This is a genomic window from Chromobacterium haemolyticum, assembly GCF_009936155.1.
Taxonomy (GTDB): Bacteria; Pseudomonadota; Gammaproteobacteria; order Burkholderiales; family Chromobacteriaceae; genus Chromobacterium; species Chromobacterium haemolyticum.
Map to the genome: position 1 here is coordinate 1294097 of NZ_AP019312.1, position 114099 is coordinate 1408195.

The following is a 114099-nucleotide window of genomic DNA, read 5'->3' on the forward strand; positions in this document are numbered from 1 at the left end:
GCCCACCAGCACGCCGGCGCACAGATACAGCATGATCAGGTTATTGGCCTGGGCGGTGAGGAAGAAGCCCAGGCCCAGCATCAGGCCGGCGCCCAGGGTGACGCGCTGTACGCCGAAGCGTTCTTGCAGTTTGCCGGCCAGCGAGGAGGCCACCGCCAGTGCCAGGCTGAGCAGGCCGAAGGCGAAAGCCACTTGGCTGACCGGTTCCGACAGCTTGGCGGAGAGTTGGGCGTTGAACAGGCTCCAGGTGTAGACGGAGCCAAGGGCGAATTGGGTGAGGACGGTGCCGGCCAGGGTACGGTAGCGGATGGTGTTGCTTGAGGCGTTCATGGCGCTGCTCGCTTAAAGTCATTACTGTTGGTGTGACTATAAGCCTGTGCTTATGTAGGGGGCGCGGCGGCGGCATGAGATGCAGGCGGCGCGGAATGAAGTGCAGACGGCGGCGAACCAGTTGCAGGCTCTGGAAATGGCGCGCATGAGTGGATGGCATTTCCATTGCCAAGCTGGCTTGCCAATGGAATGTCTGGCCTTAGAGCCTGTTCAAAATCTCGCGAGCCAGCGCGAGACAAGGCGAAAACGGCTGAGAAAGCGGAGTGTACATAGGGTACATGAGCATTTCGAAGCCGGTTTCAACGCCGTATCGCCGCAGCGCAGCAGATTATGAACAGGTTCTTATTCAGGAGCCGGCTGGCAGCCGGTTTAATGCGCCGCGCGGGCGACCAACGCTCAAAGATGCATCAACTGCCGGAAGGCTTTGATATTGCTGCGGCTGACCGGAATCTCCGCCTTCAGCTCGTACAGTTTGATGATGTAGGTGCTGTTGAGCCAGGGCGCGATTTCGCGGATTTTGTGGATGTTGACGCAGTAGGAGCGGTGGCAGCGGAAAAAGCTGTCGGCCGGCAGGCGGGCGACGAATTCGCTGATGCTCATCGACATCACGTAGCGGTCGTGCGCGGTGTAGACCAGGGTGACTTTCTCGTCGGCCTCGGCGTAGTAGATCTGCTCGCAGGGGGTGACGATGATGCTGTCGCCCTTGACCAGGTTGACGGTGCGGCTGGCGGCCGGGGCCTCGGCCGGTGCGGCGGCGGCCGCTGGTGGGGTCTGCGCTTCCAGCTTGGCCAGCAGATTGATGATGCGGGCTTCGTTATAGGGCTTGAGGATGTAGTCGAAAGCCTCGACTTCAAACGCTTCCACCGCGAATTCCTTGTAAGCGGTGACGAAGACGATGCGCGGCGGCCGCGACGATTTGTGCAGGTTCTTGGCCAGCAGCAGGCCGTCTATCGACGGGATGTTGATGTCCAGGAACACCACGTCCACCTCGTGTTCCTGCAGGAATTTGAACGCTTCCAGCCCGTCTTCCACGCTGGCGACGATGTCGATGCGGCTGTGCTCGCGGATCAGATAGGCCAGTTCCTCGCGCGCCAGGTATTCGTCTTCCACGATCAGGGCTTTCAGCATGCCGGCTCCTCGGTGGCGGGCAGATCGAAACAAACGGCGGTGCCGGGCTCCAGCCGGGTCAGCCGTAGACCTTCTCCGTACAGTAGTTTGAGCCGCTGGTTGACATTGCTCAGGCCTATGCTGCGGCTGGACAGCGTGCCGGCGGCCACGCCGTCCAGCACTTCCTGGCTGACGCCGTAGCCGGTGTCGCGCACGCAGACATGGACCTTGTCGCCGTCGCGCTTGACCGCGATGCTGACCCGGCCCGGCTCCTTGCGCGGCTGGATGCCGTGCAGGATGGCGTTTTCCACCAGCGGCTGCAACAGCAGGCTGGGGATGCGCACGTGGACGTCGTCGATATCGAATTCCACCGTCAGCTTGGCGCCGAAGCGCGCCTGTTCTATCGCCACGTAGTCGCGCACTTGTTGCAGTTCTTCCTGGATGTCGATGAGCCGGTCGCCCAGCGACAGGTTGTAGCGCAGGTAGTCCGCCAGGTTGGAGATCAGCTGGCGCGCCTGCTGCGGCTGAATGCGGATCAGCGAGGAGATGGCATTCAGGGCGTTGAACAGGAAGTGCGGGTTGATCTTGCTTTGCAGCGCGCTGAATTCCGCCTTGCGCGCCATCTCTTCCAGTTGTTTGACCCGCGACACTTCCATCTGGGTGGAGATCAACTGGGACAGGCCCACCGCCACTTCGCGCAGCGGCGTGCTGATGCCGTGGCTCTTGCGGTAGAAGATTTTCAGGGTGCCGCTGACGCCGGCTTTTTCGCGCAGCGGGATGATGATCACCGAGTGGAAGTCCGCCAGGTGGTATTGCTGCAGATTGTTCTCGATGATGATCTGGTCGCCGGCGATGGCCTGGCGGGTGATGGCGCCGATGGCGGAGTGCTCGTCCATCTCGTAGTAGTCCTTGCCCAGGCCCACGTAAGCCAACACGTCCGAGGTGTTGGTGATGGCCACCGCGTCGGCGTCCAGCTGGTCGCGGATCACGGTGCAGACCTGGACCATGGCGTCGCGGTCCAGGTTCTGGAAATAGGGCAGGGTGCGGTTGGCTATGGTCAGCGCCAGCTTGGCCTGGCGCGCGGCCAGCAGTTCTTTTTCGTCGTTGAGGTCTTGCACCAGCTTGATGATCAGGCCGACGCAGACGGTGCCGACAATCATCGGGAAGGCGATGTGGCGGACGATGGGCACGCCTACCGCCGGCTCGGTCAGCAGCAGGATCAGGCCCATGGTCAGCCCTTCGCACAGCATGCCGGCCAGGATGCCGTACAGCCACAGCCGTCCTCTGTCGGCGCGGCAGTGGATCCAGGTGGCCAGCAGGCCGGCGCAGACGCTGGAGATCAGGCAGGGCAGCGAGGTGTAGCCGTTGATGTCGATCAGGTAGCGGTGCAGGCCGGAGACGATGCCGGCCGGTATGCCCACCCAGGGGCCGAACAGGATGCCGCCGGACAGGATGGCGATGATGCGCACATTGACCAGCGAGCCGTCCACCGGAATGCCGGTATAGGTACTGAACACGGCGAACAGGCAGAACAGCAGCGACACCGCCGCCAGTTCGGCCGGACTGTGGTCCTGTTTGCGCAGCAGGTGTTGAAACGGGCGGGTGCGGGTGAGGAAGAACAGCGCCATCAACATCAGCGCGGCCCGTTCGAACACCGCCAGCAGCATGGCTTGGTTTTCTATCATGGCGTTGGGAGTGGGGCGGCCGCGCCCGCAGGGGCCGGCCTCAAGCCCTGATTTTAAGCCATGCGGCGGGCTTTGGCCGCAGGCGGGCGCAGATTAGGCGGGCGTCATGGCTGGAGGCTCTTGATTCCCATGCTATTGAATCCGCTGCGCGGATGATGGTTTTCATTGCCGGGGCTGCCCGGCGGACAGGGAAAGGATATTTGCTTGGCCAAATATCCTCTCCACTCCTAAAGGCCACCCTGCAAGGCTGGCCTACGGCTTCCCGCCGGTTCCCGTCAGGTCCGAGGCGCGGCTGAACTCTCTACGTGCGAATCTTTAGATTCGCTCAGTGATGGCGCGCTAACGTCGCGCTGCTCGAACAAGCAGCCGCTTAAGACCTCGGACCTGCCACCCGGCTGCAGGCTTGAAGGGATCTGGGGCGCATCGGGTACGTGGTTTCCATCGCAGCTCACAATGCCGTATCGCCGAACTGCCACAGACTTTGAACAGGCTCTTAAGGATGAGGTTCTAGCGTAGCCAACAACTCCGCCAGCTTGCGGTCCAGCGCGTCCTGGCTGCGCTGGTTGAGGCCGGACAGGATGGCGTGCTCGTTGGCCACGTGGGCGGTGACGGCGCGGTCTATCAGCTCCAGCCCGCTTTCAGTCAAGCGCACTAGGGTGCTGCGCGCGTCCTCGGCGCAGGCGGGGCGATCTATCCAGCCCTTGCTTTCCAGCACTTTCAAGCGGTGGGTCATGGTGCCGGAGCTGATCATCAGCGAGGAGAACAGCGCGGTGGGCGCCAGGCTGTGCGGCGCGCCGGCGCGCCTGAGCGTGGCCAGCACGTCGAATTCCCAGCCGCTGAGGCCGAATTGCTCGAAAGTGGCGTCCAGCCTTTGTTGCAGCAGGGTGGAGCAGCGGCGCAGCCGGCCGATCAGGCCCATCGGCGCCACGTCCAGGTCCGGCCGTTCCCGGTGCCATTGCGCCAGGATGGCGTCCACGGCGTCGCCGGCGTTCTGTTGCGTCATGCACATTCCTTTATCTTGAATTCAAGATTTTATTTGTCTTGAATTCAAGGCAATGTTATCTTGAATTCAAGTCAGTTTTCGATGCGATTATAAGCGATTGCGAAAGGAATGCCCATGTCTGCGCGCCTGATGGCCTCCCGTTGGAGCGATGTGTTGTTGACCGCGATGGCTCCGACGATCTGGGGCTCCACCTATATCGTCACCACCCAGCTGCTGCCGCCGGACCGGCCGTTCACCGCCGCCTTGTTGCGGGTGCTGCCGGCCGGTTTGTTGTTGATCTTGGCCAGCCGCCACCTGCCGCGGCGCGGCGACTGGGGCCGCCTGCTGGTCTTGTCCGCCTTGAACATCGGCGTGTTCCAGGCGCTGTTGTTCGTGGCCGCCTACCGCTTGCCGGGCGGCCTGGCCGCGGTGTTGGGCGCCACCCAGCCACTGTTGGTGATGGGCCTGGCCTGGGGGCTGGATGGCCGCCGTTCGGCACGGGCGGCCGCCTGGGCCGGCGTGGCCGGGGTGGCCGGCATGGCGGCCTTGCTGTTGTCGCCGGGTGCGGTCTGGGACGGCGTCGGCATGCTGGCGGCGCTGGGCGGCGCGGCGGCGATGGCCAGCGGCACTTATCTGACCCGGCGCTGGCGGCCGGACGCGCCGCTGGCCGCCTTGACCGGCTGGCAGCTGGGCCTGGGCGGGCTGATGCTGGCGCCGCTGGCCTGGGCGCTGGACCCGGCCTTGCCGACGCTGGGCGCGGCGCAGTGGCTGGGCTACGGCTATCTGTGCCTGTTCGGCGCGCTGTTGGCCTATTTGCTGTGGTTCCGCGGGCTGACGCGGCTGCCGTCGGTGGCGGTGTCCTCGCTGGGCTTGCTCAGCCCGCTGACCGCGGTGTTGCTGGGCTGGCTGCTGCTGGGGCAGGCGCTGGGGCTGTTGCAGCTGGCTGGCCTGGCCACGGTGCTGGCCAGCGTGTTGGCGGTGCAGCGCAGCATGGCCGCGCCGCCGGCGGCGGACAATCAGATCATGGCCGGCGCGGCGCGCGTCCGGTCTTGAGCGGTAATGAAATCAATCAGAAGAAATCATCATAAGGAGTCTGTCCATGAAGAGCGCTTTGCAAACCCTGTTGGAAAACCGCGTGTCGGCCAATCATTTCGATCCCGCCCACGTGTTGGCGGATGCGGAGATCGAGCAACTGCTGAACGCCGCCACCCGCGCGCCGTCGCGCCTACCATTTGCAGAACTGGAAGTTCGTCGCGGTGCGCAGCGCCGAGGCCAAGCGTCGCTTGCAGGCGGCCAGCTACGGCCAGCAGAAAGTGGCCGACGCAGCGGTGACCTTTATCTGCTGCGGCACCTTGAACGCGCATCGCGGGCTGGAGGCGTCGCTGCGGCCGTCGGTGGACGCGGGCATCCTGCCGCCGGCGGTACGCGACGGCTGGCTGCGCGCGGCGGAGAGCGCTCACCAGGACGACGCGCGCGCAGCGCGACGAGGCGATCCGTTCCGCCTCATTGGCGACGATGGTTTTGCTGCTGGCGGCGGAGGAGCGCGGCCTGGCCAGTTGCGCGCTGGGCGGTTTCGACGCCGAGGCGGTGGCGCGGGAGTTTGACCTGGCCGCGGACGAGTTGCCGGTGATGCTGGTGACGGTGGGGCGCGCGGCGGCCGGCAATTGGCCGCAGAAGCCGCGCCGGCCGGTGGCCGAGGTGATGGTGTTGGCTTGATGGTCTGTCTTACGATCTTTTTTGATCGGAAGTATTGTTCAAAGCATTGAATCCGCTACGCGGATGATGGTTTAGGGCTGGTTCCGCCCGGCAAACGGAAAGGGAGATTTGCGCGGCCAAATCTCCCTTTACCCTAAAGGCCGCCCTGCAAGCCTGGCCTACGGCTTCCCGCCGGTTCCCGTCAGTCCCGAGGCGCGGCTGGACTCGCAGCGCGCTACCGTCGCGCTGCTCGAACAGGCAGCCGCTTAAGACCTCGGGCCTGCCACCCGTCGGCAGGCTTGAAGGGAGCAGGGGCCCATCGGATACGTGGTTTCCTGCGTTTCTAGCAACGCTCTATCGCGCTTACAAAAGATTGTAAACAGGCTCTGAAAGCCGGCTCGATGGCTGCTGCCTTATCGCTGGCGAGGCCTTGAGCCGGTTTGAATCGATCAGGCGCTGCGCGCGGCCGGCGGCTGCGCCAGCACCGTGCGGCAGTGGCTTTCCAGGCGGGTGATTTCTTCCAGCACCGCGTCGATGTCGCGGCGTTGTTCTTCCAGCTGGCGGCGGCGCTCCAGTACCAAGTCCAGCAGTTTTTGCGACTGGCTGGCCTCGTCGTGGGCCTGTTCGTACATGTCCAGGATTTCGCGGATGTCGGATAAGGACAGACCGATGCGCTTGCCGCGCAGGATCAGCTTGAGCCGGGCGCGGTCACGGCGGTTGAATACCCGCTGGCGACCGTCGCGCTGGGGTTCTATCAGGCCCTGTTCCTCGTAGAAGCGGATGGTGCGCAGGGTGACGTCGAAATCGCGCGCCAGGTCGGAGATGCTGAAGAATTCGGGTTCGGTCATGGTGTGTTCCAGGGCAAGCGGCGATTGTAGCTTTTTTTTAACGCGTTCTCAGCCCTAGCATGATTTACGTTTACGTAATCGTCAACTTATGGGATGAATGAAAAAACAAGAGCGATACGTACCGTCTACCAGGAGAGAGATTGAGATGACCCTGCCCAGCTATGTCCACGGCGCCAGTCCGCAACCCTTGATCGGCCAGACCATAGGCCAATTGTTCGACCAGACCTGCCGCGAGCATGGCCGCCGCGAGGCGCTGGTGGTGCGCCACCAGCAGATACGCTGGAGCTACGAGGAGCTGCGCGAGCAAGTGGACCGGCTGGCCTGCGGCCTGATCCGGCTGGGGCTCAAGCCCGGCGATCGCATCGGCATCTGGTCGCAGAACAACGCCGAATGGGTACTGACTCAGTTCGCCACCGCCAAGGCCGGCCTTATCATGGTCAACATCAATCCGGCCTACCGCCGCTCCGAGCTGGAATACGCGCTGAGCAAGGTGGGTTGCCGCGCGCTGGTCCTGTCGCCCAGCTTCAAGAGCAGCGACTACCTGGCGATGGCGGCCGATCTGCTGCCGGAGCTGGCCGTTTGCGAGCCGGGCCGGCTCAAGTCCGCCGCCATGCCGCAGCTGGAGATGGTGATCCGCCTGGGGCAGCAGCGCACGCCGGGCATGCTCAATTTCGCCGACCTGATGGCCGCGCCGTCGGCGGAGGAGAAGGCGGGCCTGCAAAGCCTGGGCGAGACGCTGCAGTTCGACGACGTGATCAACATCCAGTTCACCTCCGGCACCACCGGCAGCCCCAAGGGCGCCACGCTCACCCATCACAATATTCTGAACAACGCCTACTTCGCCGGCGCGGCGATGGCCTTCGGCCCGGACGACCGGCTGTGCATTCCGGTGCCGCTCTACCACTGTTTCGGCATGGTGCTGGGCACCTTGCTGTGCCTGAGCCACGGCGCGACCATGGTGTTTCCGGCGGAGAGCTTCGACGCGCAGGAGGTGTTGCGCACGGTGCAGGAGGAGGGCTGCACCGGCCTGCACGGGGTGCCGACGATGTTCATCTCGGTGCTGGACCGGCCGGATTTTTCCGATTACGACGTGTCCACGCTGCGCACCGGCATCATGGCCGGCAGCCCGTGTCCTATCGAAGTGATGAAGCGGGTGACCAGCCAGCTCAATATGAGCCAGGTGACCATAGGCTACGGCATGACCGAGACCAGTCCGCTGAGCTTCCAGAGCGCCACCGACACGCCGCTGGACAAGCGCGTGGCCACGGTGGGGCGCATCCATCCGCATGTGGAGGTGAAGGTCGTCGACGTGGAAGGGCGCATCGTGCCGCGCGGCCAGAGCGGGGAACTGCACACCCGCGGCTATTCGGTGATGCCCGGCTATTGGGGCGACCCGGCCAAGACCGCCGAGGCGATAGACGCCGCCGGCTGGATGCGCACCGGCGATCTGGCGGAGATGGACGCGGACGGCTACGTCAACATCGTAGGCCGGGTCAAGGACATGGTGATCCGCGGCGGGGAGAACATCTACCCGCGCGAGGTGGAGGAGTTTCTCTACCGCCATCACAAGATTCAGGACGTGCAGGTGATCGGGGTGCCGGACGAGCGCTTCGGCGAGGAGCTGTGCGCGTGGATCCGGCTGCGCGACGGCGAAAGCGCCAGCGCCGACGATATCCGTGCTTTTTGCCAGGGGCAGATCGCGCATTACAAGATTCCGCGTTACATCGAATTCGTCGATAGTTTCCCGATGACCATTACCGGCAAGATTCAGAAATTCGTGATGCGGGAGAAGATGAAGGAGAAGTTGGGGCTGGCGGACGGCAAGACCGCCTGACCCGTCGCAAACCATGGGAACAAAAGCCCCGGCTTGCCGGGGCTTTTTGGCTTACAATGCCGCCAGACCGATCTTTAAGCTGAGGAATCCATCATGACTACCGTATTCAACGACGCCGATCTGCTGCGTCTGGAAAACCTGCTGACCCCCTTGTCCGCCAGCGGCAGCACCATGCGCCCGGACGAAGTGCAGGGCTTTTTCGCCGCGCTGGCGTGCGGTCCGGACGCGGTGGACGCCGATTTCTGGCTGGAAGAAGTGCTGGGCGACGCGCCGGCCTTTGAGAACGCGGACGACGCGGCCGAGCTGAAAACCCTGCTGCAGAAGCTGTACGACGCCACCGCCGCCGCGCTGGCGAATGGCGAGGAACTGGACCTGATCCTGTACGCGGAAGACGACAGCGACAGCGACGAGCCGGATTACTGGCCGTGGGCCAACGCCTTCCTCTACGCGCTGGACGTGGTGGACACAGACTGGTTCGAAGTGGCCGACGAGGACGAGGGCTTCGAAAGCCTGATGATGCCGATGCTGGTGTTGGGCGGCGCTTTCGAGCAAGAGGACGGCGAAGATCTGCTGACCTTCAGCGACGAGGAAGTGGAAGGCTACAAGGAAGAAATGCTGGAAGCGCTGGCCGCGGTTCACACCTACTGGCGCGCCAAGGAACAGGCGCCCAGCACCGTGCGCCGCGACGGCGACAAAGTGGGCCGCAACGACGTCTGCCCGTGCGGCAGCGGCAAGAAGTACAAGGCCTGCTGCGGCCGCAACTGATTCCGGCGCCCGGCGCGGAACCCAAAAAAAGGAAGCCTTGCGGCTTCCTTTTTTCATGCTGAGGCGCCTCGGCGCTTGCTGAAATTGTTAAGTACCGGGGGTTGCTGCGGACTTTAGCGCGCGTTCGGCGGCCTCCCGGGCGTTGAGCCGGTCGATGTAGTCGAATACGTCCAATAGAGAGGTGGTCAGCGCCAGCACTTGCTCCAGCAGGCTGAAGAAGCCTTCCCAATAGCCTTTGGCGGCGCTGTCGTCGCTAAAGTCGATGTCCGCGGCGATTTGAGCGAGCAGATTGTGCAGGCCGTTGTCGGGGTTGTCCTGCAAATACTTGATGAAATGTCCTGCGAATTCGCGGCCCAGCAAATGCGCGGCGTGTTGGTCGTCTATGGGCGGAACTTGCCAACAATGGACGCCGCGCCGGTTGGACGCGTTGCCGGCAAACGGCAATTCCGCGCGGGACGTTGGGTCCGGGTCCGGACGGTAATGGCGGCGGGATGGGGTTTTGATCGACATGATCACCTCCGTGTAGCGGTTTTTCATTGCCACCCCCACGGCCAAGCGGAGGTGGCAGACCGAACAGGGTTGGCCGACCGGACTACACGACTCCGGCACACCCGCTAAGGTGTCCCCACCCGGCCCGCCATTGTGAGCGCGCACGAGTGCAGCGATCCAAACGCAAGACTCAAGCGCTTGTTCGCAGTGTAGTTCGCCGGACGGCCAAGTCCGGTGCCGCGAGGAACGGCACGGCAGCGATTGTGCACAGTTGCCCGCTGCCCGGTCAAGGCGCATGCCTGGCGTTAAAAGCCCGTCAATGCTTGCTTACGCGGCCGGTATCGGCTGAGGGCGGAAAATAGCCGGCCGGCAAGCCTGGATGGGGGAGGCAATGAAAAAACGGCGCGTTCCCACGGGAGGGGAGACGCGCCGCATGTTTGGCGGTGAGCGGCGGCTTAGCTATTCATGGACGGGTAGTCGGTATAACCGCGCTCGTCGCCGCCGTAGAAGGTGGCCGGGTCCGGCGGGTTCAGCGGCGCGCCGCTTTGCAGGCGTTCTGCCAGGTCCGGGTTGGCGATATAGCTGCGGCCGAAGGCGGCGGCGTCGATATAGCCTTTGCGGATCAAAGTTTCGGCCTTCTCGGCGGTATAGGCGCCGGCGCCTATGATCACCCCCGGGTAACGCTGGCGCAGCGCCTGGCGGAAGCCTTCGTCCAGCACCGGGCCGCCGGCCCAGTCCGGCTCGGAAATGTGCAGGAAGGCCAATTTGCGCTTGGCCAGCTCTTCGGCCAGGTAGAGCGCCATGTCCAGTTGGTCGGTGTTGCTGATGCCGTTGAAGATGCCCAGCGGCGAGATGCGGATGCCCACGTGATCGGCGTCCCATTCCGACACCACCGCGTCCACCACCTCCAGCAGGAAGCGCGCGCGGTTCTCCACACTGCCGCCGTATTCGTCGGTGCGGACATTGGCCTGGGGCGACAGGAACTGGTCCAGCAGATAGCCGTGGGCGCCGTGGATCTCCACCAGGTCGAAACCGGCGCGGCGCGCGTTGTCGGTGGCGCGGCGGTAGTCTTCCAGGATGTCGGCCAGCTCGGAGACTTCCAGCGCGCGCGGGGTATCGCACTGCTCGCGCACCAGGCTGCCGTCGGCGGCGCGGATATTGGTGCGGCTGTCGGCTTGGATAGCCGACGGCGCCACCGGCGCTTCGCCGTCCGGTTGCAGCGAGCGATGGGAGATACGGCCGGTGTGCCACAGCTGCAGCGCCGTCAGCCCGCCCTTGGCGTGCACCGCGGCGTTGACCTTGGTCCAGGCCGTCACTTGCGCTTCACTGTAGATGCCCGGCGCGCCGGCGTAGCCCTTGGCGGTGGGGGAGATGTGGGTGCCTTCGGCCACGATCAGGCCGGCGCCGGCGCGTTGGGCGTAATAGGTTTCCGCCAGCGCGGTGGGTACGTCGCCCGGCTCGGTGTTGCGCAGCCGGGTCAGCGGCGCCATCGCCACTCGGTTTTTCAGGGTCACGGCGCCTACGCGCAGCGGGGTGAACAGTTTGTCGGCTTGCATTGCGGTTTCCTTGGCTCTAAGCGGGAGAAAATGAGATGGGCGCGATCACTGATCGAAGCCGAAACCCTGTTTGCGCGCCACCGGCGCGACCTGCGGGAAATACACGTTGCGGTAGTACTGCGCGGTGTTGGCGGACCAGGGCTGGCCGTCTGCGCGCTGAATGCTCTTCCAGTAATCCATGATGGCGGCGTCGTACTGCGCGATCATTGCAGGCAGTTCCGCCGCTTGGTAGCGTTCACGATGCACGAAGCTGGCGCGCGGCAGCCGCGGTTTGATCGCGCTGTCCTGATCGGCGTAGCCCAGTACCACACCCACCAGCGGGAAGGTCAGTTCCGGTAGTTCCAGCAGCTCCACCATGGCCTGCGGATCGCGGCGGATGCCGCCGATGGGCACCACGCTGAGGCCGGCGGAGCGGGCCGCGGTCATGAGGTTGCCCAGCGCGATGCCGGCGTCCACCGCGCCGACGGCGAAGGCTTCCACGCTGTTGTGTATCACTTGCTCGGAACCGGCTTTTTCCACGCCGATACGAGTCTTGTAGAAATCCGGCACGATGGCGACGAAGACCGGCGCTTGGGCGATCCACGGCTGACCGCCGGCGATCTCGGCGATTTTCCGGCGGCGTTCCGCATCCTGAACCACCACCAGCGTCACTTGCTGGCCGTTGATGGAGGTGGGGCCTTTCCAGGCGGCGTCCAGCACTGCATCCAGCACCTCGGCGGGAATGGGCTTGTCCTGGTAGCTGCGCACGCTGCGGTGCTCTTGCATCAGTTCCAGTGTCGGGTTCATGCTTTAGGCTCCTTAAAGTAGACCAGTCGTCTAGTTGTAATTTCAAAATAACCCGCTCCGGGGAGCGGGGAGTGTGCGAGCGGCTTCGTGTTGTTTACGGAGCGCGCAGAATTTGTTGCGTGTGCGTCATCGCCGCCAGCAGCGGGGCGCGCGAGTGTTGGGTCTTGAATAGCAGCGCGCTGCCCACCCACAAGCTGTACAGCGCGCTGGCGGTTTCGTCCGGCAGCAGGTCCGCGTCCAGCGATCCTTCCTGTTGGCCGCGGCGGATGCAAGCGGCCAAATTGCGCACTACAAAGCTCATGCCTTCGGCCAGCGCTTCGCGCATCGGCTCGGACAGGTCGGACACTTCGGCCGCCAGCTTCACCGCCAGGCAACAGCGTTGCGGCTCGTCGCAGCGATGGGTTTCCAGCCAGCCGTCGAAATAATGCAACAGGCAATCGCGGGCGCTGCCGGCGTCCTTGGACAGAAAGCTAACCAGTCTGCCGTCGTATTTCTCAAAATAACGGCGCAGCAGTTCCACGCCATAGCCTTCCTTGCTGCGGAAGTAATGGTAGAACGAACCCTTGGGCACGCCGGCCGCGCCGAGGATTTCCGCCAGGCCCACGGCGGAGAAGCTCTTGCCTAGAATGATGGCTTCGCCGGTGGCCAGCAGGTGTTCGCGAGTGTCTGAAAACTGGTTGGGACGTGACATGGGCTGAAGTCTACTAGACCGGTCGTCTAGTTTCAAGAAATTTTTCAATCCTCGGGGGAGGCGAGGCGTTGGCGGCAAATCAGGCGGACAGGGCATGCTTTTGGTATGGCAAATATTGATAATAAGAATCAATTCTCATTAAGGTGCCGGGTTTACGCTAAAAACCCGTGCAAAGTCTCGCTCTAGCTCGCGAGATCATAAACAGGTTTAAAGCTAGGTCGTCTCAAGGTAGATTGTCCAGGTTCCGTGGTGTCCGGGACCTGGACAAGAGCAAACGACAAAGGAGATTCCCATGAACAAACTCAGCCGCGCCGCCATCGCCGCGCTGTGCGCGCTCAGCGTAGGATACGGCGCGCAGGCAGCCGAGGCCGACAACCGCAACGGCCCGTCCGGCAACGGCGGCAACAATCTGTTGATCGCCGCGGCGGCCTGGAAGCAGACCGCGGCGGAATACCGCGCGCTCTACCACCAGGCTTTCAATCTGGCGCGGATGCGGCTGGATCAGGCGCTGGCGGCGCGCAAGCCCGGCGACAAACCGCTGGCCGTGATCACCGACATCGACGACACCGTGCTCAACGCCGTCAATTACTGGGGCTATCTGATCCAGAAGGACCGGGATTTCTTCGACGACGCGATCTGGGACAAATGGATTCCGGAAAACAAGCTCACCGCCACACCCGGCGCGCTGGACTTCTTCAATTACGCCAAGTCGCAGGGCGTGGAAGTGTTCTACGTCAGCAGCCGTGACCAGGGCGACAAAACCTATGAGTACGCGCTGGGCAATTTGCGCGCCGTCGGCTTCCCCTACGTCGACGAAAAACACGTGACCATTCTGCGGGACAGCTCCAACAAGGAGCCGAGGCAGAAGGAGATTGCCGCCCAGTACGAGGTGGTGCTTCTGCTGGGAGACAACCTCAACGATTTCCAACGCAAATACTATGTGAAGAATGTGGACGAGCGGGCGCGGCTGATGGAGGAAGACCGCGAGCTGTTCGGCCGCAAATTCATCCTGATGCCCAATCCCACCGACGGCCACTGGATGCGCGCCATCTTCGGCGATTCCGAACCGCCGGCCACGGACCGCAACCGCGAGATATTCAAGAAAGCGGCCAGCAAGTCCGCCTGGCGGCCGGCGCCCTGAGAACGCGTTTACGATCTGGCGAGCCTGGATCCTACGGGCGTTTGCTTCGCGCCGTGCCCGCCACTATGATAGCCGCGGGAGCGCCGCGCGCTGCCCTCGTTTCCGCGGTAGGCGAAGCCTGCCGCGGGTTTGATTCCTCCTCTATGTCTTGAAGCCATGCCCGCCGACGCCGCCACCTCCTTTCCTCCGTCCGATGCCTCCGCCGCCGTGCGCGCGCTGGAGCCGGCCATCGCCCCACATTTGCAATTGCTGGCGCATAGCGCCGGCGAGGAGGTGAGCCAGACCCACGCCAAGCTCGGCCTGCTGCTGCTGTGGTTGAGCGACGACGTGCTGGACGCGGTGAACGCGGATCTGCAGGCTTTGGATGTGACTGAAAGCAAGCTGAACGTGTTGATGCTGTTTTCGCTGCAAGAGCGGGGATGGTGGCGGAACGGGCCGCTCACCCCGTCGGCGATAGCCGACTATCTGGGCGTGACCCGCTCCACCGTTACCGGCCAGCTGGATTGGCTGGAACGGCGCGGTCTGCTGCAAAGGCAACTGCGCGACGAAGACCGCCGCAGCCTGGATTTGAGCTTGACCGATGCCGGCCGGGAACTGCTGCGGCAAGCGCTGCCGGGCTTCTGGCGCGCTTGCCAGCGCCTGACCGAGGCGCTGGACGAGAGCGAATGCGCGGCGCTTTGGTCCTTGCTAGCCAAGGTGTGGAGTAGATTGAAAGCGGACTGAACCCGTCTTTATCAGCGCGGCGCGCTGGGCTGCGCGCCCGCCGCCGCCAGCGCGTCGGCGCGGGCGCGGTCGCTGGCTTTGCAGCGGCAGTGGCCGATCTGATGCAGCTCTATCAAGTGGCCGGCCGGGTCGCGCAGGAACAATTGCGTCAGTTCCGGCGCGGCGACATTGGCCTGTTTCCAGTGGACGATGCCTTGCCGCAGCAATTCCGCCTCCGCTTGGGCGATGTTCCTCACCGCCAGCGCTACGTGATTGTCCACCGGATCCTGATCCGCGCCCTGCGCATACGGAGACACGCCGTCGTTGCCCAATAGATGAATCTGGCAGTCGTTGCCCAGGTCCAGGAAAAATCCGGGTACCCCGGGGATGTGCCAGCGGCCGCCGTCGGCGTCCAGGCCCAGCACGTCGCGATAAAACGCGCCCATGGCCTCAACCAGGTTCAGCGGCATGCGCAAGCCATGATGGTGCAATTCCAATACTTCGATAGGCATAGTTTGATTCCTTGAGTGGATGAGGTAAGGCGGCCGCCTGTCGTTATATAGTACGTTATGCGTACTATACGTCAAGCATATTTTATTGGGAAGAATGGAATCGTCAGTCGAACCAGCAAGCTGCGCGCCAGCGGCTATATTGGCCTCATGCGAGTGGGGTCGGTTTTCATGCGGATAATTTTAAATCATAGATTTAAATAGAAAAAAAAGCTTGCTATCTAATTAAGTGAAATTTAGTATTGGTTTAATAACTTATAACTCGATGTTGATAGAGACCATGACGGGTCAAGCATGACGCGAAATCTATTCACCAGCCTGACCGCTGGTTTGTTGTTGGCCGGCGCCGCGGCGGGCGCGGAAACGCCGGTCTGGAAACAGCCGGAGTACGCGGCGGCCATTGTCCAGGCTAGGGCAGGGCAGACTGCGCCGGCGCTGGCGATGCTGGAGCGGGAGCGCGCGCGAGGACCGTTGGCCGCGCCCTTGCTGGACGATTATTTGACCCTGTTGTGCTGGAGCGGGCGCGGCGCGGAGGCCTTGCGGCTGCTGCCGGGTCACGAAGCCGACATGTCGGCGGACGCGCTGACGCTGCTGGCGCGCGTTGCGCGCGACCAGCGCGACGCGGCGGAGGCCGAACGGTTGTACCGTTTGTTGTTGGCGCGTCAGCCGGCGGCCAGTTATCGCGCCGGGCTGGCGATGGCCCAATCCGAGGCCGGACACGGCGCGGCGGCGCTGGCCACTCTGGACGCCGCGCCGGCCGGCTCGTCGGCCGACGAACTGGAGTTGACCCGAGCGCGTGCATACGTCTTGCTGCAAAGCGGGGACCTGACCCGGGCGCTGGACTATCTGATCCGCGCGCGGGCGCGCTTTCCCGGAGACCCGGAGCTGGAGCGTAGTTATCTGGGCTGCTTGCTCCGCTTGGGGGCGCCGTGGCAGGCAGGTCAAGCGTCTATCGCGGATCCCCGGCTGGCCTTGCAGGTTGATTTCGACCGCGCGGCGACTTTGAGTCGTTGGGGACGCATTCAGGAAAGCCAGGACAGCGGACCTGGCCGGCACGCGCAAACCGACGCGGCGCTGAAGCTTAATCAGGACATCGCGGCGCGGCCTGAAGCCGCGCGGCCGCCGTTCGCCGCGCTGGCCGCGGACGACCGCGTGCAAATGTTGCAGCAGCGCGGCTTGTCGGCGCAGGCCATCGCTCTGGACCGGCGGCAGGCCGGCCAGGCGTGGTCGCCGTATGCCCGCGCGGCCTTGGCCGACGCTTACCTCAACCAGCGCCAGCCGCTGCGCGCAGAGGAGCTGTACCGCTCGGCGTTGCGCGACGCGCCGCAGGCGGACGAGGCGCTGGATTGGCGCATCGGCCTGGTTTACGCCCTGCTGGAGTCCGGCCAGCACGCCGCCTGCCGCCGGGAGCTGGCCGCGTTGCAAGCCACCGCTCCCCGGCTGAAAACCGACCGCGCCAGCGGCCGGCGCGTGTTCAATCCGGCGTTCCAGCGCGTGGCCTTGCTGGACGCGATGGTGACCGCCTACCAAGAGGACACCCGCGGGGGCTGGAAGAAGATGGAGGCTTTGCTGGACGAAGCGTCATTTAATCCCGAATTGCGACAGAACCAGGGCAGCCTGGCACTGATGCGCGGCTGGCCGCGGCTGGCGCGAGGCGTATTCACTCGGCTGAGCGTGGACGAGCCGGACCAGCCGGAAGCGGCGGCAACCGGCTTGGCCGGCGCCGCGCTGGACTTGCAGGAGCTGGACGAGGCGGACCGCCAGCTGCTGAGGCTGAGCGAGCTGGATGTGGACAATGCCGGCGTGCGCCAGCTGAGGGAACGCGCCCGGCTGGAACGGCGGCCGGAGCTGGTGCTGGAGGGGAAGAAGGATTTGAGCGGCGGCCAGGGCGCGGGCGAACAAAACGCCTGGGAAAGCTCGGCGCGGCTGTATTCCTCGCCGTTCGGCCACTGGCGCTTGTTTGGTCTGCACCAGTTGCAACGCGCCAGCTATGTGAACGAGACGGCCTCGGCACGTTACGAGGCGCTGGGAATGGGCGCGGAATGGCGCGGCGAACAAGGGCGCGGCGAATTCGGCCTTACCGGTCAGATAGACGGCGGGCGTCGCGGCGGCGCTTTCGCCGGCTACGACTGGACGCCGGACGACTATTGGACACTGGGTGCTCGCTTTGAGCTGAACAGCGCTGAAGCGCCGTTGAAAGGCCGCCTGGACGATGTGCGCGGCAACCGGACCCAACTGAGCCTGCAATACCGCGCCGACGACTATCGCAGCTACGCCTTGCAAGCCGAGGCTCTGTCCTTGTCCGACGGCAATCTGCGCCGTGCGGTGTCGGCCAACTGGGACCAGCGCTGGGTCAGCGGCCCGCGCTACAAGCTCAACACCATTCTGACGCTGGCGGCCAGCGCCAACGACGCGGTGCCGTCCGCCCGCTACTTCAACCCGCGCGCCGACGGCGAGGCCTCGGTGACGGCGATGCAGGAATGGAAGCTGTGGGGCGAGTACGAAACCACCTGGCATCAGCGCCTGGGCTTGACGCTGGGGAGTTACACCCAGCGTGACTTCGGCGCCGGCGGCGTGTGGGGTCTGCTGCTGGAACAAGAGTGGCGCTGGGGCAGCCGCGGCAGCCTGCGCTACGGCTTCACCCGGGTGCGCCATCCCTATGACGGCAAGGCGGAAACCGGCAACAAGGTGTATCTCAATCTGGATTGGCGCTTCTGATGAAAATGAAACAATGGCTGGCGGCCCTGATGACGGCCTGCCTGTTGTGGAGCGGCTGGGCGCAAGCGGCGGCCGGTCGGCTGGTGATCCTGTGCTACCACGAGGTGGACAAGACCGACAGCGGCGCGTCGGACCCGTTCGCGGTGGATGCCCGCGCGCTGGTGAAACAGATGGAATGGATGCGGGGCCAGGGCTACAGCTTTGTCAGCTTGCAGCAGGTGCTGGACGATCGCGCCGGCGGCAAGCCCTTGCCGGACAAGGCGGTGCTGCTGACTTTCGACGACGGTTACCGCAGCGTGTACACCAATGTCTATCCGGTGCTGAAGCTGTTCCAGGCGCCGGCCGTGATTGCGCTGGTGGGCAGTTGGCTGGAAGCGCCCGAGGGCAGCCAGGTCAGCTACGGCGACGGCGTGGCGGGGCGGAGCAAATTCCTGAGCTGGGAGCAAATCCGCGAAATGCGGGCCAGCGGCCTGGTGGAAGTGGCCAGCCATAGCTATGCCTCTCATCTGGGCGTGCTGGCCAATCCCCAGGGCAATCTTGAGCCGGCCCTGACCGCCCGCGCCTACCGCGCCGGCGGCTACGAAAGCGAATCGGCTTATCTGGCGCGCATCCGCGACGATTTGCGCCGCAACAGCGCGCTGCTCAAGGCGCGGCTGGGCGCGGCGCCCAGAGCGATGGTGTGGCCTTACGGCAGCTATTCGCCGCAGGGGGCGAAGGTGGCGGCGAAGGAGGGCATGCCGGTGACCATGGGGCTGGGCGCGGGCATCAACGACCGCGCCACCCCGCTGTCCTCGCTCCGCCGGGTGCTGCTGGACGCCAATATGGACCTGGCCGATCTGGCTTACCAATTCAAGCAGCTGAACGGCTGGCCGGACGGCGTCCGGCCCGAACCCAGCCGCATCATGCACGTGGATCTGGATTACATCTACGACCCCGACCCCAAACGTCAAGACGAAAACCTGGGCCGGCTGCTGGACCGGGTCAAGGCCATGGGCGTGAGCACCGTCTACCTTCAGGCCTTTGCCGATCCCGACGGCGACGGCGTGGCGCAGGCGCTGTATTTCCCCAACCGCCATCTGCCGATGCGCGCGGACCTCTTCAACCGCGCCGCCTGGCAATTGCAGACCCGGGCCAACGTCAGGGTCTACGCCTGGATGCCGCTTTTGGGCTTTGCCCTGCCGGCAGGCCATCCGCTGGCAGGCGAACGGGTGCTGGCGGAGCAGACCGGAGGCGCTCAGGCCAAGGTGCAGGGCTATGCGCGGTTAACCCCGTATTCCCCGCCGGTGCGCCAGCTGATCCGCGAAATTTACGAAGACCTGGCGCGCAGCTCCCGCTTCGGCGGCTTGTTGTTCCACGACGACGCCACCCTGTCCGATTTCGAAGATGCCGGCCAGGCGGCGCGTCAAGCGCGGCAAGGGCAGGGCTTGGCCGCCGACGTGGCCGAAGTGCGCGCCGATCCAGAGCAAATGGCGCGCTGGACCCGCGCCAAAACCGCCTTGCTGGACGACTTCAGCATGGAACTAGCGGCCGTGGTGCGCCAATACCAGCCGGACTTGCGCACCGCGCGCAATCTCTACGCCGAGGTGGTGCTCAACCCGGATTCGGAAACCTGGTTCGCCCAGTCCTTCGACAGCGCGTTGAACCGTTACGATCGGGTGGCGGTGATGGCGATGCCGTATATGGAAAACGCGGCCGACCCCAAGGCCTGGATGCGCCGGCTGTTCGACAAGGTGGCGGCCAAGCCGGGTGCCTTGGAAAAAACCGTGTTCGAACTGCAGGCGGTCGATTGGCGCAGCCGCAAGCCGATTCCCACCGCGGAACTGGCGGCCACGGTACGCGAGCTCAACACACTGGGCGCGCGGCATATCGCCTACTACCCGGATGATTTGTTCCATGACCAACCCAGGCTGAAGGCGTTCAAGCGGGTGTTTTCGCTGACGGCGCATCCGGAAGAATGAAGGCCGACGGCGGTGGCCAAGCGCCTGCGACAAGGCGCGCCGCGGCCGGAGCCGGGCCCTGCTCATGGGGCGGCGGGACCGTTAGACGATTGATGATTCATCGCATCAAGGGGCGAGGAGACGTGTTGTGGACCTGGCATTGATATTGCTGCTGGCATATGCCTTTTTTTATCCGTTGTTCATGGCGTATTTGTGGATGGTGGGGGCGGTGCATTACTACCTCCACTACGAAAGAAAAGATCCGCCGCTGAACCAGCCGCCAGTGCTGGATTATCCGCCTCTGAGCGTGGTGGTGCCTTGCTACAACGAGGAAGACAACGTGCGCGAGACTTTGGCCTACGCGCTGGCGCTGGACTATCCGGACTTCGAAGTGATCGCGGTCAACGACGGCAGCCGGGACGCCACCGGCGCCATCCTGGACGAACTGGCCGCCGCGCATCCGCGGCTGCGCGTGGTGCACCAGGCCACCAACCAGGGCAAGGCGGTGGGGCTCAACACCGCGCTGGCGCTTGTGCGTCATGAATACCTGCTATGCATAGACGGCGACGCGCTGCTGGACCCGTACGCGGGCAAATGGCTGATGCGCCATTTCCTGACCTCGCCGCGCGTGGGCGCGGTCACCGGCAACCCCCGCATCCGCAACCGCACCACCTTGTTGGGGCGGCTGCAAGTGGGGGAATTCACCGCCATCATCGGCCTGATCAAGCGCGCGCAGCGCACTTACGGCAGATTGTTCACCGTGTCCGGCGTGATCACCGCCTTCCGCAAGACCGCGGTTTACCAGGCGGGTTACTGGAGCGAGGACATGCTGACCGAGGATATCGACATCAGCTGGAAACTCCAGCTCAAGCACTGGAACGTGCGCTTCGAACCGCGCGCGCTGGTATGGATCTTGATGCCGGAAACCCTGCGCGGCTTGTGGAAGCAGCGGCTGCGCTGGGCCAAGGGCGGCACCCAGGCGCTGATGCGCAACGCCTGGGTGCTGCGCACCTGGCGGCATCGCCACATGTGGCCGGTGTACTCCGAATACTTCCTCAGCGTGGTCTGGTCCTACACCATGGCCGGCATCATCGTGTATTGGTTGCTGAGCCTGGTGTTGGGCGACTGGCTGCCCCAGGTGGGCACGCCGCTGATCCCGCGCTGGCACGGCATGGTGCTGGGCGGCACCTGCATGCTGCAGTTCATGATCAGCAAGATGATGGACAGCCAGTACGACGCCAAGCTGGGCAAGAACTACTACTGGATGGTCTGGTATCCGCTGGTTTACTGGCTGCTGAACGTCTGCACAACGATCGTGGCTTTCCCGCAGGCCGTGTTCCGCAAAAAGGGCAAGCGCGCGCGCTGGGTCAGCCCGGACCGGGGAGTGAGGGCATGAGCCGGCTGGGAGACGGCCTGATCATCCAGGCCTCGCACAATATGAGCGCCTTGCAGCGGCTGCTGTCCTGGTTGATGACTCTGGTGTGCTGGCTGGCGTGGTTCTATCTGTGGCTGCCGGCCTTGGCCTATGTCGGCTACCTGATCTGGGGCCGGGACGTGTTGCCTGCGGCGCTCCGCGCGGAGGATGCGCCGGAACACCTGGGCAAGCTGCTCGACTACGGCTTTGAGATCGCGCTGATCGGCTTATGTCTGCTACTTTGGTCGCGCATCAATTACTGGCGCTTCACCGGCAAGCAGAAACGCAGCCCGATCCCCAACGTCACTTTGGAGAAATTGGCGGAAGATCTGGGTTTGCCGCCGGACGAACTGCGCGAGGGCCAGGCCGCCAAGGTGGCGGTGGTCCATCATTGCGGCGAGGGCGGCATCGCCCGCATCGAAACCGTGACGCGGTTGCCGCCGCCCGCTTGAATCACCAGCCGCCGAACAAAGGCAGCAGCACCAAGGCCAGCAACAAAGCCCAGGCGGCCGCGCCGGCGCACAGCGCGCTATAGGCGAAGTGCTGGGACTCTACTTCCTCTTCCAGTCCCAATATGGCCGGCAGCCCGTGGTAGAGCAGGGCGAAGGCCGCGGCCAGGCCCAGTAGCGCGCCCAGCAGATTGAAGGCGAGATCCGGCACCAGCAAGGCCAGGCTGGACAGCCACAGCGGCACCGCCGCGCCGGCCGCCAACAGGAAGCACTGATCGAAACCCGCGGCCAGTTTGTGGCTGGAGGCCAGGGTTTGCAGCGTCCAGGCCATTAGCGGCACGGTGGCCAGCTCCGCGATGAAAAACAAGGCAGCGGCGGCCAGCCAGCGGTCCAGGCCGGCTGCGGGCGCGTAGAGCTGGCCGTGGGCCAGCCCGGCGTAGCAGATCATCAAGGCGGGCAGCAGCGAGAACGGCAGCACCAGCTTCAGCATCAAGCTGCGCGGCGACGGCGGCCTCCCGCGCAACGCGTCCCAGCCGCCGTGGCTGGAAAACAGCATCTTCGGATAATGGCTTAGTTTCATGGCAAAGCTCCTTGAGGACGGTCTGGCATGGCGGGCGGTTACATACTCTCAATATGTATCATGATGTGATATAAATTCAAGCATGAATCCCTTTTCAGACTCCCCCGTCCTGAGCAAGGCGGATTTTGAACGCCTGTCCGAATTCCGCCATCAACTACGCGTGTTTCTGCGTTTCAGCGAAGACGCCTGCCGCGGCCACGGCCTGACCCCGCTGCAATACCAACTGCTCTTGCATGTGCAAGGCTATCCGGGCCGCGACTGGGCCACGGTGGGCGAACTGGCGGAACGTCTGCAATCCCATCACCACGGCGTGGTGGCGTTGGCCAGCCGCTGCGAGGAGCTGGGCCTGGTGCGGCGACGGCCCGGCCGCGACGACCGGCGGCAGGTGGAAATCCATCTGACCGAGGCCGGCCGCAACCAGGCGCAGGCGCTGGCCGCGCTGCACCGCGACGAAATCCGCCTGCTGCGCGATAAGCTTGCGCCGCCGGGCTTCGACCCGGCTTAGAACCTGTTTACGATCTGCTGCGCGTCGGCGATACCGCGTTAAAAACAAACTCAAAATGCTCATGTACCGTATGTACACTCCGCTTTTTCGCTTGTTTTCGCCTTGTCTCGCCTTAGCTCGCAAGATCGTAAACAGGTTCTTAGACCAGCTAACAAAAGCCCCTGATCCTGCGTTGCGCCTCCTTGGCGTACGACTTGTACTGTAGCTTCGCAGAAACTTTGTTTTCTGCGTCGACGCGCCTTGGCTCAGGTTCTCTGCGAGGTTTTGTCAGCGGCTCTTAATCGCCCAGATAGCGCCGGCGCAGCAGCCGCAGCCGGCCGTCCGCGGCGACGCGGTTCAAGGCCTTCTGCAAACGGAAGACGCGCTGGGGCGGCGTGTCCGGATTGAGTGCGAACCAGTATTGCCCTCCGCCGTCCAGCAAATAAGCCGGCGCGGCCGTGCGCGGCGGCAGTTTCAGCTTGTCCAGATGCCAGCGCATCGCCCAGTCCAGCATCGCCACCAGATCGACGCGGTCCAGCAGCAGCTTGTTCAGATTGGCCGCGTCGTCCTGGCCGGCGTCCAGCCCTTCGCGCCGCGGGTCCAGCGCCGCCAGCCGGCTGAAGGCGGCGGAGCCGGCCAGCGCGCCCACCCGATAGCGCCGCGCGTCGGCCGCGTTGCCCAGGCGGATGTCGCGGCGGGCGGACAGCCGATACAGGAAGACGCGGCGAGGGCCTATCGGCCCCACCCATTGGAACTGCGTTTCCCGCTCCGGTGTGCGCACCATGGCGAACAACAGCGCGTCCGGCGTTTTCCGCACCGTGGCGTATGCGCGCAGCCAGGGCTGAACTTCAATTTCCAGGCTGAGCCCGGCCTCCGCCGCGACCAGGCGCAAGGCCTCGGCGGCATAGCCCTTGACCCGGCCGTTTTCCACATAGCTGAGCGGCGGCAGATCCTCGGTATAGGCGTTGATGTCGGCCGCCGCGGCCGATAGCGCCCAGCATGCGCCAAGCGCCGCCAGCAGCGGGCGGATGAGAGTCCCCGGTATGACCATTTTTTGTCCGTTATGCGTGATGGTTCACAGCATGGCAGTTTGCCAGACAAAAGGGCCTGCTTGATGACAAATGGGCGGTTTCAGCGCAGGGCCAGCGCGGTGCCCAGGCCGATCAAGGCGCAGCCTATGATCCGGTTTAAGCCGCGCTGGCGGCGCAGCATGCCGGCGTGCAGCCGCGGCTGAGTAAACAGCAAGGCCACCAGCGCGAACCAGGCCAGATACGCGGCGGAGATGAATAGCCCGTAGCCCGCGCGCAGCGACAGCGGCGTGTCCGCGTTCACCGCCTGGCTGAACAGGCTGAGCACGAACAGCGAAGTCTTGGGATTCAGCGCATTGCACAGCAGGCCGGCGCGCAGCGCGGCCCAGGCGCTTTGCCGGCGGTCCCTCTCCGCGGGGCCGGCGGCCAGCGGCGGCTGGACGAAGGTGCGGTAGCCGATGTAGAGCAAGTAGGCGGCGCCCAGCAGCTTGAATCCGGCCAGCAGCCAGGGCGTGCGGCTGAGCAGCAGGCTGACGCCCAGCAGCGCGCACAGCACATGGAATTGCACGCCCAGCGCGATGCCGAAGGCGCCCAGCAGACCGTGGCCGCGCCCGTATTGCAGGCTGTTGCGGGTGATGACAGCGAAGTCGGCGCCGGGGCTGATCACGGCGAGCAGGGTAAGCAGGGCTACGGTCAGGAGTTCGTTCATCGCGATAAGGCTTTCAGAAGAAGACGCCGCGATTGTCGCGGGCTTGGCGCGCGGGGAAAATCGATTTATTGTCCTTGCATTGAGTGAGGAAAAGTCACAGATGAGCTATCGCATTCCGGCCTTGACCGCCGTCCGCGCCTTTGAAGCCGCCGCTCGCCACGGCAGCTTCGTCAAGGCGGCCGCGGAACTGTGCGTGACCCACGGCGCGGTCAGCCGCCAGGTCAAGCAATTGGAGGAGGGGCTGGGCGTGGCCCTGTTCGAACGGCGCAACCGGGCGGTGTTTCTGACCGCGGCCGGCGAGAGCTTCCGCCAAAGCTGCGCCGAGGCCTTGCGCGTGCTGGAGCAGGGCGCGGCCCGCGCGCAGCGGCAAGCGGACGCGCCGCTGCGGCTGTCCTGCGAACCCACCATTGCGATGCGCTGGTTGATTCCGCGGTTGCCGGCTTTTCAGACCGAACATCCCGACATCGAGTTGCTGCTGTCCGCCGCCGGCGGGAAAGTCGATTTTTCCTCACAGAGAATCGACCTGGCGCTGCGTCGAGACGACAGCGGCTGGGGCCTGGGCGATCACGTGGCCGAAGTGGCGCGGGAGCGGATGGGGCCGGTGTGCGCGCCGGCGCGGCTGCAGGCCGCGGGCGGAGATTGGCGCGCCTTGCCCCTGCTGCACGCGGACAGCCGGCCGGCGGCCTGGAGCCGCTGGTTGGCGGCGCAGGGCGTGGAGGCTGCGGGAGAGGCTGGGCGTTTCGAACATTTTTACCTCAGCTTGCAGGCGGCCGAAGCGGGAATGGGCCTGGCCATCGCCTCGCTCTATATGGCGGCGGACGCGCTGAGGCTGGGCCAGTTGACGGCGCCGGCCGGCTTTTGCGAGGACGGCTCCGGCTATGTGCTGTTGTCGTCGAGGCCGTTCGACGGCGACGCGCGTCGGCGGGCGGTGCTGGAGTGGCTGCGCCGGCAGATGGCGCTGGATTTGCCTAGGGGCTGAGCGCCGCGCCGTCGGCCGCGGGCAGACAAGCCTGAAAACGTTCGAACAGCTCGCGCTCCTCAAAGCGCACGTGAGCTTCCATCAACTGGGCGAAGCGCGCCAGCGCGGCTGCTTGCGGCGTGGCCAATTCCGCGATCAGCTCGCGCAGCCGGCGGTGTTCGTCCAGGGCGCGGGTGGCCAGCGCCGCGTGCTCGGTCTGCGCCAGCCGCGGCAACAACGCTGTTTCTTCTTCCGCGAAATGCCGTTCCAGCGCGTCGGCGCTCCAGGCGCGCAGCGCGGCGGCCAATTGCGCTTGCCGTTCCGGGTCGCCGGACTCGGCGGCCAGCCGGGCCTGGCGCGCCATTTTCAAGGCGTGATGGTGTTCGCGGGACAATTCCTGCAAGGCGGGGTGTCGCTTCATGAGGTGGGTTCTTTCCGGAGTCTATCCGCCGGGGCGCGGCCGCGCCGCAAGCTGCTTAGCAGCAGGACGACGAAAAACAGCAGGGTCAGCGCATTGAGCAGGCCGGCCGCGCGCCGCCAGGCGAAAGCGCCCAGCATGCCGTACAGCCGCAGCAGCAAGGACAGGTGCAGGGCCGCCAGCGGCGCGTAGAACAGCGGGCGGTAAGGCAGCTTCAGCCGCGTCAGCGCGGGAATGATGATGGGCGCGTGGCCGAACACCATGGAAAACACAAAGCCCAGGCCCGCCGCGTGCAAAGCCGCGTCGCGCCAGGGATGGCCGGGCAGCAGCGCGCCGGCCAGGCCCAAGGCGCCGGCCACCGCCAGCCAGCCGTAGCCGCAGAGCAGGGCGACGGCGATGTAGCGGGTCAGCCCCCGCTGGCGCGCGTTGCGCCGGGCGATGTCGTGGCGCAGCAACCAGACGGCCAGCGCCAACAAGGCCGCCGCGTACAGCCGCAGACCGGCGTCCGGCCGCCACAGGGACAGCGCCGCGCCGCCGCCCAGCGCCAGGGCCGCCAGCGCGAAGCCGCGCCGGGCGGAGGGCGCAAGCGGCAGCAATCGGGTCAGCTCCAGCCGTTCGCCGGCAATGGTCAGAATCAGGAAGGCCAGCCACCAGGGGATGGCCGCCTGCAAATCGCCGCCCAGCAACCAGGCGAGGTTGCCGATCAGCCAGCACAGCGCGGCGGCGGCCAGGGTCAGAGTGAAAGCGGCGACCTGACGCCTCAGCACCTGGACGCCGCCGGCCAGCAAGACAACCGCGGCCAGCGTCTGCAGCAACTCCGCCGTCAGCGGCGGCAGGCCGGCGATCAGGCTCAGGCCGGACAGTCCCGCGGCAGCCGGCGCAAGCAAGGCCCACCGGCGGTTCAAGGCCACCGCCCGCTCCAGGCTGATTACCCCGCCGAAGAACGCGCCTATCATCAGCGCGCCGTGCCAACCGGCCAGCGCAGCGGTCGCGGCGGGGACTGCCCAGCCCAGGCGAGCCAGGCCGGCCAGCGCGCCGCAGAGCAGGGACAGCGCGGCCAGGCCCAGCCAGGGCAGCCGGGCGCTCATGCCCGCCAGCCGAAATGGCGGCGGCTGTCCTCGCTCATCCTTTCCGGCGACCAGGCCGGCTCCCAAACCAAGTTGACATGGATGCGGCGCTGCGGGGGCAGGCCGTGGGTGAGCGCGAATTCCACTTCATCCATGATCATTTCGCCCATGGGGCAGGCGGGCGAGGTCATGGTCATCTCGATCAACAAATGTTCGGCTTGCGGGTCGATGCGATAGACCAGGCCAAGGTCGATGATGTTGACGCCGATTTCCGGGTCTATGACCTGGCGCAGCAAGTTGCGCGCCAAGTCCACTTCCTGTTGCTGTTCGGTTGAGAGCGGGTCCGGCATGGTGGTCGCCTTTTAAGGTATATATTTTTTACACCTTATGAATGCTACGCTGGCGGCGGCGGACGGGCAATAGGCCGTTCAGCCTAAATCGCGGCGGCGCACCTGCTCCCAATCCAGGCCGAAGCGCGCCAGATATTTGCGCAGCCGGTCCGCGTCGTTGGGCTGGCTTTTGAGCTGACGCGAGGCGGCGAACAGCCGGCGGCCGGCCTCGGATAGCGAGGCGGCGTCGCGGCAGATGCGCAGCACGCCTTCCAATTGCATGCGGTCGAACAGGTCAAGCCGCGTCAGACGCTCCGGGTCCAGCGCCGCCAAGGCTTCGTCCGGCGCTTGCTCTTGCCAACCGTGGCGCAGCCGCGCGATTTCCTCGTTGACGCCTTCTTCGTCAATGCGGCCGGCGTCGGCCAGCGTGGCCATCCGCGTGACCGAGGCGGACAGCTCGCGGAAATTGCCTTGCCAGCGCGCTTGCGGAGACGCGGCGAAGGCGAGGTAGGCGCGGCGCGCCTCGGCGTTGAAGCGGGCGCGCTGGCCGTGCTGCTCGGCGTGGCGCGCCAGTTCGAACTCCAGATTGGGTTCGATGTCCTCGCGGCGTTCGGCCAGGCCGGGCAAGTCGAAGCTCCATAGATTGATGCGCGCGTACAAATCCTCTCGGAAACGGCCGGCGCGCACCCATTGGCGCAAGTCCCGCACCGTGCCGCAAATCAACTGGAAATTGCTGTGCACCTCGCAATCGCCGCCAAAGGGGAAGAAGCGCTTTTCCTCTATGGCCTTGAGCAGCATCGCCTGTTCGTCCAGTCCCAGTTCGCCTATCTCGTCCAGAAACAGCATGCCGCCATCCGCGCTGCGCAACAGGCCGAAGCGTTCCGCGTGCGCGCCGGTGAAGGCGCCCTTCACATGGCCGAACAAGGCCGACATCGCGCTGTCGCCGCGCAGGGTGGCGCAATTGACCTCGACAAAGCGGCCGTCCAGTCGATGGCGCGTCTTTTTCAGCTGGTAGAGCCGGCGCGCCAGCTGGCTCTTGCCCGCGCCGGTGGGGCCGCTGAGCAGAATGGGCGCGTCGGAGCGCACAGCCACTCGCTCGATCTGCTCGATCAGGCGATTGAAGCGTGGGTTGCGGGTGGCGATGCCGGACTTGAGAAAGGACACGGTGTCGTCGCTCTCCTGGCGGAAACGTTGCGCGATCTGGTCGTAGCGCGACAGATCCAGGTCGATGAGGCTGACCTCGCCGGCCAGGCGCTGGCCCTGGCGCGCCGGCGAGCTTTGCAGCAGCCGCGCCGGCAGGTGGCGGGATTCGGTGAGCAGAAACCAGCAAATCTGCGCCACGTGGGTGCCGGTGGTGATGTGGACCAGGTAATCCTCGCGTTCGGTGTCGAAAGCGTAGCGCGCGGCGAAGTCGTGCAGCGCCGCGTACATCTCCTCGAAATCCCATGGGTCTTGCAGATTGACCGGATGCAGCCGAACCTCGGTGCCCGGCGACACCGCGGCGATGTCCTGCGCCGTCAGCTGCGCCAGCCGCGAATGATGGTTGTCGTGCAGCAACTCCAGCCGCCGCAGCGGCATGTTGGGCTGGGCGCAAATGCCCACCGAGGGCCGCCATTTTTTCCAGCGCTCGGCGCCGTGGCCGCGCCGGTCCAGCACCGTGCCCAGGAAACCAATCGCCACTCTCTCGCGCATATATTATCTATTTGGATAATTGAATAGATTATTTTATCAAAAAAGACTTGGCTGTGTTTCTTCAAAATCCGGAGATTGGTTGCCTCGTGGAAGGTTTGTTATTGTTTAATCAATGGTTTGTTGGTTTTATTTCGAGTTGTCTTCAAGCTGGCACGATTCTGGCAATAAGCGAAATGGGTGCGGAGGCGCAAGCCTGTCCGCCCTTGGGGCGAAGCGCGCCGGCAGCGCGCTAAGAACCTGTTCACGATCTGCTGCGCTTCGTGAAGCGTTGCACGGTGAGTACAAGCTCAAAATGCTTCATGTACCACGTGTACATTCCGCTTTTCGCTCGTTTTCGCCTTGTCTCGCTCTTGCTCGCGAGATCGTGAGCAGGCTCTAAGACCCGCTAACAAAACCCCTGATCCTGAGTCGCGCCGACTTGTACTGTAGCTTCGCAGAAACTTCGTTTTCTGCGTCGGCGCGCCTTGGCTCAGGTAGGCTGCGCGGTTTTGTTAGCGGCTCTAAAAACAGATATGCACAAAGAAAGACAAGAATATGACCGTGAATCCCTACCAAACCCTGCAAGCGCCCAATGGCGCGCCAATCAAGATGTGGACGCAAGGCGTCCCGGTGGAGGACGCCGCGCGCGAGCAACTGCTGCAAACCGCGCAGCTGCCTTTTATCTTCCGGCACCTGGCGGTGATGCCGGACGTGCATCTGGGCAAGGGCTCCACCATCGGCAGCGTGATCCCCACCGTGGGCGCCGTCATTCCGGCGGCGGTGGGCGTGGACATCGGCTGCGGAATGATGGCTGCGCGTACCACGCTGAGCGCCGCGGATTTGCCGGACCAACTGGGCGGCTTGCGCGGCGCCATCGAAGCCGCCGTGCCGCACGGCCGCAGTTCCCCCCGCTCCGGGCGGGACAAGGGCGCCTGGCAGCGACCGCCGGCCGGCGTGGACGCCGCCTGGGCGCGGCTGCTGCCGGGCTTCGACGCCATCGCGGCCAAATATCCCAAGTTGGCGAAAACCAATAACCACCTCCACCTGGGCACGCTAGGCACTGGCAATCACTTCATCGAAGTGTGCCTGGACGAGGCGGACCGGGTCTGGTTCATGCTGCACTCTGGTTCGCGCGGCGTGGGCAACGCCATCGGCAACCTGTTTATTGAACTGGCCCAGACGGATATGCGCCGGCACATCGCCAACTTGCCGCACCGCGAACTGGCTTACTTCGAAGAAGGCAGCTCTCATTTCAACGACTACGTGGAAGCCGTGGGGTGGGCTCAGGACTATGCGCGTCAAAACCGTCAACTGATGATGCGCCATGTGGTGGACGCCGCGCGCGGCGTGATCGCCAAGCCCTTCGACGCCGAAGTGGAAGCGGTGAACTGCCACCACAACTACGTGCAGCGCGAGACCCACTTTGGCCGAGACGTGCTAGTCACGCGCAAGGGCGCGGTGGCCGCCCACAAGGGCCAGCTGGGCATCATCCCCGGCTCCATGGGCGCCAAGAGCTTCATCGTGCGCGGCCTGGGCAATAAGGAGGCCTTCTGTTCCTGCAGCCACGGAGCCGGCCGCGCGATGAGCCGCACCGAAGCCAAGCGCCGTTTCGATCTGGAAGACCAGCGGCGCGCCACCGCCCACGTGGAATGCCGCAAGGACGCCGACGTGATCGACGAAATCCCGATGGCTTACAAAGACATCGACGCGGTAATGGCGGCGCAGTCCAGCCTGGTGGAAGTGGTGCATACCTTGCGCCAGGTGGTCTGCGTTAAAGGGTGAAGGCCCGTTCCCAGTCCGGCGCGCGCGTTTTTTAACGCTCTTTGCTAGCCGTTTGGCGGGTGCGCGGTGGACATTGAACAGGTTCAAAGAGCGTGTTTGCGGTCTTGCGAGCAAGGGCGAAGCAGGGCGAAAACGAGGTGCATGAGCATTTCGCGGCGGCATTCGCCGTGTGGCGTCTCTCTGCGCGGAGCGGATCGAAAATAGGTTCTAGTAGCGGCTAACAAACCCCTGATGCGGCGTTGCGCCGATTGGCCTCAGGCGTGAAACGGACAATGTTAGCCGCTCTAAAGAAAGGTGCCGACAGGGCGGGAGGCTCCGCCGACGGCCTGGAGACAAAGACAATGCGAGAATTTTTATTTCAACACCCGCTGGAAGACGCGATGCGCGAGCGGGTGCGGCGCGAACTGGACGCGCTGGAACGGCGGCACCGGGTGCGGGTGCTCTACGCCTGCGAATCCGGCAGCCGCGCCTGGGGCTTTCCGTCGCCGGACAGCGATTACGACGTGCGCTTCATCTACGTGCACGAGCCGGAATGGTATCTGCGCGTGATGCCGCAGCGCGACGTGATCGAACTGCCGATCAACGATGAGCTGGACATCAGCGGCTGGGAGTTGCGCAAGGCGCTGCGCCTGCTGCAAGGCTCCAACCCCACGCTGTGCGAATGGCTGCAATCGCCGCTGGTGTACCGGGCGGACCCGCAGGCCTTGCGCCTGCTGCGCGGCTTGGCGCCGGACTTCCGCTCGGACCTCAAGTGCCGCTGGCACTACCTGGCGATGGCGCGCAAGAACTTCAACGCCCACCTGCAGGGCGACAGTATCTGTCTGAAAAAATACCTGTACGTGCTGAGGGCTTTGCTGGCCGTGCGCTGGCTGGACGCCGGGCGCGGCATGCCGCCGACGCGCTTCGCCCAACTGGCGGCCGGGGTTGTGGACGACGCCGAGCTGGCGGTTGAGATCAACCGCCTGTTGGCGGTGAAGATAGCCTGCGGCGAGTCCATGCGCGGACCGCGCCGCCCGCGCATCCATGCCTTCATCGAACAGCAGCTGGCGGCGGCGGAACCCGCGCCGGCGCTGCCAACGCCCTGTGGAGACAGCGCGCAGCTGGACCAGGCGCTGTGGCGGCTGGCCAGGCCGCTAGACCATGAATTGGGATTGGTGTCCAGCTGAAAGGACAGCATTGCGTATTCCATCGGGATAATAAGATGTTGGCGGCAGGCAGTTCGGCTCGCGCCGGCCGCCGCCGTCCTGACATCAACCCGGGGGTATCCTGATGAGCTACACCAATGTCGAATCCAGACCTGGCCAACAGTCGCGCCATGGCCAAGTGTTCAAGCCGGAATCGCGCGGCCAGCTTTGCGTGGACGGCGTCAACGCCCAGTGCCCGTTGCAAAGCTGGCAGGTCAACGGCCTGGAAGGCGGCAAATTCTTCCCCGCCATCGCGGGCGGCCTGCGCGACCCGCTGGCGCCGGACGACGTGGCCAATGTGGCGCCGCCGGCGGACGGCAAGATCGCCAGCGCCGGCCAGGCCTTCGCCGCGGTGCTGGACGAGCAGAGCGCCGAGCGTTGGCACAAGCACCCGGTCAAATCCGGCCAGACGCAGGAATTCCACTGGAGCTACCACGCCGTCCATCTGACCCGGCGCTGGAACTACTTCATCACCAAGCCCGGCTGGAATCCCAACCAGCCGCTGAGTCGCGCCCAGTTTGAATCCGAACCCTTCTACAAAGTGGAACTGACCGCCCAGCCGTATTGGTCCCACGGCGCCGAACTGATGCCGCCGGACCCCACCATCCACAATGTCAGGCTGCCGGAACGCCAGGGCTACCACGTGGTGCTGGCGGTGTGGGAAGTGGCCGACACCGGCAACGCCTTCTATCAAGTGATCGACTTCGACTTCAGCTAATCAAGGCGCTTCTGGAAACGCGCGGCGGCCTAGGCCGCCGCCGTCGCCACCATGAAAGGAAGGGCAGATGAACCAATTCGCCAAGCCGGAACAGCGCGCGCTGAGCGACGACGCCGCATTGATGCCGGAGATTGAAGGCAACTTTTTGATGGGCTTCTGGCACAACTGGCCGTCGGAGCCGGGCAACGGCTATCAGGGCGGCCAATCCGCGGACCTGCCGTTGGCGGAAGCGCCGGCCGACTACAACATTGTGGCGGTGGCCTTCATGAAGGGCGCCGGCATTCCCACCTTCAAACCTTACAATCTGAGCGATCAAGCCTTCCGTGAACAAGTGGGCGAACTCAATCGCCAGGGGCGGGCGGTGTTGATCTCGCTGGGCGGCGCGGACGCCCACATCGAACTGCATGCGGGGCAAGAGCAAGCGCTGGCCGACGAAATCATCCGGCTGGTGGAAACCTACGGCTTTGACGGCCTGGACATCGACCTGGAGCAAAGCGCCATCGCCGCCGCCGACAACAGCGCGGTGATCCCCGCGGCGCTCAAGCGGGTCAAAGACCATTACGCCGCCCAGGGCCGGCATTTCATCATCAGCATGGCACCGGAATTCCCCTACCTGAAAGTGGGCGACAAATACGCGCCGTATCTGGCCGCGCTGGACGGTTACTACGACTTCATCGCCCCGCAGTACTACAACCAGGGCGGCGACGGCGTCTGGGTGGACGAACTGAACGCCTGGCTGTCCCAGGACAACCAGGAACAAAAGGAAGATTTCCTTTACTACCTGACCGATAGCCTGGTCAACGGCACCCGCGGCTTCCTGCGTATTCCGGCGGACAAGTTCGCCATCGGCTTGCCGGCCAACAACGACGCCGCCGCCACCGGCTTCGTGGCGGACCCCGGCGCGGTTTACCGCGCCTTTAGCCGCTTGGCCGCCGACGGCAACCCCATCCGCGGCTTGATGACCTGGTCCGTCAACTGGGACGCCGGGCATAACGCTGAAGGCCGGCCCTATGACTGGGGCTTTGTCCGCGACTACGCCGAACTGATCCACGGCGGCGGCGAAGGCGGCCGTCCCGGCGCGCCGCAAAACCTCAAAGTGGACAGCCGCAGCGACACCGCCATCAGCCTGAGTTGGGAAGCCTCGCAAGGCGGCGAGCACGCGGTGACGCATTACCAGCTGCACCGCGACGACCAGCCGGCGGGCGAAACCAGCGCGCTCAACTATCTGGACAGCGGCCTGCGGCCCGGCACCGCCTACCGCTATTTCGTCACCGCGCTGGATGCCGAGGGCCAGGCCTCCGGTCCCAGCAACAGCGTGACCGCCAGCACCACCGGCGGCGATCCGGGGCCGGAATTTCCCGAGTGGCTGAACGAACACGACTACCAAGTGGGCGACGGCGTCAGCTATCAGGGCCTGCATTACCGCTGCTTGCAGGCGCACCGGTCCAACCCCGGCTGGACGCCGGACGTAGCCTTCACTCTGTGGGGGCTGGCCTGAGTCGAGCCTGGCGGCCCGCCGTCGCGGCGGCGGGCCTTGTTGGGAACTGGCGAAATGCGCGGTGGATCGCCCGCCGCTGTTTATGGCTGCTTGGCCGCCCAACTGGCGAAGCGCTGCTCCAGCGCCTCGCCGTTATCGGTCCAGAACGCGGCGTCCATCGCCAGAGATCCGGCCATATTGGCCGGGTGGCTGGGCAAGTCGGCCTGGACCGCGGCCGGCAGCAGGCTAAGCGCCTTGCGGTTGCTGGGGCCGTAAGGCATCTGCTCCGAATACAGCTTTTGCTGTTCCGGCCGGCTGGCGAAGGCGATGAACTTCAGCGCCTCGTCCTTGTTGGGCGAGCCCTTGGGAATGGCCCAGTAGCTGAACTCGCTGATGTTGTTAAGCCATACCATCTTCAGCTTGCGGCCCTCGCGCCGCGCCAGGCTGATGCGGCCGTTGTAGGAAGAACTCATCACCACGTCGCCGGACAGCAGGTATTGCGGCGGTTGGGCACCGCTCTCCCACCACTGGATATAAGGCTTGAGTTGATCCAGCTTGCGAAAGGCGCGGTCCACCCCGGCCGGCGTGGATAGGATCTTGTAGACCTGGGCAGGCGGCACTCCGTCCGCCAGCAGCGCGATCTCCAGCGTGTAGGGCGCGCCGCGGCGCAAAGCCCGCTTGCCGGGGAAGCGCTTCACATCCCAGAAATCGCGCCAGCTTTGCGGCGCGGTTTTTAGTTTGTCCTCGTTGTAAGCCAGCACCATGGAGGCCAGAAACATGCCGATGGCGCAAGGCTGGGCCGCGCCCGGCACGAAGTCGGCCTTGTCGCCTATTCGCTTGTAATCCAGCCTCTCCAGCAGGCCCTCCTCACAGCCGCGCCCCTGCGCCGCGGCGTCCACCTCCACCGCGTCCCAGCGCGCGCGGCCGGTGGCCGCCATCGCCTTGATCTTGGCGAACTCGCCGTTCCAGGCGTCCGCGACGATGCGCACGCCGCTTTGACGCTGATAGGGCGTGTAATAGGCGCGCGACTGCGCCGCCTGGTTTTCGCCGCCGTAGGACACCACCACCAGTTCGCTGGCGGAGGCGACGCCGCCGGCCAGCAGGCTGGCGGCGATGCTCAGATACGTCAGTTTCATGACCAATCTCCTCTTATGCCGGCGGGGCCGGCTTAGATCCGCTAACCAAACCCCTGATCCTGTGTTGCGCCGACTTGTCGTACGACTTGTACTGCCTGCGTCGGTGCGCCTTGGCTCAGGTTCTCTGCGTGGTTTTGTTAGCGGCTTTTAGCCTTGCCGGATTGAACAGTCTAGGAATTGATCAAAAAACTGTAAAAATTATTTTAATTTTATTAAAAATTTGTTGCGGTATCGGCTGGCCTTGAGCGGGCCAGGCGCTGCGCAAGCCAGCGCGGAATAAGATGAAAGCCGCTGCGGGAGCGGCTTTGCTAGGGGCGCGTGGGTATGTCGAAGCGGCACTCGCCGTGCCACGTCTCACGACGCGCAGCAGATCGTAAACAGGCTCTCAGAGCCTGTTCAAAGTCTCGCGAGCAAGAGCGAGACAAGGCGAAAACGGCTGAGGAAGCGGAATGTACACGTGGTACATGAGCATTCTGAAGATGGTTTCAACGCCGTATCGCTGAAGCGCAGCAGACTTTGGCCTGGTTCTCAGAAGCTGGGCGGAGTAATCACCCAGATCACAATGGCCTCGCCGCTGCCCGGATTGCGGTAGCGGTGCGGCTCGCTGCTGGAATAGGCGAAGCTGTCGCCCTGTTCCAGATGGAACTGGCGCTCGCCCACAAACAGCTCCAGCGAGCCCTTGAGCACAAAGCCGGCTTCCTCGCCGTTGTGGCTGTAACCCTCGTCACAGCTGGCGCCGGGCGGGATCAGGCAGTGGATCATCTCCAGCTGGCGCTGGTTCCGGGGCGTCAGCAAGTGGTCGACGAAGCCGCTCTGGTAGTCCAGCCGCGGCCGCTGCTCGCGGCGCACGATGTAGTCCTTCTCATCCTCGGCCTGCTCGGCGGGGTCGTTGAAAAACCATTGCACCGTTACCCCCAGGCTGCGCGCGATATTGACCAGCGCGTTGATGGATGGCTGGGCCAGCTCGCGTTCTATCAGGCTGATGTGGCCCACGGACAGGCCGCTGGTTTCGGCCAGCCGGCTCAGCGTCAGGCCCTGGCGCTTGCGCAGTTGGCGGATGCGCGCGCCCAGCTGCAGCGGGGCCTCGGCGGCGGTTGTTGCGTTTTTGCTCACGATGAAATCCTGTGCGACGGCGCTTGGCCGCGGTTCATGCTTGAATTTTATTAAAAAAATTTGCAATAAATTTTAATTTAAGCAAAATCAAAGCGCCACTGCGATGGCGTCCGCCAACCCGATCAAAGGTCCACGCGATGAGCACCTTGTTCCCCTTGCTGTTCTCCCCGCTGCGCATCGGCCCGGCGCTGCTGAAGAATCGTATCATGTCCACCGGCCACGACACCGTGCTGCCGGAGGATGGCCGGGTCAGCCCGGCGCTGGTGGCCTACCACCGGGCGCGGGCGCGCGGCGGCGTCGGCCTGATCGTGCTGCAAGTCTCCGGCGTCCACGAAACCGCGCGCTACACCTCGCACGCCTTGATGGCCACCGACGACAGCTGCGTGCCCGGCTACCGTCAACTGGCCGAGGCCGTGCACGCCGAAGGCTGCAAGCTGTTTGCCCAGCTGTTCCACCCCGGCCGCGAAATCATGGAAAGCGCCGACGGCCTGCTGAGCGTGGCCTACGCGCCGTCGGCGACGCCCAGCGAGCGCTTCCACGTGCAGCCGCGCGCGCTGAGCCGCGAAATGATAGACGAAATCATCGCCGGCTACGGCGCGGCGGCGCGGCGGCTGCGCGCCGCCGGCGTGGACGGCGCCGAGATCGTCGCCAGCCACGGCTATTTGCCGGCGCAATTCCTCAACCCCCAAGTCAACCGCCGTGAAGACGGCTACGGCGGCGACGACGCCGGCCGGCTGCGCTTCCTGCGCGAAGCGGTAGCCGCCGCCCGCGCCGGCGGCGGGCCGGGCTTTGTGGTGGGCCTGCGCATCTCCGCCGGCGAGGAAGAAGGCGAGGGCATGGACGCCGAGCTGGCGCTGGCGGCGACGCGGGCGCTGGAGAGCGAATTGGACTACGTCAGCCTGGTGGCCGGCAGCTCCGCCACCTTGGGCGCGGCCATCCACATCGCGCCGCCGATGGCGTTGCCGGCCGCCTACCTGGCGGCGCAAGCGGCGCGCTTCAAGCGCGCGCTGAGCATCCCGGTGCTCTTGGCCGGGCGCATCAACCAGCCGCAGGAAGCAGAACAACTATTGGCCGGCGGGCAAGCCGACGGCTGCGGCATGACCCGCGCGCTGATCTGCGACCCGGAACTGCCGGCCAAGGCCGAGCAGGGCCGGCATGACGACATCCGCGCCTGCATAGGCTGCAATCAAGCCTGTATCGGCCGCTTCCACCGCGGCCTGCCCATCTCCTGCATCCAACACCCGCAAAGCGGCCGCGAACTGGAATACGGCGAACTGCGGCCGGCCGCCGCGCCGCGGCGAGTGCTGGTGGCCGGCGGCGGCCCGGCGGGCATGAAGGCGGCGGTGATCGCGGCGCAGCGCGGCCATCAGGTCAGCCTCTACGAAGCCGGCCCGCAACTGGGCGGCCAGGCGCTGCTGGCGCAACTGCTGCCCGGCCGCGCGGAATTCGGCGGCCTGATCACCAATCTGGAACGGGAACTGCAACTGGCCGGCGTGGAAGTGAGGCGCAACGTCAGGGTGGACCGCGAACTGGTGCGGCGGCTGGCCCCGGACGCGGTAGTGGTGGCCACCGGCGCGCGGCCGCGCTGGCCGGCGCTGGAAGGCGGCGGCGCAATGCAAGTGCTGGACGCCTGGCAAGTGCTGCGCGGCGAAGCGGTGAGGGGAGGCAAGGTGCTGGTGGCGGACTGGCGCTGCGACTGGATTGGCCCCGGCATTGCGCTGCGGCTGGCCGCCGCCGGCCACCAGGTGAGGCTGGCGGTCAACGGCACCCATGCCGGCGAAGCGCTGCAAATGTATGTGCGAGACCACCTGGCCGGCCAACTGCAGCGCGCCGGCGTGGCGGTAACGCCGTACGCGCGTCTGTACGGCCACGACGACGACAGCGTGTATCTGCTGCACACCGCCAGCGAGGAAGCCATGGTGGAAAGCGACGTGGACTGCCTGGTGCTGTGTCAGGGGCACCAGGCCGAGGATGGTTTATGGGAGGAATTGAGCGGCTGCGGGGCCGAGCTGCACGCGATAGGCGATTGCCTGGCGCCGCGCACCGCGGAAGAAGCCATCTATGAAGGCATGCGGCTGGGCTGGCGTTTGTAGCCGCCGTCAGCCGGCGATATGCGCCGTCAGGCCGCTGGCGTCGGCGGCTGCCTGTTCGCCCAAAGTGTGGCCGTCCGGGTAATCGCCGCCGTTCTGGCGGCGGAAGGGAATCGGCGCTTCATCCCACACCCCAAGCAGCCTCCGCCGCCAGGCGTCCTTGGCCGCATCCATATCGGTGCCGGAAAGACGGTTGGCGTCGTACACCGCATGCGTGGGCAGCACCTCCATGCCGGGGTAGAACAGGCAGCCATGTGTCACGGGAAACAACAGTTGCTCCAGCGGCCCGTTGATGCCGCGCGGACCGTAGTCCCGCTCCGGCCCGCCCACCATCGCGGCCAGCATTGCGCGTTGCCGCTCAGCGCGCCGTCGCCGTAGCGCCAGCGGTTGCCTTCGTTGCGATAGCCATAGGCGAAGCCGTAAGCGTAGACTCGGTCAATCCAACCCTTGAGCAAGGCGGGCAAGCCGTACCACCACAGCGGAAACAGCATGATCACCAAGTCCGCCGCCAGCAGTTTTTGCTGTTCGGCCGCCACATCGGCGCTCTGCCGGCCATTGGCGTAAGCGTGCTGGGATTCGGAGATCAGGAATAAGCGCTGTGGATTGATCCGGTCCGGGAAATCCTGCGCGTCGGCGCCGGCTTTCCAGCCCATTGCGTAGAGGTCGGACTCCATGACCTCGCAGCCCTGCTGTTGCAAGGTCAGCCGCGCCAGCGCGGCGAATTGGGCGGTTAGCGACGCTGGGTCCGGGTGGGCGTGGATGATCAGGGCGTGTCGGTTCATGCGGCCTCCAAGCATTTAAAGGGGGAAAGCCGTCAGTCTGACGCGTGGTCAACAATCCGTGAAATCACGGTTTTTATTGCTTACTATTCATCAGATGGATACCAAACGACTCGACCTCAATCTGCTGGTAACGCTGGAAGCCTTGCTGGTGGAACAGAACGTGACGCGCGCGGCCGCGCGGCTGAGCTTGAGCCAGCCGGCGGTGAGCGCGCAATTGAACCGCCTGCGCGAATTGTTTGACGATCCGCTGCTGGTGACCGTCCACCGCGGCATGTACCCCACTGCCAAGGCGCTGGAAATGTTCGAGCCCTTGCGCAAGGCGCTGAACGAAGTGCGCGCCACCGTGGCCGGACATCAGGACTTTGAACCGGCCAGCGCGGACCTTACCGTGGCTATCGCCTGCACCGATTACCTGCAAGCCGCGCTGCTGATCCCGCTGGCGCGGGAACTGCACAAAAGCGCGCCCGGCGTGCGGGTGGCGGTGCGCACGCTGGACCCGCACCGGCTAGAGGCGCAGCTGGAGCAGGGCGATCTGGACCTGGCGCTGCTCACCCCGCCGGCCGCCCCGTCCAAACTGAACAGCTGCCGGCTGTTTGACGAACACTATGTGCTGATTGGCCGCCGCGACCACCCCGCCCTGAAGGAAGGGCTGAGCGTGGAAGAATACGCGGCGCTGGACCACGTCATCGTGTCCTTGGACGGCAACGGCTTCTTCACCCCGGTGGACCGCACGCTGGCGGCGCTGGGCCTGCGCCGCAACGTGGCCTTGTCCGCCGCGTCCTTCCTGTTTGTGCCGGAAATGGTGGCGCAATCCGACTTTGTCGCGCTGGTGCCGCAGCGCCTGGTGCAAGACCGCGGCGACGCGCTAAAACAAGTGGAGTTTCCGCTGCCCACGGAAAGCTTTGAAGTGGGCATGGCCTGGCACGACCGCACCCAGCAGCACCCCGGTCATCGCTGGATGCGGGACTTCATCATCACCCTGGTCAATGCGCAGGCGGGATCGGCGGCTGACGCGGTGCCTTTGTCTTAAGAGCCGCGGTTAAAACTCCAATACCGGGTTGCACAGATGAGCAGCCCTCTTTTTTATTAAATTTAGGTAGTTTATGTTCAGTAAGTTATTCGGGAAGAAACCGGTCAAGACTATTCAGCAGGCTGCGGCAAAAATAAAATTTGCGGGGAGTGTTCAAGGTACAGGGCTTAATGCCCTTCGTATTGAAATTGCTAAACGACTATTGGGCATTGGCCTCAAAAATGGGTATTTGGCCAAGTTGCAATATGCGCATGAAGAGCAGCAGCGTATTTGTTTGGTACTTGATGCGCCAGGCAAGTCTGATAGCCAAAGACCAGAAGTTGCGGCTGCCTTCTCCGGAGTCATCCCGATGGACATCGTTTTCTCCGATGCCATTCCAAATGAGATATTGCAAGAAATAACATCTTCTTGTCCTCCAATTCTATTGTTGGAAACCAAGCTTTTTGAATGTCCCATCGTGGTGGGCAAGGGGACGAACCTTGACATGCCCGCGGAATGGACGGCCGCCATCGTGTGTTTTTTCGTGGCGGCTCAAGACTACCAAGAGGCTCTGAGCGTGGCCGTGGAGCAGTTACGGTCTGAGGGCTACGAGTTCAAGTCGGTATATGAGGGCAAGGTTCATCTCGTGGATGCCAGCCAGTGGTGGGCTGGCTATGTGATGGAGAAATGGAGCAAATACGCGGATGGCTTCCCCTCTCAGCGGGAAGTTGAGGCGATGGTTGCAACGGGTGCTTACTTCAAAGGCCCGGTATTAGCTTGGGAGGTTGAGGCCGAAATGTAGGCCTGCCACCAACAGAACAGCCCAATAGCAATGCTTAGGCTGTTAGTACGTCAAATGGCGTGTTGGCGAGTGACTTGCAGCCATTCAAGGCTCCTAAAGACCCCGCCGGCTTGACGCCCTCCCGCTCCTCCCCAACAATAGCCCCCGCGCCGCAGCAATCGCGGCGCTCGGGATTGGTCTCCTGAATTGTGCTGCCGTCGCGGATCCGCTGTTTCCACAGCGTATCCGCGGCCATTGCTTTGCCTATTCGGGCGGGCCGTGGCAAGTGGCGCCCTCGCGGGCGCGCCGGCTTTGTACGGTAGCACACCGGTAGACCAACTCTTGTCATGTGCCCGCCCTGCCGCCTTGCGGCCGGGCCCTTCTGCTCAGGAGGTTGCAAATGGTAAAGCCTGTCCGTCCGGTGCTCGGCATCGAACTCACTCCGTCCGCTACTGAAACCCAAGGCGTCCATCAGGGCGCATCTCAACTCCCGCCGCTAGGGCCGCGCTCGCGCTACCGCTTCGCCGGCCCCCACGCCAAAGACCTCAGCCTGCCCTTCATCCGCCGCATCAAAGGCCGCACCTATCCGCATTACTGGCAGCCAGCCGAGCCTAAGGATGAATTCGAAGCCTGCGCCTTGGGCCGTCAGTACGCCGCCCACCTGGCGCAGATGCTGAAACTCAACCGCCAGCACTCGGCGCGCGGCCTGTTGTTCCGCATCGCCAGCGATATGGATTTCCGCGAGCGCAGCCACCGCCGTAGCATGTGCAAAAGCTTCTTCAACTATCTGGAGATACTGCTGAACTTGGGGGCGCAACAGGTGGACCTGGCGCAGCACGTGGAAGCGATGCAGCGCTTCCATCTCAGCCTGGATGAGCTGGAAACCTTGCAGCGGAAGCCGCGGCGGAAGAAGAGGGGATAAGCAGGGAAGGGCAGCCGGCCCCGGGAACGGGGCTGGCTATTGGGGACGGGGCTATCCCTACAGTGGCGGATACTAAGACTGGTTGCCTTCGGTCTAAATGGTCATTCAAAGCGAATTTCCTACTCGTTGGAAGCAACCGGACCTAGCTCCTCGGCTTTAGCCAAGGCCTGGGCAATCCGGTTTAGTATGGTTGGTTGTAGTTTCTTGCCATATAGCAGTTTTTTATAATCATCAGAAAGTTGGCCGGTAATGACAACATGGCCATCTTGCTGGATTTTAATTTTGTTGGTGTCCATTAGGCGGTGTAAGTCAGCTCGTAACAAAATGCCATTTTCAATCACCTCTGCACCGCCATGCTTCGACGCAATGATGTGTGCAGCTTCTAATGTCGCTTCAGTGGTTTCACCACTGATAGCACAACAGCTATCTATGCTCAGCAGTGCAGCACGGAACTGAGTCTGTTCGCGCTCCATCTTGGTTGTTGTTGTACGTTTCTTTGCCTTGAAAAGACCATCAAGCCGTGTCCATTTTACCGTTCCATCATAGTCGTGATTATCTGCCCCATCCCAAGTAGCAGTACCATTCTGTGCTCCTGGTTCAATGACAATGGTAGATGTACCCCAGTAAGTATTTTCATTGGGTAAGTGAGGATTATTTTCTGGAGTATATCTAATTGTAAGTGTAAATACGCCATCAACATGCTGTGTAATGTCGCTGCTGGTGGTGTAGTGTAGAAATTTTTTCTTTTCTGGCCACCATTCGTTTGTTGTCTTGATTTTTACATCGGTAGAAAGTGAATCTAAATCGATGTTGATGTACTCTGTGGGATGCCACCATGAAATTTTGATACCTTTTGCAAACATTTTCCACCTCAAAAATTATGCGGTCTGATAATCTGTACGGCAAACTTGTTGTGGCTGATTGTAGTCGTGGTTGATAGATGCTGCCATATTATTTCCAGACTTGTATAGCATACAAATCGAAGCGGTACCTTAAGCTTCCACTATCGATTATCTTCACCCTTTGAACATGATGCAATGAGGAAAAAATGGACTTCATAAAGAACAACTCGGAGTTTATGTGTAAACAGGTGGTTACCCATTTTCTTATCTGAAGACAACTTGAATTGATCCGTTTATGAAGAAATAGAAGCTTCGGTGACAGATTAGCCACAGTGCTCCTTCAGTTGTCCCGATGAAAGAGGGTTACTGCTGCCACCTCAGTGGCTGGCAAACGAGAGACGATCCAGTTGACACTCCCTCGCTGAACTGAGAACCTTCCCGCTTCCATTTTTTTGTTATTGCCCGCCATGAAAATCACCGCCAACACCGCCGTCACCCTGCGCATGAAAGTCACCGACAGCCAGGGTCTGGTTTACGACGATGGCAAGAAGCCCGTCTCCTACCTGCACGGCGATTACGACAACCTGTTCGCCAAGCTGGAAGCCGCGCTGGAAGGCCAGGAATCGGGTTTTCAAACCACGCTGGAACTGGCTACCGAAGACACCTTCGGTGAACGCGACGAAGCCCTGGTCACTACCATGCCCAAGTCGGACTTCCCGCCCGGCGTGAAGGTAGGCGGCCAAATCCAGCGCATCGGCCCGGATGGCGAGCCGCGCTACTACTTCGTTACCAAGATCAAAGGCCCCACGGTATTGTTGGATGGCAACCACCCGCTGTGCGGCAAAGCCCTGCGCTTTGTCGTCAAGGTTGTGGACGTGCGCGTGGCAACGGCAGAGGAAATCGCTCACCAGCATGTGCATGGCGAGCACGGGCATCAGCACTGATTCCCCCGCTTCATTCAGACAAAGCCCTCCCCATTGGGGAGGGCTTTGTTTTGTTTGGACCCCACCTATTATTTGGCGTTGCTTATCGGCAGGGCGGCATTTTTCGGACTGCGGCCCGCAGGCTCTGACATATTCGGAGATGGAGGCGCGGGCACATGTCACCCGGCGGCGGCGCACTGGGAGCCTGTTCAAAATCTCGCGAGCAAGGGCGAGACAAGGCGAAAACGAGCGAAAAAGCGGAATGTACGGTTGGTACATGAGCATTTCGAAGGGGTACTCAGCGTGTAACGCTCCACGACGCGCAGCAGATCGTAAACACGTTCTTAGTGCGTGAACCATGTCGCCTGGGTTGTGCTATGATTTGTACAATCATTGTCGATTTGAGCGAGGAATACCATGAAAGCGCTTACCTACAGCCATACCCGCCAGCACCTGGCCGAAGTCATGCGTCAAGTGAACGAAGACCGGGCGCCGGTGATCGTCACCACCCAGCGCGGTGAACCGGTGGTGATCATGTCGCTGGCCGACTACAACGCGCTGGAAGAAACCGCCTACCTGACGCGCTCCCCTGAAAATGCCAAGCGTCTGGCCGATGCGGCGGCAAGGTTTCACAGCGGGGCGGCCAAAGAGAGAACGCTTCTCGAAGACGAGGGCGAGTAATGCAGATCAAGTTTGATGACAACGCATGGGAGGATTACCTCTACTGGCAGCAGAGCAGCAAGCCTACCCTCAAGCGCATCAACGCTCTGATCAAGGACATCCAGCGCAACCCGTTTGAGGGAATCGGCAAGCCTGAGCCGCTTAAGCACCAGTTTGCTGGCTTCTGGTCGCGTCGCATCGACGATGAGCATCGGCTGGTCTACGCTGTCCTGAGCAACGTTCTGACCATCTTGCAGTGCCGCTACCACTACTAAGGCCCGCTAACAAAAGCTCGCAGAGAACCTGAGCCAAGGCGCGCCGACGCAGAAAACGAAGTTTCTGCGAAGCTACAGTACACGTAGTACGACCAGGAGGCGCAACGCTGGATCAGGGGTTTTGTTAGCGGGCCTAAGAACCTGTTTACGATCTGCTGCGCGTCGTGGACGCGTTACATGTAGAAGTTCAGACCTGATCTGACAGTCGGGCGCCGTCAAAACGGGAGATTGTCAGATCAGGTCTGAACTTCTACACATCAACTTGGAGTTGAGGCACCTACACAGTTTTTCGCGCATACCACCTCGAACGTAGAGTTCGAACTCTTCATGGGTAATCGATCCCTCCCTGATACAGAGCTCCGTTACAGCGCTTGATTCTCAAATAGGTGTAGTAACACCCTTTCAGGAGGCCGTATTTCTGTAGCGCCAATATTCCGTAGTTTGAGCAGGAAGGTGTATAGATACACTTTCTGTTGTGAAGATGCCTCAAGCGTTTTTGATAGAATCGGATAGCGAATATCGCGAGACTTTTCATTCTGCTTTCTCGAATGTGCAAACGAGCCAGGCACCCTTTCCGCCTCCGCAGCCCTTGACCGTAACTTCGCGATATTCGCTTGAGTGAAAGCGCCAGCCATCTACAGCATGCGTATTCAAGAAGTCTTCAAATTGAGTGCACCGAGCTTCATCCCATCCATTATCTTGCGCTCCGCAACCAGCAACTTTTGGAATGAATGCCTTAACCATGTATTTTACGGACATTATTGCTCCCTTGGTGAGTGACACATACGTGTGTGCCGTGTTCTATTTTCATGTATTAGACGAAGGCGTAGCTCGCCATTCGGCTTAATCTTATCAAATACTACTTGAGTAGAGTGGTTTTTTCTTGCTTATATTGGCATGATCTCTTGTGTTCTTGATTTTACGGGTATGGGTTCTAGTGGCGTATATACGGACACGATGATTTGCATGTTGATTTATATTGCTGATATCTGTTTTCGTCGCTAAATTGCATGTTTATCAAGGTGTTAATTATGAGTTTTTCCGTATATCCATCTATGATGGATTCCATGGTGGTGCCACCCGTCGACCTCTGCAATAATGGCATTATGATTCACTGCTGTCGTTATCTGTTATGATCAGAAAAAGGTAGTACTGGGTCAGACATTAATCTTTGCTCGATTAAGGGCTGTTGTTCAGTGCGGCGAGACTGTCTAATGGTAGGTAACCGATTCACTACAACCCAGATAGACCGGCAAGCCGAACGGCGGAAATGACCGACGATCTGCCATGTTTTCATCTAATAGGCTGCAACTCGCCCATAGCTGTCTTTACGACAGATTGTTGGCTAATGGTTGATTTACGCGGAGTTTATGACAAACCCACAGTCAGCCTTGAAGGCTATTAGCTACCTCCAACGCAGCCTTAACTCGTATCAGTACTGATGTGGGTAGTCTCTTATCCTTTAGCAGTTCTATGTAGGCATCCGACAACTCTCCTTGCAATTTCACCTTGCCATCTGGCTGAATAGTAAACAGATGCTTGTCATATAGTCGGTGTAGATCCGCTCGCAGCAAAATTCCGTTTTCCAGCCACTCCATTCCGTCTTCGGCCACTGGAACAATGTGTGCGGCCTCCAGCGCACGTTCCGTTGTTTCACCGGTGATGCCGCAGCACTTATCCAGGCTCAGCAACGCATGACGGAACCGGAGCTGATCTCGGTCCACGACTGTTTTGCTGGAGCGAGTTCTCTGCTTCTCCTCCTTGTCGCGCCACGTCCACTGGACCGTACCGTCGTATTTCTCTGTATCAAACCCTGTCCAACTGGCTTCACCGCTACGAGCGCCTTGCGGAATCACGATAGTGGAAACACCCCATAAGGCATCCTCGTACTGGATATGCAGGTTATTGTTGTGTTTATAGGTAATTCTCACGACAAAGCCCCCATCGCCTCTTCGTTCAACCTGACTATAGGTCTTGTAGTTGACGAAACGGGATGTCCTTGGCTTGGCATCATCAGCTGCCGGCCACTCTTCCAGTGTTGAAGTGATTTGGATATTTTCCGACAAGCTGTCAAGGTCGAGTGGAACAAACTCCGTAACATTCATCCATGCAACTTCAAGATACTTTTTATACATTGCTATGCTCCAGAAATTGTTCTGCTTACATATGCTAATAACAGACCGACGCTGATGAGTCTCAAGCTATAACAAAGTCATGAAAGTTGGTCGCATATATCTCTGTGTGATTAATATTCAAGTATAGAAATTGACGATATATTCATCATCAACTTCCCAAATCAAACCCCCGCCGCCACCTTCTCCAAACTCGGCAAGGTATGGGTATACAACTTGGCCAAGTCCTTGGGGCTGGCGATGGTTTCAAAGTGCTCCATCTTGATGGCCAGGAATTGTCCATTACTGCCATCTCGCACTTCGCCCACTTCCAGCGCTTTCAGCGCGCTGATCCAGTACCAGTTCTGGCCCAAGTTTGCTTTATCGCAATAGGCGTACCACAGCGGCAGGCGGAATAGCCGTTCGAAGGTGAGTGCTTTTTTGAGCTCTTCCTCCAGGCTTAGGGTGAGTTCGCCGCGCGATGGGGTGTAGTTCTTGGCGTCGATGGCGATCATGCCCAGCGAGGGCAGCAGGAGCAGGAAGTCCGGCCGTTTGGCCGTGCCATGGAATAGGGTGGCAAAGCTGTTTTTGTTCTGACAGATGCCGACATAGGCCAGCTTGTGCTGCTTGAACCAGGCGTTGAGCGCTTTCTCGCCCTCATGGCCCTTTTTTTCCGCTGAGCTGGGGGCGGGTTGGGCTGGAGCGGAGGGCTGAGTTGTGACTGGCGGCAGGCTAGGCGCGGAAGTTGGCGCGCTTATTGGGCTAGCGGGCTGGATAGGCGTTATGGCCTGCGGCGGCGTAGGCGCTGCGCTTGGCTGTGGAGCGGGAACTGCTGCCGGTGTGCTTGCTTGTTGTGGGGGACGATTCTTGAAAATATTTGCGAAGGTGAATGCCATGGTGTCGTTTGAACGGGTGATTTAGAAAAGGATGAGGGCGGCTAGCCGGTTAGCCGAGCCTGGTCCGCCTGATACGCCGCGTCGCGGTCGCTGAACAGGCCCAGGCGCACCAGGCGGGCGAGGATGGCGCCGCGGCTGCGGCCCAGTTGCTTGGCGATGGCCTGGCTGTCCGGCTGGGCCGGGCTGTGCCATAGGGTTTTCAGTTGTTGGTCGTCGGCCACGGTCCAGACCGCGCCTTGCTTGTCTGCCGTGGGCGGCGCGGCGGGTTTGGCCGGCGGCGTTTCCGTGGCGGCGGGCACGTCCCAGAGCGGTGGCAGGTCCAGTGCTTGCATGCGGGCGTTGTCGGCTTGCATCGCCGCTTGCTGATGCTCGTACAGCCCTAAGCGGACCAGCCGGGAGACGATGGCCAGCGGGCTGCGGCCCAGTTTTTCCGATAGTTGGCGCACTGGCGCGGGGGAGGCTTCCCACAGCAGGGACAAGCGGTTGTCTTCGGCTATGGTCCAGCGTTGGCCCTGGCGTGCGCCGCCGGGGGCCACTTGTGGCTCAGGCGCGGAGGGTGGGTCCGCGGCGTGTTGTTTGGCGACGCGTTTGAGCTGCTCGTAATACAGCGCGCGCGCCTTGTCCAGCGCCGGGTCCGTGGGGGTGCCAAGCGGGTCGCGCCGGCCGGCCGGGTCTACGCCCAGGACCAGTTGTTCGACGATTTCGAGTTCTCTCATAGGGATGCCCGGAGCCGGTCTCGCATTGCTTGCGGGGCGGGTGCCGCCGTGGATAGGCCATGTTATCGCCGCGGCCGGGTTGTATGCAAATTGAGTTTGCGGCGCGCGGCCCGGGGCTGGGCCGGCGCGCGCTTTAGAGCCTGTTTACGATCAGCTGCGCGTCGGCGATACGGCGTTGAAAACGACTTCAGAATGCTCATGTACCATATGTACATTCCGCTTCTTCAGCCGTTTTCGCCTGGTCTCGCTCTAGCTCGCAAGATCGTAAACAGACTCTTAGGCCTCGATTTCTATCAGGGTGGGATTGGCGGCGGCGGCGGCCTGTTCCAGCGCCTGGCGCAGCAGCGGTTCCGGGGTGCCCAGCGCCAGGGTTTCGGCGCGCCAGCCGTAGGCGCGGGCCAGCGCCGGGAAGTCCGGGGTGTAGAGGTCCACGCCCAGCGGTTCCATCTTGGCGGCGCGCATCGCGCTTTTGATTTCGCCGTAGCCGCGGTTGTTGAGCAGCAGCACGATCAGGCGGGCGCGGGTTTCCATCGCGGTGCCCATTTCCGCCAGGGTGAACTGGAAGCCGCCGTCGCCGGCCAGGCATAGCACCGGCCGCTCCGGTTCGGCCAGCGCGGCGCCGATGGCGGCGGGCAGGCCGTAGCCCAGCGCGCCGAAGCCCACGGAGGCGTTGAACCAGCTGTTGCCGCGCGGCGCGCAAAAGCCCAGGTTGCCGGCGTAGACTAGGCGGGTGGAGTCTCCCACCCAGCGCGCTTGCGGCAGGATGTCGCGCACGCGGTGCAGCCAGGCCAGGTCGGCGGCGTTTTCCGGTTCCATTTCGGCGGCGGCCAGGCGGCGGGCGGCGTCGGCGCGCTCCGCGCCCTGGCGGGCGGCGTTAGTCAGCCGCAGCGTCAGCAGTTGCAGGGTTTCTTTGGCGTCGCCCAGCAGTGGTAGATCCGCGCCGCGGCCTCGGCAGAGTTGTTCCGGGTCGATGTCGACGCGGATCAGCGCGCCGGGAAGGCGGAAGCCGCCGTCCACGTACATGTCGAAATCGGTGGGCCCCAGTTCGCAGCCCACGGCCAGCACCACGTCGCTGGCGGCGATCAGGCGGCGCGCGGCCGGCAGCGAGGGGCTGCAGGACAGGGCCAGCGGGTGGCCGTCCGGCAGCGCGCCGCGCGCGTTGATGGTCATCAGCGCCGGCGCGTCCAGCATTTCCGCCAGCCGGGTCAGTTGCGGCGCGGCCTGGCGCGCGCCGCCGCCTATCAGCAGCAGCGGCTGCTCCGCGCTGGACAGCAGGCGGGCGGCGCGGTCGATGGCGGCGGGGGCGGCCGGCCCGCGCAACAGCCGCATCACCGGCGCTTGCGGCGGCGGCAGGCCGTCGGCGGGCGCGGCCATCAGGTCCAGCGGGATTTCAATGTGCACCGGGCGCGGGCGGGCGCCGTCGAACACGGCGAAGGCGCGCGCCAGCACTTGCGGTAGTTCCGCCGCCGCGGTCAGGGTGTGGCTGAAGGCGGCGACTTGGCTGGCCAGCGCGTGCTGGTCCGGCAGTTCGTGCAGGTGGCCGTCGCCGGAGCCCAGCTTGCCGCGCGCGTTGACGCCAGAGATCACCAGCAGCGGGATGGAGTCGGCGTAGGCCTGGCCCATGGCGGTGGCGATATTGGTGAGGCCGGGGCCGGTGATGACGAAGCAGACGCCGGGTTTGCCGCTGACGCGGGCGTAGCCGTCGGCCATGAAGCCCAGGCTTTGTTCGTGGCGGGCGGCGATGTGGCGGATGCCGCTGCCGGCCAGGCCGCGGTAGAGCTCGATGGTGTGGACGCCGGGGATGCCGAACACGGTGTCGACGCCGTAAGCCGCCAGCCAGGCGGTGAGGTAGCTGCCCAGGGTGGCGTTCATGCGGATTCCTTTTGTCTTGGCGCGGCGGCGCGCAGTTGGCCGGCGAAGCGGGCGATGCGGCGGCAGGCTTCGGCCAGGCGTTCGTCGTCCACCACCAGGCCCAGGCGGATGAAGCCGGCGGCGGTGGGGCCGAAGGCGGCGGCGTCCAGCACGGAGACGCCGGTGGCTTCAAACAGCTTCCAGGCGAAATCTCCGGCTTCCAGGCCGCAGCCGCGCACATCCAGCAGCAGGAACATGCCGGCTTCAGGCAGCGGGCATTGCAGGCCGTCCACGCCGCTGAGCAGGCTGTGGGCCAGATCGCGCCGCCGTTGATACAGCGCGCGGACGGGCTCGACGAAGGCGTCGTAGTCTTGCAGCGCCAGCAGCGCGGCTTGCTGGATGAAGCCGGGGATGCCGTAGAGCATGCACAGCGCCAGCGTGCCCATGTGCTGGATCAGCGGGCGCGGGCCGGCGGCCCAGCCCAGCCGCCAGCCGGCCATGGCGTGGGATTTGGACAGGCTGCCCAGGGTGAGCGTGCGTTCCGCCATGCCGGGCAGGGCGGCGATGCTGTGGTGCGGGGCTTCGAAACTGAGGCCGGCGTAGACTTCGTCGGCCACCACCCACAGGTCGTGGCGGCGGGCCAGCGCGGCCACCGCGGCCAGTTCGTCCGGGCACAGCGCCGCGCCGGTGGGGTTGCAGGGGGTGGCGAGGAAGATGGCGCGGCTGCGCGGGGTGACGGCGGCTTCCAGCGCGGCCAGGTCCAGGTGGAAGCCGTCCGCGGGTTTGACGGGCACCGGGACCAGCGCGGCGCCGCTGGCGCGGATGCTGGCTTCGTAGGTCAGGTACATGGGCTCCGGCACCAGCACTTCGTCGCCGGCCTGGCACAGGCAGAGCGCGGCGGAGAACAGGCCGTTTTGCGCGCCGGCCACCACGATGACGTTGTCGGCGTCCATGTCCAGGCCGGTGGCGGCGGCGTGGCGGCGGGCGATGGCGGCGCGCAGGTCGGCGCGGCCGTCCACCGGGCTGTAGTGGGTGTCGCCGTCGCGCAGCGCGGCCACCGCGCGTTCGATGATGGGGGCCGGGGTGGCGAACTCCGGATCGCCCACGCTGAGGATGATGACGTCCTCGCCGCGGGCGGCGGCTTGTTGCGCCGCAAAGTGGATGTTCCAGGCATCGACGCGTTCGCCGGCGATGCGTTCGACCAGGGGGGAAAAGCGCATGGGGGTCTCCGTAATAATGGGATAGCGCGGTATCAGAAGGCGGTGCGGACTGGCAGTCTCTTTTCCAGTCGCAGGAAGACGCGTTCTATCAGCCAGGCCAGCGCGAAATAGATCAGCGCCACGGTCAGCAGCGGTTCGTAGGTACGCAGGGTTTGCGCGCGCACCAGGTTGGCGGCGCCCAGCACGTCCATCACCGCCACGGTGGAGGCCAGCGCGGTGGATTTGAGCAGCAGCACGGTTTCGCCGGCCAGGGACGGCAGCAGGATCAGCAGCGCGCGCGGCAGCCAGATGCGCCGCGCCGTGGTCAGCCGCGACATGCCCAGCGCGCGGGCGGCTTCCAGTTCGCCCTTAGGCACGGCGGCCAGGCCGCCGCGCACCACTTCGCCCACATAGCCGGCCACGCTCAGCGCCAGCGCCAGGGCCACGTACCAGAAGCCTTCGCGCAGGAAAGGCCACAGCGGGCTGTCGCGCAGCGCCGGAAAGCCGGCGAACAGGCTGCCCAGACCGTAATAGAGCACGTAGATCTGCACCAGCAGCGGGGTGCCGCGGATCAGGTTGGTGAAGGACAGGCTGAGCCAGGCGAGGAAGGGTTGGCGGGACAGCCGGGCAAAGCCCACCGCCACGGCCAGCGCGAAGCCCAGGCTGCCGGAAAGCAGCAGGAGTTGCACGGTGACGGTGACGCCGCGCCAGAGCATGGGGCCGTAGTCTTGCAGCCATTGGAAGTTCATGCGGGTCTCCCGTTCACAGCGCCGGTTGCCAGCGGCGGAAGCGGCGTTCAATCAGACTGAAGCCGGCGTTGGACAGCAGGGTCATCAATAAGTAGATGGCGGCCACGGTCAGATAGAACAGCAGGTACTGACGGGTGGAGCCGGCGGCCTGTTTGGTGGTGAACAGCAGTTCGCTGTAGCCCACCACGCTGATCAGCGCGCTGTCCTTGATCAGCACCAGCCACAGATTGGCCAGGCCGGCCAGCGCGTAGGGCATCATCTCCGGCAGGATCACGCGGCGCGCGGTCAGCCAGCGGCCGCAGCCGAAGGCGCGCGCGGCTTCGATGTGGCCGTGCGGTATCGCCTGCACCGCGCCGCGCATGATTTCCGCCGCGTAAGCGCCTTGCACGATGCCCAGCACCACGATGGCGGCGGCAAAGCCGTTCACCTCCACTTGCGGCTGGCCCAGCAGCGCCGCCAGCGCGTTGATGGCGTCCCCGCCGGCGTAGTAGAGCAGCAGGATGAGCAGCAGCTCCGGCAGCGAGCGGCATACGCTGGTGTAGGCGTTGGCCAGCCGTTTGAGCAGCGGGTGGCCGCCCAGTTTGACCAGCGCAGTGGCCAGGCCTATCACCAGGCCGAGCGCGAAAGCCCCCAGCGAGATTTCCAGCGTGACCACGGCGCCTTGCAGCAGGGCGGGGCCCCAGTCGCGGACTACGGCGTCGTAGGCTTGTTGCAGTGCATCCAGCATATAGGCTCTCCCTGGGGCGGCGCGGGCTGGCGGGGCGCTGTCACTTGGCGTCCGGCGAGATGTTGACCTTGAAGTATTTCTTCTGGATGGCGTCGAAGCTGCCGTCGGCGCGCAGTTGCAGGATGGCTTGGTCGAACTGCTGCTTGAGCGCGGTGTCGGCCTTGCGCAGGCCGGCGCCTATGCCGGGGCCGAACAGCGGGTCCTTGGGCGCCAGGCCCTTGGATTCCAGGCCGGCGCCGTCCTTGCCGCCGAGGAAATCGCTGGCGGCCAGCGCGTCCAGCAGCATCAGGTCCACGCGGCCGGCGACGAGGTCGGCGTTCAGTTCGTCCTGGGTGTTGTAGTAACGGATGGCGGAGCCGGCGCCGTAGTATTTCTTCAGGAAGTTGGCGTTCGTGGTGGCGGATTGCACGCCCAGGGTCTTGCCCTTGAGGCCGGCCGGGCTGAGGACGGTTTTCTGGCCCCTGGGGCCGACGAACTCAGAGGCGGTGTAGTAGTAAGGCAGGCTGAAGGCGATGACTTTTTCCCGCTCCGGGGTGATGGACATGGAGTTGAAGATCACGTCTATCTTCTTGCTGTTGAGCGCGGGGATGATGCCGTCCCAGGACACTTCGGTGATCTGACAGTTTTGCTTGAGGCGCTGGCACAGTTTGCGCACCAGTTCCACTTCAAAGCCGCTCCATTGGCCGTTGCTCTGTTTGATGGTGAACGGCGGGTAGGGCTCGGCGGCGATGCCGATGCGCAGCGGATTGGCGGCGGCCGCGGCGGCACAGCACAGGACGGCGAAGGCGGCGATGAGGGTGCGGAGTGAGTTCATGGGGTTTCTCCCTGGGGGCGTCAGGCGTTGACAAACTGGCGGCAGCGTTCGCTGCGCGGCGCGGCGAAAACCTGTTCCGGCGGACCGGCTTCCTCGATGCGGCCCTGATGCAGGAACAGCACCTTGCTGGACACTTCGCGGGCGAAGGCCATTTCGTGGGTGACCAGCAGCATGGTGCAGCCTTCCTCGGCCAACTGGCGTATCACCCGCAGCACTTCGCCCACCCGTTCCGGGTCCAGCGCGGAGGTGGGTTCGTCGAACAGCATCACCGCCGGCCGGGTGGCCAGCGCGCGGGCAATGGCCACCCGCTGTTGCTGGCCGCCGGACAAGAAGGCCGGATAGGCCTGGCGCTTGTCCGCCATACCCACTTTCTCCAGCAGCGCCTCGGCCAGCGCCACCGCTTCGGCGCGCGGCTGGCGCAGGACGCGCACCGGCACCTCGATCAGGTTTTCCAGCACCGTCATGTGCGGCCACAGATTGAAGTTCTGGAACACCATGCCCAGCCGCGAGCGCAGCCGGTCCACCTGGCGCGGGTCGACCGGCGCGCGCCGGCCGCGTTTGTCGGTGCGCAGGGCGATTTCCTCGCCGGCGATCAGCACCCGGCCGTCGTCCGGGACTTCCAGCAGGTTGAGACAGCGCAGCAGGGTGCTTTTGCCGGAGCCGCTGGCGCCGATCAGCGACACCACTTCGCCGGCGGAGGCGGCGAAGGAGACGCCGTCCAGCACGACTTGGCTGTCAAAGCGCTTGCGCAGGTTTTCCACCGCGACGATGGGCGTGGGGGGAGGGTGGATGGCGGGGGCGGGGTGATGCATGGGCTCTCCTCCTTGCGGCTGTGGCAGCCTGCTGTTGGGTACCTCGAAAAACCTACTGCGCGGTCCGATAGCGGCGTTGCTCCGTTGGCGTGCGATGCGTAAGCCTCGCTCAGCCACAGGCTTCCTCGCTGTACTGCTTGTACTAGCTCGGTCGCTGTGCGCGGTGCGCCTTGCTCTCGAACCGCTCGCTACGGTTTTCGAGGTCCCCGTTATTGTCAGTCGCGTGTGGGCGCGGCTCTGCTGAGTGTGGCAACATCCATGCCAGCGGGCCTGTTTTTTAATTGCATGAATTTAAAAGGGTTTTGCGCTTGCTCGCGGCGACAAAAACCGTCAATACTGCAACTATTCATAAAAACGCCGAATTTTTGGCACCCGTGCTGATGGTGCGGAGTAGAGGGGGGGAGATGGACGCGGACCTGAGCCAGGGCATTGCGCTGTTTGGCGATTTCTTCGACGCGATCGGCCTGTCGGTGGCCATCATCGATCAGGACGGGCGCTACGCCTATTACAACCAGGAGTGCTCGCAGCTGGACGACTACACCGCCGAGCAGGCGCTGGGGACTTATCTGCTGGAGCTGTACCCGGAGCTGGACGAGAACAGCAGCACGCTGTTGCAGGCGCTGCGGCAGGGCCGCAGCTATCGCAATCATTACCAGCGTTACCGCAACCCCAGAGGCAAGGCGGTGCACCAGGTACACACCACGCTGCCGCTGAAGCGCGCCGACGGCCGCATCGTCGGCGCGGTGGAATTGTCCCGCGATCTGGCCGTGGTCAGCCCGCTGCATCAGGCGCTGGTGGACTTGCAGCAGGGCGTGGCGGAGGAGGGCGACGGCGGGCTGACCGGCATCATCACCGACGACGCGGCGATGAAGCAACTGATCCATCAGGGCCGGCGGCTGGCCCGCGCCGACGTACAGGTGTTGATCCACGGGGAAACCGGCACCGGCAAGGAATTGTTCGCCCGGCTGCTGCACCAGGAGGGGCCGCGCGCCGAGCGTCCCTTCGTGGTGCTCAATTGCGCTGCGCTGCCGGAGCCGCTGTTTGAAAGCACCTTGTTCGGCACCGTGCGCGGCGCCTTCACCGGGGCCGAGGACCGGCGCGGGGTGCTGGAGTCCGCCCACGGCGGCACCCTGTTTCTGGACGAGATCAACTCGCTGCCGCTGTCCATCCAGGGCAAGCTGTTGCGCGCCTTGCAGGAGGGCACGTTCAGCCGGGTGGGCTCCAGCGCCGAGGTGCGCGTGGATGTGCGGGTGGTGGCCGCCAGCAACGAGTCGCCGCAGCGGATGCTGGACGAGCGCAAGATCCGGCCGGATCTGCTGTACCGGCTGAACGTGGGCAGCCTGGCGGTGCCGCCGCTGCGCGAGCGGCTGCGGGACATCCCGCTGCTGGCGCAGTCCTTTTTGCGCAAGCACGGCAAGGTCACCGGCCACCGCGTGCAGCGCATCAGCCACGCGGTGATGGAGCGCATGCTGCGCTATCACTGGCCGGGCAATGTGCGCATGCTGGAAAACGTGCTGTTGCGCAGCCTGATCCTGTGCGAAGGCGGGGACGAACTGGACTTCCTGCTGTTGGAGGAGGAGGGCGAGGCGGCGCAGCGGCGCGCGGAAGAGCGGCGGCCGCCGGCCCCGCCGCCGCCGGACGCCGAGGGCACGCTGGAGCAGCGGATGGCGAGCTATGAGCGCCGGCTGTTGGTGGATTGCCTGGAGGGCTGCGCCAATCTGACCGAGGCGGCGCGCCGGCTGGGCCTGCCGCGCGCCACCTTGCAGTACAAATTGAAGAAGCACGGGATACAGCTGGCGCGCACGGTGCTGGGGTGAGCTGGGGAGGTCTTTAGAGCCTGTTTACGATCTGCTGCGCGTCGTGGACGCGTTACACGGTAAGTACGGCTTCAGAATGCTCATGTACCACTTGTACACTCCGCTTCTTCAGCCGCAACGCCTTGTCTCGCCTTAGCCCGCGAGATCGTGAACAGGCTCTTAGGCCTGCTAACAAAACCGCGCAGCGTACCTGAGCCAAGGCGCGCCGACGCAGGCAGTACAAGTGGTACGACCAGGAGGCGCAACGCAGGATCAGGGGTTTTGTTAGCGGGCCTTAGTCACAAATCCAGCACCAGCGGCCCGCTCCCCGCCGCTCGCGACACGCAGATCATGATGCGCTCCCGCCGCTCCGCCTCGCTCAGGTATTGGTCGTGGTGCTCGGCGTCGCCGGCCAGCAGCCTGGTTTCACAGCTACCGCAATAGCCTTCCCGGCATAGACAGTCCGGCCGCAGCGAGCTCTGCCGCTCTATCGCCGCCAGAATGGATTCGTCGGCGTCCACCCGTAGCCGCAGGCCGGAGCGGGCCAGTTCCACCTCGAAGCCGGCGCTCTCGGCCACCGTGTCGGCGCTGAAGCGCTCATAGTGCAGCCGCCCGGCCGGCAAGCGCCGCGCGCAGGCGTCCGCCGTCGCTGCGATCAGCCGTTCCGGCCCGCAGACATACACCTGGCTGTCCGCCGGCGCGGCGGCGATCAAGGCGTCCAGGTCCAGCCTGCGGCCGGCTCGGCTCTCGTACAGGCGGATTCTGGCGTCGCCGCGCTCGCTTCGCTCGGCCAGTTGGGCGGCGAAGGCGGCGCTGGCGGCGTCGCGGAAGGCGTAGTGCAGCTGGTAGTTGGCGTCATCGCCCAGCGCCGCCATATGGGCGATGAAGGGGGTGATGCCGATGCCGCCGGCGATGAACAGCCGCGTGCCGGGAGCGGCGGCCAGCGGAAAGCGGTTGGCCGGCGCTTGCACCCGCAGGCGGCTGCCCGGCTGCAGCGCGTGCAGATAGCTTGAGCCGCCCCGCGAATCCGGCTCGCGCTTGACCGCGATGCGGTAGACACCGCCGCCGGGGTCCAGCAACGAGTAGGCCGCCGGCCGGCCCGGCGGCGGCATGTCCACCACGATGTGGCTGCCGGACGGGCAGGGCGGGGCCGGACCGTCCAGCGGCCGCAGGGTGAAGGCCTTGACCCCGGCGGCCACTTCTTCGATGGCGCAGATTTCGGTGACGATGGCGGGCATGCGCGGCGCTCCGGTTCAGCCGCGGTAGGCGGCGGCCACCAACTGGTGGAAATGGGCGATGCCGTGTTCGCTGATGCCGCTGCGCTGGCTGTCCGCCATGATGCGGCCCTGGCCGCGGTAGCCGCGAGATTGCAGCCCGCGCTGCACGCTTTCCACCAGCCGCAGGTCCTCGGGGCGGAATTCGTCGCGCGCCCAGCTGACGAAGCGGCGCTGTTCCTCGTTCAAATCCTGATTGAGGAACAGGACTTCATAATGCTGGACGGTGACGCCGGCGGATTCCGGAAACTCGTAGATCACCGTCATCGCCGCGTCGCCGGGCACCACATTGAACATCACGCCGGGCCACAGCCAGTAGCCGTTGAAGGCCTGGTTGGCGGCCTCGCCGTCAAAGGCGTAGCTGCTGTCGCTGGATTGGGCGGCGCCGCGCTGCAAGGTCCAGCGGCCGTGGAAGCTGTGGGTGTAGCCCTCGGTGGACACTGATTGCGAGAAACTGGGGTGGGCCGGCGCGCAGTGGTAGCACTCCATATAGTTGTCGACGATGACTTTCCAGTTGGCCGGGGTGGTGGTGACCACGCGTTCGGCCACTTTCAAGTCCGCCACTTGCGGGCACACTTGCATGAAGTGCTCTTGCAGGCCGGCGTATTCGACCTCGATGTCCGGCGCGTCCGGGTCCATGTTGACGAAGACGAAGCCGCAGTATTCGGCCACCCGCAGCGGGCTCAGATGGCTGCCGACGCGGTCGAAGTCCGCCACCTGCTCGCAGTTGCGCGCGTGCGCCAGCTGGCCGTCCAGCTTGAAGGCCCAGGCGTGGTAGGGACAGGTGATCACATTCTTGGCTTGGCCGCTGCCGCTGAGCAACTCGTGGCCGCGATGCGGACAGACGTTGTAGAAGGCGCGCAGCACACCGTCGCGGTCGCGCAGCAGCAGGATGTTCTCGCCTATCACCCGGCGGGTGACGTAATCGTTGGGCCGGGCCAGCTCGCTGCCGTGGCACAGGCACAGCCAGGACTTGGCGAAGATCTGTTCTTTTTCGTACTGGAATACTTCGTCGGCGGTGTAGCAGCGCGCCGGCAGGGTGTGAGCACGGTCGATGTCGCTGCAGAAATCGGCGGGCAGTTGCGGCGCGGCGGGCGGGAGCTGGATGGCGGCGTGCTGTTGCATGGCGGGACTCCTTCAAAAGCCTTTGAGTGGGGGACGGCTGTCGATGATTTAACGGTTTGCCGGCGGCGGCGGAGCGGATGGCGGCGACGCTTACTTTTCATTGCGCGACAATTTGCATTAGCGCGAACCGGGCGCTCGCGCTTATGCTGGGCTTTGAACTGGGAGGGAGGGCACGGTGGACGAATACCATTTTCTGTTGTTGCCGGAGTTTTCCTTCATTGGCTTTGCCGCCTTGATGGAACCCTTCCGCATCGCCAACCGTTTTCAGCCCGGCGCCAGCCGCTGGCGGCTGCTGTCCGTGGATGGTCAGGCGGTGGCGGCCAGCAACGGCATCGCGCTGATGGTGGACGGCGCGCTGGCGGAGGCCGGGCCATGCACCTGTCTGTTCGTGGTCAGCAGCTTCCATCCGCTGCGCCATTACACGCCGGAGCTGGGCGCGGCGCTGCGGCGGCTGGAGCGCGGGGGAGTGATGCTGGGGGCGATAGACACCGGCTGCTTCATCCTGGCCGAGGCCGGCCTGCTGCGCGGCGAGACGGTGACGCTGCATTGGGAAGCGATTCCGGCCTTCCGGGAACGCTACCCGCAGGTGACGGCCAGCCAGGAGCTGTTCCTGACCGAGAAGCGGCCCACCTCCGCCGGCGCGGCGGCCGGGCTGGACTTGGCGTTGGCCTTGCTGGCGCGACGCCACGGCCGCGAGCTGGCGCTGGCGGTGTCCGAACAACTGGTGCAGGGCCAGATGCGCAGTCCGTCCGAGCATCAGCGCCTGCAAGTGGCCAGCCGCTATCAGGTGCACAACAAGAAGCTGGCGCAGGCGATACGGCTGATGGAGGAGCAACTGGAGGACCCGTGGCCGCCGGAGGAACTGGCCGCGCGCTGCGGCGCCACCCGCCGCCAGCTGGAGCGCTTGTTCCGCGCCCATCTCAAGGCCTCGCCGGCGGAGTTCTACCGCGCGCTGAGGCTGGACCGCGCCCGCTGGCTGCTGCGCCAGACGGAGCTAAGCGTGGTGGAGATCAGCGTGGCTTGCGGCTTTGAGTCGCCGTCCTATTTTTCCCGCGCCTATCGCAAGCGTTTTGACCGCAGTCCAAGGGAAGATCGCGAGGACCGCAGCGGCGCTTGAGAAGCTGTTCTAAGAACGTGTTTACGGTCTCGCGAGCTAAGGCGAGACAAGGCGAAAACGGTTGAAGAAGCGGAATGTACAGGTGGTACATGAGCATTCTGAAAGCGTTTTCAACGCCGTATCGCCGACGCGCAGCAGATCGTAAACAGGTTCTAAGCGGTTTTCGTCTTGTCTCGCTCTTGCTCGCGAGACTTTGGAGCGTTCCGGAGCGGCGGGCATTGGCTGGCCGCGGACGGTATTATCGGGTACTGTTGAGGGTTTGGATTGGCGCGGACGGCGCGCCTCCATAAAATAACAGGGCAAGCCCCAAAATCGCCCTACGCTGGAGAAACCCGAAAATGGCCATCATCCGTCAGGAAGACTTCGTGCAAAGCATTGCCGACGCCTTCCAGTTCATCAGCTATTACCATCCCAAAGACTATATCGACGCGCTGTACCAGGCGTATCTGAAGGAAGAAAGCCCGGCGGCCAAGGACGCCATGGCGCAGATCCTGATCAACAGCCGCATGTGCGCCGAAGGCAAACGCCCGATCTGCCAGGATACCGGCATCGCCGTGGTGTTCCTGAAAGTGGGCATGAAGGTGCAGTGGGACGCCGAACTGTCGGTGCAGGAGATGGTGAACGAAGGCGTGCGCCGCGCTTACCTGAACCCGGACAACAAGCTGCGCGCCTCGGTGCTGCTGGATCCGGCCGGCAAGCGCCAGAACAGCAAGGACAATACCCCGGCGGTGGTGCATTTCGAGATCGTCGAAGGCGACGGCGTGGAAGTGACCTGTGCCGCGAAGGGCGGCGGCTCGGAGAACAAATCCAAGTTCTACGCGCTGAATCCGTCCGACTCCATCGTGGACTGGGTGCTGAAGACCGTGCCCACCATGGGCGCCGGCTGGTGTCCGCCGGGCATCCTAGGCATCGGCATCGGCGGCACGCCGGAGAAGGCGATGCTGCTGGCCAAGGAAAGCCTGATGAGCCACGTGGACATTCAGGATTTGAAAGCCAAGGCCGATAGCGGCGCGGAACTGAGCCGCGTGGAGCAACTGCGCCTGGAGCTGTTTGAAAAGGTCAACGCGCTGGGCATCGGCGCCCAGGGCCTGGGCGGCCTGACCACGGTCTTGGACGTGAAGATTCTGGATTACCCCACCCACGCGGCCAGCCTGCCGGTGGCGATGATCCCCAACTGCGCGGCCACCCGCCACGTGCACTTCCACCTGGACGGCAGCGGCCCGGCCGTGCTGGAAGCGCCCCGCCTGGAAGACTGGCCGGACATCACTTACGACAACTCCAACGGCAAGCGCGTCAACCTGGACGCCATCACCCCGGAAGAAGTGCAAAGCTGGCAGCCCGGCGACGTGTTGCTGCTCAACGGCAAGATCCTCACCGGCCGCGACGCCGCGCACAAGCGCATGGTGGACATGCTGAACAAGGGCGAGAAGCTGCCGGTGGACTTCACCAACCGCTTCATCTACTACGTGGGCCCGGTGGATCCGGTGCGCGACGAAGTGGTGGGCCCGGCCGGCCCCACCACCGCCACCCGCATGGACAAGTTCACCCGCCAGATGCTGGAGCAGACCGGTTTGCTGGGCATGATAGGCAAGGCCGAGCGCGGCCCCACCGCGATCGAGGCGATCAAGGACAACAAGGCGGTCTATCTGATGGCCGTCGGCGGTTCCGCCTATTTGGTGTCCAAGGCGATCAAGGCCTCCAAGGTGGTGGCTTTTGAAGACCTGGGCATGGAAGCCATTTACGAGTTCGAGGTCAAGGACATGCCGGTGACGGTGGCGGTGGACTCCTGTGGATCCAGCGTGCACAACACCGGTCCGGCCGAGTGGCGCGTGAAGATAGGCAAGATTCCGGTGGTCCCGGTGTAATGCTCGCATGAAAGAAACGGTCGCCTTTGGCGGCCGTTTTTGTTTGCGCCGGCGGCGCTTGAAAACGGTTTGATCCAGACCAAAGTCGGGCGGCGAACCGTCGCCTATGCTCGGCGGCACACCCTTATTTCTCCGCCCGCATGTTGACCGAATTTTCATTGATCCTGACCTTGTTGCAGCAGATGTGCGTTTACCTGGTGATCGCCTATCTCTTGTCCAAGACGCCGCTGTTCATCCCGCTGACCCAGGTCACCATCCGCCTGCCGCACAAGCTGGTGTGCTATCTGGTGTTCTCGGTGTTCTGCGTGATGGGCACTTATTTCGGCCTGCACATCGACGATTCCATCGCCAACACCCGCGCCACCGGCGCGGTGCTGGGCGGCATGCTGGGCGGACCGTGGGTGGGGTTGGCGGTGGGCTTCACCGGCGGCTTGCATCGTTATTCGCTGGGCGGGGTCACCGCCGGCGCCTGCATGGCGTCCACCATGGCCGAAGGCTTGCTGGGCGGGCTGGTGCACCGTTATTTCGTGCGGCGCGGTCAGGTGGGGCGGGTGTTCGACCCGCTGGCGGTGGCCGCGGTGGCGCTGCTGGCCGAATGCCTGCAGATGTTGATTCTGCTGGCGGCGGTCAAGCCCTTCGCCGCGGCCTGGCATCTGGTGCGCAGCATCGCGCTGCCGATGATGATAGCCAACACTCTGGGCGCGGCGATGTTCATGCGTATCCTGCTGGACCGGCGCGCGCTGGCGGAGAAGTATTCCTCCGCCTTCTCTTCCAAGGCGCTGCAGATCGCCGCCCGCGCCGAGGGCGTGCTGCGCCACGGCTTCGACCGCGACAATTGCATGACCATGGCGCGCATCCTGTACGAGGAGCTGGGCGTGGGCGCGGTGGCGCTGACCGACCGCGAGCGGCTGCTGGCCTTCATCGGCGCCGGCGCCGACCACCACTTGGCGGGCACGCCTATCACCTCGCCGCTGACCCAGCGCGCCATTGCCGCCAACCAGGTGGTGTACGCCGACGGCAACGAGACGCCTTACCGCTGCTCCATCAGCCCGGCGTGCAAGCTGGGCTCCTCGCTGGTGATCCCCTTACGCGGCGAGGACGAACGGGTGATCGGCACCATCAAGCTGTACGAGACGCGCAACAAGCTGTTTTCCGGCATCAACCTGACCCTGGGCGAGGGCATCGCCCGGTTGCTGTCCAACCAGATACTGCAAGGCAAGTACGAGCAGCAGAAACAGCTGCTGGCCCAGACCGAGATCAAATTGCTGCACGCCCAGGTCAATCCGCATTTCCTGTTCAACGCGCTCAACACCCTGTCCGCGGTGATACGCCGCAACCCGGAGCACGCGCGCCAGCTGGTGCAATACCTGTCCACCTTTTTTCGCAAGAACCTGAAGCGTTCCAGCGAGATGGCCACGCTGGGCGACGAGATAGACCATGTCAGCGCCTATCTGCGCATTGAGGAGGCCCGCTTCGCCGGCCGGCTGCAAGTGGAGATCGAGGCGCCGGAGGCGGCGCGCCGGGCCGAGCTGCCGGCGTTTTCCCTGCAGCCGCTGGTGGAGAACGCGATCAAGCACGGCACCTCGCAATTGCTGGAGCCGGGGCGCATCCGCATCGCCGCCCGCTGCGACGCGCAAGGCCTGCGGGTGACGGTGGAGGACAACGCCGGGCTCTACCGCAAGCCGGAGCAGAGCGACGGCCTGGGCATGTCGCTGGTGGACCGCCGCATCCGCGCCCGTTACGGCGAGGCCTACGGGGTGGCGGTGGACTGCGCGCCTGAGCTTTACACCCGGGTCAGCCTGCTGCTGCCCTGTCGCTGTCCGCGGGCGGACGAACAGCGCGGCGGAGCGGCGGCGTGAGCGCGGCCGGCCTGCCCAGCGCGCTGCTGGTGGACGACGAGCCGCTGGCGCGCGACGAATTGCGCCAGCTATTGCAGGCCGCCGGCGGCCTGGACATCGTTGGCGAGTGCGGCAACGCGGTGGAGGCCATCGCCTTCATCCATCGCCGCAAGCCGGACGTGGTGTTTCTGGATATCCAGATGCCGCGCATCAGCGGCCTGGAGATGCTGGCGATGCTGGACCCGGAGTCCATGCCGCAAGTGGTGTTCGTCACCGCCTACGACGCCTACGCGCTGCAAGCCTTCGAAGAGCATGCCTGCGATTACCTGCTCAAGCCGGTGGACCCGGCGCGGTTAGCCAAGACCCTGGCGCGGCTGCGCCAGCGCGCCGCGCCGCCGCCGGAGGCGGTATGCGGCTTGGCGCCGTTAAGCCTGATTCCCTGCCAGGGTGTCAACCGCATCGTGCTGTGCCGGCTGGAAGAGGTGGCCTATGTCTGTTCCCGGCTTAGCGGCGTGTACGTGGTGGACGCCGCCGGTGTGGAACGCTTTACCGAGCTGACGCTGCGCACGCTGGAAGAGCGCACGGATTTGTTCCGCTGCCACCGGCAATATCTGGTGCGCTTGTCTGCGATCCGGGAAATCCTGTTCGGCGACAACGGCGTGGCCACCGTCTGCACGCTGGACGGCCACAGCTTGCCGGTTAGCCGTCGGTATCTGAAGCCCTTGAAGGACGCATTGGGTATCGCGAGCTAGCGGCCGCCCGTCCGAATGCGCCGCGCAGCCACCGCGGGTGTGCTACACCTCAGTCCAGGGGGAAACATTCGATGGCAAAACAATTACTGCTTTGCGCGGCTTGGGCGCTGGGCTGCGCGCCCGGCTTGCTCCTGGCCTGCAACGGCACGGCGACGCAGGACAGTTCGCCGAACATCACCCGGCCGGATCTACACGGCATCGCCGTCTTCCTGCCGCAATTGTTGGAAAACAACCAGACCAGCCCGTTCGCCGAACTCTTGCATGTGGTGGCCAGACATTACAAGGAAGGCAAGATCAGCTTCAGCATAGAGCCGGTCAAGCGCGTGTACATGGATACCAGCGACAAGAACGCGGACTTTCGCTTCCCCATCATGAAGCTGCGCGAAGGCGCCGATGACGCCACGCCCTACCAATTCACCAAGGAGATGCTGGGCAAGGTCACTTTCGTGCTTTACACCCACAAGAACAAACCCTTGGACAGGGAAGACGTGCTGCGCATGGCCAATCTGGCCAAGTACGACATTGAGGCGCCGCCGGTGAACTGGGGCTTCCCCAGCAAGAGCGTGGTCAACCTGGAACTGTCGCTGAAAAAGCTGAACCTGGGCCGGGTGGACGGGGTGTTGTGGGCGCAGGAGGAGGCGGATTATCTGGTGCGCAAGTTCAAACTGAGCAATATCCACCGTGCCCGCTTCGACGACTACCCGGATGTGTTCTTCCTCAACTGCAACCGCCGCGGCGACTTCGTCCACCAGGCGCTGAACCGGGCCATCCGCGCCGCGCGCGCCAGCGGCGAACTGCAGAAAGCCTACGTTAAGGTGCATAAGCCGTATCAGGACTGGCAGCCCTGAGCGCCGTTCGCTCCGCTCCAGCCGCCGCTGGCGACGCCATACTGCCGCTGAGCCGGTTTCCGCCCCACGGAGTCCGCGCCCGCGCGTAAGTTCCGGGTGAGACTATCACCGGAGCTGACAAAAATGGATCACGCATTGACCTTCGTGATCGCCACCCTTTGCATACTTGCCATCTGCTACCGCCTGTACGGGGTGTTCTTCACGCGCAAGGTATTGGGTGTCGATGATAGCGCCGTGACACCGGCGCATGAATTGCAGGACGGCAAGGACTATGTGCCCACCAGCAAGTGGGTGGCGTTTGGCGGCCACTTCGCCGCTATCGCGGCGGCCGGCCCATTGGTGGGCCCGGTGCTGGCCGCCCAGTACGGCTATCTGCCCAGCATGTTGTGGTTGTTGATAGGCTGTGTGATAGGCGGCGCGGTGCACGACACCGTGGTGTTGTTCGCCTCGATGAAGCATCACGGCAAATCCTTGTCGGAAGTGGCCAAGACCGAGCTAGGCCCCTGGGCCGGCTGGTGCACCGGCCTGGCCATGCTGTTCATCATCACCATCACCATGGCCGGCCTGTCCATGGTGGTGGTGCATGCGCTGGAGCGCAATCCCTGGGGCGCGTTCGCGGTGAGCATGACCATTCCCATCGCCATCGCCGTCGGCCTGTGGGAGCGTGTCACCGGCAACATGAAGAACGCCAGCTATGTCGGCGTCGCCGCTATCATGGCCTGCGTGTTCGCCGGCCCCTACATCCAGGGCACCGCGCTGGGCGAGCTGCTGACGCTGAAGGCGTCCACCGTGTCCCTGCTGCTGCCCGTCTACGCCTTCTTCGCCACCGCGCTGCCGGTGTGGATGCTGCTGACCCCGCGCGCATGTCTGTCCAGCTTCATGAAGATAGGGGTGTTCGGCCTGTTGGTGGTGGGCGTGGTGTTCATCAACCCGCAAATCCAGTTCCCCGCCGTCACCCAGTTCATCCACGGCGGCGGCCCGGTGCTGGCCGGCCCGGTATGGCCGTTCATCTCCATCACCATCGCCTGCGGCGCCATCTCCGGCTTCCACGCCTTCATCGGTTCCGGCACCACGCCCAAGCAGATAGACCGCTGGAGCGACATCCTTCCGGTGGGCTTCGGCGCGATGCTGGCCGAATGCGTGGTGGGGGTGATGGCCTTGATCGCCGCCACCGCGCTGCATCCGGCGGATTACTTCGCCATCAACTCCGCGCCGGACGCCTTCGCCAAGCTGGGCATGCAGGTGGTGAACCTGCCGCAGCTGTCCCAGGAAATCGGCCTGGACCTGTACGGCCGTACCGGCGGCGCGGTGACACTGGCGGTGGGCATGGCGGACATCTTCACCCGCATCCCTTGGTTCCATAATCTGGCGTCCTATTTCTTCCAGTTCATGGTGATGTTCGAAGCGGTGTTCATCCTCACCGCCATTGATTCCGGCACCCGCGTCGCCCGCTATCTGATCCAGGACTTCGTCGGCGACGCCTGGGCGCCGCTTAAGCGCACCGATTGGATGCCCGGCGCCATCGGCGCGTCGGTGGTGGCCTGCCTGCTGTGGGGCTATCTGCTGAACTCCGGCGATATTAATTCGGTGTGGGCCTTGTTTGGCGTGTCCAATCAGCTGATGGCGTCCATCGGCCTGATCATCGGCGCCACCATCATCCTGCGGCTGTCACACAATCGCGCTTACATGATGACCTGCCTGGTGCCGTTAGCTTATCTCTACGTCACCGTCAATTACGCCGGCTACTGGATGATCAAGCACGTTTATCTGAACCCGGCGGCCAAGGGCTACAACCTGTTCAATGCCGCCATCTCCATCGCCATGCTGGCGCTGGGCTTGGTGATCCTGCTCTCCGCCTGCCGCAAGTGGATGGAGCTGCTGGCGCGGCCGGCGCCGGACGCGAGCCGGGAACTGGCCGCCGCCAAGGTTTGAGCCGCTTGATCAAAATTGGGGTAAGACTTGGCCCGCTGGAAACAGCGGGCCTTTTTTGCGCCAGGGCCCTGAGAGCCTGTTTACGTTCTTGCGAGCAAGAGCGAGACAAGGCGAAAACGGCTGAAGAAGCGGAATGTACATGTTGTACATGAGCATTCTGAAGACGGCACTCATCGCACAATCTCTCTACCGACGCGCAGCAGATCGTAAACAGGCTCTGAGAAAGCCAGAGGGCGCTGTCTCACCCCCTGGCGGATGTCAGCGCTTAGTGACGTAGTCGGGCAGAGCGCTGATCTTCTTCTCGTAGTCCGGCACGTCGATCTTCCCGGCGTTGTTGCCGTTGCCCTGAATCATCGACGGAATCGCCACTGAATGTCGCGCCATAAGCCAACCCAGGACGGTTTCATCCGCCTCGTCGGGAGCTTGTGGCCCGGTGATGGATTCATATCCTAAGGTACTATCCAGTGTGACGTTGCGGCCAAACAGGCGGCTCATCTCCCTGAGCGCCGCGGCCTCGTCGCTGAGCGGCTGGCTGGTGCGGAACAATTGGGGTAGAGCGGTTCTAGGCACGTAGATGCGCATCATGATGCCGCGAGAGCGGGGGTTGTCGTTGTCCAGCGCGTAGCCGTAAGCGACTTCCGGATTGCCGGCGATGTAGAAGCCCTTCCAGATCGGTGGTAGCTCCTGGGTGCGGGGCGTGATGCCGCCGGTGACGATGCTTCTCGCTGCGATGGTTGAGCCGCCGTGATAGCCGGCGAAGACATAGCCCTGGTCCAGCAGCCGCTGATGGGTGGCCAGCAGGCGCTCCTGGCTCCAGTTGCGGGTGGTGCCGTTGGCGAGGAATTCCACCGGCTCGCCCGGCGCGAAGAAGCTTGAGCCGGGGTGGTACTCGAGGTTGACGTGGGCGCCGTCGGCGTTGGCGGCGGCGCAAGGCTCGCTGTCGGCCGGGCACGTCAGCGACAGCACGTCCGCTCTTTGCGCGTCATCGGCGCTGGCGCCAGGATGATAGTCGAGGTAGGTGTCCAGAAGGGCCTCCGCCTCGGCCAGGCCTTCGCGGGCGAGTCCCGGCGTTTCGCGCACCGCGGTGCCCAATTGCTCCAGCGCCACCGGGTCTTGCGCGCCGCTGACCGGGCGGGAATGGATCAAGTCATCGACCACCTGGCGGAAACGGTCGAAGGACAGCCGGGTGGCGATGTATAGCCCGACGATGTTTTCCACCCGGAAGCCGCAAGCGGACAGCTCTTCCCAGCCCCTGGGCTGGCGGCTGCGGGCCAGCGACTCCAGCGGGATGCCGCAGACGCGGTGGGCGGACAGCGCGCCCAGTGCGTTTTCCTTGCTGAAGTGCACCCGGTGCTGGATGGGCGCTTTGGCCAGCGGCTTGAATTCATTGATCTGCGGCTTGCCGGCCACCACCTTGTACAGCGCGCCTTCCCAGGTCTTGTTCAACTGGCAGCGGTTTTGGGTGACGTAGTTGTAGATGGCGTCCAGCGGGTCCAGCCAGCACAGCAGGACGCCGCTATGCCATTCGCTCCAGCGCTTTTGGCGGTTGTGCTGCGCTGGCGCGGCGGTGTAGCCCACGCCCGGCCAAGACAGGATGATGTCATTCCTCGGATTGGCGGAGCTGAACGCCAGCTTGGCCTTGTCCGGCCAGCGCGCCAGCGCGGTGTCGTCCAGGTCCACGCTGTACAGTGGCGAGTGATCGACGATCTTCTTATTGCTGTCCATGTCCATGATGAACAGCTTGATGCTGGTGGGCGCGTCTTTGCCGATGGGCACCGCCCAATTCAGCGTGAACCATTCAGTGCGGCGCTTATGCGTGAATTTCTTGACCTTGCCGTCCGGGGTGGCCAGTTCAATGGTCAAGGTGCCCGGCGCGTGACCGGTGCCCTGGCCGTCGTTGATCCGGACCTTGGCGAAATCGTCGATCTTGATGGTGGCGCTGTTATTGGCGGCGGTGGTGAAACGGTCTTGCACGAACATCGAGTAATACAGCACGCCTTCGTCCGGCGACGGGGTGATTTGTAGCGGCAATGAGGTGCTGATGAATTTACCCGGTTCCGCCGGGGAGAGAATGCAGTTGTCCACGCATTGTTTGAAGATTTCGAAATCGGTTTTGATGACGGAACTGGCGGCTTGTTTGAAACTGGCTGTTTGTGCCGTTCCGGCGGCAAAGGGGCTGGCTTCGTCGGTTTCGCACGCGGACAATAAGGGAATCAGGCCCGCGGCAAGGGCAAGGCTTTTATACAATCGCATATGGCGCTCCTAAGTGATGGAATGAAGCGAGCGAGCCATTGTTGTGATCATTTTTTTAAATGATTGAATTTTGTATTTACAGTATTCCGGTGTTTGTTTTTTAAGGTCAATGGTAAATAATTACAGTTCCATGTCATTGATTTTGATTGTTAAATTGATTTTTAGGAAAGTATTAAATAAAGATAGTTGTGTAAGAACATTGTCGTTTTTTCTATTGGTTCGATGGCTGGGGTTTTGAATGTGGATGGCATTTTATTGGGCGAGGGTTTTTTTATTGCGGGGAGAGAATGGAAAGCGGAATGGCGATGCGGTTTCAATCCGACCACCTTGGCTTGACGTAATGCGCCGGCGTGTCAACAATTTCCGTCTGCGTACCGCTGCGGCATTGTCAGTGTCGGCGTAGGCGTTAATGGCGGGCGCTGGCGGGGAGCCCTCGCGGGCTGCCGGTTCCAAGATGCCGGTCTGTCAACCCTGTCAGGCGCCTGCCGCCTCCATTCTGCGTTGTCTTGAGGTATCCGCCTGACTTGCCAACCGCCTCTGTCAGCCGTCGTGTGGCATCGTTAATGTCGGAGCAGGAGTCAATGGCGGGCGCTGGCGGGGAGCCTCTCTGTGGGCTGCCGGTTCCGATATGCCGGTCTGTCAACCCTGCCAGATGCCTGCCACTCCCGCTTGCTTGTCCAAGATGGAGTCTGGCCGGGTGACAAACATTCGGGATCTATTGTCTGTGTTGGTGCACGCGTCAATGGCGGGCGCTGGCGGGGAGCCCTTGCGGGCTGCCGGTTCCGATATGCCGGTCTGCTAACCCTGTCAGCTGCCTGCCGCTCCATTTACGGTATTTGGAGGAGGAATGCCTGAGACGGCTAAGCTGCGGACCGCGCCGCCTTGACTTATCCTCCCCGCTCGCCAACAATCCCCGCGTGCCGTCGCAATCTCGGCACAAGGGGTTTAGCAGCTCTTCTCGTATCTTGGACAGACCAAGCCACTTCGTCGTGGCTTGGTTTGTGTCGGCGCACGCGCAAATGGCAGGTGCCGGCGGGGAGCCCCTCCGTGGGCTGCCGGTTCCAAGATGCCGGTCTGCTAACCTCGCCAGGTGCCTGCCACTCCCGTTTAGCAGCGGGACACAGGCTTAACCCATCTTGGAGGTGTAAGCCATGATTGATTCGAATCGCGTTCCGCGAACCTTGTTTTCCCCCGACCCTAACCTGCTGAGCGTTGCTTATCGCCGCGTTTAAGCGCTGAGTCCCCTTGCTATATCCCCTCGGCCCGTATGTCGTCGCGCCGCATGGCAAGACGGTGGCGGCGCCTTGGCCGGGGCATGCGGACGTCTCAATAGCGCGTTGGCAGGGCATGGCAAAGCCAAGCGGCGGGAGATCCCCGCCGGGGAAAGCTTGAGCCGTCGTTTGGCGACAAACGACGGCTTTTTGCGTTTTTGGTGTTTGCTCACGATTTTTCTAGTGTGCTGAGACATGACTAGATGCAGGAGAAACCACGTATCCGACTTGCCCTAGATCCCTTCAAGCCTGCCGTCGGGTGGCAGGCCCGAGGTCTTAAGCGGCTGCCTGTTCGAGTCCCGCGACGTTAGCGCGCCATCACTGAGCGAATCAAAGATTCGCACGTAGAGAGTTCAGCCGCGCCTCGGGCCTGACGGGCCCCGGCGGGAAGCCGCAGGCCAGGCTTGCAGGGCGGCCTTTGGGGTGAAGGGGAATTTGGCCGAGCAAATTCCCCTTCCTGCCCGCCGGGCAGCCCCGGCAATGAAAACCATCATCCGCGAAGCGGATTCAATGCATTAAGCAATGCTCCCGGGGCGGCAGATCGTGAACCAGCCATCAACGCATAAACCGCAGCGGCAGGCCCTGACAGTCCGGCTGGATGCGTCCCTGAAACCAGGCCAATTGGCCGGAAACGATGGTGGCGCTGACCGCGTGGCGGAAGGCCAGATGCGGGAACGGGGTCCAGCCGCAATGGGCCAGCAGCGGGTCATGGCAGACCGGACGCGGCGCGGGCAGGCGTTCCACCAGCGTCAGATCGGCCCAATAGCCTTCGCGCAGATGGCCGCGTTCGGCGATGGCGAAGCGTTGGGCCACCGCGTGGCTGGTCTTGTCCACCAGTTGCGGCAGCGTCAGTTCGCCGTCGGCCACCAGTTCCAGCAGCGCCGGCAGCGCGTGCTGGACCAGCGGCAGCCCGGCCGGGGCTTGGGTGTAGGGTTGCTGTTTTTCCTCCCAGGCATGCGGCGCGTGGTCGGTGCCTATCAGGTCGATGCGGCCGTCGCGCAGCGCCTGGCGCAGCGCGTCGCGGTCGGCGCGGCTCTTGATCGCCGGATTGCATTTGATCAGGTGACCCAGGCGGGCATAGTCGCTGTCGTCCAGCAGCAGATGGTGGACGCAGGCTTCGGCGGTGATGCGCTTGCCGGCGACGGGGCCGGGCTGGAACAACTCCAGTTCGCGCGCGCTGCTCAGGTGCAGCACGTGTAGCTGGCTGCCGTGACGCCGCGCCAGGTCCACCGCCAGCCGGCTGGATTGGTAGCAGGCTTCGGCGTCGCGGATCAGCGGGTGTTGGTCCGGCGGGATATCGTCGCCGAAGCGCAGCCGCCAGGCGGCTTCGCGCTCACGGATGCGCGGCGTGTGTTCGCAGTGGGTGAGGATGGGAAGCGGGCAAGAGGCGAACAGCCGTTCCAGCGCGGCCGGGTCGTCCAGCAGCAGGTCGCCGGTGCTGGCGCCCATGAACACTTTGACGCCGGCGGCGCGGTTGGGCGGCAGCGCGGCGATCAGGTCCAGATTGTGGCGGGTGGCGCCCAGGTGGAAGCCGTAATTGGCCACCGAGCCGGCGGCGGCGCGGCTTTCCTTGTCCGCCAGCGCCTCCAGGCTGGTGGTGGCCGGCCGGGTGTTGGGCATGTCCATGAAGCTGGTGACGCCGCCGGCCACCGCGGCGCGGGATTCGCTGGCGATGCCGCCCTTGTGCGGCGCGCCGGGTTCGCGGAAGTGAACTTGGTCGTCGATCATGCCGGGCAGCAGCCATTGGCCGGCGGCGTCGATGTCGATGTCGCCGGGGCGGCCGGGCAGGCTGGCGTCAATGCGGCGGATGCGGCCGTTGCCGACGCGCAGGTCTGCTTCCCACTCGCGGCCGTCGCTGACCAGGCGGGCGTTGCGGATCAGGATGTCGCTCATTCAGAACTCGTTTTGCAGTGCTTTGTAGCCGCGTACCAGCTCGCTGTTGGCGCGCAGCACGTCTTCGGAGAATTCGGCGGCGGAGACGCTGGCCTTGGGCAGGCGCGCGGTGTCGCTGGCCGCGCCTATGCGTTCGGTGGAGGCCACGTAGCAGCCGGCCGGCAGTTCGCAGCCGTCCACCACCGCGTTGTGGCGCACCACGCAGCCGTCGCCGACGCGGCAGTTGAACAGCACGCTGTTGAAGCCGATGAAGACGCGCTCGCCCACGGCGCAGGGGCCGTGGATGATGGAGCGATGGGCGATGGAGGTGTGCGCGCCGATGGCGACGGCGGCGCCGGCCTTGGAGTGGATGACCACGCCGTCCTGGATATTGGAGTGGGGGCCGATGACGATGGCTTCCATCTCGCCGTTGGCGTCCACTTCGTCGGCGCGGATCACCGCGTAGGGGCCGATGAAGACATTGTCGTGGACGATGATCTTGCCGCAGAGGATGGCGGTCTTGTCGACGTAGGCGGATTCGGCGATCACCGGCAGGTGGCCGGAGGGGTTCTTGCGTATCAAGCGCTGCTCCCTGAGAGTGTGTTCACGATCTGCTGCGCTGCGGCGATACGGCGTTGAGAACATCTTCGAAATGCTCATGTACCGAATGTATATTCCGCTTTCTCAGCTGTTCTCGCCTTGTCTCGCTCTTGCTCGCGAGATCGTGGATAAGTTATGAGAGTCGGCTAGCCGCCACCGCGTCGTGCGGGTGCAGGCTTTCCTGATGGCGCACGTCGACCCGGTTCAGGCCGTGGCCGGCCAGCGCCGCTTGCAGCCGGCGCGCAGCGTCTTCCACATACATCAGGTTGGCGCCGTTGAGGGAGGCGAAGGCTTGTTCGTCGGCGCGCTTGACCGCGGTTTGCACCGGGGTGGCCAGCGCTTGCTCGGCCAGGTCTATGCGCGCCGCCAGGTCCCAGCCGGCGGCGTCGGCGGCGATATCGAAACGCAAGCGCGCCTGGCTGCGCTGGCTGTGCGGGGTGGCCAGGGTGGCGTGTTCCAGCAGCCAGTCGTAAACCGCGTCCGGCGTGGCCGCGCCGTCCTGTTGGCGGAAGGCGTCGGCGATCAGCCGGCGCGCCAGCGCGGCGGAGCAGGGGCAGGTGGAGGAGTAGGCGATTTCCACCTCGGCCCACAGTCGGCAGCCGTCGTCGTCCCGTTCCGCGCCCAGCGCCGCCGGGTAGGCTTTCCAGCCGGACAGGCCCGGCGTGACCAGCGCCGGGCGCTGGCACAAGAGTTCGAAGCGGAATTCGGCGCGGGCGGCGTTGCTGCCGCAGTCGGCTTGGCTGTCCTCCATCTCTTGCAGCAGCCGGCTGAGGGCGGCCGGGCTCAGCGGCGCGGCGTCGGCGTGGGGCTGCAGCAGCCGGTAGAGCCGGGACATGTGTATGCCCTTGATCGCCGGCCGGGGCAGATTGACTTGCACGCTGGCGCGGGCGGCGACGCAGCCGTGGGCGGCGTCCGCCAGCCGCAGCGGCAGCGCGATGCCGTCCATGCCCACCCAGTTCAAGGGCAGCAGCGCGGCGGCGGCGCCGCTGCGCGCGATATCGGGCAGCGGGGCGTTCATGCGGGGTCCTCGGCGGCGGTTTCCAAGGGCGGGAACGGGTCCGGCAGCAGCGCCCAGGCGGCCGGGCCGGCGGCCATTTCGGCCTCGTCCAGCAGGCAGGCGTCCAGTTGCCGACGCAGTTCGGCTTCGTCCATGGCGATGCCGATCAGCACCAGCTCCTGGCGCGCGTCGCCGATGCCGTCCTGCCAGTGGCTTTCGATCTGGCGCAGGCTGTCCTCGTCCTGCGGCCAGTATTCGCGCGGGGTGGCGGCCCACCATTGGCCGGCCAGTTCGTGGCGGCACACCGCGCCGGCCTGCGACCACAGCTGGGCGTGGGCCGGGCGGCTGGCCAGCCAGAAATAGCCCTTGGAGCGCAGCACGCCCGGCCATTCCCGCTGCGCCAGTTCAAAGAAGCGCTGTGGGTGGAAGGGGCGGCGCGCGCGGTAGACGAAGCTGGCGATGCCGTATTCCTCGGTTTCCGGCGTGTGCTCGCCGCGCAGCTCGCTGAGCCAGCCGGGGGCGTCGGCGGCGGCGTCGAAGTCGAACAGGCCGGTGTTGAGCACCGCGTCCAGCGGCACCTGGCCGAAGCGGGCTTCGACGATGCGGGCGCGCGGGTTGAGCTGACGCAGGATGCCGGCCAGCCGCTCTTGGTCCGCGGCGTTGATCAGATCGGTCTTGTTGAGCACGATCACGTCGCAGAACTCCACTTGTTCGATCAACAGGTCCGCCACCGTGCGCTCGTCGGCCTCGCCCAGCGATTCGCCGCGCTGCCGCAGATGGTCGCGCGAGGCGTAGTCGCGCAGGAAGTGACAGGCGTCCACCACGGTGACCATGGTGTCCAGCCGCGCGGAGTCGGCCAGGCTGCGGCCCTGCTCGTCGGCGAAGGTGAAGGTTTCCGCCACCGGCAGCGGTTCGGCGATGCCGGTGGATTCGATCACCAGCTGGTCGAAGCGGCCTTCGTCCGCCAGCCGCGACACTTCCAGCAGCAGGTCTTCGCGCAGGGTGCAGCAGATGCAGCCATTGCTCATTTCCACCAGTTTTTCCTCGGTGCGGGACAGCGCGGCGCCGCCTTCGCGCACCAGGGCGGCGTCGATATTGACCTCGCTCATGTCGTTGACGATCACCGCTACGCGGCGGCCTTCGCGGTTGTTGAGGATGTGGTTGAGCAAGGTGGTCTTGCCGGCGCCGAGGAAGCCGGACAGCACGGTGACCGGCAGTCTGGCGTCTAGCGCGGCGGAGGAGGAGGGCGTGGGCGTCATGGCATGGGGTCCGATTAGGTGAGGGCGATGCGGGTGGCGAAGGCCTTTGGCTGTTCGCTATTTTTGTTATGTTATAACATTTTATTTTTCGGCGGCAAGGGTCGAATATCGCCACTAGTTCTTTCTGGCTAGTCCGTCTCGCCAAAGTACTAACCGTGACTAGTGCCAATGCGCCGCCACGCGCCAACCTTCGGCGAATGTCGATGCTTGTCGCTAGGTTCTAAGCTTGCAATCAAGTGAAAAGGTCCGTTTCCCCCGGTGGCTGGAGCCGCCGGCCCGCGCGGCGCGGACCCCGATATTTGGAGGCAAGATGAGTCACTTTCTCGACCGTTTGAATTTCCTGGGCAAGATCCGCTCCACCTTTGCCAATGGTCATGGCGCCGTCGTCAACGAGGATCGCGGTTGGGAAAACGCCTACCGCCAGCGCTGGCAGCACGACAAGGTGGTGCGTTCCACTCACGGCGTGAACTGCACCGGTTCCTGTAGCTGGAAGGTGTATGTGAAGAACGGCCTGATCACCTGGGAAACCCAGCAGACCGATTACCCGCGCACCCGGCCGGACCTGCCCAATCACGAACCGCGCGGTTGCCCGCGCGGCGCATCCTACAGCTGGTACGTCTACTCCGCCCAGCGCGTCAAATATCCGATGATCCGCGGCCGTCTGGCCAAACTGTGGCGCGAAGCGCGCCAGACTCTGAGCCCGGTGGAGGCGTGGGAAAAGATCAGCCAGACGCCGGAACTGGCCAAGCAGTACAAGTCCAAGCGCGGCCAGGGCGGTTTCGTGCGCGCCAGCTGGGACGAGGCCAACGAGATCGTGGCCGCCGCCAACGCCTTCACCATCAAGAAATACGGTCCGGACCGGGTGGTGGGCTTCTCGCCGATCCCGGCGATGTCCATGGTGTCCTACGCCGCCGGCAGCCGTTACCTCAGCCTGATTGGCGGCGTGCCGCTGTCCTTCTACGACTGGTACTGCGATTTGCCGCCGGCCAGCCCGCAGACCTGGGGCGAGCAGACCGACGTGGCCGAGTCCGCGGACTGGTACAACTCCACTTATCTGATGGTGTGGGGCTCCAATGTGCCGATGACCCGCACCCCGGACGCCCACTTCTACACCGAGGTGCGCTACAAGGGCACCAAGACGGTGGCAGTGTCCAGCGACTTTGGCGAAATGGCCAAGTTCGGCGACATCTGGATGGCGCCCAAGCAGGGCACCGACGCCGCGCTGGCAATGGCGATGGGTCATGTGATCTTCAAGGAATTCCACCTCGATAATCCATCCGGCTACTTCACCGACTACATCCGCCGCTATACCGACATGCCAATGCTGGTGGCGCTGAAGCAAGACGGCGAGCGCTGCATTCCGGACTACTTCCTGCGCGCCTCCCATCTGGAAGGCAGCCTGGGCGAAGACAACAACCCGGACTGGAAAACCCTGCTGATCGACGAGGCCAGCGGCGACATCGTCGCGCCCAACGGCTCCATCGGCTTCCGCTGGGGCCAGGCCGAGGGCAAGGCCGGCAAGTGGAACCTGGAGCAAAAGGACGGCGGCAACGGCCGCGAGGTATCCGCCAAGCTGTCCCTGATCAAGGAAAGCGACGCGGTGGTGGGCGTGGGCTTCCCTTACTTCGGCGCCGAGCACGATGAACTGCTGACCCGCAATGTGCCGGCCAAGCGCATCCGCCTGGCCGACGGCAGCGAAACCCTGGTGGCCACGGTGTTCGACCTGATGGCGGCCAACTACGGCATAGACCGCGGCCTGGGCGGCGGCAACGTCGCCGTCGACTACATGGACGACGTGCCCTACACCCCGGCCTGGCAGCAAAAGCACACCGGCGTGAAGCCGGAACTGGTGATCCAGGTGGCGCGCGAGTTCGCGCAGAACGCCGATCAGACCCAGGGCAAGTCCATGGTCATCGTCGGCGCGGCGCTGAACCACTGGTACCACATGGACATGACCTACCGCGGCATCATCAATATGCTGATGCTGTGCGGCTGTATCGGCCAGTCCGGCGGCGGCTGGTGCCACTATGTGGGCCAGGAAAAACTGCGTCCGCAAACCGGCTGGGCGCCGCTGGCCTTCGCCGGCGACTGGAACCGCCCGGCGCGGCAGATGAACGGCACCAGCTTCTTCTACGCCCACACCAGCCAGTGGCGGCATGAAAAACTGGGCGTCGGCGAAATCCTGGCGCCCACCGCCGACGGCCGCATGGCCGGCATGGCGCTGATCGATTACAACGCCAAGGCCGAACGGATGGGCTGGCTGCCGTCCGCGCCGCAGCTGTCCGCCAACCCGCTGGACGTGACCCGCGCCGCGGCCGCCGCCGGCCAGGACGCCGCCGCCTACGTGGTGGACGGCCTCAAGTCCGGCAAGCTGGACCTGGCCTGCAACGACCCGGACAACCCGCAGAACTTCCCGCGCAATATGTTCGTGTGGCGCTCCAACATCCTGGGCAGTTCCGGCAAGGGCCACGAATACTTCCTCAAATACCTGCTGGGCACCCAGAACGCGGTGCTGAACTCGGAAGACGATTGCATCAAGCCCACCGAGATCACCGTGCGCCCGGCGGCGGAAGGCAAGCTGGACCTGCTGGTGGTGCTGGACTTCCGCATGTCCACCACCTGCTTGTACGGCGACGTGGTGCTGCCCACCGCCACCTGGTACGAGAAGGACGACCTCAACACCTCGGACATGCACCCCTTCATCCACCCGCTGTCCGAAGCGGTGCAGCCGCTGTGGCAGTCCCGCACCGACTGGGAAATCTACAAGGGTTTCGCCAAGAAGCTGTCCGAGCTGGGCAAGGACTACCTGGGCGTGCAGAAGGATCTGGTGCTGACCCCGCTGATGCACGATACCCCGGAAGAACTGGGCCAGCCTTTCGATCCCAAGGACTGGAAAAAAGGCGAGTGCGAGCCGATGCCGGGCAAGACCATGCCCAAGATGACGGTGGTGGAGCGCGACTACGGCGCGATCTACGACAAGTTCACCACCATTGGTCCCTTGCTGGAAAAAGCCGGCAACGGCGGCAAGGGCATCAGCTGGAAAACCGGCCATGAAGTGGACATCCTGCGCGGCCTGAATCAGGTGGCCAGCCAAGGCGCCGGCAAGGGCCAGCCCAAGCTGGAAACCGCGATCGACGCCGCCGAGATGATTCTGACCCTGGCGCCGGAAACCAACGGCCATGTGGCGGTAAAGGCCTGGGACGCGCTGTCCAAGATCACCGGCCGCGACCACACCCACCTGGCCAAGCCGCGCGAGCACGACAGCATCCGCTTCCGCGACGTGCAGGCGCAGCCGCGCAAGATCATTTCCTCGCCCACCTGGTCCGGCCTGGAAAGCGAAGAAGTCAGCTACAACGCCGGCTACACCAATGTGCACGAGCTGATTCCCTGGAGAACCATCACCGGCCGCCAGCAGTTCTACCAGGATCACCAGTGGATGCGCGCCTTCGGCGAAGGCCTGTGCGTGTACAAGCCGGCGGTGGACCTGAAAACCACCCAGGCGGTGCTGGGCAAGCACGGCAACGGCAACCACGAACTGGTGCTGAACTTCCTGACCCCGCACCAGAAATGGGGCATCCACAGCACGTATTCCGACAACCTGCGCATGCTGACGCTGAGCCGCGGCGGCCCGCACGTATGGCTGTCCGAGGACGACGCCAAGAAGGCCGGCATCGTGGACAACGACTGGATCGAGGTGTTCAACGTCAACGGCACGCTGACCGCCCGCGCCGTGGTGTCGCAGCGGGTGCCGCAGGGCATGACGCTGATGTACCACGCCCAGGAGAAGATCGTGAACGTGCCGGGCGCGGAAGTGTCCGGCAAGCGCGGCGGCATCCACAACTCGGTAACCCGCGCGGTGACCAAGCCCACCCACATGATAGGCGGCTACGCGCAGCTGTCCTGGGGCTTCAACTACTACGGCACCGTGGGCGCCAACCGCGACGAGTTCGTGGTGGTGCGCAAGATGAATTCAGTGGACTGGATGGATAGTCCGGCAGGAGACCAACAATGAAAATCCGCGCTCAAATCGGCATGGTGCTGAACCTGGACAAGTGCATTGGCTGCCACACTTGTTCGGTCACCTGCAAGAACGTCTGGACCAGCCGCGACGGCGTTGAATACGCCTGGTTCAACAACGTGGAAACCAAGCCCGGCATCGGCTACCCCAAGGAATGGGAAAACCAGGAAAAGTGGAAGGGCGGCTGGGTGCGCCAGCCCAACGGCAAGCTGGAGCCGCGTCAGGGCGGCCGGCTGAAAATCCTGGGCAATATCTTCGCCAACCCCAATATGCCGGGGATAGACGATTACTACGAGCCGTTCACCTACGACTACGAACACCTGCAGAACGCGCCGGAAATGCAGACCCCGCCCACCGCGCGGCCGGTGTCGGTGCTGACCGGCAAGAAGATGGACAAGATCGAATGGGGCCCGAACTGGGAGGACGACCTGGGCGGCGAATTCGCCAAGCGCAGCAAGGACGCTCTGTTCGAAGGCATCCAGAAGGAAATGTACTCGGCCTTCGAGAACACCTTCATGATGTATCTGCCGCGGCTGTGCGAGCACTGTCTGAACCCGGCCTGCGTCGCGTCCTGTCCGTCCGGTTCCATCTATAAGCGCGAAGACGACGGCATCGTGCTGATCGATCAGGACAAATGCCGCGGCTGGCGCATGTGCGTGTCCGGCTGCCCGTACAAGAAGATCTATTACAACTGGACCTCCGGCAAGGCTGAGAAGTGCACCTTCTGCTACCCGCGCATCGAGGGCGGCCAGCCGACGGTGTGCTCGGAAACCTGCGTCGGCCGCATCCGCTATCTGGGCGTGCTCTTGTACGACGCCGACAAGATAGACGAAGCCGCCGCGGTGGAAGACCCGAAGAGCCTGTACGAGGCGCAGCTGGGCGTGTTCCTGGACCCGAACGCGCCGGAAGTGATCGCCGAGGCGCAGAAGCAGGGCATTCCGCAAAGCTGGCTGGACGCCGCGCAGCGCTCCCCGGTTTACAAGATGGCGATGGAGTGGAAAGTGGCTTTCCCGCTGCACCCGGAATACCGGACCCTGCCGATGGTGTGGTACATCCCGCCGTTGTCGCCCATCCAGTCCGCGATGGAAAACGGTCTGATCGGCGAGAACGGCATCATCCCGGACGTCAAGGATCTGCGCATCCCCATCCAGTACCTGGCCAATCTGCTGACGGCAGGCAAGGAAGAGCCGGTGGTGAAAGCGCTGGAAACCATGGTGGCGATGCGGCGCTATATGCGCAAGAAGAGCGTGGAGAAGGTGTCCGACGCCGCCACCCTCAAGGGCACCCATTTGAATCCGGCCCAGGTGGAGGAAATGTACCAGGTGATGGCCATCGCCAATTACGAAGACCGCTTCGTGATTCCGTCCAGCCACAAGGAACTGGTGGAAAACACTTTCGAGGACAAGGCGTCCTGCGGCTTCACCTTCGGCAACGGCTGCTCCGGCGGCGAGTCCGACGCCAGCTTGTTCGGCAAGAAGAAAGCCACCCCCATTGTGTTCCACGACATGCGGCGCGACCGCAAGTCCAATTCCGGTCAGTGAGGGAGAACGCCATGCGCATCTATCAAGCCTTATCCGCCCTGCTGTGCTACCCGGAGCCGGACCTGGTCGCGGCGGCGGACGACATCCGCGTCGAAGTCGCGGCGGAGCCGCGCATCGCCCGGCTGCTGGAGCCGCTGCTGCTGTCCTTGGAAGGCGAGGATCTGATCACCCTGCAAGAACGCTATGTGCAGACCTTCGATCGCAACCCCAGCCATTCGCTGCATCTGTTCGAGCACATCCACGGCGAGGACCGCGCCCGCGGTCAGGCCATGGTGGACCTGCTGGCCGAATACCAGGCCCAGGGTTTCGAGCCGGCGGCGAACGAGCTGCCGGACTACCTGCCGCTGTTCCTGGAGTTTCTGGCGCAGTGCCAGCCGGAGGAGGCCGCCCGGCTGCTCTCCGACGCGGTGCACGTGATCGCCCACGTGGCCGGCAAGCTGGCCGACAGCCGTTCCCACTACGCCGGCGTGCTGCAGGGGCTGGTGCTGCTGTCGCCGGTGGCGCCGGAAGCGCTGACCGTGCCGCCGGTGCGCGACATGGACGAGATGCTGGAGACCTTCGGCCCCGGCGCGGACGGCGTGGAGCCGTTGCTGAAGCCGGCGCGGCCGGCCATCGCTCCGGTGAACTTTTACCCGCAGCGGCCGCAGGGCTGAATCCCGCTGCCAGGAGAGCAACATGAACTATCTGCACCAATTCGTATTCGGCATCTACCCCTACATCGCGCTGGCGGTGTTCCTGCTGGGCAGCCTGATCCGCTTTGACCGCGAGCAATACAGCTGGAAGAGCGAATCCTCGCAGCTGCTGTATCGCGGCCAGTTGCGGCTGGGCAACATCCTGTTCCATCTCGGCATCATCGGCCTGTTCTTCGGCCATTTGGTGGGGCTGCTGACCCCGGTGGCGGTGTGGGACGCGCTGGGCGTCAGCCACAGCTTCAAGCAAGTGTTCGCGATGACGGCCGGCGGCATCATGGGCGGCCTGTGCCTGATTGGCATTCTGATTCTGCTGCACCGCCGCTTCACCTGCGACCGGCTGTCGGCCAACACCACCTGGCGCGACAAGCTGGTGTTGCTGTGGATTCTGGCCACCTTGTTGTTGGGTCTCAGCACCATCGCGGTGTCGGCGCAGCACCTGGACGGCCACGAGATGGTGTTGCTGATGAGCTGGGCCCAGCACATCGTCACCTTGCGCGGCGACGCGGCCTTCTTCATCGTCGACGCCTCGCCGGTGTTCAAGGCGCACTTGTTCATGGGCATGAGCTTGTTCGTGATCTTCCCGTTCACCCGTCTGGTGCACGTGTGGAGCGGCTTCGGCGCGGTGACCTATCTGGGCCGGGCCTGGCAGCTGGTGCGGCCGCGGACTTGATTCGCTTGGTTTTCGCATGAGAACGCGGCGGCGCGCCCAAGGGCGCTCCGCCGTTTTTCATGCCGTCCGGCTACATATAAATTCGAGAAGTTGTGAAGCGATAACAAGAGCGAACAATTCCTAACAATTCGAAACAGCCGGCTGTCAACCAAACGGTTAAGCTGGGCCATCCGTTTAAATTCAGGAGTTAGCCGCATGAAACGCGCACTTGTCATCTTATCGCTGAGCCTGGCCGGCCTGGCCTCCACCGCCATGGCGGACACCTCCACCATCGTCGGCGGCGCGCTGGGCGGCGCGGCCGGCGCGGCGGTGGGCGAGGCGGTGGGCGGCCGCAACGGCGCCATCATCGGCGGCGCGGTGGGCGGCGCGTCCGGCGCGGCCATCGGCCACGACTACGGCAAGCCGGCGGCGTCGGAACGCCGCGACGACGACGGTCGTCGTTACCGCAAGCACCGTCATCGTCACCACCACGACAAAGGCTATTTCTGCCCGCCGGGACAGGCCAAGAAAGGCCGTTGCTGAGTGTCCCGTCGACCATAGTCATTAGTCACATCGCCGTATTCAGCATGGGCCGGGCTTGATCTATATTGATGGGTGTTGGTTTCCATTGTCATGGAAAATCAAGAGAAACAGTCGATAGAGATCGGAGCCCGCCATGCTGTCCAGGCTATCCCTCGCCAGCAAGCTGCTATTGCTGCTGCTGCCTTTTTCCGCCGCGCTGATTGGCCTCGCCTCGGTGCTGGCCGTCGATCGTTTCCAGACCCTGTCGGAATTGCAACGCTCGGATCGCCTGATCCAGGTGGCGGCGCGTTCCAGCCAGTTGATCCATGATTTGCAGACTGAACGCGGCCTGAGCAACGGCTTTCTCAGCGGTCAGGCCGCCGGCCTGCCGCCGCCCTTGCAACAGGCGCGTTTGGCCAGCGACAAGGACCTGGCCGCCTTCCGCGACGAGGCGGCCAACCACGCCGCCAGCAGCTTGGCAGGCGATCTGTCCGCCGTGAGCAGCCAGTTGGACAGCCTGTCCCGGTTGCGTGCCGATGTGGAGAAACGCGCAATGCCGGCATCGGAGGCCTTTGCTTCTTATTCCATCCGCATCGATGCCTTGATCGGCTTGATAGCCAAGCTGGCGCAGGCCAATAGCGACGGCGATCTGCTGCGCAGCACCGCGGCCTTGCTCAGCCTGCAGTGCGAGAAGGAGTTCGCCGGCCGCGAGCGCGGCTATGTCAACGGCGTGCTCAACGGCGGCGTTTTCGACCAGAAAAGCTTTGCCCAGGCGGTGGGCCTCAAGGCCAAGCAGGACGCTTGCGCCGGCCAGCTGCGGCTGATGGCGGACGAAGCGCTGCGCACCCAGGTGGACGCGGTGGAGGGCGGCGAGGAGGCCAAGGCCCTGCAGACACTGCGGGATAAGCTATTGGGCCAAGCTCTGGGCCAGCCGGTCGGCGTGGCGCCGGCGGCGTGGTTTCAGGCTGCAACCCAGCGCATCGGCGCGTTGAAGACGCTGCAGGACAAATTGTTGTCCGATCTGGCAGGTCAGGTAGCGGCCAAAGTATCCCAGGCTCGCGTCGATCTGTGGGTGACGCTGGGCGGTTCCGCTTTGGTGATTCTGGCCTTGGGCGGCCTGGGCTTTTCCATCTACCGCGGCATCCATGTGCCGGTGCAGCGGCTGGAGCTGCTGATGACCTCGATGAGCCGCGACTTCGACCTGCGACCGCGCGCCGATATCCGCGGCCATGATGAAATCGCGCGCATGGGCAAGGCTTTCGACCACTTGGTGGAGGCCTTCGCCCGAACCCTGAACCAAGTCAATCACAACGCCCACAGCCTGGTGGAGGCGGCGCACGCAATGCTGGCGATTTCCCACCGCGCCGCCAAGGCTTCGGAAACCCAGAGCCAGTCGGCCGCCGGCATCGCCGCGGCGGTGGAGGAGATGAGCGCTGGCATCGAGTCGGTCAGCGCCAATACCCGGCTGTCGTTGAACGTGGCGCAGCAGATGCAGAGCAGCGTCAGCGACGGCCGCGAACGCATGCGCAGCACCACCCAGGCGATGAACCAGACCTCGACGGTGCTGGACGACGCCGGCGGCCGGATAGAGTCCTTGCAGCAGAAGTCCGAGGACATCCGCTCCATCATCACCGCCATCCGCGAGATCGCCGACCAGACCAATCTCTTGGCCTTGAATGCGGCGATCGAGGCGGCGCGCGCCGGCGAGATGGGCCGTGGCTTCGCGGTGGTGGCGGACGAGGTACGCAAGCTGGCCGAACGTACCGGCAAGGAGACGCTGGACATCACCTCTTTGATCGAAGACATCCGCGGCGAGACCCAGACCGCCGCTCACCATATGCAGGAGGCGCGTCAGCGCATGGAGTCCGGCCTGGAACTGGTGGGCCAGACCGTCAACGATCTGGACGAAATTCACCAGGAAGCCAGCGAAGCGGCGGCCAAGAGCCAGGGCACCGCGGCGGCGATGGCGCAGCAGACCGCGGCCAGCGGCGAGGTGGCCAACAATATCAGCGTGATCGCCTCGCTGGCGGAGGAGAACTCCGGCCTGGTGCAGGAGGTGGCGGATTTGTCCGACCGGCTCAACGCTTCGGCCAGCGAGCTGGTGGAGTTGGTGGACAAGTTCAAGCACGCCTGAGAGCCTGATCATAATCTGCTGCGCTGCGTGAGACGCCGCACGGTGAGTACCGCTTCGAAATGCTCATGTACCACTTGTACATTCCGCTTTCTCTGCTGTTTTCGCCTTGTCTCGCTCTTGCTCGCGGGATTTTGAACAGGCTCTGAGAACCGGTTTACGGTCCGCTGCGCTTCGACGCTGCCGCGCAAGCCGCTCTTCAGGTTTCAATTCAGCCGACTGGCCCCTAGTTAGAAGTGACTAGGGGCCTGCGTGCTTTGGTTGGACTGCGAATTTTCGGTCTAGCTAGTAAAATTGAATCAGGAAATATCAGATTGGCGGCGACAGCCGGGCCACTTGGTTGCGACTAAGCGGTATCATTGGCTGCCATGGAGGAACTCATGCTTACCGACCGCTTCGGGCGCTCCATCGAATATCTGCGTCTGTCCGTGACCGACCGTTGCGACCTGCGCTGCAATTACTGCCTGCCCAAAGGCTTCAAAGGCTTCGAGGAGCCAGCCAACTGGCTGACCTTCGACGAAATCGAACGGGTGGTGGCGGCGTTCGCGCGGCTCGGCACCCGGCGGCTGCGGCTGACCGGCGGCGAACCGCTGCTGCGCCGCAATCTGCCGGAGCTGGCGGCGCGCCTGTCCGCGCTGCCCGGTCTCAACGATCTGTCGCTGACCAGCAACGCCACTCAGCTGGCGCGCCACGCTCAGGCGCTGCGCGCCGCGGGGGTGAGCCGCGTCAACGTCAGCCTGGACTCGCTGCGCCGCGACTGCGTGCACGACATCACCGGCAGCGACAGCCTGCCGCGGGTGATGGAAGGCTTGATGGCGGCCAAGGACGCCGGTTTTTCCCCAATCAAGATCAATATGGTGGCGATGAAGGACGTCAACGACGCCGACATCGGCGCCATGGTCGCCTTCTGTATCCAGCATGGCTTCGTGCTGCGGCTGATTGAAGCCATGCCGATGGGCGATACCGGCCGCGCCGCCAGTTATCTGGACTTGCAGCCGGTGCTGCGCCAGTTGCAAACCGAATTCGATCTGGTCGAACAGGCCGCCACCCTGGGCGGCGGTCCGGCCCGCTACTGGAAAACCCGGGACGGCGGTTTCTCGCTGGGCCTGATCACCCCGATATCCCAACACTTCTGCGCCACCTGCAACCGGGTGCGGCTGTCTGTGGACGGCACCTTGTACATGTGCCTGGGCCAGGAGGAAAGTTTCGAACTGCGCCCCTTGCTGCGCGCCGGTATCTCCGATGCCGAACTGGAAGCTGCAATCCGTACCGCGATAGAGCTGAAGCCGGAGCGTCATGAATTCAGCGAGAAGCCGCAAAAGCTGGTGCGCTTCATGTCGATGACCGGTGGCTAGGACAACGGCGATGCGGCTGAACGTGTCCCCGGTGCTGGGTGGCCCGCTGGGGCAGCGGCTCAGCGCCAAGATCATCGGCGTGCTGGCGGTGTTTCTGTTGGTGGCGCTGGGTTCCATCGGCGCCACGCTGTGGCTGTCCTGGCAGCAAGAGGGCGGCGCGGCGGCGATCAACGACGCCGGCAGCCTGCGCATGCGCGTCACTCGGCTGGCGCTGGACTTGCAGCTCAGCGGCCAGGACGGCGCGCGCGCCGACGCCTTGCGTCGCGACATGCTCAATTACGAAGCCATCTTGCAGCGGCTGCGCCGCGGCGACCCCGCGCGCCCGCTGCTGGTGCCCCGCCAGGCCGACATTCAGCAGGCGCTTAGTCAGGTGGAAAGGCAGTGGCGCGAGCAACTGAAACCGGTGCTGCTGAACGCGCTGACGCGGCCCGGCGACAACGCGGCGGAGGCCGCCCGTTTCGCCGAGCGCGTGGCGCTCTACGTGGAGGACATCAACACCTTCGTCAGCGGCATGGAAGCCTACAACGCCCGCAATACAGACTACCTTCGCCTGTTGCAGCTCTTGCTCGCCAGCATGGCGGTGGTGGGCACCGTCGCGCTGATCTATCTGATGCTGCTGATCGTGCTGAGGCCGCTGGACAAGTTGCACCAGGGCATACGCCAGTTGGCTGCAGGCGATTACAGCGTGCGGGTGCCGGTGGAAACCGACGACGAGTTCGGCCAGGTCAGCACCGGCTTCAATCTGATGGCGGCCTGTTTGTCCGAATCCCACGCCACTCTGGAAGAGCGGGTGCGCGGCAAGACCGCCAGCCTGCAGCAGAAAAACCAGGAGCTGGCGCTGCTGTACGAAATCACCTCCTTCTGCAATCAATCCCAGCCGCTGGAAGCGCTGTGCAAGGGTTTTCTGGCCCGGGTGATGCGCGCTTTCGACGCCGACGGTGGCGCTGTGCGTTTGACCGACTACGGCCAGGGCATGGTGTTCGTGGTGGCCGACGACGGCTTGCCGGAGGGACTGCTGCGCGACGAACACTGCTTGAAAGTGGGCGACTGCTTGTGCGGAGAAGCCGCCGCCAAGGCCGAGAGCCGGGTGGAGAACATGCGCGGCCTGCCGGACAAGCAATGCAGCCGTGAAGGCTTCCGCGTAGTCAGCGCCTTTCCGGTGGCGACGCAGAACCGCACGCTGGGCATTTTCAATTTGCATTTTCGCCAGGCGCGTATTCTGCTGCCGCAACAAGTGCGGCAACTGGAGATGTTGGGTCAGCATTTGGCGGTGGCGATCGAAAACCTGAGGCTGGCGGCCAAGGAGCGCGAACTGGCTGTGTTGGAAGAGCGCAACCTGGTGGCCCAGGGCCTGCACGATAGCATCGCGCAAGGTCTGTCTTTCCTGAACTTGCAAACCCAGATCATGCGGCAGGCGCTGGACAGCGGGGATCCGGGGCTGGTGGACGACACGCTGGCCTTGTTCGAGGCCGGGGTCAAGGAAAGCTACGATGATGTGCGCGAACTGCTCAATAATTTCCGCTCCAAGCTGTCGGAGAGCCTGAGTCAGGCGGTAAGCAGCTTGCTGGACAAATTCCGCAAGCAGACCGGCTTGCGGGTGGAACTGCGCTCCACCGGGGCCGGCGCGCCGCTGATGCCGGAGCAGCAGCTGCAAATCCTGTTCATCCTGCAAGAGGCCTTGTCCAATGTGCGCAAGCACGCCGAGGCCAGCCAGGTTACGGTCAGCCTCAGCGACGACGGCGAGGTCTTCGTGCTAAGCGTGCTGGACAATGGCGTCGGCTTCGATCTGGATACCGTGCGGAACAAGGGCGACGGCCATTTCGGCCTGTCCATCATGCAGGAACGCGCGCAACGCGCCGGCTTGCAACTGGACATTGAATCCACCCCGGAGGCGGGCACCCTGGTCAGCCTGCTGCTGCCGCGTGCGCGGCGCATGGCCGCTTGAGCCACTGGCGCGACGGCTAGACAGCTCTCATACTGTCCATATCTGAATTTAAAAACCCCTGGATTCGATGATGTCAGAACAGAGCATACGCATTCTACTGGTGGACGATCACACCTTGTTCCGCAGTGGAATCAAGGCCTTGCTGGCGCGACAAGCCGGCTTCGACGTTGTCGGCGAGGCGGCGGACGGCGCCGAGGGTGTCAAGCTGGCCAAGCAGCTGGACCCGGACGTGGTGCTGCTGGACCTGAACATGCCCGGCATCTCCGGCGTGGAGGCCTTGACCTTGATGCTGCAGGACCAGCCCAAGCGGGCGGTGGTGATGCTGACGGTGTCCGAGGAGGCCGACGACCTGACCGCGGCGCTGAAGGCCGGCGCGCGCGGCTATCTATTGAAAAACATCGACGCGGACTTTCTGACCCAGGCGGTGGCGCGCGCCGCCGCCGGGGAATCGGTAATGAGCGACTCGATGACCGCCAAGTTGATGGCCCAGTTCCGCCACGGCGCGGCGGCGCCGGTGGAACCGGCGGAGCAGGAACTGGACCGGCTGACCCCGCGCGAACGCGAAATCCTCGGCTTTCTGGCTCAGGGCAAGAGCAATAAGGAAATCGCGCGCAGCCTTGACCTGGCGGAGAGCACGGTCAAGATCCATGTGCAGAACATCCTGAAGAAGCTCAGCCTCAGCAGCCGGGTGCAGGCGGCGGTGTTCGCGGTGGAGAACGGGGTGGGGCGCAGCGCTTGAGCGGCTGCACATTCCCCTGGTTCACTGGAGCATGAACAGCTTCTAAGAGCGGCTAACAAAATTCCTGATGCTGAGTTGCGCCGACTTGCCGTACTCAAGTACTGCCTGCGTCGGCGCGCCTTGCCTCAGCCGTAAAACTGATTTTTGTTAGCCGCTCTAAGCGGCGGCCTGCTCAACCCTCCACCAGCCGATAGCCGACTCCGGTCTCGGTGAGGATGTGGCGCGGCATCGCCGGATTGTCTTCCAGCTTTTGGCGCAAATGCCCCATATAGACGCGCAGATACTGGTTGTGCTCCGAGAACGACGGCCCCCATACCGCCAGCAGCAACTCGCGATGGGTGATCACCTTGCCGGCGCTGCGTATCAAGGTGGACAGCAGCCGGTATTCTATCGGCGTCAGGTGCACCGCCGTCTCCGCCTTGGCCACCAGACGGTTGACCAAGTCCACCTTGATGTCGCCGAACTGAAACACCTGCTGCGCGGCGGCGCTGCCGTGGGTGCGGCGGCGCAGCAGCACGCGGACGCGCGCCAGGCATTCGGCCACGCCGAAGGGCTTGGTCAGGTAGTCGTCGGCGCCTGCGTCCAGCGCGGCTACTTTCTCGGTTTCCTGGGTGCGCGCCGACAGCACCAGGATGGGCAGGTCGGTCCATTCCCGCAGTTGCTTGATGGTGTCCTGGCCGTTCATGTCCGGCAGGCCCAGGTCCAGTATCACCAGGTCCGGCTTGCGGGTGGCCACTTCGATCAGGCCCTGCTTGCCGGTTTCCGCCTCGTGGACGGTCAGGCCTTCCTCTTCCAGCGCCGCGCTCAGAAAGCGGCGGATCGGTTTTTCGTCTTCGATGACGACGATGCTGATCGGTGCGTCTTGCATGATAGGGTTTCGCTCAGGTTTAGGCTCGCGGTTCGGGGCGTTCTTCCGGCAGCGCCGGCGCTTGTCCTGCCGGCAGGCTGAAGCGGAATTCCGCGCCGTGAGGCGAGCGGTTGCGCGCGCTGATGCGGCCGCCGTGGATTTCCACGATGGAGCGGCAGATCGCCAGACCCAGCCCCACGCCGGGGGTGCTGGATTCCGCCGCGCCGCGCGAGAATTTGTCGAAGGCGCGTTCTTCCATATTGGGCGGCAGGCCGGGGCCGTCGTCGCTGACCGACACCACCACCTCCGCGCCCTCGCGCCGCGCCGCCAGTGTGATGTGGCTGCCGGGCGGGGTGTATTTGCCGGCGTTTTCCAGCAGGTTGACCAGCACCCGCTCCAGCAGCACGGCGTCGTACTCCAGCACAGGGAGGTCCGGCGCCAGCTCCAGCGTCAGCTCCCGGCCGCGCAGGCCGCGTTCGGCGGCGCGCAGCGCGCTGCCCACCACCTCGTCCAGCATCTGCCATTCTTTGTTGAGTTTGACGCCGGATTGCAGTCGCGCCATGTCCAGGAGGTTGGTCACCAGCTTGTTCATGCGCAGCGCCTCGTCCTGGATGGCGGCGGCGATCTCGGCGCGCTGGCCGTCGTCCATATTGGACGAGCACAGCCGCTCGGACAGCCCGGCCATGGTGGTCAGCGGTGTGCGCAGATCGTGAGACACCACCGACAGCACGCTGTTGCGCAGCCGCTCGGACTCCATGGCCACGATGGCGTCCTGCGCCACCTCCACGTAATGCACGCGTTCCAGCGCCAGCGCGATCTGGGCGGCGCAGGTTTCCAGCAGCCTTTGCTGCTCCGGCAGGAAGGCCTGGTCGGTGACTTCCGGCAGGAGCGCGATCACGCCGCGGTTGCGCATGGGCGCGCGCAGCGGCACATAAAGCGCGGCGTTGGCGGGCAGGGTGTTGGTGCCCAGGCCAGCCGGCTGCTGATGGTCGTAAACCCATTGCGCGACGCCGATATCGGCATCGCCGCGGCCCTCGCCGGCCGAGCGCAGCTCGTCCCCGCTATTGGGCAGGAACAGGCTGACCTTGGCGGCGAACAGCGGTTCCAGCCGGCTGACGGCGGTATCGACAATCTGCGCGGCGGTCAGCGCGCCGGCCAGTTCGCGCCCCAGGTCGTACAGCGCGCGGGTGCGGCGTTCGCGATAAGTGGAGATATTGGCTTCGAAGCGCAGCCGGGCGGTGAGCTGGCTGATGATGGAGGCCACCAGCAACATCACCACGAAGGTCATCAGATATTGGGTGTCCGACACCGCGAACGACATATGCGGCGGCACGAAGAAGAAATCAAAGGAGGCCACCGACAGCAGCGAGGCCAGCATGCCGGGACCACGGCCGTAGCGCACCGACACCAGCACCACCACCAGCAGGTAGATCATGATGTCGTTGGCCAGCGCCACGTGCGGAATCAGCAGGCCGGCCAGCGCGGTGGTCAGCAGGCAGGCGACGAAGGCGGCGAGGTAGCCGAAGCGCGAGCGCGGGCTGTCCTGATCTTCGAACAACAGGCTGCCGCCGGTTTTGGCGGCGGCGTTGGCGGAGGCGTCTTCCTGCTCATGGGCCACCACGAAGAGATCGACGTCGCTGGAACGGCGGCTCAGTTCGTCGGCCAACGGGCGGCGCCACAGCCGCGACCAGCCGCCGCGCGCGGATTTGCCCAGCACCAGCTTGGACACGTTGCGGCTGCGGGCATAGGCCAGCAGCGTGGGCGCCAACTCGCTGCCGCCCAGCACCGTGGTCTCCGCGCCCAGCTCCTGCGCCAGCTTCAGGCCCTTGAGCACGCGGGCGCGCTGATCCTCGGACAGTTTGCGCTGCTGGGGCGTTTCCACGTAGACGGCGATCCAGTCCGCGTCCAGGCTGGCGGCCAGGCGCTTGGCGCTGCGGATCAGCTTGTCGATGCCGGCGCTGGAGCCGACGCAGACCAGCAGCCGCTCGCGCGCATGCCACACCGGGTTGATGGCCTGGTCGGCGCGGTAGGCGCGCATCTGGGCGTCCACGCGGTCGGCGGTGCGGCGCAGAGCCAGTTCGCGCAGCGCCAGCAAATTGCCCTTGCGGAAGAAGTTCTTCACCGCGCGTTCGGCTTGCTGAGGCAGATAGACCTTGCCGGCGGCCAGGCGGCCCAGCAACTCGTCCGGCGGCAGGTCCACCAGCGCCACTTCGTCGGCGCGGTCGAACACATGGTCGGGCAGGGTTTCGCGCACCACGATGCCGGTGATCTGGCCGACCACGTCGTTCAAGCTTTCCAGGTGCTGGACATTGAGGGTGGTGTAAACGTCGATGCCGGCGGCCAGCAGTTCTTCCACATCCTGCCAGCGTTTGGGGTGGCGAGAGCCGGGCGCGTTGGAGTGGGCGAACTCGTCCATCAGGATCAGCTGGGGCCGGCGTTCCAGCGCCGCGTCCAGATCGAATTCAGCCAGTTCGTGGCCTTTATAAGCGATCTGTCTTGGCGGCAGGACTTCCAGATCGGCCAGTTGTTCCTGCGTTTCCTTGCGGCCGTGGGTTTCCACCACGCCCACCAGCACCGCCGCGCCGTCCTGGCGCTTGGCGCGGGCCGCCGCCAGCATGGCGTAAGTCTTGCCGACGCCGGCGCAGGCGCCGAAGAAAATCTTCAGCCGGCCGCGCTGGGCGTCTAGTTCTTCGCGTTTGAGCTCATCGAGCAGGGCGTCCGGATCGGGACGGGAATCGGTCATATGCGAGCTTTGTTTAGCGCCTGTTTACGATCTGCCGCGCGTCGGCAGGATGGATGGAAAAGGGCATTGAAATCGTCCTGGAAATGCTCACGTGCCACTTGCGCATTCCGCTTTCTCAGCCGCAACGCCTTGTCTCGCTCTAGCCCGCTAGATCGTAAACACGCTCTTATTCATTCATCGGCGCCGGGGACGAGGCGGAGCAAGCCCGCTGCGCCCCCGGCGCCGAAGGTCGATCAGGCTGTGGCGGCCTGGTCCAGCGCCAGATTCAATTCCAGCACATTGACGCGCGGCTCGCCAAGCAAGCCGAAGGTTTCGCCTATCACCCGGCTTTCCACCAGCTTGCGCAGCGCGGCCGGCTCCATCTTGCGGGCGGCGGCGACGCGTTCCAACTGGTAGAAAGCCGCGGCGGCGGAAATTTCCGGATCCAGGCCGCTGGCCGAAGCGGTGACCAAGTCCACCGGCACCGGGCCGCTTTGCGCCGGGTGGGCGGCGCGGATGCGCGCCACATTGGCTTTCACCGCGTCCAGCTGCGCCGGGTTGGTGGGGCCCAGGTTAGAGCCGCTGGACCCGCCGGCATTGTACGGCATTGGACCGGTGGCGGATGGACGGCCCCAGAAATATTGCGGGCCGCTGAAGTTCTGGCCTATCAGCCGCGAGCCGACGATCTTGCCGTCGCGCTCGATCAGGCTGCCATTGGCCTGGAACGGAAACAGCGCCTGGGCCGCTCCGGTGGTGAGCAGCGGGTAGGCGAGGCCGGTGATCAGGGTCAGGCCGCCAAACACCACCAGCAGGGGACGTAACAGTTTCATTTGGTTTTTCCTTTCAGTGCTCATACCAGGCCCAGCGCGCCCAGCAGCATGTCGATCAGCTTGATGCCGGCGAAGGGCACCAGCAGCCCGCCCAGGCCATAGATCAGCAGGTTGCCGCGCAGCAGCTCCGCCGCGCTTTTGGCTTGGTATTTGACGCCCTTCAGCGCCAGCGGGATCAGGAACACGATGATGACGGCGTTGAAGATCACCGCCGACATGATGGCCGAGGCCGGGCTGTTCAGGCCCATTACGTTCAGCGCGTTCAATTGCGGGTAAGTGCTGGCGAAAGCGGCGGGAATGATGGCGAAGTACTTCGCCACGTCGTTAGCGATGGAGAAGGTGGTCAGCGAGCCGCGCGTCATCAGCATCTGCTTGCCGATTTCCACGATTTCGATCAGCTTGGTGGGGTTGGAGTCCAGGTCCACCATATTGCCGGCTTCCTTGGCCGCCTGGGTGCCGGTGTTCATCGCCACAGCCACGTCGGCCTGGGCCAGCGCCGGCGCGTCGTTGGTGCCGTCGCCGGTCATCGCCACGAGCTTGCCCTCGGCCTGGTGGCTGCGGATCAGCTTGAGCTTGGCCTCCGGCGTGGCCTCGGCCAGGTAGTCGTCCACGCCGGCTTCGGCGGCGATGGCGGCGGCGGTCAGCGGGTTGTCGCCGGTGATCATCACTGTCTTGATGCCCATCTGGCGCAGCTCGGCGAAACGCTCCTTGATGCCGCCCTTGACGATGTCCTTCAGCTCAATCACGCCCAAGGCGCGGTTGCCTTCCGCCACCAAGAGCGGAGTGGAGCCGCGACGCGCCACGTCATCGGCGCTCTTGGCCAGCGCGTCCGGAAACTGGCCGCCCTGATCGGCGATATGGCGGCGGATGGCGTCGATGGCGCCCTTGCGGATCTGGCGGCCGTCGTAGTCTATGCCGCTCATACGCGTTTGCGCGGTGAAGGGGATGAATACGGCTTCATGGCTGGCCAGTTCGCGCTGACGCAGATTGAATTGCTTTTTGGCCAGCACCACGATGCTGCGGCCTTCCGGAGTTTCGTCGGCCAGCGAGGCCAGTTGCGCGGCGTCCGCCAGCGCCTGCTCGCTGACGCCGGGAGCCGGGATGAAGGTGGAGGCCTGGCGGTTGCCCAGGGTGATGGTGCCGGTCTTGTCCAACAGCAGCACGTCCACGTCGCCGGCGGCTTCCACCGCGCGGCCGGAGGTGGCGATCACATTGGCGCCCATCATCCGGCTCATGCCGGCCACGCCGATGGCGGACAAGAGGCCGCCGATGGTGGTGGGGATCAGGCAGACCAGCAAGGCCACCAGGGTGGTGATGGTGATCGGCGAGCCGGCTTTGGCCGCTTCCACGCTGAACAGCGAGAAGGGCAGCAGGGTGACGGTGACCACCAGGAACACGATGGTCAGCGCCACCAGCAGGATGGTCAGCGCGATCTCGTTCGGAGTTTTCTGGCGCTTGGCGCCTTCCACCATCGCAATCATGCGGTCGAGGAAGGTTTCGCCCGGGTTGACGGAAATCCGCACCACGATCCAGTCGGACAGCACGCGGGTGCCGCCGGTGACCGAGGAGAAATCTCCGCCGGCCTCGCGGATCACGGGAGCGGATTCGCCGGTGATCGCGGACTCGTCCACCGAGGCCACGCCTTCAATCACCTCGCCGTCCACCGGGATCACGTCGCCGGCTTCCACCAACACATAGTCGCCCTTGCGCAGGCTGCTGCCGTCTATCACGGTCTTGCCGGCGTCGTGGCTGGGGCCGGACAGTTTCTTGGCCACCACGTTTTTCTTGGCGGAGCGCAGGCTGGCCGCCTGGGCCTTGCTGCGGCCCTCGGCCAGCGCTTCGGCGAAGTTGGCGAACAGCACGGTGAACCACAGCCACAGCGCCACCGCCAGGATGAAGCCGGACGGCGCCTCGCCCTGGCCGGCCAGCGACTGAACCCACAGCGCGCTGGTCAAGATGCTGCCGATGTAGACGACGAACATCACCGGATTGCGCCATTGAGTGCGCGGCGATAGTTTTTTGAAGGAGTCGACGATGGCCGGTTTTACCAGGCTGGGGTCCAGCATGGACTTGGCCGCGCTCCGATGGCTCGCTTGAGCGGGCTGGATATTGGAATGGTTGATATTGTTCATTTTCTGCATCCTCCCGTCAGGCTCAGCGACCGTTGATCATCTGCAATTGCTCGACGACCGGGCCTAGCGCCAGCGCGGGAACATAGTTGAGCGCGCCCACCAGCAATACGGTGCCTATCAGCAGCACCACGAACAGCGGGCCGTGAGTGGGCAGGGTGCCGCCGGTGACGGCCAGACGCTTCTTGGCGGCCAGCGATCCGGCGATGGCCAGGATGGGCACAATCATGAAAAAGCGGCCGAAGAACATGGCCACGCCGGTGGCGATGTTGTAGAAAGGCGTGTTGGCGGACAGGCCGGCGAAGGCGCTGCCATTGTTGTTGGCGGCCGATGTGAAGGCGTACAACACCTCGCTGAAGCCGTGGGCGCCGGGGTTGAGGATGCCGGCCTTGCCGGAGGCGGCCAGCACCGCGACGGCGGTCAGCGTCAGCACCAGCACCGGAGTCACCAGAATGGTGATTGCCGTCATCTTCATCTCGTAGGTTTCTATCTTCTTGCCCAGGTATTCCGGCGTGCGGCCCACCATCAGGCCGGCGATGAACACCGCCAGGATGGCGAAGATCAGCATGCCGTACAGGCCGGAACCGACGCCGCCGAACACCACCTCGCCCAATTGCATCAGGAAGGTGGGCACCAGGCCGCCTATGGGGGTCAAGGAATCGTGCATGGCGTTGACCGCGCCGCAGGAGGCGGAGGTGGTCACTGCGATGAACAAGGAGGTGTCGATGACGCCGAAACGGGTTTCCTTGCCTTCCATATTGCCGCCGGCCTGCACATGGCTGGCCTGTTGATCCACGCCCATGGCACTCAACTGCGGCACGCCGGCTAGTTCCGCGCCGGTGGTTGTCGCGACCGCGCAGGCGAACATTACCGTCATCGCGGCGATGATGGCCCAGCCCTGGCGTTGGTCGCCCACCATGCGGCCGAACATGAAGCACAGCGCGGCCGGGATCAGGAAGATGGCCAGGCTTTGCAGGAAGTTGGTCAGGGGGGTGGGGTTTTCGAACGGATGCGCGGAGTTGGCGTTGAAGAAACCGCCGCCATTGGTGCCCAGCAGCTTGATCGCCTCCTGCGAGGCCACCGGCCCCATCGGCAGCGTCTGTTTCTGCGTGCTGGCGTCCACCATCACCGGCTTGCCGTCGGCGCCATTGACCGCATTGCCCTGGGCATCGGTCTTGGGCTGCTGGTAATGGGTGGTCTCCACCATCTGCACGTCTTTATAGGCGGACAGGTTCTGGATCATGCCTTGCTGGCTGAACACCAGCGCGAACACGAAGGACAGCGGCAGCAGCACGTAGAGGGTGAAGCGGGTGACGTCCACCCAGAAGTTGCCGATCTTGGCCGAGCTGTGACGGGCGAAGCCGCGCACCAGCGCCAGCACCACCGCCGCGCCGGTGGCGGCGGACAGGAAGTTCTGCACCGTCAGGCCCAGCATCTGCACCAGATAGCCCATGGTGGACTCGCCGCCATAGCCTTGCCAGTTGGTGTTGGTGATGAAGGAAATCGCGGTGTTGAACGCGGAGTCCGGCGCCACCGCGCCCATGCCCTGCGGGTTGAAAGGCAGCCAGCCCTGCACGCGTTGCAACAGGTACAGCGCCAGCGCGCCCAGCACATTGAACAGTAGCAAGGCCACCGCGTAGCCGCGCCAGCCCATGTCTTCGTCCTGCTTAACGCCGGCCAGCCGGTAGAAACCGCGCTCCAGCGGCGCGAACAGGCGCAGGGGGCCGACATTGTCGCCCTGCATCACACGGGCGATATAGGCGCCCAGAGGCCAGGCCAGCGCCAGCAGCACCAGCAGGAACAAGCCCAGCTGCAAGGGTGCGGCCGAGCCGATGAAATTGGCGAACATGATTAAAAATTCTCCGGCTTAAGCAGTGCGTAGATCAGATAGCCAAGCAGGCCCAGCGCGATCAGCGCGCTAAGCAGATACCAGACGCTCATTTCTTTTCTCCCAAGTGTTGGCAGCCGACGACAAAGCCGTAGCTCAGCGCGCCAAACAGCAGGACGAGTCCCAGATAGACGGCATCCATCATGAAAATCTCCATTCGAATCAGTAATGAGAAGGTACGCAAGCGCACGTCAAAAACCCGACAAAACCCCATGGTAGCCGATAAAAATCGTATAAAAATGTTTGAAAAACTGGCCTTTATTTCATTTCAAGCCAGATTTGGGCGGGAAAACGGATTTTTTTTATACGCGGGGATAAGTCTAGGGAGCGCACGCGGCCTGCCGCCAGTGGCCTGGCGGGGTGGTAGCGGGAAAAGAGGAAAAACAGTAAAGCTGCGGCGCAGAAGAGATGCAGCGCCGCGGCTTGCAAGCGAGTAGGGCTGCGGCCTGGCGTCAGGCTGGGTCGCTAGCCGTCATGAGGCGGAAATCCGCCGGGCGGGTGTTCAGAACAGGTCGTCGCAGCGGTCGGCCAGGAACCGGGCATCGTCCCGATCATGTGCGCGTTGGCGCACTTTCTGCTGGCGCGACCTCTCAGCATCACTCAACTGAGGCTTTGCAACCGCATAGAGAAAACTCTCGTGCTGGTCTCTAGCCTGCTTTCTGCGAACACTCAGAGGAATACGGGAAGTCATCATCCTTGCACCTCTCGGTCACGTACTTGTGTGAGGCCAGGGCAAACCCTGACCCTTTGACATTGACGCTATTTTGAAGATTTGTAAAGCCCTGCTTGGTTACGGTTAGAAGCAAAAGTTGCGTTTGCTTGCCGTCTCCGCCTTTTCACGCTACCGGCGCGATGTTACCGCAGCATGATTCAGAGGGCGGTTGAAGCAAGTCTTTGAGGCAAATCACTTTTCGAATAATGTTGTTTCAAAACGGTATAAATCGTTATATGAAACTGGCGTAGCATCCCGCTATCGAATGGCGCGGCCAAGGGGGGGGGGTTATGGAGTGGGGGTATGCGATCGCAGGACTGGCGGTGGGCTTCATCGTCGGTTTGACCGGGGTGGGCGGCGGCTCGCTGATGACGCCCATCTTGCTGTGGTTCGGCATCTCTCCGGCCACCGCGGTCGGCACCGATCTGCTGTACGCGGCCTTGACCAAGATGGGCGGCGTGGCGGCGCATCACCGCCAGGGGCATGTCGACTGGCGCATCGCCGCATGGCTGACCGCCGGCAGCGTGCCGGCGGCCTTGCTGGTGCTGGCCGGCCTGTCCTATCTGCAGCTGCCGGAAAAGATGCTGGACACGCTGTTCAAGTTGGTGTTGGGCGTGGCGCTGTTGCTGACCGCCGCCGCCATCCTGGGCAAGCCCTTGCTGCTGCGCTGGCTGGGCGGCCGTGGTGCGGCCAGCCTGTCGTTGGAGCCGCGCATTGGCCTGACCATCGCCACCGGCGTGGCGCTGGGCGCCTTGGTGACGCTGAGTTCCATCGGCGCCGGCGCCCTGGGCACCCTGGCCTTGTTTCTGCTCTATCCGGCCCTGTCGACTTCGCGGCTGGTAGGCACCGAAATCGCTCACGCGGTGCCGCTGACCCTGGTGGCCGGCCTGGGGCATGCCGGGCTGGGCAATGTCGATGTAATGCTGCTGGCCAATTTGCTGGTGGGCTCCCTGCCCGGCATCTGGCTGGGTAGCAAGCTGACGCGGCGGCTGGCGGAACGCTGGCTGCGGCCGACCCTGGCGGTGATGTTGGGGTTGATCGGGGCCAAGCTGGTGTTCTAAACGGCGTGGAATGGATGATAAAGGCGGCTGCGGCCGCCTTTATGCTGGGCGGCGCGCAAAAAAATGCCCTGGTCGGAGAGGCGAGCAGGGCTGAAATGCAAACAACAAAAGGAGAAGCCAAAATTAAGCCTCTCAATATTAGTATTTCGTAATCCTGATTCCCTTGACCTGAAGCAAGAAAGCCGCGTCCTCCGTCTACAATTGTTTTTCCAGAATGATACGCAGATCGGCAATGCCTGCCGGGTAAGGATCTTCCGCGACGATGCGATAGCCCAGCGCCTGATAAAAGCGCAGATTGGCCGGCATGCTCGCGCGGGTGGCCAACTGGATGCGGATGAGACCTTGTTGTTTCAGGAGGGCTTCGCTGTGCAGCATCAGGCGCTTGCCCAGACCTTGGCCCTGCCAGTCCGGGTGGGTGCACACGCGTTTGCATTCCACCGCGACGGCGTTCAGCGGCGCGGTGATGAGGCAGGCCAAGGGCGTATCCTGCCGGCTGGCGATGTAGACTTGTCCCCCTGCGTCCAGCCGCTGGCGCAGGCTGTCTTCGGTCTCGTCCAGCGCGGTGGGACGGCTGGGCAAACGCGCGACCAGCGGTTGGAAGGCGAGGGCGATCAAGGTCAGTACGGCGGGTAGTTCGTCGGCGCGCGCCGCGCGCAGTTCCAGCGCTTCGAGTCGGTCCATGGCGGTTTCCTCTGCGATGTCCCGGTCCAGCATGCGCGCAATCAGGCCGGTTTGGCAAAAGGCGGACAAAAAAAGACCGCGCAAACGCGCGGTCTTTTGTCGGAGTGAAGCGTGTGGCTTAGAGCCTGCTCAACGCCGTATCGCCGAAGCGCAGCAGACTATGAACAGATTCTTAGAGCTTGCCGGCCACCCAGGCCTGCACGCCGGCCAAGGCCGCCGCCAGGTTTTCCGGCTGAGTGCCGCCGGCCTGGGCCATGTCCGGACGGCCGCCGCCCTTGCCGCCCACCTGCTGGGCGACGAAGTTGACCAGTTCGCCGGCCTTGAGCTTGGCGGTCAGGTCGGCGGTGACGCCGGCCACCAGCGCCACCTTGCCGTCGCCCTTGGCGGCCAGCACGATGGCGGCGGAACCCAGCTTGTCCTTCAGCTTGTCCAGGGTTTCGCGCAGCGCGGTGTTGTCCGCGCCCGGCAGTTCCACCGCCAGCACCTTGACGCCGTTGACGTCGGCGGCGCCGTCGGCCAGGCTGTCGCCGGCGGAGGAGGCCAGTTGGCCCTTGAGCTTGGCCAGCTCTTTTTCCAGAGTCTTGACGTTGTCCTGCAGGCTGCCGATCTTGGCGGTCACTTCCTCCGGCGTCTGCGCTTTCAGCGCGCCGGCGGCTTCCTTGAGCAGGGCGTCCTGCGCCTGGATGTGGGCGATGGCGCCTTCGCCGGTGACGGCCTCGACGCGGCGCACGCCGGCGGCGACGCCGCTTTCCGCGACGATCTTGAACAGGCCGATGTCGCCGGTGCGTTGCACGTGGGTGCCGCCGCACAGTTCGGCGGAGAAGTCGCCCATGGTCAGCACGCGCACTTCATCGCCGTATTTTTCGCCGAACAGCATCATCGCGCCGGATTTCTGCGCGGCTTCCATGCTCATCACTTCGGCCTTGACCGGCAGGTTGTGGCTGATCACGCGGTTGACCACGCGTTCCAGCTCGGCGATCTGCTCGGCGCTGACCGGTTCTCCGTGGGCAAAGTCGAAGCGGGTGCGTTCCGGGTTGACCAGCGAGCCCTTCTGCGCCACGTGGGCGCCCAGCACGTGGCGCAGCGCCGCGTGCAGGAGGTGGGTGGCGGAGTGGTTGCGGGCGCTGGCGGCGCGCGCGTGCAGGTCGATGGTGGCGGTCACGCTGTCGCCGACGGCCAAGCGGCCGCGGGCCAGCTTGCCCTTGTGGCCGAATACCGCGGCCTGGATCTTCTGGGTGTCGTTGACGTCGAACAGCGCGCCGATGCCGCCTTGCAGCGAAATCTCGCCCACGTCGCCAACCTGGCCGCCGCCTTCGGCGTAGAAGGGGGTGTCGTCCAGCACCACGATGCCTTCTTCGCCGGCTTCCAGCGCGGCGACGGCCTCGGTGCCCTTGAACAGCGCCAATACCTTGGCGTCGGTGCTGGCGGAATCATAGCCGTGGAAGCAGGTGTCGGCGCCGCTGTAGCTGACCTTGCCGGTCATCTTGAAGCTGGAGCCGGCGCGGCCGCGCTCGCGCTGCGCTTCCATCGCGCGCTCGAAGCCTTCCAGGTCGGCGTGGATGTCGCGTTCGCGGCAGATGTCGGCGGTCAGGTCCACCGGGAAGCCGAAGGTGTCGTACAGCTTGAAGATGGTGTCGCCGTCAAGCTCGGTCTTGCCGCCTTCTAGGGCGGAGTCGACCAGCCCCATGCCGATTTCCAGCGTTTCGGCGAACTTGATTTCCTCTGCGCGCAGCGCGTCTTCGATATGCGCCTGCTTTTCGCGCAGTTCCGGATAGGCGTCGCCCATCTCGGCCACCAGATCGGCGACGATCTTGTGGAAGAACAGGCCTTTCTGGCCCAGCTTGTAGCCGTGGCGGATGGCGCGGCGGGCGATGCGGCGCAGCACGTAGCCGCGGCCTTCGTTGGACGGCAGGATGCCGTCGGCGACCATGAAGCAACAGGCGCGGATATGGTCGGCGATCACTTTCAGCGACGGCACCTCCTGGCTGTAGGCCACGCCGGTTTCGCGCGCGGCGGCGCGCACCAGGCAGGCCAGCGCGTCGGTTTCATAGTTGGACTTGACGTGTTGCAGCACGGTGGACAGGCGTTCCAGGCCCATGCCGGTGTCGACCGACGGCTTGGGCAGCGGATGCAGGGTACCGGACTCGTCGCGGTTGAACTGCATGAACACGTTGTTCCAGATTTCCATGAAGCGGTCGCCGTCTTCGTCCGGGCTGCCCGGAGGGCCGCCGGCCACGCTCGGGCCGTGGTCGTAGAAGATCTCGGTGCAGGGGCCGCAGGGGCCGGTGTCGCCCATGGTCCAGAAGTTGTCGGAGGCGTACGGCGCGCCCTTGTTGTCGCCGATGCGGATGATCTTGTCGGCCGGCAGGCCCACGCTCTTGTGCCAGATGTCGTAGGCTTCGTCGTCGGAGGCGTAGACGGTGACCAGCAGCTTGTCCTTGGGCAGGTTCAGCCATTGTTCGCCGGTCAGGAATTCCCAGGCGAAGGTGATCGCGTCTTGCTTGAAGTAGTCGCCGAAGCTGAAGTTGCCCAGCATTTCGAAGAAGGTATGGTGGCGCGCGGTGTAGCCGACGTTTTCCAGGTCGTTGTGCTTGCCGCCCGCGCGCAGGCACTTCTGGCTGGTGGTGGCGCGGGTGTAATCGCGCTTTTCAAAGCCCAGGAACACGTCCTTGAACTGAACCATGCCGGCGACGGTGAACATCAGCGTGGGGTCGTTGCCGGGAATCAGGCTGCTGGAAGGCACCACCTGATGGTTTTTGCCGGCAAAGAAATCCAGGAATTTCTGGCGAATTTCAGAGGTTTTCATGTTTGATTTCGTAAGATTGCGAATTCTGGGCCGCTTTGGGGGCTCAAGCCCAGAGCGGCGCGGACAGCTGATTGTGTCAAGCCGCGCCCGCGCTGGCAAGGGTTTCGGCGCGGCGCTTGAGCGCCTGGTTCATCAATTCGAAACCTTTGCGGGCATCGGCCAGCAAGGCCTGACCGAACAAGGGCAGCAAGAGGCCGCTGAAAGTTTCGTCGTGATGCAGTCGGGTGCCGCCGTTTTCCAGCGCTTCCAGACGGAAACTGTGGCGGCCGTCCAGCAGGCCGGGCAGCAGCGCTCGCCCCAGCCACGCCAGTTCGTCCGCCGTTTGCAAGACCTCCAGCCGCGGGCGGAAGGTCAGTCGCGGCCGGCCGGGCGGATGGATGCTGACCACCAGCCGGGAGCCTGTCTGCTGGCGACCGTGCAGGCCGACGATGAAGGGGTTCCACTCCGGATAGGCGGCCCAGTCGCACAGCACGCGCCAGACCGCGGACGGTGCGGCGTTTATGTCGATCTGGGTGGCGATGCTGCGCGTTTGCATGCTTAGTCCTCGTCGGCGGGAAAGTCGTCGTCGTCGACGCCGCTGAGCACCTTGCCGATCACCGACATCGGGAAGCCGCGTCCGGCCAGAAAGCGGATCTGGCGCGCGCGCTCCTGCGGCGTGTCCGGCATGCGGCCGAACTTCTTCCGCCATTGCGCCTGGGCGGCGGCCAGGTCGTCGCGGCCTTGCAAGGCGTCGCGGATCAGCTCGGCGTCCACGCCGCGCTGGCGCATTTCCTGTTGCAGCCGGCGGCTGCCGTAGCGCTGGCCCTTGCTGTCGGCGAACTGCTGGGCGAAGCGCTGATCGGACTGCCAGCTGCGTTCGGCCAGATCGTCCAGCAGCGCGGTCAGTTGTTCCGGGCTTTCCGCAAACGGAGCGAGCCGCCGCTCCAGCTCCCGCCGCGTGTATTCGCGGCGGGACAGGAGGTCGACGGCTCGCGCCCTCAGGCTTTTTTCCATTCGGGAAATCAGGCGTCGAGCGCGTCGTCCGCGAACTCTTCGTCCGGCTGGCCTTCGGTGATTTCCACTTTGATGCCCACTGCGTCGCGGATCTTGCGTTCCACTTCGGCGGCGATTTCCGGGTTGGACTTCAGCCACTCGCGGGTGTTGTCCTTGCCCTGGCCGATCTTCTGGCCGTTGTAGGCGTACCAGGCGCCGGACTTGTCGATGAAGCCGTGCTTGACGCCCAGCTCGATGATTTCGCCCTGGCGGGAGATGCCCTCGCCGTACAGGATTTCGAAATCAGCCTGGCGGAACGGCGGCGACACCTTGTTCTTCACCACTTTGACGCGGGTGTCGTTGCCGATCACTTCCTCGCCCTTCTTGATGCCGCCGGTGCGGCGGATGTCCAGGCGCACGGAGGCGTAGAACTTCAGCGCGTTGCCGCCGGTGGTGGTTTCCGGGTTGCCGAACATCACGCCGATCTTCATGCGGATCTGGTTGATGAAGATCACCAGGGTGTTGGTGCGCTTGATGTTGCCGGTCAGCTTGCGCAGCGCCTGGCTCATCAGGCGGGCCTGCAGGCCCACGTGGCTGTCGCCCATCTCGCCTTCGATTTCAGCCTTGGGCACCAAGGCGGCCACCGAGTCGATCACGATCAGATCGACGCCGCTGGAGCGCACCAGCATGTCGCAGATTTCCAGCGCCTGCTCGCCGGTGTCCGGCTGCGAGATCAGCAGGTCGTCGACCTTGACGCCCAGCTTTTGCGCATATTGCGGGTCCAGCGCGTTTTCCGCGTCGATGTAGGCGCAGGTGCCGCCCAATTTTTGCATCTCGGCCACCGCTTGTAGACACAGGGTGGTTTTACCGGACGACTCCGGGCCGTAGATTTCCACGACGCGGCCGCGCGGCAGGCCGCCGACGCCAAGCGCCAAGTCCAGACTCAGCGAGCCAGTGGAGACCACCTGCAGGTTTTCGTTGATCTGGTTGTCGCTCATGCGCATGATCGAACCCTTGCCAAATTGCTTTTCAATCTGGGCAAGGGCCGCGGCCAACGCTTTGCTCTTGTCTTCGGATGCCATGCTGTCTCCAGTGTGGGGCGCTAAACGAAATGAATGGTCGGCCAGCGGCGGCAAGCGTCCTGTTGGCGGAAAAACCCGATGCCGGACAGGGGTTTGCGGGGCGCGGGCGGGGAAGGCCCGCCGCGCTTGCGTTTGCTGCGCCGATAGCCGAAAAGATGGCGTCGATTATCTCATAAAGCCTTGGCCAACGGCAGGGCCGCTTGCCGGCGATACCGTCCTTCGGGACGGGAAAGCGCGATCTCGCTTGAAAAAGTTGTGATTGCGACCACTTTTACAAGTGTCCACCCTGTGTACAATGAAGCCATCATGATGAACGAACGCGCGCAACACCTGCTCAAGGTCCTGATCGAACGCTATATCGTCGACGGCCAGCCGGTGGGGTCCAAGACCCTGTCGATGCTGCCCGGCGTCGAGCTGTCGTCCGCGTCCATCCGCAATGTGCTGGCGGAACTGGAGGCGATGGGGCTGATCGCGGCGCCGCACACCTCGGCCGGTCGGGTGCCCACCGCGCGCGGCTACCGCATGTTCGTCGACCGCCTGCTCACCATCCGGCCTTTGGAAGAGGCGGCGCTGCACGAGCTGGAGCTGAACCTGCAGCCGGACAGCCCGCAACGCATTGCCCAGTCGGCGTCCTCGCTGCTGTCGGAACTGACCCACTTCGCCGGCGTGATCGTCACGCCGCAGCGTTCCGACATCGCCTTCCGCCAGATCGAATTCCTGCGCCTGTCCGAGCGGCGGGTGCTGATGATCTTGGTGACGCTGGATGGGGACGTGCAGAACCATCTGCTGACCACCGAGCGCGACTACTCGCCGTCGGAACTGATAGAAGCCGGCAACTTCATCAATCAGCATTACGCCGGCCAGGGGCTGGATCGCATCGCCAGCCGGGTGGCGGACGAGTTGCGCCAGTTGCAAGGCGACATCGCCGAACTGATGTCGGCGGCGATCCGTCTGGGGCAAAGCTCGATGAGCGCCAGCAACGCGGCGGTGGTGGTGGCCGGCGGCAACCGGCTGCTGGAGGTGAACGACCTGTCCGACGATCTGTCGCGGCTGCGCCAGCTGTTCAATGTCTTCGAACGGAAGACCGAGCTGCTGAAGCTGCTGAACCAGGGGCGGGAAGCGCAGGGCGTGAACATTTTCATCGGCGAGGAGTCTGGCGTGGTGACGCTGGACGAATGCTCGGTCGTGACCGCACCTTACCGGATCAACGGCCAGGTGGTCGGCGCGCTGGGCGTGGTCGGTCCCACCCGGATGGCTTACGAGCGGGTGATCCCTATCGTCGACATTACCGCGCGCTTGGTGTCCAGCGCCTTGTCGTTCCGGGCCTAAGAACCTGTTTACGATCTGCTGCGTTTCGGAGGTACGTACAGCGTTGAAAACACCCTCAAAATGCTCATGTACCACGAGTACATCCCGCTTTTTCGGTTGTTTTCGCCTTGTCTCGCTCTTGCTCGCGAGATCGTAAAAAGGCTCTAAAGCTAGGAGCCGGCCGTTCGGCGGTTTTGGCCGCCGCCGCAAGGCCTGCGGCTTTTAGTTTTCGCGCCGCGCTTTTCTTAAAGGAGCGCGGCTAAGTCAAAAACGCATATTCAGAAACCAGCCCATGAAATCTCTGCTTAAACTGGCCCCGTTGGCGGCTCTGTTCTCCTTCCAGTTGGCACAGGCCGACGCGGCTTTCCTGGCGCGTCCGGACGTTCAGCGCTACATCGACGAGCAGGTGGCAGGCGGCCAGTTCAACCGCCCGGAGCTGGAGGCTGTGTTCGCCAACGTCGAACTCAAGCCCAACATCATCAAGATACTGGATAAGCCGTCCACTTCGCGGCCCTGGTATCAGTTCCGCAATTCCACGGTGGGAGAAAAGACCATCGCAGACGGCGTGGCGTTCTGGCGCGCCAACGCGGCCGCGCTGACGCGGGCCGAGCAGCAATACGGCGTGGCGCCCGAGCTCATCGTCGCCATCCTGGGCGTGGAGTCCCATTACGGCCGCAACACCGGATCCTTCCGCCTGGTGGACGCCTTGTCCACCATAGGCTTCGATTATCCGCGCCGCGCGGACTTCTTCCGCAAGGAGTTGACCGAATTCCTGCTGCTGGCCAAGGAGGAGGGCAAGGACCCGCTGACGCTGAAGGGCTCTTACGCCGGGGCGATGGGCTGGCCGCAGTTCATGCCGTCCAGCTTCCGAAAATGGGCTGTGGATTTCGACGGCAGCGGTCACCGCGACATCTGGAGCGATCCGGACGACGTGATCGGCAGCGTGGCCAATTACTTCCAGCGCCACGGCTGGCGCCACGGCGACGACGTAATCCTGCCGGCCAGCGTCCAGCCGGGGCCACAGATCGATCAGCTGATCGCCGACAAGTTCAATCTGCATTACACCGTGGGCGAGCTGAAGAAAATGGGCGTGACGCCGCAGTCGCCGGTGGCCGACGACGTGCCGGCGGTGCTGGTGCCGCTGGAAACGGCGCCCGGCGTTACCGAATATTGGCTGGGCCTCAACAACTTCTTCGTGATCACTCGCTACAACCGCAGCACGCTGTACGCCAAGGCGGTGCAGGAAATCGCGGATCAGCTGCGCCAGCGCTACCTGGCGGGCCAGGCCGCCGCCCAGCCGTGACCCCGCGCGCCGCGCGCCGCGGCGGCGCGAAACCTGTCGCCACGCGCGGCAATTGCCATTAAAATCCGCCCCCATGAGCTATCAAGTCCTTGCCCGTAAGTGGCGTCCCAAGCGCTTTGCCGATCTGGTCGGCCAGGAGCACGTGGTGCGCGCCTTGACCAACGCCCTCAAAGAACAGCGTCTGCATCACGCTTATCTGCTGACGGGGACGCGCGGGGTGGGCAAGACCACCATCGCCCGGATTCTGGCCAAGAGCCTCAATTGCGAAACCGGCACCACCGCGGAGCCTTGCGGCGAGTGCTCGGCCTGTCGTCAGATCGACACCGGCCGCTTTGTCGATTTGCTGGAGATCGACGCCGCGTCCAACACCGGCATCGACAATATCCGCGAAGTGCTGGAAAACGCTCAGTACGCGCCGACTTCCGGCCGCTTCAAGGTCTACATCATCGACGAAGTGCACATGCTGTCCAAGAGCGCCTTCAATGCGATGCTGAAGACGCTGGAGGAGCCGCCGGCCCACGTCAAATTCATCCTGGCCACCACCGATCCGCAGAAGGTGCCGGTGACGGTGTTGAGCCGCTGTCTGCAGTTCTCGCTGCGCAATATGACGCCGCAGCAAGTGGCCGGCCATCTGGCCCATATGTTGGATGTGGAAGGCATCGCCTACGAAGCGCCGGCGCTTGCCTTGCTGGGCCGCGCGGCCGCCGGCTCCATGCGCGACGCGCAGTCGCTGCTGGACCAAGCCATCGCCTACGGTCTGGGCGACGTGAAGGAAGACGGCGTGCGCGCGATGCTGGGCGCGGTGGACCGCCGTTACCTGTTTGCCTTGCTGCAGGCGTTGGCGGCCGGCGACGGCCCGCAGCTGATGGCGCAAGCCGACAGCCTGGCCGAGCGCGGCGTCAGCTTTGAAGGCGCGTTGAGCGAATTGGCGGTCTTGCTGCAGCAGTTGGCGCTGATGCAGACCGTGCCGCAGGCGATCGCCCAGGACGAGCCGGAACGCGACGCGTTGCAGGCGCTGGCGGACGCCATCTCGCCGCAGGACGTGCAGCTGTATTACCAGATCGCCATTCATGGCCGCAAAGACTTGGCGCTGGCGCCGGACGAGCACGCCGGTTTCAATATGACTCTGCTGCGCATGCTGGCCTTCCACCCGGCCAACACGCAGCCGGAGTCCGCGCCGTCGCGGCCAGCCGCCGTCGCGTCTACGCGGCCGCAACAGCCGCCAGCGCAGTCGGCCCCGGCCGTGTCTGGGGGGATTTCGCCGGCCGCGCGCGCTTTGCAGGCCGCCGGCCTGAGTTCGCCGGCGCCGCGTCAGTCCGCGCCGCCCCCGGCACAGGAAAGCGCCCCGGCGGCGGAACCCGAACCCGAGCCTGCCGCGCCGGAAGCCAGGCCGGCTCCGCAGGCCGCGCCGCCGGCCAAGCCGGAAGCCGCGGATGACGAGGACGACGGTAGCGACGGCGACGTTAGCCCCGACGATGTGCCTTGGGACCAGGGCGCCGCGGCGGACGAGGAGATGCCGTCCTATCTGCAGCAAGAGCCGGAGGAAGCGGTCGATTATCAGTTTGACGGCGACTGGCAGGCCTTGGTGACCGAATTGGGCGCCAAGCTGGGCGCGGCGCGCATGCTGGCCCATAATGCGGTATTGAAGGACTGGAGCCAGGATCGCCTGGCGCTGGCGGTGCCGGAGAGCTTCCGCCACATGACCAGCCGCGATTATCAGGACAAGCTCAAGTTAGCACTGAGCGAACGCTTCGGCCGGCCGGTGGAATTGGCCGTGACGGTGGAGGAGCTGGGCCTGGAAACGCCGGCGATGAAAGACGCTCGCCATCGGCAGGAGCAGTTGAACATCGCGCGCGAGAATATGAAAAACGATCCGGTGGTGCAGCAAATGGTGCGCGAATTCGACGCGACGCTGCTCATCGAAACCATTCAACCCGTGAAGGAGTGAAACGATTATGTTTGGCAAAGGTGGCATCGCCGGCCTGATGAAGCAGGCCCAGCAAATGCAGGACAATATGAAAAAGGCGCAGGAAGAACTGGCCAAGGTGGAAGTGGAGGGCCAGTCCGGCGCCGGCATGGTCAAGGTGGTGATGACCTGCTCTCACGACGTCAAGCGCGTCAGCCTGGACGACAGCCTGCTGGACGACGCCAAGGAAGACAAGGAAATGCTGGAAGACCTGATCGCCGCCGCGTTCAACGACGCGGTGCGCAAGGTGGAAGCCACCACCCAGGAAAAGATGTCCGGTTTTTCCGCGGGTCTGAACCTGCCGGCCGGCATGAAGCTGCCGTTCTGATCGCGACGATTTCGGCATCCGGATGGCTCGGCGCGCGCCGGGCCATTTTTGCGTTGATTCCGGGGTAGCCATGCGCCGATTCGCCCATTTCACCGTGCGCAGCCGGCTGAGCGTGAATGCCGACAGAGTGTGGGCGCACGCCACCCGCGCCGCCGGCGTCAACGACGAATTGTGGCCCTGGCTCCACATGCGCTTGCCGGGCAAGGCCCTGCCTGCCGGGCTGACGCCTCCGGCGCAAATCGGACGTTGCTGGATTCTGCTGTTTGGCCTGCTGCCGGTGGAATACGATGACTTGGGGCTGACGCGGCTGGAACCGGGCGCCTTCGACGAGCGTTCGACCATGCTGACCCAGCGGCGCTGGCTGCACCGGCGGCGGGTGCGCGCCTTGCCCGATGGCTGCGAAGTAGTGGACCGCGTCGGCTTCGCGCCGCGCGCGCCCTGGCTTTTGACATTGCATTACGGCATTTTCCGTCTGGTCTTTGCCTGGCGGCATGCGCGTTTGCGCCGCCGTTTTTACCGATTGTGAAAGCGATGAAGAACCCTCCCGCTCTAGACCACCTGATCTCCGCTCTGAAAGTGTTGCCGGGCGTCGGTCCCAAGACCGCGCAGCGCATGGCCTTCCATCTGCTGCAACGCGACAAGAAGGGCGCGGACAAGCTGGCGCGCGCGCTGGACCGCGCCTTGACCCAGCTGACCCACTGCGAGCGCTGCAACACGTTCAGCGAAACGCCGCTGTGTCCGATCTGCGCCGACGAGGAGCGTCGTCAGGATTTGCTGTGCGTGGTGGAGATGCCGGCGGATCTGTTGACGCTGGAACAGGCCAAGTGTTTCGACGGCTTGTATTTCGTGCTGATGGGCCGCATCTCGCCGCTGGACAATGTCGGCCCGCGAGACATCAATCTGGACAAGCTGCTGGTGAGGGCGGCGGACAGCGCGGTGCAGGAGGTGATCATCGCCACCAATTTCACCGCGGAGGGCGAGGTTACCGCGCATATGATCGCCGAGCTGCTGAAGGAGCGTGGCCTGAAGGTGACGCGCATCGCGCGCGGCATGCCGGTGGGCGGCGAACTGGAATACGTCGATCTGGGCACTTTGGCGCAGGCGGTATATGAGCGCCGCGGCATTGGCCAGTAAGAACCTGCTCACGATCTGCTACGCGTCGGCGATACGGCGTTGAAAACACTTTCGAAATGCTCATATACCGTGTGTACACTCCGTCTTCTCAGCGGTTTTCGTTATGTTTAGCTCCTGCAGACGAGGCTTTGAGCGGCTTTGAAGGGCTGGTCCGGAGGGGAAAAAAAAAGCAGGCCGGATTAGCCGGCCTGTAACAGAGGAACATCTGAGTCAGCGGGGAGGCCTGCGCGCGCGCAGGCCTTCGCGTTTTAGGAGAGCGCCAGTTCGACGGCTTCCTGTAGCGTCGGCTTGGCGGCCGGGGCGTTGAAACGGTCGGCCAGGAAGGGCGTTACGTCCAGCGGCGGTGTTTCGCCGCGCACCAGCGCGTCCAGCATCACGCCTGTAATGGCGGAAGTCAGAATGCCGGTGCGGAAATGGCCGCAGGCGTTCAGGTAGCCGTCCACGCCCTGCATCGGACCCAAGATGGGCAGTTCGTCTGGAGAGCCGGGGCGCAGGCCGGCCCAGCAGCGCTTGATGTTGATGTTTTGCATCTCAGGCAGGCAGCGGATAGCGCCTTTGACCAGGCCGGCGATTTCCGGATAGGTGTTGGTGACGTCGAAGCCCTTGTCCTCGGTGGTGCTGCCGATCAGGATCTCGCCGTTGTCCTTCTGCGCGATATAGCAATCGCTGGTCGTGATGCAGCCGCGCAGCAGCTTGGGCATTTTTTCCGACAGCACGATCTGGCCCTTGACCGGTTTGACCGGAATGTCGACGCCGGTTGCCCACTGGCTCAGCTCGGCGGCCCAGGAGCCGGCCGCGTTGATCAGGGTGTGGCAGTGGAATTCGCCGGCTTCCAGTGTCCGAACGCCGGTGACGCGCGAGCCTTGCTTGAGCACGCCGGTGACATTGGTGTTGAAGAACACGTCTACGCCGTTCTGGCGCGCCGCCTCGGTGTAGGCGTCGGTCAAGCGGAAGGGGCTGACCTGGTGGTCGCACAGGAACTCCAGCGCGCCGGTGGCTTCGTGGCTGATGTAGGGCTCGTTTTCACGCAACTGAGCCTGGTCTACCCAGCGCACTTGGTCGGACAGGTGGGGGATCTGCGCGGCGATGTGTTCGGCGTAGAGCTGGTCTTCCTCGTCGTAGATCACGAACTTCAGCCCGGTCTCCTCGAACTTGAAATCCATGCCGTGGTTTTCGATCAATTCCTGATGCAGGGCCGGATACAGCGCGTTGGAGGCCAGCGCGAAATTGAAGAAGGACTCCGGCAGGATGTGCGGCGTGCTGGCGTCCACGGCGATGGCGGCGCCGGCCGCCTCGCGCTTGTTTTTGGCCGAGGTCATGCGGAAGAAAATCACGCCGCAGCCCAGGCCTACCGATTCGCCGATCGCCCACAGGCCGCCAGCGGAGGCGCGCGAAGCGTTGCCGGGGCGCTTGGCGTCGATCAGCGCGATTTTCAGGTCTTTGCGTTTGGACAGCTGGTAGGCGCAAGAGGCGCCGATCACGCCGCCGCCGGCGATCACGATGTCGTATTGTCTGCTCATGGTCAGGCCTCTTCGGTTTCGGTTTGGAAGGCGGAGAACGGCAAGGGGTCCAGCGGGAAGCGCGGCCGGATCCAGCCCACGTCCGCCTTGCCGGTGTGCTCGCGCAGGCGGTCGCTGCAATAGCCGACGCACATCTTGCCCTGGCAGTCGCCCATGCTGACGCGGGTGCGCATCTTCAGGCTGATCAAGTCCTGCACGCCTTGTTCCAGCGCGGAGTCGATATCCTGGCGCAGGGCGTTCTCGCAGCGGCAGATCACCGTGTCTTCCCGCGGCAGCGTCAGCTGTCCGCTGCCGCGCTGAGTAAAGCTGTCGATGCCCACGCGGAAGCGCAGCACCGCCTTCAACTCCGTCAGATAGCGCTGGCGGTTTTTCTCGGCCAGTTCGGCGCTGATCGCGCCGCTTTGCTTGAGCATGGATTGGGCTGCGATGCGGCCGCTCAGCATGGCGGCTTCGCCGCCGCGCAGGCCGCCGATGTCGCCGGCCAGATGGATGTGGGCTTCGCTGCTCTGTTGCCAGCCGTTGATTTCCGGCTTGAGGAAGCCGTCTGCGTCGTAAGCGTGGCGCAGACCCATTTGCTGCGTCAGTTGGGTGCGTGGAATGAAGCCGTAACCCACCGCCAGGGTTTCCGTGGTCAGGCTGACCGCGCGGTTCAGGTCCGGCGTCCAGTTGTCGTCGTAAGGCGCGACCGTGACCTCCTGCACCTCTTGCTGGCCGCTTGCCTCCACCACGCCCCAGCCATAGTGCAGCGGCACGCCGTGGCGTTTCAGGTAAGCCAGCATGCTCAGGCCGTCCAGGAACAGTTGCGGCTTGTTCAGCATGGCCAGGGTTTCCTTGGCGATGCGGCCAAAGGAGCTGGCTTCGTAGACGCCCTGAACGTCGGCGCCGGCGCGGTGCAATTGACAGGCCACCAGTGGCAGCAAGGGACCGGTGCCTACGATGGTGGTGCGGCCCAGCGGTTTGACCACGCCGCTCTTGATCTGTAATTGCAGGCCGCCCAGCATGATCACGCCGGGCAGGGTCCAGCCGGGGAAAGGCACACTGCGTTCGTGGCAGCCGGCGGACAGCAGCAATTGTTCAAAGTCGATCTTTTCGACTTTTTCCTGTTCATTCAGCGCGTATAGCCACTGGCCGGCTTCGCCGCCGACAATGCGGGTGTTCAGTTTGACTTCTACCGCGTGGCTGACCTTGGAGAACTCCGCGTGCAGAGCCTGCATGGCGTCGCGGTAGCGTTCCCCCAGGTAGTCCAGGGTCACGCCTTGACGCAAGGGGCCGCGATAAACCACGCCGCCAAGGCGCGAGGCTTCGTCTATCAGCGTGCAGGGCTGGTCATGATTGACCAGCTCGATGGCGGCGGCCATGCCGGCAGGGCCGCCGCCGACGATGATGGGGCGCATGCTCATTGCAGGCCCTCCAGTTCGATGCGGTTGGCCGCGGTTTCCACGGTCATGCCGGCTTGCACCACCGTTTGGCATGCGCGGCGTTTGTAGCGGCCGTCGATGCGCACCAGGCAGCAGTGGCATACCCCCATGCCGCAGTAGGAACCCATGGTTTGCTGGCTGTCGTTGCGGCTGACGCGGCGCAAGCCAACGGCGTTGAGCACGCTGAGTACGGTCTCTCCCTGCGCGGCGACGACGGTGTTGCCATTGATGTTGATGGCGATTTGATCTTCATTCAATTTCTGAATGTCATATTTTCTGTCTAAATTTGGCATCGAAATAGCTCGTTCTGGTTCTGCTGACACGAAAGAGGTGCCGGAGAGTGGACAGTCTTTTCCGGCTGCGAGCGATTTTGTCGCGTCTGATTTTGGTCAGACAATCAGACTATGAGGCGGCTGCCGAAGTCTAACTATGATGAATCGCTTTTTAATTGTCGCAGCATTGTTATCGCATTGTATGGATACAGGCAATGTACAGATTGATGTAATCAGGTGTATACAGATTGGCGGCGGTAATGAGTGCGGCAAGATGG

At 64.0% G+C, this 114099-nt stretch carries 99 protein-coding genes and 1 pseudogene (1 of these 100 running past the window's edge); 47 read left to right on the top strand and 53 right to left on the bottom strand.

Annotation, left to right across the window (positions count from 1 at the left end):
- The 4 genes from GYH29_RS06100 to GYH29_RS06115 all read right to left on the bottom strand — a co-directional run.
- Positions 1-330, bottom strand: the 5' portion of a protein-coding gene (locus GYH29_RS06100) for an L-lactate MFS transporter (RefSeq protein WP_019103479.1). The gene continues 888 nt to the left of window position 1, outside the view; 330 of the gene's 1218 nt are visible here — the first part of the coding sequence; the start codon lies at positions 328-330; its stop codon lies off the left edge, out of view.
- 396 nt (positions 331-726) lie between these two features.
- Positions 727-1458: a LytR/AlgR family response regulator transcription factor gene (locus GYH29_RS06105; protein WP_019100105.1), complete on the bottom strand. Its 732-nt coding sequence runs from the start codon at positions 1456-1458 to the stop codon at positions 727-729.
- Complete coding sequence (locus tag GYH29_RS06110) at positions 1452-3122, bottom strand: sensor histidine kinase (RefSeq protein WP_161523365.1); 1671 nt, start codon at positions 3120-3122, stop codon at positions 1452-1454. The genes GYH29_RS06105 and GYH29_RS06110 overlap by 7 nt, the downstream gene beginning before the upstream one ends.
- Positions 3123-3615: 493 nt before the next feature.
- The gene (locus GYH29_RS06115) at positions 3616-4125 is read right to left on the bottom strand and encodes a MarR family winged helix-turn-helix transcriptional regulator (RefSeq protein ID WP_081576001.1); all 510 of its coding nucleotides are present in this window, start codon (positions 4123-4125) and stop codon (positions 3616-3618) included.
- A gap of 129 nt (positions 4126-4254) precedes the next feature.
- Between GYH29_RS06115 and GYH29_RS06120 the strand changes: the two genes are divergently transcribed.
- Together GYH29_RS06120 and GYH29_RS24995 are read left to right on the top strand one after the other, a co-directional pair.
- Positions 4255-5157, top strand: coding sequence for an EamA family transporter (locus GYH29_RS06120; RefSeq protein WP_198001683.1), 903 nt, complete (start codon positions 4255-4257; stop codon positions 5155-5157).
- 309 nt (positions 5158-5466) lie between these two features.
- Entirely contained in the window at positions 5467-5820 is a 354-nt protein-coding gene (locus GYH29_RS24995) for a nitroreductase family protein (RefSeq protein ID WP_198001684.1), read from the top strand.
- A gap of 428 nt (positions 5821-6248) precedes the next feature.
- Here the strand turns inward: GYH29_RS24995 and GYH29_RS06130 are convergent, their stop codons facing one another.
- A complete protein-coding gene (locus GYH29_RS06130) occupies positions 6249-6647 on the bottom strand; it encodes a MerR family transcriptional regulator (RefSeq protein WP_019100088.1) in 399 nt (132 codons plus the stop codon).
- A gap of 145 nt (positions 6648-6792) precedes the next feature.
- Between GYH29_RS06130 and GYH29_RS06135 the strand changes: the two genes are divergently transcribed.
- Both GYH29_RS06135 and GYH29_RS06140 read left to right on the top strand, forming a co-directional pair.
- Positions 6793-8481, top strand: a complete 1689-nt coding sequence (locus GYH29_RS06135) for an AMP-binding protein (RefSeq protein WP_161523367.1) — start codon at positions 6793-6795, stop codon at positions 8479-8481.
- Positions 8482-8574: 93 nt separating this feature from the next.
- Positions 8575-9246: a UPF0149 family protein gene (locus GYH29_RS06140; RefSeq protein WP_048414571.1), complete on the top strand. Its 672-nt coding sequence runs from the start codon at positions 8575-8577 to the stop codon at positions 9244-9246.
- Positions 9247-9333: 87 nt separating this feature from the next.
- Here the strand turns inward: GYH29_RS06140 and GYH29_RS06145 are convergent, their stop codons facing one another.
- The 4 genes from GYH29_RS06145 to GYH29_RS06160 all read right to left on the bottom strand — a co-directional run bounded on the left by GYH29_RS06145 (position 9334) and on the right by GYH29_RS06160 (position 12768).
- Positions 9334-9756: a hypothetical protein gene (locus GYH29_RS06145; RefSeq protein ID WP_146176084.1), complete on the bottom strand. Its 423-nt coding sequence runs from the start codon at positions 9754-9756 to the stop codon at positions 9334-9336.
- A 434-nt stretch (positions 9757-10190) separates the two neighbouring features.
- Positions 10191-11291 carry an alkene reductase gene (gene nemA, locus GYH29_RS06150; RefSeq protein ID WP_043593816.1) on the bottom strand — a complete coding sequence of 367 codons (1101 nt, stop codon included), beginning with the start codon at positions 11289-11291 and terminating at the stop codon, positions 10191-10193.
- 45 nt (positions 11292-11336) lie between these two features.
- Positions 11337-12077: an NADPH-dependent oxidoreductase gene (locus GYH29_RS06155; RefSeq protein WP_019100093.1), complete on the bottom strand. Its 741-nt coding sequence runs from the start codon at positions 12075-12077 to the stop codon at positions 11337-11339.
- Between the two features lie 94 nt (positions 12078-12171).
- Positions 12172-12768 (bottom strand): TetR/AcrR family transcriptional regulator, encoded by a 597-nt coding sequence (locus GYH29_RS06160; RefSeq protein WP_019100094.1) that lies wholly within the window; start codon positions 12766-12768, stop codon positions 12172-12174.
- 292 nt (positions 12769-13060) lie between these two features.
- Between GYH29_RS06160 and GYH29_RS06165 the strand changes: the two genes are divergently transcribed.
- Both GYH29_RS06165 and GYH29_RS06170 read left to right on the top strand, forming a co-directional pair.
- A complete protein-coding gene (locus tag GYH29_RS06165; protein WP_107732715.1) occupies positions 13061-13909 on the top strand; it encodes a 5'-nucleotidase, lipoprotein e(P4) family in 849 nt (282 codons plus the stop codon).
- Between the two features lie 156 nt (positions 13910-14065).
- Positions 14066-14632 (top strand): MarR family winged helix-turn-helix transcriptional regulator, encoded by a 567-nt coding sequence (locus tag GYH29_RS06170; protein ID WP_019100096.1) that lies wholly within the window; start codon positions 14066-14068, stop codon positions 14630-14632.
- Between the two features lie 11 nt (positions 14633-14643).
- Here GYH29_RS06170 and GYH29_RS06175 read toward each other — a convergent pair whose 3' ends face one another.
- Entirely contained in the window at positions 14644-15123 is a 480-nt protein-coding gene (locus GYH29_RS06175) for a VOC family protein (RefSeq protein ID WP_019100097.1), read from the bottom strand.
- A 291-nt stretch (positions 15124-15414) separates the two neighbouring features.
- Between GYH29_RS06175 and pgaA the strand changes: the two genes are divergently transcribed.
- From pgaA to pgaD, 4 genes are all read left to right on the top strand, one after another.
- On the top strand, positions 15415-17838 hold the full coding sequence (gene pgaA / locus GYH29_RS06180; RefSeq protein ID WP_052052250.1) for a poly-beta-1,6 N-acetyl-D-glucosamine export porin PgaA: 2424 nt from the start codon (positions 15415-15417) through the stop codon (positions 17836-17838).
- Positions 17838-19796 carry a poly-beta-1,6-N-acetyl-D-glucosamine N-deacetylase PgaB gene (gene pgaB, locus GYH29_RS06185; RefSeq protein WP_161523368.1) on the top strand — a complete coding sequence of 653 codons (1959 nt, stop codon included), beginning with the start codon at positions 17838-17840 and terminating at the stop codon, positions 19794-19796. The genes pgaA and pgaB overlap by 1 nt, the downstream gene beginning before the upstream one ends.
- A 127-nt stretch (positions 19797-19923) precedes the next feature.
- Positions 19924-21171: a poly-beta-1,6-N-acetyl-D-glucosamine synthase gene (gene pgaC / locus GYH29_RS06190; protein ID WP_232060525.1), complete on the top strand. Its 1248-nt coding sequence runs from the start codon at positions 19924-19926 to the stop codon at positions 21169-21171.
- Positions 21168-21641, top strand: coding sequence for a poly-beta-1,6-N-acetyl-D-glucosamine biosynthesis protein PgaD (gene pgaD, locus GYH29_RS06195; protein ID WP_019100102.1), 474 nt, complete (start codon positions 21168-21170; stop codon positions 21639-21641). Before pgaC ends, pgaD begins: the two co-directional genes overlap by 4 nt.
- Position 21642: 1 nt before the next feature.
- Here pgaD and GYH29_RS06200 read toward each other — a convergent pair whose 3' ends face one another.
- Positions 21643-22218, bottom strand: coding sequence for a YIP1 family protein (locus GYH29_RS06200; RefSeq protein ID WP_019100103.1), 576 nt, complete (start codon positions 22216-22218; stop codon positions 21643-21645).
- Positions 22219-22300: 82 nt separating this feature from the next.
- On the opposite strand from GYH29_RS06200, the gene GYH29_RS06205 reads away from it, so the two are divergent.
- A complete protein-coding gene (locus GYH29_RS06205; protein WP_019100104.1) occupies positions 22301-22723 on the top strand; it encodes a MarR family winged helix-turn-helix transcriptional regulator in 423 nt (140 codons plus the stop codon).
- Positions 22724-23000: 277 nt separating this feature from the next.
- Here GYH29_RS06205 and GYH29_RS06210 read toward each other — a convergent pair whose 3' ends face one another.
- Both GYH29_RS06210 and GYH29_RS06215 read right to left on the bottom strand, forming a co-directional pair.
- The gene (locus GYH29_RS06210; RefSeq protein WP_161523369.1) at positions 23001-23753 is read right to left on the bottom strand and encodes a substrate-binding periplasmic protein; all 753 of its coding nucleotides are present in this window, start codon (positions 23751-23753) and stop codon (positions 23001-23003) included.
- Positions 23754-23833: 80 nt separating this feature from the next.
- Positions 23834-24439 (bottom strand): LysE family transporter, encoded by a 606-nt coding sequence (locus GYH29_RS06215; protein ID WP_161523370.1) that lies wholly within the window; start codon positions 24437-24439, stop codon positions 23834-23836.
- 100 nt (positions 24440-24539) lie between these two features.
- On the opposite strand from GYH29_RS06215, the gene GYH29_RS06220 reads away from it, so the two are divergent.
- Positions 24540-25418: a LysR substrate-binding domain-containing protein gene (locus tag GYH29_RS06220; RefSeq protein WP_161523371.1), complete on the top strand. Its 879-nt coding sequence runs from the start codon at positions 24540-24542 to the stop codon at positions 25416-25418.
- Here the strand turns inward: GYH29_RS06220 and GYH29_RS06225 are convergent.
- From GYH29_RS06225 to rtcR, 4 genes are all read right to left on the bottom strand, one after another.
- Complete coding sequence (locus tag GYH29_RS06225) at positions 25408-25818, bottom strand: hemerythrin domain-containing protein (protein WP_019102058.1); 411 nt, start codon at positions 25816-25818, stop codon at positions 25408-25410. The genes GYH29_RS06220 and GYH29_RS06225 overlap by 11 nt on opposite strands.
- Positions 25815-26903 (bottom strand): hypothetical protein, encoded by a 1089-nt coding sequence (locus GYH29_RS06230; RefSeq protein ID WP_161523372.1) that lies wholly within the window; start codon positions 26901-26903, stop codon positions 25815-25817. Before GYH29_RS06230 ends, GYH29_RS06225 begins: the two co-directional genes overlap by 4 nt.
- A complete protein-coding gene (locus tag GYH29_RS06235; RefSeq protein ID WP_019102060.1) occupies positions 26900-27232 on the bottom strand; it encodes a metal-sulfur cluster assembly factor in 333 nt (110 codons plus the stop codon). The genes GYH29_RS06230 and GYH29_RS06235 overlap by 4 nt, the downstream gene beginning before the upstream one ends.
- Before the next feature lie 78 nt (positions 27233-27310).
- Complete coding sequence (gene rtcR, locus GYH29_RS06240; protein ID WP_019102061.1) at positions 27311-28903, bottom strand: RNA repair transcriptional activator RtcR; 1593 nt, start codon at positions 28901-28903, stop codon at positions 27311-27313.
- Between the two features lie 534 nt (positions 28904-29437).
- On the opposite strand from rtcR, the gene GYH29_RS06245 reads away from it, so the two are divergent.
- The 4 genes from GYH29_RS06245 to GYH29_RS25000 all read left to right on the top strand — a co-directional run bounded on the left by GYH29_RS06245 (position 29438) and on the right by GYH29_RS25000 (position 34064).
- Positions 29438-30664: an RtcB family protein gene (locus GYH29_RS06245; protein ID WP_161523373.1), complete on the top strand. Its 1227-nt coding sequence runs from the start codon at positions 29438-29440 to the stop codon at positions 30662-30664.
- Between the two features lie 341 nt (positions 30665-31005).
- Positions 31006-31830: a nucleotidyltransferase domain-containing protein gene (locus tag GYH29_RS06250; RefSeq protein WP_019102063.1), complete on the top strand. Its 825-nt coding sequence runs from the start codon at positions 31006-31008 to the stop codon at positions 31828-31830.
- Between the two features lie 103 nt (positions 31831-31933).
- Complete coding sequence (locus GYH29_RS06255) at positions 31934-32566, top strand: lytic polysaccharide monooxygenase auxiliary activity family 9 protein (RefSeq protein ID WP_019102064.1); 633 nt, start codon at positions 31934-31936, stop codon at positions 32564-32566.
- A 67-nt stretch (positions 32567-32633) separates the two neighbouring features.
- Positions 32634-34064, top strand: coding sequence for a carbohydrate-binding protein (locus GYH29_RS25000; RefSeq protein WP_107732704.1), 1431 nt, complete (start codon positions 32634-32636; stop codon positions 34062-34064).
- A gap of 80 nt (positions 34065-34144) precedes the next feature.
- On the opposite strand, the gene GYH29_RS06265 is transcribed toward GYH29_RS25000, so the two are convergent.
- Together GYH29_RS06265 and GYH29_RS06270 are read right to left on the bottom strand one after the other, a co-directional pair.
- Positions 34145-35179 carry an ABC transporter substrate-binding protein gene (locus GYH29_RS06265; protein WP_161523374.1) on the bottom strand — a complete coding sequence of 345 codons (1035 nt, stop codon included), beginning with the start codon at positions 35177-35179 and terminating at the stop codon, positions 34145-34147.
- A gap of 528 nt (positions 35180-35707) precedes the next feature.
- Positions 35708-36292, bottom strand: coding sequence for a cupin domain-containing protein (locus GYH29_RS06270; RefSeq protein ID WP_232060526.1), 585 nt, complete (start codon positions 36290-36292; stop codon positions 35708-35710).
- A 137-nt stretch (positions 36293-36429) separates the two neighbouring features.
- On the opposite strand from GYH29_RS06270, the gene GYH29_RS06275 reads away from it, so the two are divergent.
- On the top strand, positions 36430-38385 hold the full coding sequence (locus GYH29_RS06275) for an oxidoreductase (protein ID WP_161523375.1): 1956 nt from the start codon (positions 36430-36432) through the stop codon (positions 38383-38385).
- Between the two features lie 6 nt (positions 38386-38391).
- On the opposite strand, the pseudogene GYH29_RS25135 reads toward GYH29_RS06275, so the two are convergent.
- Positions 38392-39179: pseudogene (locus GYH29_RS25135) on the bottom strand (NAD(P)H-dependent oxidoreductase).
- 79 nt (positions 39180-39258) lie between these two features.
- Here GYH29_RS25135 and GYH29_RS06285 point away from each other — a divergent pair.
- From GYH29_RS06285 to GYH29_RS06295, 3 genes are all read left to right on the top strand, one after another.
- Complete coding sequence (locus GYH29_RS06285) at positions 39259-40194, top strand: LysR family transcriptional regulator (protein WP_043593777.1); 936 nt, start codon at positions 39259-39261, stop codon at positions 40192-40194.
- A 73-nt stretch (positions 40195-40267) separates the two neighbouring features.
- Positions 40268-40975 (top strand): hypothetical protein, encoded by a 708-nt coding sequence (locus GYH29_RS06290; RefSeq protein WP_161523376.1) that lies wholly within the window; start codon positions 40268-40270, stop codon positions 40973-40975.
- A 379-nt stretch (positions 40976-41354) separates the two neighbouring features.
- Entirely contained in the window at positions 41355-41876 is a 522-nt protein-coding gene (locus GYH29_RS06295; protein ID WP_161523377.1) for a hypothetical protein, read from the top strand.
- 119 nt (positions 41877-41995) lie between these two features.
- Here GYH29_RS06295 and GYH29_RS06300 read toward each other — a convergent pair whose 3' ends face one another.
- A complete protein-coding gene (locus tag GYH29_RS06300; protein ID WP_161523378.1) occupies positions 41996-42739 on the bottom strand; it encodes an HNH endonuclease signature motif containing protein in 744 nt (247 codons plus the stop codon).
- Between the two features lie 446 nt (positions 42740-43185).
- On the opposite strand from GYH29_RS06300, the gene GYH29_RS06305 reads away from it, so the two are divergent.
- From GYH29_RS06305 to GYH29_RS06315, 3 genes are all read left to right on the top strand, one after another.
- Entirely contained in the window at positions 43186-43662 is a 477-nt protein-coding gene (locus GYH29_RS06305) for an FKBP-type peptidyl-prolyl cis-trans isomerase (RefSeq protein ID WP_161523379.1), read from the top strand.
- 396 nt (positions 43663-44058) lie between these two features.
- Positions 44059-44322, top strand: coding sequence for a type II toxin-antitoxin system Phd/YefM family antitoxin (locus GYH29_RS06310; protein WP_019101444.1), 264 nt, complete (start codon positions 44059-44061; stop codon positions 44320-44322).
- Entirely contained in the window at positions 44322-44576 is a 255-nt protein-coding gene (locus GYH29_RS06315) for a Txe/YoeB family addiction module toxin (RefSeq protein WP_019101445.1), read from the top strand. The genes GYH29_RS06310 and GYH29_RS06315 overlap by 1 nt, the downstream gene beginning before the upstream one ends.
- A gap of 325 nt (positions 44577-44901) precedes the next feature.
- Here the strand turns inward: GYH29_RS06315 and yidD are convergent, their stop codons facing one another.
- The 11 genes from yidD to GYH29_RS06370 form a co-directional block, all read right to left on the bottom strand.
- Positions 44902-45111, bottom strand: coding sequence for a membrane protein insertion efficiency factor YidD (gene yidD, locus GYH29_RS25140; protein WP_081575980.1), 210 nt, complete (start codon positions 45109-45111; stop codon positions 44902-44904).
- Positions 45108-45335 (bottom strand): DUF4177 domain-containing protein, encoded by a 228-nt coding sequence (locus GYH29_RS06325; RefSeq protein WP_146176064.1) that lies wholly within the window; start codon positions 45333-45335, stop codon positions 45108-45110. The genes yidD and GYH29_RS06325 overlap by 4 nt, the downstream gene beginning before the upstream one ends.
- A gap of 626 nt (positions 45336-45961) precedes the next feature.
- On the bottom strand, positions 45962-46711 hold the full coding sequence (locus GYH29_RS06330) for an HNH endonuclease signature motif containing protein (protein WP_081575924.1): 750 nt from the start codon (positions 46709-46711) through the stop codon (positions 45962-45964).
- A 161-nt stretch (positions 46712-46872) separates the two neighbouring features.
- Complete coding sequence (locus tag GYH29_RS06335; RefSeq protein WP_198001645.1) at positions 46873-47583, bottom strand: hypothetical protein; 711 nt, start codon at positions 47581-47583, stop codon at positions 46873-46875.
- A 41-nt stretch (positions 47584-47624) separates the two neighbouring features.
- A complete protein-coding gene (locus tag GYH29_RS06340) occupies positions 47625-48299 on the bottom strand; it encodes a hypothetical protein (RefSeq protein ID WP_161523380.1) in 675 nt (224 codons plus the stop codon).
- Positions 48300-48575: 276 nt separating this feature from the next.
- A complete protein-coding gene (locus GYH29_RS06345) occupies positions 48576-50171 on the bottom strand; it encodes a 5-guanidino-2-oxopentanoate decarboxylase (RefSeq protein ID WP_107731678.1) in 1596 nt (531 codons plus the stop codon).
- Positions 50168-51370 carry a pyridoxal phosphate-dependent aminotransferase gene (locus GYH29_RS06350; protein ID WP_161523381.1) on the bottom strand — a complete coding sequence of 401 codons (1203 nt, stop codon included), beginning with the start codon at positions 51368-51370 and terminating at the stop codon, positions 50168-50170. Before GYH29_RS06350 ends, GYH29_RS06345 begins: the two co-directional genes overlap by 4 nt.
- A gap of 32 nt (positions 51371-51402) precedes the next feature.
- The gene (locus GYH29_RS06355) at positions 51403-52098 is read right to left on the bottom strand and encodes an ABC transporter permease (protein WP_161523382.1); all 696 of its coding nucleotides are present in this window, start codon (positions 52096-52098) and stop codon (positions 51403-51405) included.
- Between the two features lie 13 nt (positions 52099-52111).
- Positions 52112-52825 (bottom strand): ABC transporter permease, encoded by a 714-nt coding sequence (locus GYH29_RS06360; protein WP_019101254.1) that lies wholly within the window; start codon positions 52823-52825, stop codon positions 52112-52114.
- 40 nt (positions 52826-52865) lie between these two features.
- On the bottom strand, positions 52866-53639 hold the full coding sequence (locus GYH29_RS06365; RefSeq protein WP_043593760.1) for a transporter substrate-binding domain-containing protein: 774 nt from the start codon (positions 53637-53639) through the stop codon (positions 52866-52868).
- Between the two features lie 20 nt (positions 53640-53659).
- Entirely contained in the window at positions 53660-54451 is a 792-nt protein-coding gene (locus GYH29_RS06370; RefSeq protein WP_161523383.1) for an ABC transporter ATP-binding protein, read from the bottom strand.
- 404 nt (positions 54452-54855) lie between these two features.
- Here GYH29_RS06370 and GYH29_RS06375 point away from each other — a divergent pair, with 404 nt between their 5' ends.
- Positions 54856-56268: a sigma-54 interaction domain-containing protein gene (locus GYH29_RS06375; RefSeq protein WP_043593758.1), complete on the top strand. Its 1413-nt coding sequence runs from the start codon at positions 54856-54858 to the stop codon at positions 56266-56268.
- A gap of 278 nt (positions 56269-56546) precedes the next feature.
- Here GYH29_RS06375 and GYH29_RS06380 read toward each other — a convergent pair whose 3' ends face one another.
- Both GYH29_RS06380 and GYH29_RS06385 read right to left on the bottom strand, forming a co-directional pair.
- Positions 56547-57485, bottom strand: coding sequence for a PDR/VanB family oxidoreductase (locus GYH29_RS06380; RefSeq protein WP_161523384.1), 939 nt, complete (start codon positions 57483-57485; stop codon positions 56547-56549).
- A 15-nt stretch (positions 57486-57500) separates the two neighbouring features.
- Positions 57501-58646: an aromatic ring-hydroxylating oxygenase subunit alpha gene (locus GYH29_RS06385; protein WP_161523385.1), complete on the bottom strand. Its 1146-nt coding sequence runs from the start codon at positions 58644-58646 to the stop codon at positions 57501-57503.
- Between the two features lie 175 nt (positions 58647-58821).
- Between GYH29_RS06385 and GYH29_RS06390 the strand changes: the two genes are divergently transcribed.
- The 6 genes from GYH29_RS06390 to GYH29_RS06415 all read left to right on the top strand — a co-directional run bounded on the left by GYH29_RS06390 (position 58822) and on the right by GYH29_RS06415 (position 66998).
- Complete coding sequence (locus GYH29_RS06390; protein ID WP_232060528.1) at positions 58822-59763, top strand: GlxA family transcriptional regulator; 942 nt, start codon at positions 58822-58824, stop codon at positions 59761-59763.
- A 338-nt stretch (positions 59764-60101) separates the two neighbouring features.
- Positions 60102-61628 (top strand): fumarate hydratase, encoded by a 1527-nt coding sequence (locus GYH29_RS06395; RefSeq protein ID WP_081575917.1) that lies wholly within the window; start codon positions 60102-60104, stop codon positions 61626-61628.
- 158 nt (positions 61629-61786) lie between these two features.
- Positions 61787-63487, top strand: coding sequence for a sensor histidine kinase (locus tag GYH29_RS06400; RefSeq protein ID WP_269473800.1), 1701 nt, complete (start codon positions 61787-61789; stop codon positions 63485-63487).
- Positions 63484-64218 carry a two-component system response regulator BtsR gene (btsR, locus tag GYH29_RS06405; RefSeq protein ID WP_232060529.1) on the top strand — a complete coding sequence of 245 codons (735 nt, stop codon included), beginning with the start codon at positions 63484-63486 and terminating at the stop codon, positions 64216-64218. Before GYH29_RS06400 ends, btsR begins: the two co-directional genes overlap by 4 nt.
- A 71-nt stretch (positions 64219-64289) precedes the next feature.
- Entirely contained in the window at positions 64290-65066 is a 777-nt protein-coding gene (locus GYH29_RS06410; protein ID WP_043593750.1) for a type 2 periplasmic-binding domain-containing protein, read from the top strand.
- A gap of 123 nt (positions 65067-65189) precedes the next feature.
- On the top strand, positions 65190-66998 hold the full coding sequence (locus tag GYH29_RS06415) for a carbon starvation CstA family protein (RefSeq protein WP_019099955.1): 1809 nt from the start codon (positions 65190-65192) through the stop codon (positions 66996-66998).
- Between the two features lie 258 nt (positions 66999-67256).
- Here GYH29_RS06415 and GYH29_RS06420 read toward each other — a convergent pair whose 3' ends face one another.
- The 5 genes from GYH29_RS06420 to zigA all read right to left on the bottom strand — a co-directional run bounded on the left by GYH29_RS06420 (position 67257) and on the right by zigA (position 75250).
- The gene (locus GYH29_RS06420; RefSeq protein WP_118266775.1) at positions 67257-69251 is read right to left on the bottom strand and encodes an exotoxin A binding domain-containing protein; all 1995 of its coding nucleotides are present in this window, start codon (positions 69249-69251) and stop codon (positions 67257-67259) included.
- A 1826-nt stretch (positions 69252-71077) separates the two neighbouring features.
- A complete protein-coding gene (locus tag GYH29_RS06425) occupies positions 71078-72415 on the bottom strand; it encodes a dihydroorotase (protein ID WP_161523387.1) in 1338 nt (445 codons plus the stop codon).
- Positions 72416-72976 carry an LbetaH domain-containing protein gene (locus GYH29_RS06430; RefSeq protein ID WP_081575913.1) on the bottom strand — a complete coding sequence of 187 codons (561 nt, stop codon included), beginning with the start codon at positions 72974-72976 and terminating at the stop codon, positions 72416-72418.
- A 151-nt stretch (positions 72977-73127) separates the two neighbouring features.
- Positions 73128-74012 (bottom strand): GTP cyclohydrolase FolE2, encoded by an 885-nt coding sequence (gene folE2, locus GYH29_RS06435; protein ID WP_161523388.1) that lies wholly within the window; start codon positions 74010-74012, stop codon positions 73128-73130.
- Positions 74009-75250 carry a zinc metallochaperone GTPase ZigA gene (gene zigA, locus GYH29_RS06440; RefSeq protein WP_118266782.1) on the bottom strand — a complete coding sequence of 414 codons (1242 nt, stop codon included), beginning with the start codon at positions 75248-75250 and terminating at the stop codon, positions 74009-74011. Before zigA ends, folE2 begins: the two co-directional genes overlap by 4 nt.
- Before the next feature lie 310 nt (positions 75251-75560).
- On the opposite strand from zigA, the gene GYH29_RS06445 reads away from it, so the two are divergent.
- The 9 genes from GYH29_RS06445 to GYH29_RS06485 all read left to right on the top strand — a co-directional run bounded on the left by GYH29_RS06445 (position 75561) and on the right by GYH29_RS06485 (position 88842).
- Positions 75561-79262 carry a nitrate reductase subunit alpha gene (locus GYH29_RS06445; protein WP_161523389.1) on the top strand — a complete coding sequence of 1234 codons (3702 nt, stop codon included), beginning with the start codon at positions 75561-75563 and terminating at the stop codon, positions 79260-79262.
- Positions 79259-80809 (top strand): nitrate reductase subunit beta, encoded by a 1551-nt coding sequence (narH, locus tag GYH29_RS06450; RefSeq protein WP_161523390.1) that lies wholly within the window; start codon positions 79259-79261, stop codon positions 80807-80809. The genes GYH29_RS06445 and narH overlap by 4 nt, the downstream gene beginning before the upstream one ends.
- An 11-nt stretch (positions 80810-80820) precedes the next feature.
- Positions 80821-81462 carry a nitrate reductase molybdenum cofactor assembly chaperone gene (narJ, locus tag GYH29_RS06455; RefSeq protein ID WP_043593731.1) on the top strand — a complete coding sequence of 214 codons (642 nt, stop codon included), beginning with the start codon at positions 80821-80823 and terminating at the stop codon, positions 81460-81462.
- A 22-nt stretch (positions 81463-81484) separates the two neighbouring features.
- Positions 81485-82171, top strand: coding sequence for a respiratory nitrate reductase subunit gamma (narI, locus tag GYH29_RS06460; RefSeq protein ID WP_043593729.1), 687 nt, complete (start codon positions 81485-81487; stop codon positions 82169-82171).
- Positions 82172-82366: 195 nt separating this feature from the next.
- Positions 82367-82693, top strand: a complete 327-nt coding sequence (locus GYH29_RS06465) for a glycine zipper domain-containing protein (RefSeq protein WP_043593726.1) — start codon at positions 82367-82369, stop codon at positions 82691-82693.
- Positions 82694-82826: 133 nt separating this feature from the next.
- Positions 82827-84806 carry a methyl-accepting chemotaxis protein gene (locus GYH29_RS06470; protein ID WP_081575908.1) on the top strand — a complete coding sequence of 660 codons (1980 nt, stop codon included), beginning with the start codon at positions 82827-82829 and terminating at the stop codon, positions 84804-84806.
- Between the two features lie 377 nt (positions 84807-85183).
- Complete coding sequence (gene moaA / locus GYH29_RS06475) at positions 85184-86158, top strand: GTP 3',8-cyclase MoaA (RefSeq protein ID WP_161523391.1); 975 nt, start codon at positions 85184-85186, stop codon at positions 86156-86158.
- Between the two features lie 10 nt (positions 86159-86168).
- A complete protein-coding gene (locus GYH29_RS06480) occupies positions 86169-88103 on the top strand; it encodes a type IV pili methyl-accepting chemotaxis transducer N-terminal domain-containing protein (RefSeq protein ID WP_019102867.1) in 1935 nt (644 codons plus the stop codon).
- Between the two features lie 70 nt (positions 88104-88173).
- Entirely contained in the window at positions 88174-88842 is a 669-nt protein-coding gene (locus tag GYH29_RS06485) for a response regulator (RefSeq protein ID WP_019102868.1), read from the top strand.
- Positions 88843-89014: 172 nt separating this feature from the next.
- Here the strand turns inward: GYH29_RS06485 and kdpE are convergent, their stop codons facing one another.
- The 6 genes from kdpE to kdpF all read right to left on the bottom strand — a co-directional run bounded on the left by kdpE (position 89015) and on the right by kdpF (position 97311).
- A complete protein-coding gene (gene kdpE, locus GYH29_RS06490) occupies positions 89015-89710 on the bottom strand; it encodes a two-component system response regulator KdpE (protein ID WP_019103750.1) in 696 nt (231 codons plus the stop codon).
- Positions 89711-89729: 19 nt separating this feature from the next.
- Positions 89730-92432 carry a sensor histidine kinase gene (locus GYH29_RS06495; protein ID WP_118266792.1) on the bottom strand — a complete coding sequence of 901 codons (2703 nt, stop codon included), beginning with the start codon at positions 92430-92432 and terminating at the stop codon, positions 89730-89732.
- 233 nt (positions 92433-92665) lie between these two features.
- Positions 92666-93241, bottom strand: coding sequence for a potassium-transporting ATPase subunit KdpC (gene kdpC / locus GYH29_RS06500; RefSeq protein WP_019103748.1), 576 nt, complete (start codon positions 93239-93241; stop codon positions 92666-92668).
- A 20-nt stretch (positions 93242-93261) separates the two neighbouring features.
- Complete coding sequence (gene kdpB / locus GYH29_RS06505) at positions 93262-95373, bottom strand: potassium-transporting ATPase subunit KdpB (RefSeq protein WP_051002758.1); 2112 nt, start codon at positions 95371-95373, stop codon at positions 93262-93264.
- A gap of 22 nt (positions 95374-95395) precedes the next feature.
- A complete protein-coding gene (gene kdpA / locus GYH29_RS06510; protein WP_043591747.1) occupies positions 95396-97219 on the bottom strand; it encodes a potassium-transporting ATPase subunit KdpA in 1824 nt (607 codons plus the stop codon).
- Between the two features lie 2 nt (positions 97220-97221).
- Complete coding sequence (kdpF, locus tag GYH29_RS06515; protein ID WP_019103745.1) at positions 97222-97311, bottom strand: K(+)-transporting ATPase subunit F; 90 nt, start codon at positions 97309-97311, stop codon at positions 97222-97224.
- 90 nt (positions 97312-97401) lie between these two features.
- Between kdpF and GYH29_RS06520 the strand changes: the two genes are divergently transcribed.
- Together GYH29_RS06520 and GYH29_RS06525 are read left to right on the top strand one after the other, a co-directional pair.
- On the top strand, positions 97402-97695 hold the full coding sequence (locus GYH29_RS06520; RefSeq protein WP_161523392.1) for a hypothetical protein: 294 nt from the start codon (positions 97402-97404) through the stop codon (positions 97693-97695).
- 565 nt (positions 97696-98260) lie between these two features.
- The gene (locus GYH29_RS06525) at positions 98261-99031 is read left to right on the top strand and encodes a sulfite exporter TauE/SafE family protein (RefSeq protein ID WP_039753886.1); all 771 of its coding nucleotides are present in this window, start codon (positions 98261-98263) and stop codon (positions 99029-99031) included.
- 195 nt (positions 99032-99226) lie between these two features.
- Here the strand turns inward: GYH29_RS06525 and GYH29_RS06530 are convergent, their stop codons facing one another.
- From GYH29_RS06530 to recA, 5 genes are all read right to left on the bottom strand, one after another.
- Positions 99227-99712 carry a GNAT family N-acetyltransferase gene (locus GYH29_RS06530; RefSeq protein WP_161523393.1) on the bottom strand — a complete coding sequence of 162 codons (486 nt, stop codon included), beginning with the start codon at positions 99710-99712 and terminating at the stop codon, positions 99227-99229.
- Positions 99713-99884: 172 nt separating this feature from the next.
- Complete coding sequence (gene alaS / locus GYH29_RS06535) at positions 99885-102518, bottom strand: alanine--tRNA ligase (RefSeq protein ID WP_019100542.1); 2634 nt, start codon at positions 102516-102518, stop codon at positions 99885-99887.
- A 76-nt stretch (positions 102519-102594) separates the two neighbouring features.
- Complete coding sequence (locus tag GYH29_RS06540; RefSeq protein ID WP_043591741.1) at positions 102595-103053, bottom strand: SRPBCC domain-containing protein; 459 nt, start codon at positions 103051-103053, stop codon at positions 102595-102597.
- Positions 103054-103055: 2 nt separating this feature from the next.
- Complete coding sequence (recX, locus tag GYH29_RS06545) at positions 103056-103511, bottom strand: recombination regulator RecX (RefSeq protein WP_043591739.1); 456 nt, start codon at positions 103509-103511, stop codon at positions 103056-103058.
- Positions 103512-103519: 8 nt separating this feature from the next.
- Positions 103520-104572 (bottom strand): recombinase RecA, encoded by a 1053-nt coding sequence (gene recA / locus GYH29_RS06550; RefSeq protein WP_043591738.1) that lies wholly within the window; start codon positions 104570-104572, stop codon positions 103520-103522.
- Positions 104573-104878: 306 nt separating this feature from the next.
- Between recA and hrcA the strand changes: the two genes are divergently transcribed.
- The 6 genes from hrcA (at position 104879) to recR (ending at position 110611) form a co-directional block, all read left to right on the top strand.
- Positions 104879-105901 (top strand): heat-inducible transcriptional repressor HrcA, encoded by a 1023-nt coding sequence (hrcA, locus tag GYH29_RS06555; RefSeq protein ID WP_019100546.1) that lies wholly within the window; start codon positions 104879-104881, stop codon positions 105899-105901.
- A gap of 271 nt (positions 105902-106172) precedes the next feature.
- Positions 106173-107183: a lytic murein transglycosylase B gene (gene mltB, locus GYH29_RS06560; protein ID WP_019100547.1), complete on the top strand. Its 1011-nt coding sequence runs from the start codon at positions 106173-106175 to the stop codon at positions 107181-107183.
- A 73-nt stretch (positions 107184-107256) separates the two neighbouring features.
- Complete coding sequence (gene dnaX, locus GYH29_RS06565; protein WP_019100548.1) at positions 107257-109131, top strand: DNA polymerase III subunit gamma/tau; 1875 nt, start codon at positions 107257-107259, stop codon at positions 109129-109131.
- Positions 109132-109138: 7 nt separating this feature from the next.
- Positions 109139-109477, top strand: a complete 339-nt coding sequence (locus tag GYH29_RS06570; RefSeq protein WP_019100549.1) for a YbaB/EbfC family nucleoid-associated protein — start codon at positions 109139-109141, stop codon at positions 109475-109477.
- Between the two features lie 70 nt (positions 109478-109547).
- A complete protein-coding gene (locus tag GYH29_RS06575) occupies positions 109548-110003 on the top strand; it encodes a hypothetical protein (protein WP_161523394.1) in 456 nt (151 codons plus the stop codon).
- 5 nt (positions 110004-110008) lie between these two features.
- Entirely contained in the window at positions 110009-110611 is a 603-nt protein-coding gene (recR, locus tag GYH29_RS06580) for a recombination mediator RecR (protein WP_043591737.1), read from the top strand.
- A 248-nt stretch (positions 110612-110859) separates the two neighbouring features.
- Here the strand turns inward: recR and hcnC are convergent, their stop codons facing one another.
- Genes hcnC through GYH29_RS06595 form a run of 3 tightly spaced genes read right to left on the bottom strand, consistent with a single transcriptional unit; the run spans position 110860 to position 113806 of the window.
- Positions 110860-112131, bottom strand: coding sequence for a cyanide-forming glycine dehydrogenase subunit HcnC (hcnC, locus tag GYH29_RS06585; RefSeq protein WP_019100552.1), 1272 nt, complete (start codon positions 112129-112131; stop codon positions 110860-110862).
- 2 nt (positions 112132-112133) lie between these two features.
- Complete coding sequence (locus GYH29_RS06590; RefSeq protein ID WP_161523395.1) at positions 112134-113531, bottom strand: FAD/NAD(P)-dependent oxidoreductase; 1398 nt, start codon at positions 113529-113531, stop codon at positions 112134-112136.
- Positions 113528-113806, bottom strand: a complete 279-nt coding sequence (locus GYH29_RS06595) for a (2Fe-2S)-binding protein (RefSeq protein ID WP_269473801.1) — start codon at positions 113804-113806, stop codon at positions 113528-113530. Before GYH29_RS06595 ends, GYH29_RS06590 begins: the two co-directional genes overlap by 4 nt.
- Positions 113807-114099: the final 293 nt, after the last annotated feature.

Bases quoted from the DNA above. Each gene is read 5' to 3' on its own strand.
- GYH29_RS06105 (WP_019100105.1), bottom strand. From the start codon at position 1,458: ATGCTGAAAGCCCTGATCGTGGAAGACGAATACCTGGCGCGCGAGGAA.
- GYH29_RS06110 (WP_161523365.1), bottom strand. From the start codon at position 3,122: ATGATAGAAAACCAAGCCATGCTGCTGGCGGTGTTCGAACGGGCCGCG.
- GYH29_RS06115 (WP_081576001.1), bottom strand. From the start codon at position 4,125: ATGACGCAACAGAACGCCGGCGACGCCGTGGACGCCATCCTGGCGCAA.
- GYH29_RS06120 (WP_198001683.1), top strand. From the start codon at position 4,255: ATGGCCTCCCGTTGGAGCGATGTGTTGTTGACCGCGATGGCTCCGACG.
- GYH29_RS06130 (WP_019100088.1), bottom strand. From the start codon at position 6,647: ATGACCGAACCCGAATTCTTCAGCATCTCCGACCTGGCGCGCGATTTC.
- GYH29_RS06135 (WP_161523367.1), top strand. From the start codon at position 6,793: ATGACCCTGCCCAGCTATGTCCACGGCGCCAGTCCGCAACCCTTGATC.
- GYH29_RS06140 (WP_048414571.1), top strand. From the start codon at position 8,575: ATGACTACCGTATTCAACGACGCCGATCTGCTGCGTCTGGAAAACCTG.
- GYH29_RS06145 (WP_146176084.1), bottom strand. From the start codon at position 9,756: ATGTCGATCAAAACCCCATCCCGCCGCCATTACCGTCCGGACCCGGAC.
- nemA (WP_043593816.1), bottom strand. From the start codon at position 11,291: ATGCAAGCCGACAAACTGTTCACCCCGCTGCGCGTAGGCGCCGTGACC.
- GYH29_RS06155 (WP_019100093.1), bottom strand. From the start codon at position 12,077: ATGAACCCGACACTGGAACTGATGCAAGAGCACCGCAGCGTGCGCAGC.
- GYH29_RS06160 (WP_019100094.1), bottom strand. From the start codon at position 12,768: ATGTCACGTCCCAACCAGTTTTCAGACACTCGCGAACACCTGCTGGCC.
- GYH29_RS06165 (WP_107732715.1), top strand. From the start codon at position 13,061: ATGAACAAACTCAGCCGCGCCGCCATCGCCGCGCTGTGCGCGCTCAGC.
- GYH29_RS06170 (WP_019100096.1), top strand. From the start codon at position 14,066: ATGCCCGCCGACGCCGCCACCTCCTTTCCTCCGTCCGATGCCTCCGCC.
- GYH29_RS06175 (WP_019100097.1), bottom strand. From the start codon at position 15,123: ATGCCTATCGAAGTATTGGAATTGCACCATCATGGCTTGCGCATGCCG.
- pgaA (WP_052052250.1), top strand. From the start codon at position 15,415: ATGACGCGAAATCTATTCACCAGCCTGACCGCTGGTTTGTTGTTGGCC.
- pgaB (WP_161523368.1), top strand. From the start codon at position 17,838: ATGAAAATGAAACAATGGCTGGCGGCCCTGATGACGGCCTGCCTGTTG.
- pgaD (WP_019100102.1), top strand. From the start codon at position 21,168: ATGAGCCGGCTGGGAGACGGCCTGATCATCCAGGCCTCGCACAATATG.
- GYH29_RS06200 (WP_019100103.1), bottom strand. From the start codon at position 22,218: ATGAAACTAAGCCATTATCCGAAGATGCTGTTTTCCAGCCACGGCGGC.
- GYH29_RS06205 (WP_019100104.1), top strand. From the start codon at position 22,301: ATGAATCCCTTTTCAGACTCCCCCGTCCTGAGCAAGGCGGATTTTGAA.
- GYH29_RS06210 (WP_161523369.1), bottom strand. From the start codon at position 23,753: ATGGTCATACCGGGGACTCTCATCCGCCCGCTGCTGGCGGCGCTTGGC.
- GYH29_RS06215 (WP_161523370.1), bottom strand. From the start codon at position 24,439: ATGAACGAACTCCTGACCGTAGCCCTGCTTACCCTGCTCGCCGTGATC.
- GYH29_RS06220 (WP_161523371.1), top strand. From the start codon at position 24,540: ATGAGCTATCGCATTCCGGCCTTGACCGCCGTCCGCGCCTTTGAAGCC.
- GYH29_RS06225 (WP_019102058.1), bottom strand. From the start codon at position 25,818: ATGAAGCGACACCCCGCCTTGCAGGAATTGTCCCGCGAACACCATCAC.
- GYH29_RS06230 (WP_161523372.1), bottom strand. From the start codon at position 26,903: ATGAGCGCCCGGCTGCCCTGGCTGGGCCTGGCCGCGCTGTCCCTGCTC.
- GYH29_RS06235 (WP_019102060.1), bottom strand. From the start codon at position 27,232: ATGCCGGACCCGCTCTCAACCGAACAGCAACAGGAAGTGGACTTGGCG.
- rtcR (WP_019102061.1), bottom strand. From the start codon at position 28,903: ATGCGCGAGAGAGTGGCGATTGGTTTCCTGGGCACGGTGCTGGACCGG.
- GYH29_RS06245 (WP_161523373.1), top strand. From the start codon at position 29,438: ATGACCGTGAATCCCTACCAAACCCTGCAAGCGCCCAATGGCGCGCCA.
- GYH29_RS06250 (WP_019102063.1), top strand. From the start codon at position 31,006: ATGCGAGAATTTTTATTTCAACACCCGCTGGAAGACGCGATGCGCGAG.
- GYH29_RS06255 (WP_019102064.1), top strand. From the start codon at position 31,934: ATGAGCTACACCAATGTCGAATCCAGACCTGGCCAACAGTCGCGCCAT.
- GYH29_RS25000 (WP_107732704.1), top strand. From the start codon at position 32,634: ATGAACCAATTCGCCAAGCCGGAACAGCGCGCGCTGAGCGACGACGCC.
- GYH29_RS06265 (WP_161523374.1), bottom strand. From the start codon at position 35,179: ATGAAACTGACGTATCTGAGCATCGCCGCCAGCCTGCTGGCCGGCGGC.
- GYH29_RS06275 (WP_161523375.1), top strand. From the start codon at position 36,430: ATGAGCACCTTGTTCCCCTTGCTGTTCTCCCCGCTGCGCATCGGCCCG.
- GYH29_RS06285 (WP_043593777.1), top strand. From the start codon at position 39,259: ATGGATACCAAACGACTCGACCTCAATCTGCTGGTAACGCTGGAAGCC.
- GYH29_RS06290 (WP_161523376.1), top strand. From the start codon at position 40,268: ATGTTCAGTAAGTTATTCGGGAAGAAACCGGTCAAGACTATTCAGCAG.
- GYH29_RS06295 (WP_161523377.1), top strand. From the start codon at position 41,355: ATGGTAAAGCCTGTCCGTCCGGTGCTCGGCATCGAACTCACTCCGTCC.
- GYH29_RS06300 (WP_161523378.1), bottom strand. From the start codon at position 42,739: ATGTTTGCAAAAGGTATCAAAATTTCATGGTGGCATCCCACAGAGTAC.
- GYH29_RS06305 (WP_161523379.1), top strand. From the start codon at position 43,186: ATGAAAATCACCGCCAACACCGCCGTCACCCTGCGCATGAAAGTCACC.
- GYH29_RS06310 (WP_019101444.1), top strand. From the start codon at position 44,059: ATGAAAGCGCTTACCTACAGCCATACCCGCCAGCACCTGGCCGAAGTC.
- GYH29_RS06315 (WP_019101445.1), top strand. From the start codon at position 44,322: ATGCAGATCAAGTTTGATGACAACGCATGGGAGGATTACCTCTACTGG.
- yidD (WP_081575980.1), bottom strand. From the start codon at position 45,111: ATGAAAAGTCTCGCGATATTCGCTATCCGATTCTATCAAAAACGCTTG.
- GYH29_RS06325 (WP_146176064.1), bottom strand. From the start codon at position 45,335: ATGTCCGTAAAATACATGGTTAAGGCATTCATTCCAAAAGTTGCTGGT.
- GYH29_RS06330 (WP_081575924.1), bottom strand. From the start codon at position 46,711: ATGTATAAAAAGTATCTTGAAGTTGCATGGATGAATGTTACGGAGTTT.
- GYH29_RS06335 (WP_198001645.1), bottom strand. From the start codon at position 47,583: ATGGCATTCACCTTCGCAAATATTTTCAAGAATCGTCCCCCACAACAA.
- GYH29_RS06340 (WP_161523380.1), bottom strand. From the start codon at position 48,299: ATGAGAGAACTCGAAATCGTCGAACAACTGGTCCTGGGCGTAGACCCG.
- GYH29_RS06345 (WP_107731678.1), bottom strand. From the start codon at position 50,171: ATGAACGCCACCCTGGGCAGCTACCTCACCGCCTGGCTGGCGGCTTAC.
- GYH29_RS06350 (WP_161523381.1), bottom strand. From the start codon at position 51,370: ATGCGCTTTTCCCCCCTGGTCGAACGCATCGCCGGCGAACGCGTCGAT.
- GYH29_RS06355 (WP_161523382.1), bottom strand. From the start codon at position 52,098: ATGAACTTCCAATGGCTGCAAGACTACGGCCCCATGCTCTGGCGCGGC.
- GYH29_RS06360 (WP_019101254.1), bottom strand. From the start codon at position 52,825: ATGCTGGATGCACTGCAACAAGCCTACGACGCCGTAGTCCGCGACTGG.
- GYH29_RS06365 (WP_043593760.1), bottom strand. From the start codon at position 53,639: ATGAACTCACTCCGCACCCTCATCGCCGCCTTCGCCGTCCTGTGCTGT.
- GYH29_RS06370 (WP_161523383.1), bottom strand. From the start codon at position 54,451: ATGCATCACCCCGCCCCCGCCATCCACCCTCCCCCCACGCCCATCGTC.
- GYH29_RS06375 (WP_043593758.1), top strand. From the start codon at position 54,856: ATGGACGCGGACCTGAGCCAGGGCATTGCGCTGTTTGGCGATTTCTTC.
- GYH29_RS06380 (WP_161523384.1), bottom strand. From the start codon at position 57,485: ATGCCCGCCATCGTCACCGAAATCTGCGCCATCGAAGAAGTGGCCGCC.
- GYH29_RS06385 (WP_161523385.1), bottom strand. From the start codon at position 58,646: ATGCAACAGCACGCCGCCATCCAGCTCCCGCCCGCCGCGCCGCAACTG.
- GYH29_RS06395 (WP_081575917.1), top strand. From the start codon at position 60,102: ATGGCCATCATCCGTCAGGAAGACTTCGTGCAAAGCATTGCCGACGCC.
- GYH29_RS06410 (WP_043593750.1), top strand. From the start codon at position 64,290: ATGGCAAAACAATTACTGCTTTGCGCGGCTTGGGCGCTGGGCTGCGCG.
- GYH29_RS06415 (WP_019099955.1), top strand. From the start codon at position 65,190: ATGGATCACGCATTGACCTTCGTGATCGCCACCCTTTGCATACTTGCC.
- GYH29_RS06420 (WP_118266775.1), bottom strand. From the start codon at position 69,251: ATGCGATTGTATAAAAGCCTTGCCCTTGCCGCGGGCCTGATTCCCTTA.
- GYH29_RS06425 (WP_161523387.1), bottom strand. From the start codon at position 72,415: ATGAGCGACATCCTGATCCGCAACGCCCGCCTGGTCAGCGACGGCCGC.
- folE2 (WP_161523388.1), bottom strand. From the start codon at position 74,012: ATGAACGCCCCGCTGCCCGATATCGCGCGCAGCGGCGCCGCCGCCGCG.
- zigA (WP_118266782.1), bottom strand. From the start codon at position 75,250: ATGACGCCCACGCCCTCCTCCTCCGCCGCGCTAGACGCCAGACTGCCG.
- GYH29_RS06445 (WP_161523389.1), top strand. From the start codon at position 75,561: ATGAGTCACTTTCTCGACCGTTTGAATTTCCTGGGCAAGATCCGCTCC.
- narH (WP_161523390.1), top strand. From the start codon at position 79,259: ATGAAAATCCGCGCTCAAATCGGCATGGTGCTGAACCTGGACAAGTGC.
- narJ (WP_043593731.1), top strand. From the start codon at position 80,821: ATGCGCATCTATCAAGCCTTATCCGCCCTGCTGTGCTACCCGGAGCCG.
- narI (WP_043593729.1), top strand. From the start codon at position 81,485: ATGAACTATCTGCACCAATTCGTATTCGGCATCTACCCCTACATCGCG.
- GYH29_RS06465 (WP_043593726.1), top strand. From the start codon at position 82,367: ATGAAACGCGCACTTGTCATCTTATCGCTGAGCCTGGCCGGCCTGGCC.
- GYH29_RS06470 (WP_081575908.1), top strand. From the start codon at position 82,827: ATGCTGTCCAGGCTATCCCTCGCCAGCAAGCTGCTATTGCTGCTGCTG.
- moaA (WP_161523391.1), top strand. From the start codon at position 85,184: ATGCTTACCGACCGCTTCGGGCGCTCCATCGAATATCTGCGTCTGTCC.
- GYH29_RS06480 (WP_019102867.1), top strand. From the start codon at position 86,169: ATGCGGCTGAACGTGTCCCCGGTGCTGGGTGGCCCGCTGGGGCAGCGG.
- GYH29_RS06485 (WP_019102868.1), top strand. From the start codon at position 88,174: ATGTCAGAACAGAGCATACGCATTCTACTGGTGGACGATCACACCTTG.
- kdpE (WP_019103750.1), bottom strand. From the start codon at position 89,710: ATGCAAGACGCACCGATCAGCATCGTCGTCATCGAAGACGAAAAACCG.
- GYH29_RS06495 (WP_118266792.1), bottom strand. From the start codon at position 92,432: ATGACCGATTCCCGTCCCGATCCGGACGCCCTGCTCGATGAGCTCAAA.
- kdpC (WP_019103748.1), bottom strand. From the start codon at position 93,241: ATGAAACTGTTACGTCCCCTGCTGGTGGTGTTTGGCGGCCTGACCCTG.
- kdpB (WP_051002758.1), bottom strand. From the start codon at position 95,373: ATGAACAATATCAACCATTCCAATATCCAGCCCGCTCAAGCGAGCCAT.
- kdpA (WP_043591747.1), bottom strand. From the start codon at position 97,219: ATGTTCGCCAATTTCATCGGCTCGGCCGCACCCTTGCAGCTGGGCTTG.
- kdpF (WP_019103745.1), bottom strand. From the start codon at position 97,311: ATGAGCGTCTGGTATCTGCTTAGCGCGCTGATCGCGCTGGGCCTGCTT.
- GYH29_RS06520 (WP_161523392.1), top strand. From the start codon at position 97,402: ATGAAAATCTCCATTCGAATCAGTAATGAGAAGGTACGCAAGCGCACG.
- GYH29_RS06525 (WP_039753886.1), top strand. From the start codon at position 98,261: ATGGAGTGGGGGTATGCGATCGCAGGACTGGCGGTGGGCTTCATCGTC.
- GYH29_RS06530 (WP_161523393.1), bottom strand. From the start codon at position 99,712: ATGGACCGACTCGAAGCGCTGGAACTGCGCGCGGCGCGCGCCGACGAA.
- alaS (WP_019100542.1), bottom strand. From the start codon at position 102,518: ATGAAAACCTCTGAAATTCGCCAGAAATTCCTGGATTTCTTTGCCGGC.
- GYH29_RS06540 (WP_043591741.1), bottom strand. From the start codon at position 103,053: ATGCAAACGCGCAGCATCGCCACCCAGATCGACATAAACGCCGCACCG.
- recX (WP_043591739.1), bottom strand. From the start codon at position 103,511: ATGGAAAAAAGCCTGAGGGCGCGAGCCGTCGACCTCCTGTCCCGCCGC.
- recA (WP_043591738.1), bottom strand. From the start codon at position 104,572: ATGGCATCCGAAGACAAGAGCAAAGCGTTGGCCGCGGCCCTTGCCCAG.
- hrcA (WP_019100546.1), top strand. From the start codon at position 104,879: ATGATGAACGAACGCGCGCAACACCTGCTCAAGGTCCTGATCGAACGC.
- mltB (WP_019100547.1), top strand. From the start codon at position 106,173: ATGAAATCTCTGCTTAAACTGGCCCCGTTGGCGGCTCTGTTCTCCTTC.
- dnaX (WP_019100548.1), top strand. From the start codon at position 107,257: ATGAGCTATCAAGTCCTTGCCCGTAAGTGGCGTCCCAAGCGCTTTGCC.
- GYH29_RS06570 (WP_019100549.1), top strand. From the start codon at position 109,139: ATGTTTGGCAAAGGTGGCATCGCCGGCCTGATGAAGCAGGCCCAGCAA.
- GYH29_RS06575 (WP_161523394.1), top strand. From the start codon at position 109,548: ATGCGCCGATTCGCCCATTTCACCGTGCGCAGCCGGCTGAGCGTGAAT.
- recR (WP_043591737.1), top strand. From the start codon at position 110,009: ATGAAGAACCCTCCCGCTCTAGACCACCTGATCTCCGCTCTGAAAGTG.
- hcnC (WP_019100552.1), bottom strand. From the start codon at position 112,131: ATGAGCAGACAATACGACATCGTGATCGCCGGCGGCGGCGTGATCGGC.
- GYH29_RS06590 (WP_161523395.1), bottom strand. From the start codon at position 113,531: ATGAGCATGCGCCCCATCATCGTCGGCGGCGGCCCTGCCGGCATGGCC.